The sequence below is a fragment of the Bifidobacterium panos genome, from assembly GCF_012932445.1.
GTDB lineage: Bacteria > Actinomycetota > Actinomycetes > Actinomycetales > Bifidobacteriaceae > Bifidobacterium > Bifidobacterium panos.
This window is the reverse complement of record NZ_JAAIIJ010000023.1, coordinates 1-108,347: the sequence shown is the minus strand read 5'-3', so window position 1 is coordinate 108,347 and position 108,347 is coordinate 1. Positions and strand designations below refer to the sequence as shown.

Here is a 108,347-nt window from a genome sequence, read left to right as displayed (position 1 = left end):
GACTTTTTATACTTACCCGCCGCTGTTGGAGTTCTGTGTTGTCCTGGGGGGGGGTAGTTTTTGCGCTATTGGTGACCCCGTTCTTCCGGGACGGTCGCATGGTTCTGACCGATTCGGATGCTCGGGGTTTCCTCCTCCCCCGATTGGGAGGGCGTCTTCGCGCGCGGATTCCGCGCGTGGGAGCGCCGTCTTTGTTGGGGGAAGGTTGGTAGAAGAAAAAGAAATTTTAGGAGTTTCTTATGGTGAGATTTTCATCTCAAAGCGGCGTCAGGCGCGGGCTGTTGCGCTGGCTGGTTGCCATACTGGCGGCCGGTTTGGCTGCGCTGATGGTGCTTGCGGTGGCGGTGCCCGCGGTGTGGGCGGCTGACGACAAGCCGTCGGTGAGGCTGAACGAGAGCAACAGGACCAACGTCAATCTCAGCAAGGGCACGTACCAGTTGGGCAACGCGGCCGTGTCGGGTGGCGCCAGCTCGTATGTCACGGTGCAGGTTGATTCGGGGTATTTCACCCTGAGCTCGACCGCTCCGACGAACGGCGAGTTTGTGGAGGCGCTGGACAAGGACGGCACGTACGTGGCAAAAGACGATGTGACTGCCGATAAACAGTATAAGTATCTTGTGATCAAGAAGTCGGAGTCGGCCACGGAGGGTGTGGCCGCGTTGGACTTGCAGTCGTTTTTGCGTGGTTTGACGTTCACGTTGGACAGCAATATAGCGCAGAAGGTGTCGGTCAACGCCGTGAACGCGACGCTGCAGGTGGAGTACGACGGCCAGCAGTGCAGCATAACTTTGTTCAATGGCCACGCGTACACGTTCGTCCAAAAGGCTGGCAATGATGCTCTGGATTGGGATGAGGCGTTTGGTGCGGCGAAGTCCATGAAGTTTTATGAGCAGAAGGGTCATTTGCTGACTATCGAGTCGAAAGAGGAGCATAACCTCATTTACAAGTCGTTCAACAACGCGCCGGGTTGGATTGGTGCGACCCGTTTCATAACTGCGGCTCATGCGGCTGATGATCCCGACACGTACGATATCGGCACGTATGCTGCGGATGAGGATTACGGTACGGCTTGGTATTGGGTGACGGGCCCGAGCGCCGGAACGAAGATCTGGACCACCAGCACAAGATCAACCGGTAAAGCTCCCGATGGCGTATACGTCAACTGGTCCAATGGCGAACCCAATGCCCTTGGGGGTGCTGAAGGTTGTGCCGAGTATGGTCGTGACGGCACGGGTCGGTGGAATGATCTGAACAATGACGATCATAAGCAATACAATAAAGGTTTTTATGTTGAGTTTGAGGACTTCTCTCTCTCGGGTGCTGGTAGTGAGGCGTCCACTTCGATTCAGCGTGTTGATGTGTCGTATGACTTGGATGGTGTGACGAGTACTAATAAGGACACGGTGATGTTGGCGAATAATACGTTTACTACGACGTTGAAGCCCGCCGACACGAGTCACACGTTGGATGCGTCGTCGGTGTCGGTGTCGGTTGGCGGCAAGAAGCTCACTGCCAATACGGATTACACGTTTAATACAACCACGGGTGAGTTGACGATTCCTGCTGCGAAGGTGACGGGTAATGTGTCGGTCACAGCGAAGGCGATGCGTAATGTGAAGTTCGTGGTCAACCCGGACACGACGAAGCAGTATGGTTCGATGACTGCTCCCGAGTCCCTGTCGGTGGCGAATGGCGTCAAGCTGTCCACGGCGACGAATCCGGCGTATGTGAAGCCGGTTGTGAGTATGACCGATGCCGGTAAGGCTGCGGGCCGGAAGTTCGCGGGCTGGCAGTCGAGTGTGGATGGCGCCGTGTACACGGTTGACAGTACGACCGATAAGCTGGCCGATCTGGTCGTGTCGTCGGATGTGACGTTCACCGCGGTGTATGCGGATACGGACAAGATGACGGTCCAGTTCGATTACGCCGGCGGCAGCACTGCTGATGGCGCGTCGTCGAAGACGTTGACCGGCCGTGAGGGCACTTCGTATGACGTGCCGGCTCCGACGCGTACGGGTTACACGCTCGCTGGTTGGACCACGACGTCGACGACGGTGACACCTCCGGCCACGACCGATAAGACGGCGACGTATACGGAGGACGTGAAGTTCACGGCCAACTGGACTGCGAACGACAACACGGTCACGTTCGCCCAGGGCGATCATGGTTCGTTCCCCGCGGGCGCGGTGACGGAGTACAAGGACGCGGTGAAGACGGCCCAGACGTTGGGTGAGGCCTCGGTCACGGCCCCGACGGCGACCGCGGACAAGGGTTACACGTTCGTTGGTTGGAAGTCCAGCGAGGACGGCAAGGTCTACGCTGCCAAGGACATGGCGACGTACGAGGTGAAGGGCACCGGCACCGGCGACATGGCCAGGAAGGTCACGTTCACGGCGCAGTATGTGGCGAATGACAAGTGCACGGTGGTGTTCAACGCGAACGGCGGCCAGATCGACAACACGGGCAAGGACGCGCTCGTGAGCATGAGCGATTTGAAGGGCAGGACCTATACCGCCCCGAAGGTCCTGGCGCGTACCGATGGTTACTCGTTCGGCGGTTGGGCCGCGGGCTCCACGGTCCTGCAGCCGGGCGAGACGGGCACGTACGCGGATGGCGTGACGGTGTACACGGCCGTGTGGAATGCGGACCCCATTGATGTCACGTTCACCGTGAAGAACGAGACCGAGGGCGAGGCCGGTGACGGCACGCTGACCGCGGGCAAGCCCATGCTGTCGGTGAAGACCGGCGATGCGTTGGGCGGCGTGACGGGTTACGAGGCCCCGGTGGTGACCGCGACCGAGGGCACCGGCAAGAAGTTCGCTGGCTGGAAGGCCGGTGACGGCACGGTGTACACGCCGGCGCAGATCAAGGACGTGAAGGCCAAGCCGGGCCTGTCGTTCACCGCGGTGTACGAGGATCTGCCCAAGATGACGGTCGTGTTCGACTATAACGGCGGCACTTTGGATGATAAGTCGTCTTCGTCGCTCACGGGCACGCAGGACATGGCGTACAAGGCGGACCAGGTCCCGGTCCCGACGCGCAACGGTTACGACTTCAAGGGTTGGACGAAGGACGGCAAGGACGCGACCCCGTCGTTGAAGTACGAGAACGCGACCTATACGGCCAAGTGGAGCGCGACGGCCAACGACATCAAGTTCACCGTGGATGCCAATAAGGGCGAGCAGACCGCGGGCGCGGCCAGCCTGTCGGTGAATACCGACGCGACGTTGGGCAGTGTGACGGGTTACGTGGCCCCGACGGTGAGCGCGAAGGACGGCCAGGTGTTCAAGGGCTGGCGTGCCAGCGTGACCAAGGGTGACGTGAAGACGCCGGGCGCGTTGTATCAGCCGGCGGATATCGCCGCCCTGGTTTCCGAGCCGGGCCTGAATTTCGAGGCGGAGTTCGAGGACACGCCGACCGTGGAGGTGCTGTTCAATTACAACGGCGGCACCCTGGACGGCAAGTCGTCCTCGAGCGTCAAGACGAACCAGAACCTGACCGCGAAGGTGCCGGCGCCGACCCGTACGGGTTACACGTTGGCCGGTTGGACGGCGACGCCCTCGTCCCTGGACGATCTGGCGGCGGATGCCACCGAGGTGAAGCTGGTGACGGACGCGACGTACACGGCCAAGTGGACGCCGAACGAGAACACGGTGAAGTTCGTGCAGGACGCTAACGACAAGCACGGCACGCTGGCGGGCAACACCGAGTACAACAAGGTGAAGTCGGGTGACACGGTCGGTGGCAAGCCGACGGTGAGCGTTGACGCCGGTTACCGGTTCGTGGGCTGGGTGTCCAGCGAGAACCAGAAGGTGTATTCGCAGGACACTGTGGACGCGTATGTCGTGTCGGGCGCGAACCGAGAGGTGACGTTCACGGCGAAGTATGTGCCGGAGTCGAGCGTGGAGGTGCATTACAACTACGCCGGCGGCTACAACAAGAAGGGTGACTCGTCGCTGGTGTTGACCGGCCTGGAGGGCGCGGAGTATTCCGAGGCGGACAAGACGGCCGCCGCCGAGAAGCCGACGCGCACGGGCTGGAAGTTCACGGGTTGGGACAAGACCCCGTCCACGAAGTACGCTTCGGTGACGTACACGGCCCAGTGGGAGGTCAACCCGAACACGGTCACGTTCCTGCCGGGTGACAACGGCACCCTGGCGGGCGACGCGGAGTACACGGTGAACTCGGGCGCGAAGGTGCCCGGCGAGCCGACGGTGAGCGCGAAGGCCGGTTGGACGTTCACGGGCTGGCAGTCCAGCGAGGACGAGCGCCTGTACGGCGCGAACGCCGTGAAGGACGGGTACGTCGTCTCCGGCGCGAAGAACCCGGTGACGTTCACGGCGCAGTACGTGGAAACCAAGGGCGCGAAGGCCGTGTTCAATGCGAACGGCGGCCTGATCGATAACAAGGACGCCAGCGTGACCCTCGAGGGCAAGCAGGGCACCGAGTACACCGTTCCGAACACGCCGACCCGTGAGGGCTACGCGTTCGTCAAGTGGGCGGACGCGACCGGCCAGGAGCCGGACGGCACGTATGCCGATGGCGTGAGCGTGTACGTGGCCGAGTGGGCCGCGGACAGCCACGCGTTGACGTTCAAGCAGGGCGATCACGGCGCGCTGACGGGCACCACGGACTATCAGGTGGCCACGGACGCGAAGCTGTCCGATGCCAATGTTGTGGCTCCGGCGGTTGAGGCGGAGGCTGGTTGGTCGCTGGTGGGTTGGCAGTCCGAGGAGTTCGGCCTGGTGACTTCCGAGCAGCTGGCGAACCTGGTGATGCCGGCCAAGGACGTGGAGTTCACGGCGCAGTACGCGCAGAACGCGACCGCCACGGTGGTGTTCAACGCGGACGGCGGCCAGATCGGCGGCGAGGGCGTGCTCACCCTGTCCGGCCCGCTGGGCACGAAGTACGACGTGCCCGCGAACCCGACGAAGGACGGGTACACGTTCAAGGGCTGGCTCGCGGATGGCAAGAAGGTCGATCCCTCCGGTACGTTCGATGCGGCGTCGCTGGTGCTGACGGCCGACTGGACCGCGGACCCGCACACGGTGTCGTTCGCCAAGGGCGATCATGGTTCGCTGAAGGACGCCAAGACGTATAAGGTGGCCACTGACGCGAAGCTGAAGGACGTCAAGGCGCCGGAGGTCGCTCCCGAGGCTGGCTGGTCGTTCGTCGGCTGGCAGTCCGACGAGTTTGGCCTGGTCACCAGTGACGAGCTGGCGAGTCTGACCATGCCAGGCAAGGATGTGGTGTTGACGGCGCAGTATGTGCGGAATGCGACCGGTGTGGTGTTGTTCGCCTACAACGGCGGCACGGACAAGGACGGCAACACGTCCAATATCCAGACCGGCGCGCTGGGCACCACGTACACCGTTCCGGCGGATCCGACCCGTACCGGCTACACGTTCACCGGCTGGGATCGGGATGTGAAGGGTAAGACGTTCACCCAGTCGATGCTGCAGGTCAACGCCACCTGGAAGGCCAACACCTACAAGCTGACCTACAAGCTCGACGGCGGTTCGGACCCGAAGAACCCCGCCACGTACACGTATGGCGTGGGTGCGACCCTGAAGAGCCCGACGAAGGACGGTTACACGTTCGCGGGTTGGGTTGATCAGGACGGCAAGCAGGTCACTGCGATCGGTGCGTCCGACTTGGGCGACAAGACCCTGACGGCGAAGTGGACGAAGAACCCGAGCACGGAGGGCTTGAACCCCGACGGCGGTACGATCCCGTCGGATTGGACCGGCATGGACGGCAATCTGCCCATCCCGAGCCGTGACGGCTACAAGTTCGATGGCTGGTTTGACGAGGACGGCAATCAGGTGACCACGCTGAAGGATGCGGTGGGCAAGAACCTGACCGCGAAGTGGACGAAGATCGACGACGCGTTCGACCCCGGCGACGGCACCCTGCCCGACGACTGGACGGGCGCTGACGGCGAGCTGCCCACCCCGACCCTGCCTGGTTACAAGTTCGACGGCTGGTACGACGAGGACGGCAACCTGATCACCACCGTGAAGGACGCCGTGGGCAAGAAGCTGCACGCGAAGTGGACCAAGGTCGACGACGCGTTCAACCCCGACGGCGGCACGTTGCCGGACGATTGGACGGGTGAGGATGGCGAGCTGCCGACCCCGACGCGTGACGGTTACCGTTTCGATGGCTGGTACGACGAGGACGGCAACCGGGTGACCACGGTCAAGGACGCGGCCGGCAAGAAGCTGACCGCCCACTGGACCAAGCTGCCCACCGAGTTCGACGTGGACGGCGACGTGACCATCCCCGACGATTGGACCGGCGAGGACGGCAAGCTGCCCGTTCCCAGCAAGCCGGGCTATAAGTTCGACGGCTGGGTGGACGAGGACGGCAACCCCGTGACCAACGTCGAGGACGCGGCCGGTAAGAAGCTGCATCCGAAGTGGACCCCGGTCGACGACGCGTTCGACACCGACGGCGGCAACCTGCCTGACGGTTGGACTGGTGAGGACGGCAAGCTGCCCCTGCCGAGCAAGCCGGGCTATAAGTTCGATGGCTGGTACGACGAGGACGGCAACCGCATCACGAACGTCGAGGACGCCGTGGGCAAGAAGCTGCACGCCAAGTGGACGAATGTGAACGACGCGTTCGACACCGACGGCGGCAACCTGCCCTCCGGCTGGACTGGTGAGGACGGCAAGCTCCCCCTGCCGTACAAGCCCGGCAGCAAGTTCGACGGCTGGTATGACGAGCAGGGCAACCTGATCACCAACCTCGAGGACGCCATCGGCAAGAAGCTGCACGTCAAGTGGACCAGCGTGGCGGACGCGTTCGACGCCAACGGCGGCGACATCCCCGCCGACTGGACCGGCGAGGACGGCAAGCTGCCCGTGCCGACGCGTGAGGGCTACACGTTCGAGGGCTGGTACGACGACGAGGGCAACCTGATCACCAACCTGGAGGATGCGATCGGCAAGAAGCTGCACGCCCGCTGGACCAAGGTCAACGCCCTGGCCTCCACCGGCGCCACCGGCTTCGCCGCGGGCCTTACGGCCCTGGCCCTGGCTGCTACCGGCTTCGCCGCTAGCGCCCTGCGCCGCCGTCGCTCCCACTAAACCGAACAACCGGCCCGGCCGGGCTTAAACCGCCCGGCCACCGGCCGGTTGACGGTTTCCGAAAGGCGGGGGACATGGGGCTCGTGCCCCGCTTCCCCCGCCTTTCCTCATATCATTTCGACCGGGCATGCCTCCCCCCCCTTACTGTCATTTCGACCGGAGGCCGCCAGGCCGAAGCGGAGAAATCTTTCGGCCAACGTCATAAGCATGCAAAGCAAGATTTCTCCACTCGCTGCGCTCGGTCGAAATGACAAATAAGTCGAAATGACAATGACCGAATAAGGCTTCGGCCGGAATGGCGATGATTGATAAGGATGGTGCACGGATGAGTGAGCCGCAAAGTTTCACGTCGGGTCAGCGGGCGTATTTGTCGTCGTTGGCTGCGGTGGACAGTATTGACGCGTCCTCGCGTATCCGCTACGCGGACTGGTTCCGCGTGGAGTGCATGCGCCGCTATAGGGAGGGTGAGAAGCCCGCGGCCCTGTTCCGCGAGGCCGGTTTGGATCCCAAGCTTGTCGGCTATAAGCGCATCGAGCGCGCCTTCGCCCGCTGGAAGCAGTCTCCCGACCTATCCGCGCCGCAGGGCAAGGCCGTCGACCCGCGCGACCAGCTCATCGCCGCCCAGGCCCTGCGCATCCAGCAACTCGAAGAGGAACTCCGCCTCAAACAGGAATAACCGCGCCACCCCAAACAGACATAACCGCCTTACTCTCAACGAACATAAACGTGCGTTACCCTCAAGCGAACACAGACGCGTTACCCCCAAACAGACATAGACGACTTTCGGAGCGGATGTTGCTGTGTGAGACGTAAGACTTGGCCTACCGGCCCGGAGGGTGTCGAACACGGCGACATCCGCTCCCAAGACACGTACATTGCCTATTTAACGTGTTTCCCCGTTGTCTTGGTTGCCGGTATGCACTCCGAGAACAGGTTGCTTTAGACACCGTGATTCGTGGTTGCGTCAATCCCGTGTTTGGTGTCGCGCGCTCGCGACGCTATCGCTGCTCGCTGTTACAAACAGCCCACCGGACTGTTCGTCCCAAGACACGGCCTTTGCTTAATCTAACGTGCTTTCCCGTTGTCTTAGTCGCCGATATGGCTGATGGCGTATTTTGTTGTCTCCTGTCCGCTTTTGTGAGTATGTTGTGAACTGACATGGGAGGCTTCGCAAACGTTGTCATCAGTCTGATGCGCCGCTTCCCGCCAATGATGAAAGGACCTAATCAATCATGGCCATCAATCCTCCAGTTGACGCCACCAAGACCCCTGAGTGGGCCGCCCTGCAGAAGCACTACGACGAGCTGCAATCTGAGGGCATCAGCCTCAAGCAGTGGTTTGACGAGGACGCCAGCCGCGTCGACAAGCTGAGCTTCGACGCCGGCGATCTGCATTTCGACCTGTCCAAGAACCTCATCAAGCCCGAAACGCTGCAGCTGTTCGCCAACCTCGCCAAGGCCGTCAAGCTGGACGAGCGCACCAAGGCCATGTATTCCGGCGTGCACATCAACAATACCGAGGACCGCGCCGTGCTGCACACCGCGCTGCGCCGCCCGGTCGAAGACGAAGGCAAGTTTATCGTCGACGGCCAGGATACCGTCAAGGACGTGCGCGAGACCCTCAGTCGCATCTACGCTTTCGCCGAGGACGTGCGCTCCGGCAAGTGGACGGGCATCACCGGCCGCAAGATCGAAACCGTGGTCAACATCGGCATCGGCGGCTCCGACCTGGGCCCCGTCATGGTGTACGAAGCCCTCAAGCCCTACGCGGACGCCGGCATTTCGGCTCGCTACATCTCCAACATCGATCCCAACGACCTGGCCGAAAAGACCAAGGGCCTCGACCCGGAGACCACCCTGTTCATCATCGTCTCCAAGACCTTCACCACGCTGGAAACCCTGACCAACGCCCGCGAAGCCCGCACGTGGCTGCTTGAGGAACTCAAGGCCGCCGGCGCGATCAGCGGCAACGACGAGGCGCAAACCGCCGAAGCCATCAAAAAGCATTTTGTGGCCGTCTCCACCAACCTTGAGAAGGTCGCCGAGTTCGGCATCGACCCGAACAACGCCTTCGGCTTCTGGAACTGGGTCGGCGGCCGCTATTCCGTCGATTCCGCAGTCGGCACCTCGCTGGCCGTCGTGTTCGGCCCGGCTCGCTTTGAGGAATTTTTGCACGGCTTCCATGAGATTGACGAGTATTTCGCCAACACCCCGTTCGAGAAGAACGTCGTGGTGCTCATGGGCATGTTGAATGTGTGGTACCGCAACTTCTTCAAGGTCGCCTCGCACGCCGTGCTGCCTTACGACCAGTATCTGCATCGCTTCCCCGCCTACCTGCAGCAGCTCACGATGGAATCCAACGGCAAGTCCGTGCGCTGGGACGGCACGCCCGTCACGTCCGAGACCGGCGAAATCTTCTGGGGCGAGCCGGGCACCAACGGCCAGCACGCCTTCTATCAGCTGATCCACCAAGGCACCCAGCTGATTCCGGCCGATTTCATCGCGTTCGTCAACACCCCGAACCCCACCAAGGACGGCGACCAGGACGTGCATGAGCTGTTCCTGGGCAACTATTTTGCGCAGACCAAGGCGCTCGCGTTCGGCAAGACCGCCGACGAAGTGCGCGCCGAGGGCACGCCGGAGGAGATCGTGCCGGCCCGCGTGTTCACCGGCAACCGCCCGACGACCTCCATCTTCGGCGTGGCGCTGACCCCGTTCGCGGTCGGCGAGCTGATTGCCCTGTACGAGCACATCACTTTCGTCGAGGGCACTGTGTGGGGTCTCGATTCCTACGACCAGTGGGGTGTGGAGCTGGGCAAGCAGCTCGCCAAGCAGATCACCCCGGCCATCTCGCAGGATGACGACGCCCTGGCCGCCCAGGACGCCTCCACCCAGTCGCTGATCAAGTTCTATCGCGCCAACCGCGAGTTCTGAGCGCGGTTGCGTTAGCGCTGGCGCCGAATGTGAATATGACGAAGAGTCCACTGGGCTCTTCGTCGTCTTATGGCTAGAGTATCTTTGCATCTTGTTGTGTCGCGAAGCGGGTTGCCGCATAAACCCGCTTCGCTTACAGGTCCAGCCGAAGCGCTCGAAAGGGCGCAATACGGCGGATTGGCACCCCTTGGCGGGCAAACCCGCGAAGGAAACGATTGGGCGCGCGGCTCACTTTAAGCCGCCCCGCCCCGAACCAGTGCGTTGATATGCGGCAGCGACCGAGGAATAGCAATGGTTAACGCTATTGAGGCATTCAATGCCAAGAATCTGAAGCCCGCCGAGGAAATCCCCGAGTTTCGCGCCGGCGACACCGTCGACGTGAACGTGAAGATCCAGGAAGGCAACAACTCGCGTATCCAGACCTTCACCGGCGTGGTGATCGCTCGCAAGGGCACCGGCATTCACGAGACGTTCGTGGTGCGCAAGATCAGCTTCGGCACCGGTGTGGAGCGCCGCTTCCCGCTGCACTCCCCGGCGATCGACTCCATCAAGGTCGTGCGTCACGGCCGCGTGCGCCGCGCGAAGCTCTATTACCTGCGTTCGCTGCGCGGCAAGGCCGCTCGTATCGTCGAGCGCCGCGACAACTCCGCCAAGTGAGCGTTGCTCAAGGCTTTATTGCTGTGGCCCGGATTCCGCTGGTTTCCGGGCCGCACCCATATTCAACGGTTATGATGGGTGCCGCCGACTTCAGGAGGGAATATGTCCGATTCGCATGATGAGCCGTCGATGCCGCAGTCTTCGCCGCGTCAGCTGATCGTCGAAGACCGCGACAGCTATACGCTTGCGGTGGCCGACCACGGTGTCGATCCCGCGCCGCTCCCCACCAGCGCCGCCAAAGGCAATCAGGTGCCAAGACATGCCAAGCCGGTGGATCCCGGCACCTTCACCTGGCGCGACTTCGTGCTGTGGTGCGGCGTGCCCGTGGTGGTGATGCTGCTGGTGCGCATCCTGCTCATCGGCTGCTATACCATCCCCTCCGGCTCAATGTTGGACACCATTCAAATCGGCGATCGCGTGGCCGCCAGCAAACTCACGCCCCGCTTCTTCAGTCTCAAACGCGGCGATGTGGTGGTGTTCCACGACCCCGCCAACTGGCTGGGCGGCGAATCCTCCAGTTCGAGTAAAGGTGACTATTTGATCAAGCGCCTGATCGGACTGCCGGGCGATGTGGTCGAGTGTGCGGGCGCTGGGCAGCCGATCACCATCAATGGCGTCGCCGTCGACGAATCCGCATATCTCAAGTCGGATGTACAGCCGAGTTCTTTCGCGTTTAAGGTGACGGTGACTGCCGGCCATGTGTTCGTGATGGGCGATAATCGTTCCAATTCCGCCGATTCCCGCTACCATCAGGACGATGGCCAGCACGGGCTTGTCCCCGTCAGCGACATCGTCGGCGTGGCGATTTTCCGATATTGGCCGTTGAACCGCATCGGCTTGCTCGATTCCCATCACGAAGTGTTCGACAACGTGCCCGACGGGAACGCCTCGTGATCACCCCGACTCTTGCGCTGGAACGCGAACTCGCCGAACAGGGCTATGAGCTTGTCGTCGGTTTCGACGAGGTGGGGCGCGGCGCGCTCGCCGGCCCGGTGATGGTTGGTGCCGCGGCCATTTGGACGCGCGATTTGGAAGGCGACAAGCCGCTGGCTGTGCCCGCTGGTGTGGCCGATTCCAAGATGCTCACCGAGCATCGCCGCGAAGCCATCGTCGACGAACTGAAGGATTGGTGCGCCGCGTGGGCCGTGGGCGAGGCTAGCAACAGCGAAATCGACGAGTGGGGCATCTCGTATGCTCTTGGCATTGCTGCCTTGCGTGCTCTATCTAAACTCGAGCGCTCGCTCGGCATCGAGACCAACGCTTCGACCAGGGTCGGCGCGATTCTCGACGGCCCGCATGATTACATCACCAAGGCGCTCGGCACCTTCGACGCGCCGAGCGTCCCCGTGCCCGCGCATGTGGTCACCAAGGTCAAGGGCGACAGGCATTGCGCCACCGTCGCATCGGCCGCCGTAATCGCCAAAGTGACGAGGGACGCTCTGATGGTCTCCCTCGCCCAAGGAAATCCCCGATATACGCCGTACGGTTGGGCGCACAATAAGGGCTATGGATCGGCCGCGCACAAAGCCGCCATAGCCGAGCATGGCCCCTCCGCATTGCACCGCGTCACTTGGAAGCTGACGTAACGCATCGTACGCATCGTAACGCATAAGGCGAAGCGAACCCGTCTGATCGCGGAACAGCAACCCCAATAATCGTTATGAGCGCTCACGTTTCGCGGTAGGCTGGAAGTGACGTCACGCGGGAGGAACAAGAGGAACGATATGGCAACCAAGTCCAACAAACGCCCCTCGATGTTCGAGGTGGCCAAGCTGGCCGGCGTGAGCCACCAGACCGTCTCCCGCGTCATCAACGATTCCCCGGACGTCTCCGACGCCACCCGCGCCCGCGTGCAGACCGCCATCGACCAGCTCGGCTATCGCCCCTCCAATTCAGCCAGGGCGCTCGCCTCCCATCGCTCGCGCACCATCGGGCTAATCGCCGGCGGCTCGGGTTTTTTCGGCCCCATCCACACAATCGGCGCCATCGAATCCATGGCGCGCAGCCACGGACTGTTCATGAGCGTCGCGATGGTGCATGAAGCCCTGTGCACCCAGCGCGAGTTTGACGATCTCGTCGACATGTTGGACGAGCAGAATGTGGATGCGTTTATTTTCCTGACGCCGACCGACGTGATGTTCGATGTCGCTTGCCGCGCGCGGGTCAGCCAGCCGCGCGTCATCGTCACGTCCACGCATGGCCGGATGAGCATGCGTGAGGTGCGCGCGTTGATTGCCGACGAGGATATGCGGCGAACCGCTTTCGTCGGCATCGACCAGTGGGCCGCGATGCAGGAGGTTGTGCGGCTGGTTGCCGGCTATGGGCACAGGCACGCTCTGTATCTGGCCGGCCCCAAGGAATGGCGCGACGCCGCCACCCGCTTGGCCGCGTGGGAGGCGCTTTGCGCGCGCGAGGCCGTGCGCACGCAGGTGATGCGTTGCGACACATGGCAGGCCGGCGAGGCGTATGCGAAGATGAACCATCTGATCGACACCTGCGGCAAAACCGGCGCGCAGCTGCCGACGGTGGTGGTTGCGGCCAACGACAGCCAGGCGGTGGGTGCGGCGCGCGCGTTGCACGAGCACGGCTTGCGGATTCCGCAGGACGTCAGCCTTGTCGGTTTCGATGACATGCCCGCGATGGACAACATGCTCCCGCCGCTGTCCACGGTCAGGCCCGACTTCGAGGGGCTTGGCACCGCCGCCATGCGCGAGACGTTGCACCTGCTCGGCGAGGGGCCGGAGCCGGTGTTCCACTCGACGCAACACGGCATGGGGCTGATTCCGGCCGCGGTGGTCAACCGCGCGTCCCTCGGCCCCGCCTCCCGCGCGTGAATATGCTGTCTGTCTTGCGAAGCGTTCGGCTATGTGCGACGCTTCGTTATGTCGGTTATATGTAAAGCAATCTAAGGCAATCTAAGGCAATCTAAAGCAATCCGCATGCCGCGCTTGTGGCATGGCCCAGCAGTCGCTACAATAATGAACCGATGAATGTGAGCGCTAACAGTAGCTCGGAGAAGAGCCTGCAAACGCTTGAGATACAACCGATTAGCCGCTATCAGGCCAGATAAGGAGCGCATATATGGCAGCAGCGAATCCCGGCGAACAGATTGCCGAAATTGCGCAGAAGATTCGTGGGGGCCGCACTTCGCTCGGCATCGAGTTCGGCTCCACCCGCATCAAAGCCGTGCTGATCGACGATACGTACAGCACCATCGCTTCGGGTGATTATCAGTGGGCCAGCCATCTGGAGGACGGCCTGTGGACCTATTCGCTCGAAGAGGTGTGGAAGGGGCTGCAGACCGCATACTCTTCCATGGCGAACGATGTGTACAACGCGTATGGGGAGCGTCTGACCTCCATCGGCCATATCGGTTTCTCCGCCATGATGCATGGCTATCTCGCGTTCGATGAGAATGGCGAACTGCTGGTGCCGTTCCGCACCTGGCAGAACACCAACACCCACGAGGCGCATGAACGGCTGTCCGAGCTGTTCCAATACAACATCCCCGAACGCTGGTCCGTGGCTCACCTTTATCAGGCGGTGCTCAACGGGGAAGAGCACGTTTCGAAAGTGGACTACATCACCACGCTCGCCGGCTACGTGCACTGGAAGCTGACCGGCAGGAGGGTGCTTGGCGTGGGGGATGCCTCCGGCATGTTCCCGATCGACCCCGCCACCCATGCCTATGAAACCGAGCTGCTCGACAAATTCAATACCCTGCCTGAGGTGTCGGCGCAGCCGTGGAAGCTCGCCGATCTGCTGCCGGAGCCGCTGGTCGCCGGCACTCCCGCGGGTGAATTGACCGAAGTGGGCGCTAAGCTGCTCGACCCGACGGGCACGTTGCAGCCGGGCGTCGTGCTGGCCCCGCCTGAAGGCGACGCCGGCACCGGCATGGTGGCCACCAATTCCGTGCGCGTGCGCACCGGCAATGTCTCCGCCGGCACCTCGATTTTCGCCATGGTGGTGCTCGAAGGCAAGCTTGCCCGTCTGCATCCGGAAGTCGATCTGGTCACCACTCCGGCCGGTGACTTGGTGGGTATGAGCCATGCCAACAACTTCACTTCCGACCTCAATGCATGGGTTGGTCTGTTTGGCCAATTCGCACAGGCCATCGGGCATCCCGTCGATGCCGGCACGTTGTTCGGAACCCTCTTCCGCGCGGCTGTCAGCGACCAGGCGGACAGCGATTGCGGCGGTTTGATCAATTATCCATTCCGTACCGGTGAATTCCTGGCGGGACTTTCCGAGGGGCGCCCGCTGTTCGCCCGCGGCCCGGAAGATGAGATGAGCCTGGCTAATTTCATGCGAGCCCAGCTGTTCAGCGCATTCTCGCCAGTGAAGATCGGCATGGATGTCATGACCAACGACGAAGGCGTGGCCGTCGATTCGTTGGTCGGTCATGGCGGCGTATTCACCACGCCGAAGGTGGCTCAGAAGATTCTTGCGGCCGCGTTCGGGACGCCAATCAAGGTGATGAGCACCGCCGCTGAAGGTGGCGCGTGGGGCATGGCGGTGCTTGCCGACTATTTGTGGCACACACCTTGCTCGCTGGCCGACTACCTCGATAACCGCGTGTTCGCAGGTGCCGAATCCACCACCGAGGCGCCCGATCCGTCCGATGTGGCGGGGTTCGAGGCCTTCTTCGCTCGCTTCCGCAAGGGGCTGCCAATCGAACATGCCGCGATCGCAAGCATCCCCCTGGAAACCAAATAACGTAAGTAAGACCCGACGAAAGGAAACAAATCATGGCAACTTTGGCTGATTACGGCCCCGAAGTTCGCGCCGAAGTCAAGCAGGTGCGCGAAGTCGTCGCCGCCTTGCACGAGCAGCTGATCAAGTGGAATCTGGTCGTGTGGACGGCAGGCAATGTTTCGCAGCGCTTGCACACGGCCGATCTGATGGTGATCAAGCCCTCCGGCTTGCGCTACGAATACCTGACGCCGAGCTCGATGGTGGTGTGCGATCTGGACGGCAACGTGGTCGACGGCGCGGAATCCCCCAGCTCCGACACCGCCTCGCACGCCTATATTTATCGCCACATGCCCGACGTGTACGGCGTGGTGCACACCCACTCCACCTACGCCACCGCATGGGCGGCCACTGGCCAGAACATCCCGTGCGGCCTGACCATGATGGGCGACGAGTTCGGCGGCCCCGTGCCTGTCGGCCCGTTCCGTCTCATCGGCTCGGAGGCCATTGGCGAAGGCGTCGTCGAAACGCTCAAGCAATATCCGAAGTCCCCGGCCGTCCTGATGCAGAACCACGGCCCCTTCACCATCGGCAAGGACGCGGAAGCCGCCGTCAAAGCCGCCGCCATGACCGAAGAAGTCGCCCACACCATGTGGGCCGCCCGTCAGCTCGGCGACATCATCCCCATTCCGCAGGAAGATATTGAGCGCCTGAACGACCGCTACCAGAATATTTATGGCCAGCATTGATTAATCATTCGAATACAACGAAGTAAGGAACAATAGAACATGACCATGGCAAACCCATTTGAAGGCAAGGAAATCTGGTTCGGCGTCGGCTCGCAGGACCTGTACGGCGAAGAGGCGCTGCGCCAAGTGGCCGCCCAATCCACCGAAATCGTCGACGCGCTCAACGCCACCGGCAAGATTCCGGTCAAGCTGGTCTTAAAGCCCACGCTGAAGTCCTCCGACGCCATCAAGCAATTCATGACCGAAGCCTCGGCCAATCCGAAGGTCATCGGCGTCGTCACCTGGTGCCACACCTTCTCGCCGGCCAAAATGTGGATTCGCGGCCTCGAAGTGCTCACCAAGCCGCTGCTGCAGCTCAACACGCAGCACCACTTCGAGATTCCGTGGAACACCATCGACATGGACTTCATGAACCTGAACCAAGCCGCCCACGGCGACCGCGAGTTCGGCTATATCCTCACGCGCCTGGGCATCCCGCGCAAGATCGTCGTCGGCCACTACACCGACCCCGAGGTGGCGGAGAGAATCGGCATGTGGGCGCGCGCCGCCGCCGGCTGGGACGCCTCGAACACCATGAAGGTGATGCGCTGGGGTGACAACATGCGCAACGTGGCCGTCACCGAAGGCGACAAGACCGAGGCCGAGCGCGTGTTCGGCGCGTCGATCAACACCTGGGCCGTCAACGAACTGTGCGCCGCCTACGAGGCCGTCAAGGACGACCAGGTCAAGGCGATTATTGAGGATTACAAGGCCAAGTACGACATCGCCCCCGAACTGCTCGACGCGAAGTACGACGCCCTGTTCATCGCCGCCAAGGAAGAGGCCGCGATGGTGAACATGATGCAGGCCAACGGCTGCACCGCGGGCGTCGACAACTTCGAGGATCTCGGCACCCTGCCGCAGTTGCCGGGCGTGGGTCCGCAGCGCTTCCCGTCCGAGTATGGCTTCGGCTTCTCCGCCGAGGGCGACTGGAAGACGGCGGTGCTGGTGCGCATCGGCGCCGTGATGGGATATGGCCTGGATGGCGGCGCCTCGCTGATGGAGGATTATTCCTACAACTTCACCCCGGGCAACGAGATGATCATGGGTTCGCATATGCTGGAAGTTTCGCCGTCCGTGGGCACCATGGCCAAGCCGAAGCTGGAGATTCACCCGCTGGGCATCGGCGGCAAGGCCGACCCGGTGCGCCTGGTGTTCACCGTCGCCCCGAAGAAGGACGCGGTGGTCGTGGCCATGTCCGACGTGCGCGAACGTTTCCGCCTGACCATGAACGTGGTCGATGTGGTCAGCCCGCTCGGCGACCTGCCCAAGCTGCCGTGCGCCCGCGCCCTGTGGAAGCCGCAGCCGAGCCTCAAGGATTCGGCCGAGTGCTGGCTCATGGCCGGTGCCGCGCATCACACGGTCATGACCACTTCGGTCGGCCGTGAGGCGTGGGAGGATTTCGCCCGCATCGCCGGCGTCGAACTCGCCACCATCGATCAGGACACCAAGCCCGCCCAGTTCCAGCGCAACCTGGAAATCAGCGAAATGTATCACCGCCTCAACAACCAGCACTGACGCACAGTGCGCTGCTGACCCGCAAAGCGGACAGTCCGCGGGGCTGAGGTATCTCGCTTACGTGTGGCAGCTTTTTCCCGATATCGCGAGTATGGCCGTTGTGATTCCGACCCTCCTACTCGCGTTGTTGGCGATTAGGTGCCACACATAAGCGAGATGGCTCAAGCTGCCGTGCGCTGTTCCCTCGCGGTGTGACGAGAGGCGGAAAATATATACATAACTATTCGCCTAGGCGTACAGTTTTGTATATACAGAATTATTCACAAATGGGAATAATTGTGTATACAATGATGGCATGTCCATCAGAACGACCAGCACGCTGCTTACCCGTCAAGAAGCCGCGCAACGATTGCAGGTGAGCGAGCGACGAATCTCTGCACTGTGCGAGGCGGGCGATCTCGTCGCTTTCACAGACGGCCGTAAAGGCGTTCTCATCACAGACGATTCCGTACTTCGCTGTGCGCGTTGGGCTGGAAGTGCCGGGCGCCCATACTCTGAGCGGATGGCATTCGCCGCTCTCTACATGATCAGCGACGAACCCGTGCCGTGGATTAGCCCGCAGCAACGTTATCGGCTGAGAGGATATTTGCACGATATGGATGCCGAAAATCTCGCCAGGCTCACCCGGCGTCGGGCCAGGACAAGCGAATATTGGTGCAGGGATTCCATGCGCAAAAAGGCCGAAGCTATGATTCGCGCTTGTGCGGCCACCGGCGAGCTTGCTGACGAATTCCAGTTGGCACGCACAGGTCTGGTTGAGGGTTATGTCCTCGCTGACGGATGCGAACAGCTCGTCAGAAATTGTCGGCTTAAACAGGGTGCTGCACCTGTCGGAGTTAGATTGCGGGTGGCCGACTTTATTCCCGACGGGCAAGGCCCCATGCCCATTGGCGTATGCGCCGCCGATCTTGCCGAGTCCACTGATCCGCGAGAGCGACGTGCAGGATTGACGAAACTCAGCGAGCTGCTTGCGCGCTTCAATCGTATCGACCTGACCATGTAAGGAGGATAAATCATGATTCCCAGCATTCCCATTGCAGACTCTATGCACCCGTGGAACATCGTTTATGCGGTTGCCGAAGCTGACATCGCCAGCTCGTGGTTGCTCACTGGAGGGCTTATGGTCCAGCTCCATGCCACTATGGGCGGACTTGACGCGCGGCCCACCACTGATGCTGATTTTCTTGTTGATCTTCTTTCCGATCGGCGAGGCGTCACGAAGATCAGGAATGTACTTGACAAGCGCGGATTTAAAGCACAACCCGGCACGCTGACTGGCTATACGACGCGCATGGCAGCGCCTAACGGCGATATCGTCGATCTTCTGGTTGCTGACCATTTACCTAAATTCCTGAGCAAAGACGCCGCAATCGCCGGCAGTCCGATTCTTTCGATGCCAGGTGGTGCGCAAGCTGTGGAACGCAGCATGTTGATTGAACTGGTCAGCCACGACCGGCATGTCACGATTCGCATCCCTGATTTGCTTGGTGCTTTGGTTCTCAAAAGCGCTGCATATAGCGCCGATCATGCCGGATACGGCGATCGGCACCTCTATGATGCCGCGCTGCTCTCTTCCCTGATTGAAGATCCCGATGCCGAAGTCGAACGGCTCCACAGCAAAACCGATCGAAAACGCCTCAAACTCCTACACGAGAAGCTCGTTGAAGGCTCTCGTTATTGGGATAATCTCGATGAACAGCATGAGCAAAACGGACTTGACGCCATTGAGGTACTCGCTGCTTGGTAGACGGTTTCGCTGTGATGGGGCGGAGGGGGCGAGGGTGAGGTATCTCGCTTACGTGTGGTGGGTTTTTCCCGATATCGCGAGTATGGCCGTTGTGATTCCGCCCCTCCTACTCGCGTTGTTTGCGATTGGGTGCCACACGTAAGCAGGATGGCCCAAGCTGCCGTCTGCTGTCTGTCGTTTGCGCGAGCTGGAAGGTGGGGTGCACCTTCGGGGGGTAGGGGTGTAGTATTAACCCTGAAAAGCCGTGGGTGTGTTGCGAGTTGCAACAGTCATGACACGACGAATTCATCCGACTCTGTAAAGGAGAGATATGCACATGATGAAGCAGATGAAACGCACTCTGGTAGGCGTGACTGCCGTCGCGACTCTGCTGGGGGGGGGCGTGTTTGCGGCCGTAGCTAGTGCCGATAGCACTTTCGATCCCACGGCGACCGCGACAACGAGGGATAACGTCAAGCTGAGCAAGATTATCAATGCTCCTGCCGGTATGGACATCAAGGATGACACGTTCACTTTCACGTTTGTCAAGGCTTGTGATACCGCTGATGGTGTTAAGGAAGGCGCCGATGTCACCGCCGCCACTCTGTGCACCACGGTGAACCCGGCTGATACTTCCACGAGCACTTTCCCCAACATGGGCACGGGTTCCAACACGTCCCGCAACAATACGCTCACTGTGACGGTCGATGCCGCTGTTGATGCGGGCAAGAGCCAGAAGGTGATTACCACTGCGGGCACCGAATTCATTCCGGATGTCAGCAAGACGCTGACTGATGTTGGTTCCTACACCCACGCTGGCGTGTATGTTTACACGGTGACGGAGACCGCGTCCGCCAAGCATACTGGTTCTCCGGATAGCCGTACCATCACGAACTCCCAGGCCAAGTACACCGTGCGCGTGTATGTCGAGAACAGCGCCACCGCGGCTTCCGGTCTGGCCATCACCAATGTGACCGTCGAGCGCACCGCCGTGGACGGCAACGGCAAGGGCGAAAAGATCGGCACCAACGACGCAACCAACGATTTGCACAAGGTCGATCCGACTAAGGTGAAGACCCCGAACACCACGGATCCCACCGCTGACACCGATGCGGAAGGCTTCGAGTTCGCCAACAACTACAGCCAGAATGCCACGCTGCAGATCAGCAAGACCGTGGCCGATGATGCTACTACCACTACCGATAACGGCAATGGCGGCGACAAGCAGAAGCTGTTCAAGCAGACCGCGAAGATCACTCTTCCGGCCACCAGCGTGAAGGACACGGATCAGACGTTCACCGCTTACGTGTACAACAAGTCCGACAACTCGATCGCTGACGCTGTCGCTCCGCGTACTGTCAACGCTTATTCGTTCACTGTGAAGGCTGGTGAGACTGCTTCCAATGAGGTCACGTTCTATCTGCGTCATGGTGAGTATCTCCAGTTCACCAGTGACAGCAGCAAGAACCCGGTTAATACCGCTTTCCCCGCGGCTGATAGGGAAGCTGTGAAGAACCTGCCGGTCGGCACCAAGTATGTCGTGGCTGAGAACGACCGCGCGGTTGTTACCAAGCTCGGCTATACTGCAAGCGCCCAGGTTAACGAGGCCACCAAGACCGATGCCGCTGTCGCAACGGTGACGGATGACACCCCGGTCACTGATGCCTTTAACTTCAGCACCGTTTACACTGGCACCGCCGCTCAGATGCTGGTGAACGACGATTCCGCTTCGGATTACAGCACCACCGGCAACATCACGGCCATCACCAATACCTATACGGCTCCGAACCCGACGGGTATTCTGATTGCGGTGCTGCCGTATGTGTTGATGATTGGTATTCCGGTGGCGGCGTTCGCGGCTTGGTTCGCCATCCGCCGCAAGCGCATGGTTCGCGCCTGAAACCGATAGCATAATCGAATAGAAACTCCGAGTATCCATGTGTGGGGAGGCCGGGCGGAAAGCGGTTCGCGGCGCGAACTTTGTGGTTAACGCCGTGGTGGTCGCCGTCCTGCTCGGTTTCCTCGCCATTGGGTGCTACGCGTTGTGGGATTCCCATCAGGTCAGCACCGCCGCCTCGGCCAGCCAATGGCAGCCGTACAAGCCCGCTCCGAGCAACACCTTGTCGTTCGACGAGTTGCGCGGGATCAACCCGGATGTCAAGGCGTGGTTGCAGGTTTATGGCACGGGCATTGATTACCCGGTGGTGCAGGGCAGGGACAACAATACTTACCTTTCCAGGAACGCGAAGGGCGAGGAGGCGTTGTCCGGTTCGGTGTTCCTGGACGCGAAGAGCAAATCGGACTTCTCCAGTTTCCCGTCCATCGTGTATGGGCATCACATGGAGGACCATCTGATGTTCGGTGATCTGGATGAGTTCGATGCCAAGGATTTCTTCGATGAGCACCAGTACGGCAATCTGTTTTATGACGGTCGTGATTGGGGCGTGGAGTTCTTCGGGTTCCTTGAGGCCGATGCGTATGACGGCAACATTTACCAGACCAATCTTGACGGTCAGGCGGCAAGGCGGGAGTGGCTCAGCTATGTTGAGTCCAAGCTGAAATACCGTCGCGCTTCGGTGTCCGTGGACACCGGCAGCCGTGTGTTGATGTTGTCGACCTGCGCCAGTGAGAAGACCAACGGGCGTTGGGTGTTGCTGGGCAGGATCACCGACGAGACCTACGGGAATCCTTATGTGAAGTGGCCGAACACCGGCACCGGCGTGGACGGGTTCAGGGGATGGTTCGGCATTCCCTGGTACGACTGGCTGCTGATTGCTTTGGCGGCCGGGTTGGGCATTGTGCTGTATGTGACGAAGCGCAAGCGGAAACAGGAAGATGGGCAAGATTCCCCATCCGAAGGAAGCGAATGATGATGAATATGAACAGGCGGGAAGCGCGAAGCGCCTTTGGTGTCGTGCGCATGGTTCCGTGCGCCTTCATTACTCTGGTTGTCGCCGCGCTGTTTGCCGCTTTCGCCATGACTCCCTCCGCCTGCGCCGCGACGCATCGGGCCAGTTTCGGCGTCGGCCAGCGCATCGATACGGATAGTGCCGATATCCGTAAGACTTATGAATATTGCATGGTTGCCGTCAGTGATGGCGCGCCCATGCCCGAAGGCACGGTTGATGGGCGCTATTGCTGGACGATGACGGGCAGCGTCAGCCGGACTGTCGATTTCGACTTTCCGGTGGAGGGCGGTCTGAGTTACGAGTACGCCCTTTACCAGCATGTGACCGACAGGCAGGCGAATTACACCTACGATTCGACCACGTACAGGGTGCGCATTTATGCGATGGGTTACGACGCCGATGGCAATCTGAACACGAAGGCTTTGTTCTATGACGAGCAGGGCAGCAAGTCCTGGGATCCGGTGTGGACGGTGTCCTACAAGGCGCCGCCCGCGCCCGCCGCGCAAGGCCCGTTGGCCAGCACCGGCGCGACGGTGATGTTCTCGCTGTTGCTGCTGTTGTTGCTGTTGGCGTTGCTGTTCATGGCCGTGCGCCGTGTGACGAACCGGCGCTGCGAGCAGCGGGGGACGTTGTGAGACATGGTGTGTCGAGGAGCAGACCGGCTGCATCGGGTGAATCAGTCAGACCGGCTTCCGCGTTGGAACAGGAATATGTGCCGTTGTGGAAGGATTTGTTGCAGCTGTTGCTCAAGGTTGTGTTCATTGCCGTTGCCATTGCGGCGGTGTTCACCTTTGTCTTCGGTGCCTACCGTGTTACTGATACGTCGATGAGCCCTTCCATCAAGGACGGTGATTTGGTGCTTTATTACCGCTTGCATACCAAGTTGCATGCGCAGGATGTGGTGGTGCTTGATTACGAGGGCGCGGCCACGGCCGGGCGCATTGTGGCCGTGGCCGGCGACAAGGTCGACATCACCTCGGACGGGTTGATGGTCAATGGCAGTCACCAGGTCGAGCAGGGCATCGTCCAGGAGACCACGCAGGTGTCGGGCGGGGTCACGTTCCCGTTGACGGTGCCGGCCGGTTCGGTGTTCGTGCTGGGCGACAACCGCGGCACCGCGGTCGATTCGCGTATTTTCGGGTGCGTGCCGGAACACAATATTTACGGGCAGGTCATGGGCCTGTTCCGACGCAGGGGGATCTGATGGACAGCCGTTTGCCGTTGAGTGAATATTTCCCGATGTCGGGGTATCGGAGGAGCACGGACCGGTTTCGTCTGTGCGTTACCGAAGAAAGGCGGGTGTGATCATGCTTCGCAACGTTGAATCTCGCGGGCTCGCCCTTGGCAAGCGGCGGCCTGCCGGCGCCGTGATGGCGACGCTGTTGATGTGCCTGGCCAGCGCGGTCGGGGCGTTCCTTGTGCTGGGGGTTGCCGGCGCGCAGGACGCGTATGCGGCGGATGCGGTGTGTCAGGTGACGTCCTCCGGGAGCAAGTACGACACGTTGCAGGGTTGCGTGGACGCCGCGGCGGAGACCGATACCGTGACGATGCTGGTGGATGCGTATGCGGTGCCGTCCACGGTGATGGTGCCTGCCGGCAAGAGCATAACGGTGTTGCCCAAGGAGGGTGGCACCAAGTTGAGTCCGGCCGCGGCGTTCACGGCGTCTACGTCGATGCTCACCGTGGAGTCGGGGGCGGGTCTGCAAGTGAACGATGGTGTCGGGAGCGATGCGTTTTCGAATCTGGATATCGACCTGACGAGCGGCGCGTATATTTCCGTGGCCGATGGCGGCACCGCGGCGTTCAACGGTTGCACCATCACCTACGCCGATGCCGCGAGCTATATCACCAGCGCGGGCACGTTGGCGTTGAACGGTTGCACGCTTGAGGGCAATCGCGCTTCGAGCAATAACCGCAATCAGCCGGCTGTGAAGATCACCGGTGGTACGGTCATGGCGACGAATACCAATGCGGCGAACTTCTACAATGCGTCGGGCACGGGTGGCGTGTATGGTCTGGACGGCGGGGCCGACCTCACCATTGACGGCGGCACGTATCAGAACAATTACTCGGTGTCGAGTTCGAACCTTACCGACGATGGCTCGGTTATTGGGGGTTCGGTCGCTCTTGTCAAGGGTGGTGCGACGGTCAACCTCCAAGACGGCACCATCACGGGCAATAATTCGCCATCCGACTCGGTCTCCTCAACGCAGTGGGGTAATGCGCCGTTCACTGTGGTCAACGGCACGTTCAATATGACGGGCGGCACCATCACCGCCAATCAAAGTAGTTTTGGCCCGATCACGACTTCAACCAATCCCTCGAATGTGGTTACCATAAGCGGGGGCTCCATCACCGGCAACACAGCGTATTACGACGGTGGTGCCATCTTCATGTTTGGCGGACGGTTGGATGTCAACGGCACTGCGAAGATCACCAACAATAGTGCTGGGCGTTGCAGCGGTGCCATCGAATTGCGCGGATACAACACCTCCGACGTGGCATACATCGGAGGCAATGCTGAAATCACCGGCAATACGAGTTGCACGCGAGAAACTACTCGCACCAGTGGCGCACTCGGCTCGCTCTCCACTACGACCATGAGCATCGTTCACCTCAGCGGCAGTCCGAATATCAGTGGCAACACATGCAATTCCAAGCCGGCGGATCTTGAAGTGCAGGTCAGTGCGGCGAACTATATTGTCGACAGCGATCTCGGCGATAACGCGAAGATCGGCATTTATCCCAATCCTGCCGCTACGTTCGGCGCTGCGGGCAAGACGTTCGCGGTGTCGTCGGCCGCCAGTTCCGGGACGGTGAAGAATCTCGACAAGTTCTTCCTTGACGGTTCGTCCTATTACGGGTGGTCCAATGAGGCTTATGCCGCTTCGGCCACGTCTCAGGACATCGTGTGGGGCAGCGAGCCGGTGTGCCAGGTGCAGTCGAAGAAGGATACGTCCCCTGGGTATGGCAAATACGACACGTTGCAGAAGTGCGTGGACAATTCGGATGCGACCGACACTGTGACGATGCTGGTGGATACTTATGCGGTGCCGTCCACGGTGACGGTGACGGGCAAGAGCATCGTTCTGATGCCCAAGGAGGGTGGCACCAAGTTGAGCCCGGCCACGGCGTTCACGGCGTCCACGTCGATGTTCACTGTGGCGTCGGGGGCGGGTCTGCAAGTGAATGATGGTGTCGGGAGCGATGCGTTTTCGAATCTGGATATCGACTTGACGCGTGGCGCGTATATTTCCGTGGCCTCGGGTGGTACTGCGGCGTTCAACGGTTGCACCATCACCTATGCCAATGCCGCGAGCTATATCACCAGCGCGGGTGACCTGACGTTAAACGGCTGCACGCTTGAGGGCAACAGGTCGACGATCACGCGCACCCAGCCGGCTGTGAAGATCACCGGCGGCACGGCCACGGCGACGAATACCAGCGCGGCGAATTTCAACAACTCGTCGGGCACGGGCGGCGTGTATCGCGTGGAGGGTGCGGCCAACCTCACCATCAATGGCGGCACCTACGAGAACAATTACTCGGCTTCCACGAATTCGGCCACACCGAATATGGGTGGTTCCGTGATGTTCATCACCGGTGGCTCAACGGTCACGTTGCAGGATGGCACCCTCACCAACAACGGGGCATACGAGGCCAATACCTATGCCAATTCAGCGGTTTATATTCAAACGGGTACGTTCAACATGACGGGTGGTTCGCTTACCGGCAACAAAGGTAGCCATGGTGGCGCTATCAGTGCTTGGAATTACGCGGGCAATACCATTAACATTTCCGGTGGCACCATCTCGGACAACCAGGCATGGTACGACGGCGGCGCCATTTATGTCAGCGAGACCGCTAGCAATACGCTCATCGTCTCTGAAAACGCAAAAATTTCGGGCAACTCGGCGAAGCGCAACGGCGGTGCAATCAGTCAGCGTGGCGGAACCCTGACCATTTCCGGCAATGCCGTCATTACAGGCAATAACGTTACGGGCGCGATAGCGCAATCGAATCCCTATTACGGCGCGATTTCATCTCTCAATGCGATGCCCACCGTCCATCTCAGTGGCAGTCCGCAGATATACGGCAACACCTACGGCACAACAGCTGCGGATCTTGAAGTAAGAACCAGTGCGGCGAATTATATTGTCGATGATGATCTGGGGGATGACGCGAAGATCGGTATCTATGCCTATCCTGCCGCCACGTATGGCGTGGCGGGCGCGACGTTCGCCAAGTCTGCGGCCACCAGCTCGTTGACGGTGAAGAATCTTGACAAGTTCTTCCTTGATGGCAGTTCGTACGTCGGGTGGGCCAAGGCGGCTTATGTCGGTTCGGGCACGTATCAGGACGTCGTGTGGGGTGGCGAGCCGGTGTGCTTGGTGGAATCGTTGAAGAGCACTTCGCCTACATATGGCAAGTATGACACGTTGCAGAAGTGTGTGACGGCTTCGGCAGCGACTGATACCGTGACGATGTTGGTGGATGCGTATGCGGTGCCGTCCACGGTGACGGTGCCTGCCGGCAAGAGTGTCGTGTTGCTGCCCAAGGAGGGTGGCACGAAGTTGAGCTTGGCTTCGACGTTCACGGCGGGGACGTCGATGTTGTCGGTGGCGTCGGGGGCGACTTTGCAGCTGAACAACGCCGGTGCCGAGGATAGGTTGACGTTGGACGGTTCGGCCACGACCAACAACAAGGGTATCAACAGCAGCGGCACTCTGAATGTGGGCAGTACGACCATACAGAACTTCACTTATAGTGCCGCTGCCAATCAAGGCGGCGCGGCGATATTATGCAGCGGCGCGACAAAGCTGATGAACGGGGCGACAATCACTGATAATACCGTTTCCAGCGACACGGGATGGGGTGGTGCCGGCGGCATCGGCGTCAACGGCAACAACGCTTCGCTGCTGATCGAGGACGGCGCGAAGGTCACGCGCAACGCCGGTTACGATGGTGGCGGCATTAGTGTGGCGAATGGTGCCAGCGTGACGATGAGCGGCGGTGAGATTTCCGACAATTACGCGAGGAACCCGGCTGGCGGTGTGTATCTGTATTCGACTGGCGGTTCGTTCACGATGACGGGCGGTACCATTACGGGCAATTATTCCAAGAACTATGGCGGCGGCGCGATTTTTGCGCATACCAATTCCACGGTGAAGTTGAGCGGCGGTACCATCACGGGTAATTCCAGTGCCGCCGGCATGAGGGGTGCCGTGGAGATTTATACCAGCACGTCGAAACTTGAGGTGTCCGGTTCGCCGGTGGTGTGGGGCAACTATGTCGGTGGCACGTGGGATGCAACCAATAAAAAGATTTCCGCGCTCGGCACGGTGCAGAAGGACCTGGACAACACCGGCAACAACACGCAGGCGTACATCACGGTGACCGGCGACTTGGATGCCGCCGCGAAGCTCGGCGTGCGCAATGCCGTAGCCGCCGGGCAGCCCGCCGGTGCCCAGTTCGGCACGACCAGCGCTTCGAGCGCTTTGACGGTGAAAAACCTGAGCGCGTTCAAGAACTTGGACAACACGAATCTGTTTGGTGCCGCCGGTGCGAATAACCAGACGATTTGGGCGGGGTATGGCGATGTGCGTGTGTATAAGGGCACGTCGAATAATTACTCCGATAAGCAGCATTTGTTCGAGTTCACCTTGGGTCTGCCTGCGGACACGACGCAGTTGGCGGGGCAGGTGTATGACGCTTCGGGTGCGGCGACGGATCGGTCGTATACGTTCACGGCTTCGGACAACACGTTCGAGTTGCGCGACGGCGAGTATCTGGTGATTGAGAAGGTGCCGTCGGCTTGGGCGATTACGGTGACCGAGTCCGATTCGCGTGCCGTGACGGGCGAGCCGGCCAATTCCCAGCAGTATAAGGCGACCGAGACGGTGACGGCTCCGACGGGCAGCACTTATACGGCCGCGAATCTGCATGCGGTGGCTGCCAGTAAGCAGGTGACCGGCACTGTGGTGCCCACCTACACTTATGATGCGGACACGGATATCTATTCCGCGGATGAGACCAAGTTCAACCGCGCGGACTTCGGCAATGTCACCCTTGACGAGGTGCCCGCCACCGGCGTGCAGGCCACCGACATGCAATACCGCGCCATGGCCCTGGCCGCCGGCCTCGCCCTGGCCCTGCTCGCCGTCGCCCGCCTCCGCCGGCACTCCCGCGCCTAGCGCTCGGGGGCGGTGGCTAGATTTATTTGCTCGTCCCACCACATGCGTTCGGCGGGGTTGATGTCGCGCGCTTCAAGCAGCTTCTGATACACCGGGTACAGTGCGTGCAACCACGGGTACATGACATACATCGTGTTCTCCGACTTGCGCTTGCGCCAATGCTCGGGGTGCGCTTCGAAGGTGTTGCGAAACCGCTTCATATAGGCGTGGAACGACTTGAACGAGGTGTCCATGCGCCGCGCCGAAATGCCGCAGATCATGCTTTGGGAATACACCGTTTTCATCCCGTGGCTCAGCAGATGCAACGACACGTCCACATCCTCGTGCATCACGTCCTCACTGTCGCGGCACACCTCGCCGGCCACCGTGCGCCACGCGCTCGCCCTCAGCGCCATATTCGAACCGAATAGCAGCACCCGCCCGTCGTCGGCGCGATAGGTGCGGCGGCGCACATGGTCGTCACCCATGAGGCTCATGCGCCGCGCGGGCATGTCGTAATAGGTCACCGGCCCGGTGGCGCCCATCGCCTCAGGGTCCTCGCCAAACACGCCCGACACAACCTCAACCCAATCGGGCTTGAGCATGCAGTCGGCGTCGACGCGCCCCAGCACATCGCCGGTGGCCGCATTCAGGCCGAAATTGCGCGTCGGAATCAAACCCTGCTCCTCGTCCTGATGCAACAGGCGCACCGGCGCTTCGGGGCGCTCGGCCATGAAACGCTCAACGATGGCGCAGGTGCTGTCGGTGGAGCGATTGTCGACCACCAACACCTCATGGGGCATGACGGTTTGACGAACCGCGTTGCTCAGACAGTCCGTGATACGTTCCGCTTCATTCCACGCGGGGATGATAATCGAGACGTTCAGCATATCCCCAAGAATAGCAAGTGGGCGTACACACCTCCTCGCTACAATGGGGAACCATGAGCGAACGTTACGACAGCGCGCAGCAGGAGCAACGGTGGGATTTCGACACCCTTTTCCCCGATAAAGGAGATCCGCGCCGCCCGCCCGAATGGTTCGGCCGCGGCCTGCTGTACGTGGCCATCGCCATCATCGTGTTCGCATTCTGCTGGCGCTCGTGGGGGCAGGTCGCCTACCTGATATTCGACATCATCGTCGCGCTGTTCCTCGCGCTCGCCGTCGAGCCGATGGTGTTGGCGCTGATTCGCCACGGGTGGAAACGCGTCGTCGCCTCCATCACTGCGATTCTGTTGCTGTGCGTGGTGGTGGGCGCGCTGCTCGCCATGTTCGGCAACCTGTTCGTCCAGCAGATGATCGGCATGGTGTCCGGCTTGCCGACGCTGTATGAGCAGGTGCGTGACTTCATCATGCAACGCACCACGTTCCAACTGCCCGAGATAAACAGTCTCGGCACGGAAATCTTCAAGAACCTGCAAACCTCGTGGGTCACCAATTTCGCCGGCCAGGCGGCGAGCACCTTGGGCGGTCTGTTCGCCTTCATCCTCGACCTGACCATCGTGCTGACCATCACCTGCTACATCTCCGCCGCCGGCCCGCGGTTGCGCCGCTCGTTCTGCCAGTGGATGGCCCCGCCCACCCAGCGCCGCTTTCTGATGGTGTGGATCGTGACGCAGGATCAGATTTCGTCGTTCCTGTTTTCGCGCACGATTCTGGCGGTGCTCAACGCCTTTTTCACCGCGATTTTCCTGATTATCATGCAGGTGCCCTATTGGCTGCCGCTGGCGCTGTTCTGCGGCGTGGTTTCGCAGTTCATCCCCATGCTGGGCACCTATATCGGCGGCGCACTGCCGGTGCTGTTCGCCTGGACGAGCCAGGGGTTGGGTTGCGCGATTGCCGTGGTGGTGTTCATCACCATCTACCAGCAGATCGAGAACATGATTTTCGCGCCGAAGATTTCGCAGCACACGATGGATGTCAACGAGGCCATCGCCTTTATCGCCGTGCTTGCGTTCGGTTCGCTGTTCGGAGCCTTCGGCGCGTTCCTCGCGCTGCCGATCACCGCTTCCGTCCAGGTGATTTTGCGTGCGTACACGCGTCGTTATGAGCTGGTCGATTCGCCGTTGATGAACGACCCCAAGCCGGACAAGAAGTCCAAGGTGGTCGAGGCCAGCGAGGCGTTCAACGAGCATGTGCTTCAGCCGATTGGCGAACACATTCCGCGTGCGGCCAAGGGGTCCACCAAGAAAGTGCCGGTCAACGACGAAATCCGCCAGTTGCAGGAAGAGATATACGCCATCAATCAACAAGACGATGGCGAGTCGGACGATTCCGCCACCGTCGCCATTCCGCAGGATGTGCTGAAGCGCAACGCCGGGGCGTCTGGCAAGGGGAGTGGCAGCGGCAGTGGCAGCGGCAAGCGAGCGAAACTCAAAGGCGGGCAGACCGACGATTCGGCGGACGAGTCGTCCGACAACCCAAGGGCGGGGTGGCGCTGATGGTGCTACTCGTCGTGCTCGATGTCCTGCTGATGGTCGTCGGAGCCGCCGGTTTGGTATATCAGGGCGCATGCATCGTCATGTCGCTGTTCGCCAAGCCGGTGCAGTTCCCTGAAGCCCCGATGGACAAGCGCTACGCGGTGCTGATCTCCGCGCGCAATGAGGAACATGTCATCTCCAATCTCATCGACTGTATTGACAATCAGACCTATCCCACCGACCTCATCGACATCTGGCTCGTGGCCGACAATTGCACCGACAACACCGCGCAAGTGGTGCGCGACCTCGGCTGCCACGTGGTCGAACGCCACAACACCGAACTCGTCGGCAAAGGCTACGCGCTGACCTATCTGCTCGACCACATGATCGACTCCGGCCTGGCCGACACCTATGATGCCTATTTCGTCTTCGATGCGGACAACAAGCTCGACAAGCGCTACTTCGAGGAGATGAACAACGCGTTCCATTCGGGCTTCAAGATCCTCACCAGCTACCGCAACTCGGTGAACCTGGCCGACAACTGGGTCTCGTCCGGCTCGGCGCTGTGGTTCATCCGCGAATCGAGGTTCCTCAACAATTCGCGCATGCTGTTCGGCTCCAGTTGCCATGTGGGCGGCACCGGGTTCATGTTCTCCAAGGAGATCATGAAACGCAACAGGGGGTGGAAGTTCCACCTGCTGACCGAAGACCTTGAGTTCACGATGGACTCGGTGTTGCATGGCGACCGCGTGGGCTATTGCGGCAGCGCCATCCTCTACGACGAGCAGCCCATCACGTTCGCGCAGAGCTGGCGTCAGCGGCTGCGCTGGAGCAAGGGTTTCTTGCAGGTGTTCCGCTATTACGGGCCGGCGCTGATTCGGCGCGCGGTGCGTGAGCGCGACTTCTCGGCGGTGGATTTCACGCTGCTGCTGTGTCCGTTCACCGTGCTGGGTGTGACGCGCATGGTGCTGGGGTTGCTGTTCGCGGCGTTTGGTTTCGTCTCGTGGCAAAGCCAGCTGGGCGCGCTCGCCAACTGGTCGGGCGGCATCGTGCTGTCGGTGCTGGGCATGATGGCGCTCGCGGGGCTGACCATCGTGGCCGAGCGGCGGCAGATCGGCGCCACCAACAAGGAGCTGCTCGCCTATGTGCTGAGCTTCCCCATTTACATGCTCAGCTACGTGCCGATTTCATTCCAGGCCATTTTCTCCAAAGCCCAGTGGAAACCCATCGAGCACAAGGGCTAGCGAGGCTGATACGATGGGTGTCATGAGTGCAAACGATTCCATGCCCCCCATCACCCCGTTGGATGCGAGCGCCGCCGTGTCGATTCGCGGCCTGTTCAAGCAGTTTGAGAATAAGATTGCCGTCAACGGCCTCGCTTTGGACATTCCGGTTGGTTCGTTCTATGGTTTGGTCGGCCCGAACGGTGCCGGCAAAACCACCACGCTCAACATGGTGACTGGTCTGCTCGTGCCGGACGGCGGCGCCGCGATGATTCTCGGCCATGACGTGTGGCGCGACGTCAACACCGTCAAGCGCATGATCGGCGTCATGCCGCAGCCCAGCCAGATTTTCGACAGGCTCACCGGCCTGCAACTGCTGGTGTATGCGGGCATGCTGCGCGGCATGAAGCGCGCCGAAGCCGTCAAGCGCGCCAACGATTTGCTCAAGGCCTTCGACCTCGAGGCCTCGGCCAACGTCATTGTGGCCGATTATTCAGCCGGCATGACCAAGAAGATCTGCCTGGCCTCCGCGATGATTCACAGCCCGCGCGTTCTGGTGCTGGACGAGCCGTTTGAATCGGTCGACCCCGTTTCCAGCGCAAACCTGAGGGACATCCTGATCGAATACGCCGCCACCGGTGGCACGGTGATCGTCTCCTCGCATGTGATGTCGCTGGTCGAGAAAATGTGCACGCACGTCGCCGTCATCAATCGCGGCCAGGTGTGCGCCGCGGGCACCGTCGAGCAGGTTGCCGCCGGCGAAGACCTTGAAGAGCGCTTCCTGCAACTGGTCGGAGGTCGCCATCAGGCGGCTCAGCTCGACTGGCTCGACGGGGGTGCCCAATGAGTTGTATCGCAACGATTGTGAAGTTGCGCTGGTCGCTGCTGCTGGCCGTCATGCGCAAGTCCGTGGGGCAGACCATCGGCTACGTCATCGCCCTGCTGGCGGCTTTGGGCGTCATCTCCACAGCGGCGAATGTCGGCAATGCGCTCGGCGCCAATCCGGCGTTTGCCGGCCCCGGCGCGCCTTTGTGGGATGTGCTGAACGTGGCGATGGTGTTCGGCGGCTCGCTGCTCACTGTCCTCGTGGTGGTGGTGCAAGTCATGTTTTTGGGTGAGGGTACGGCCGTCAGCCCGCGCATGTTCGCGCTGTATGGCATCAAAGACGGCACGCTGACCTTCGCCCTGTTCATCGCCGGACTGTGCGGCGTCCCCACACTGACCGGCGTGCTGTCGCTGCTGCTGCTCGCCCGGTCATATCGCGGCGCCGGCTCGGCGGCCGTCATCATGGGTGTGGTCGCCGCGCCGCTGGCCGTCATCACCATCATGTGGATATCGAAAGTGGTGATTGCGCTGCTGACCACGCTCGCCAACACCCGTCGCGGCAAAAGCGTGATGTACATCGCGGTGTTTCTGCTGTTCGTGCTGGCTTGCCAGTTGCCCAACATTCTGGTGGGTCCGCAAGATTTCGCTTCGTTCAATGTCAAGCCCCTGCTTGGCTCCTCGTCGGTGCTGGCGTTCACGCCGCTCGGCGCGGCCTTCCAGCTGCCGTTCGACGCGGCCGCGGGCAACTGGGCGGCGGTGGGCGTGCATCTGGCCGTGCTGGTGGCCACGTGGGCGTTGTGTTATCTGTGCTGTTTGTGGTGTTTGAAGAGGGAGCGCCTGTCCGCTGAGAATCACACCGTGGCCACCACCAAAGGCATCGGCGCGTTCGCCTCGGCGCACGACAGCGTCTCCGGCGCGATTTCGGCGCGTTTGGCCACCTATATGCGCAGGGACCCCCGTTTGATTCCGCTGTCCGTCATGCCGCTGCTGTTCGTGCTGCTTTTCGCCGTGCAGTTTCATGACAGCAACACAGCCGTGTGGCAATCGTTGATTTGGGTGTGCCTGTTCCTGTTCATTGCCGAGGGCAACGGCTTGGCCTATGACGGCAACGGTTTCGCCATGGAAGTGCTTAGCGGCGTGCGCGGCATCGACGATCGTCTCGGCCGCGTGCGTGCGCAGATTGTGCTTCTTGTCGCTTATGTGGCGCTGGTCACGGTGGTCGTGTTCGTCATCACCGGAGACTGGCGCACGTCGGGCGGCGTGATGACGGGCTTCACTTTCGCTGCCGCTGGCTTGGGGACGGGCTTGTGCGCGCTGGGTTTTGCCGAGGTCATTTCCCCAGTGCTGATGTATCCGGTGGCTTCGATGGAGCGCCCGATGTCCTCGCCGCAAGGCCACGGCGCGGCGCAATTTTTCCTTCCGCTCCTGCAGTTGCTCGGCGGGCTCGTGCTGATGTTGCCCACCGGCATTGTGGCGGTGGTGCTTGCGTTGGGCGGCGACTGGGCGTCCTGGTATTGGGTGATGTTGCCGGTGTCGCTGGCCAATGGCGTCATCGTGCTCGTGGCCGGCGTTCAGCTGGGCGGCAAACTGCTTGAGAGCCGAATGCTCAAGGTCTTGTCCACGTTGGAATTGTTCGCTTCCCTGCAACACTGAAATAATACATATGGTATTGAGTTCCAAACGCAAAGGCAACCATGTGGCGCGAGGCGTTGCGGCGCATCGTGGCCATACGAGACATGCGGGCCATCGGCTCGTCGTCGTCATCGTATCCGTCGCCCTCACACTCGCCGCGTGCGCGGGATACACGGCGGCCGACATCTACGATGTGGTGCCGGGCATGCTCACTTTGCGCTCGGCTTCGGTGCGCACCTATCCCGACGCGGCTTCCTCCATTGCGGCGGGCACCATCGCGGGTGAGGCGAATCGCAACGTATCCGTGGATGCGGCCAAAGCCGAAGAACTGATCAACACGCTCGGGCAAGCCGGGGGCGTGGGCTCCGACTTCTCCGTCGTGATCGCAGACGCGAACGGCAACATCGTGGCCCAACGTGAGGCCGACACCGAACGCGAACCGGCCTCCACGGTCAAAACCCTCACCGCATTCGCCGCCGCCAGCACGTTGGATATGGGCGGCACGCTCGACACCGAGACGTATCTTACCCATGCCGACACCAATCCCACCCTCGTGCTCAAAGGGCACGGGGACATGCTGCTCGGCGAGGGCGAGAGCGACCCGAACCATATCAACGGGCGGGCGGGCCTGGCCACACTCGCGCAGTCCGCGGCCAAAGCGCTCAAAGAGCGCGGCGTCACGCATGTGGCGCTCGCCGTGGACGACACGCTGTTCGGCGACGATCGTACACCCGACGGCATCGATCAGAACAACGACGGCAATCTCTATTACACCCCGATTTCCAGCATGGCCGTGGACGGCGGGCGCGACTGGAGCGGGCTTGAGCGCAGCAGTCAGGACGCATTCACCGAATACCCCGTGCTGTCCCAGCACACCGCCGCCGACGCGGCCTCCACGTTCAAGACGCTGCTCGCCGCGGAAGGCATCGAGGTCGACGACAGCGACGACATCAGCGGCACCGACGCCACCGGGCCGATCGCCAAAGTGAGCTCGGCGCCGTTAAACGAGGTGATGGCCTTCATGCTGCGCCATTCCGACAACACGCTCGCCCAGCTGTTCGCCCGACTCACCGCGCTCAAACTCGGCACGGGCAACGACACCGCGGCCGACGCCCAAGCCGTCACGCAGGTGCTGAGCGAACATGACGTGCCCACCCAAGGCCTGACGTTGACCAGCTGCTCGGGCCTTGCGCCCGGCACCCGTTTGCGGGTGGGCACCCTGCTCGGCGTGCAGCAACAGTTGGTGAGCCTGAAGGGCGGCGCGGCCGCGGCCATCGAAGGCATGTCGGTGCCGGGGCTCACGGGCACAGCGAGGTACCGCGTCGGCTCGCAAGGCGTGCGAGGCCTCGCCCGCCTCAAAACCGGTTCCCTGTCCAGCGTGCGCGCGCTGACGGGCAACGTGTCGCGCGAGCAGGGCGGCCTGCTGCTGTTCGCCGTCATCGTCAACAATCCCAGCGATGGCAGCGCCGCCAACAGTGCGATAGACCAGTTCGTCGCGCAACTGGCGCAACTGTAAGCACGCAGGGGGCTTGCAGATGTTGCTCAGCGAAACATAAGAAACACGTCATTCGCCTGTGCCAAGATGGTGAGCATGCGAATCGCTGACATACAAAACGATATCGACCACGAGCTGGTCAGCAAAGAAGAGATTCAATCGCTTATCCAAAGCGCCGCCGCGCAGGTAAGCAAAGACTATGCAGACAAGGACCCACTGCTTGTGGCGGTGCTCAAAGGTGCCGTCGATACGATGGCGGCATTCTCTCAGGCCCTGTCGATTCCGTGTCAAATCGATTTCATGAGCCTGTCAAGCTACGGCTCGGGCACCGTTTCATCCGGCACGGTGACGATTCGGCAGGATCTGTCCGCCGATGTTCGCGGACGGCACATTCTCATTGTTGAGGATATTGTGGATTCAGGCCGCACACTTGCGTGGCTGGTCGAAGAACTCAAGCGCCGCGGCGCCGCTTCCGTTGAGGTGTTTGCCTTGCTGGAGAAGCCGTCCCGCCGCGAAGTGGACGTGAAAGTGAAATACCGCGGGTGTGAGATTCCGGACGAATTCGTCGTGGGATTCGGCCTCGACTATGACGAGCGATATCGCAACCTCGATTCAATCGCCGTGCTGAAGCCGGAAGTATATCAAGGAGAACAGGCATGAGCTTTCCCCAAGGCCCAGGGCAGAATAATGGCAACCCTTTCAACCCATTCGGGCAGAACTCCAACAAGAACGACAACGGCGGCAAGTCCGGGCGTTCCGACGGCAACAAGCCATTCTGGCAGTCGCCGTGGTTGTGGGGCGCGGTGATCGTCGTTCTTGCCGTGACGATGTTCCAGATGTTCACCGGGTTCGGCACCCAGACCATCGACACCAAGGACGGCCTGGACCTGCTCAAGAACGGCAACGCGACGTTCGCCAAGATCGTCGACAACAAGCAGAAGGTCACGCTTGAGCTGAAGAGCGATTTCAACAAGCAGGACGCCACCACCGGCAAGAACCGCAATTACGGCAAGAATGTGCAGTTCTATTACACGTTCGCCGAGGGGCAGGATATTCTCAAAGCCGTCGAAAAGGCCAACCCGACCAAGGGTTGGACGGCCGATATCGAATCGACGAGCGTGGTGAGTTATCTGCTCACCTCCATACTGCCGTTCATTATCTTCTTCGCGCTGTTCTGGTTCCTGATGAGCCGTATGGGCGGCGCGTCCGGCATGTTCGGCATGGGCGGCAAGAAGAACAACGGCAAACTGCTCGAAGGGCAGACCCCGAAGACCAGATTCGCCGACGTGGCGGGCGAAGACGAGGCTCTGGCCGAAGTCGAGGAAATCAAGGACTTTTTGAAGGATCCGGCCAAATACAAAGCGCTGGGCGCGCGTATTCCGCGCGGTGTGCTGCTGTACGGCCCTCCCGGCACCGGCAAGACGTTGCTGGCCCGCGCCATTGCGGGCGAGGCGGGCGTGCCGTTCTATTCGATGGCCGGCTCCGACTTCGTGGAGATGTTCGTCGGTCTCGGCGCTTCGCGCGTGCGCGACCTGTTTGACGAGGCGAAGAAGAACGCGCCCGCCATCATCTTCATCGACGAGATCGACGCCGTGGGCCGCAAGCGCGGCTCGGGCATGGGCGGCGGCCACGACGAGCGCGAGCAGACGCTGAACCAGTTGCTCGTGGAAATGGACGGTTTCGACAACGACACCAACCTCATCATCATCGCCGCCACCAATCGCCCCGATGTGCTCGACCCGGCGCTGTTGCGCCCCGGGCGTTTCGACCGTCAGGTGGGCGTGGCCGCGCCCGACTTGGAAGGCCGCGAGGCGATTCTGAAGGTGCACGCCCAGGGCAAGCCCTTCGTGCCGGACGTCGATTTGCACATGGTGGCCGTGCGCACGCCGGGCTTCACCGGTGCCGACTTGGCGAACGTGCTGAACGAGGCGGCCTTGCTGTGCGCCCGCGCCGGTGCCCAGCTCATCGACAACCGCGCCATTGACGAGGCCATTGACCGCGTGCAGGCCGGCCCGAAGAAGCAGTCGAAGGGCATGGCTTTGGAGGAGTTGCGCAACACCGCATACCACGAGGGTGGCCATGCGCTGGTCGCCGCGGCCCTGAACAACACCGATCCGGTGACCAAGGTGACGATTCTGCCGCGAGGCCGCGCGCTCGGCTATACGGCCGTCATGCCCACCTCCGACCGCTACTCCCAGTCGCGCAACCAACTGCTCGACCAGATGGCTTACGCGATGGGCGGGCGCACCGCCGAGGAGATCGTGTTCCACGATCCCACCACCGGCGCGTCCAACGACATCGAGAAAGCGACGGCCATCGCCCGCACGATGGTGGGCGAATACGGCTTCTCCGCGCGCCTGGGCGCCATCAAGTGGACGGATGACGACGACCAGACCACCGTCATGGACGGCCTTGCCCCGCGCAAATACTCCGACCGCACCGCCGAACTCATTGACGACGAGGTATTGAAGCTCGTCGAGACGGCGCATACCGAAGCATGGACGATCCTCAACGAGAACCGCGAGATTCTCGACGAACTCGTGCGCCAATTGCTCGTCAAGGAAACCCTGAATGAGAAGGAGCTGGCCGAGATCTTCGCGCCCATCAAGAAAGCACCGGAACGCTCGGTGTGGCTGTCGGACGACAAGCGCCCCGATTCCGACAAGCCGCCGGTGGAGATTCCCGAGTCGCTCAAGCGCTCGGTCGGCATCAAGCCGGCTGAGGAGCAACCGGCTGGCACGCCGTCTGGGGAGTGAACCGGCATTATGACGCAACAGGTGCACGGTGTTGGCGGCGTCTCGTCCTCGTCTCTGCCTCACGGGTATGACGAGGAGGGCGTGCGCGAGGCCGTGCGCCTGTTTTTGCGCTCGATCGGCGAGGACCCCTCGCGTGAGGGGCTGGCGGAGACGCCCGACCGCATCGCCCGCGCGTGCAAGGAGCTGTTCGCGGGGCTGGGCGCTTCGCCCGCCGACGTGCTCGAGAAGCACTTCGACGTGGACACCGACGAGCTGGTGCTGGTCAAGAATATCGAGTTGTATTCGGTGTGCGAGCACCACTTGCTGCCGTTCCACGGCGTGGCGCATGTGGGCTATATTCCCGCCAAAGACGGGGTGATGGGCCTAAGCAAGCTGGCGCGGCTGGTGGAGGTGTATGCCCGTCGCCCGCAGGTGCAGGAGCGGCTTACGCAACAGATCGCCGACGCGCTGGTCGAATATGCGGGCGCGCGCGGCGTGATCGTGGTCACCGAATGCGAACACCTGTGCATGTCGATGCGCGGCATCAAGAAGTCCGAGGCGCGCACGGTGACTTCGGCGGTGCGCGGCATGCTGCGCAATCCGGCCACCCGCGCCGAAGCGATGAGCCTCATTCTGAATCACTGAACATCATGATCAACCTGCAATCCATTCGCAACGCCGACCACACGCTGGTGATGGGCGTGCTCAACATCACTGAAGACTCCTTCTCGGACGGGGGCCTGTGGCTCGACCCGAATGCCGCCGCCGCGCACGGGCGTGACATGATGGCTTGCGGTGCCGACATCATCGACGTCGGCGCCGAATCCACCAGACCGGGGGCCACGCGCGTGGCCGAGACGGATGAGCTTGCGCGTATCACCGGCGCGGTCAAGGCGCTCGTGCCAGCCGGGGCGACGCTCTCCATCGACACCACCCGCGCTTCGGTGGCCGCCGCCGCGCTTGAAAACGGCGCCCAGATTGTCAACGACGTGTCCGGCGGCACGTTGGACGCTCGGCTACCCCACGTCGTGGCCGAACACGACTGTCTGTACATCGTGCAACATTGGCGCGGCTGGCTTGCCGGGTCGTCGGACGCGGACACCTCGCGATATGAGCACGGTGTGTTGGCCGACGTGCGAGACGAGCTGATGCGTCAGGTGGACGCGGTGCTTGAGGCGGGCGTGAGGCCGGAGCGCGTCATCATCGACCCCGGCCTTGGCTTCTCCAAACCCGGCATCGAACACAATATGCCCCTGCTTGCTGGCCTTGAGACGTTCCGCGCCACCGGATATCCGGTGTTGATCGGGCAATCGCGCAAGCGCTTCGTTTCCGCGGTGCTTGGTGAGGCCGGCGTGACCGAACCATCGATGGACGATCGCGACAACGCCACCGCAGCCATCTCCGCCCTGTGCGCCGAACACGGCGCATGGGCCGTGCGCGTGCACGACGTGCCCCGCACTCGCGCCGCCGTCGCCATCGGCAACACTTGGCGTAGCTATGCGCAGTGAAATCAGGCCGTTGACGCGCCATTTACGCACGCGATCCACGCTATCTCGCTTACGTGTGGCAGGCCCTTACAAGAAACCGAAGTATCGCCGGCGTGATTCCAACGGCGATACTCCAAGTTCTTTCAGAGGTATGCCACACATAAGCGAGATAGCGGCGAACAAACTGTTTTGCGGAGCCCGGATGGTTTTGCGCCCGATGGCGGCCGGGGGAGCATCAACGCCTACAATCGACAAGGAAAGAAAGGAATCGCATGGATAAGATCGTCCTCACCGGCGTGCGCGCCAACGGCACGCACGGTGTGCTCGACTTCGAGCAGGAGCGCGCCCAGACCTTCGTCGTGGACGTCACGCTGTTCCTCGACCTCGCCAAAGCCGGCCAAAGCGATGCCCTGAGCGACACCGTTGACTACGGTCGCGTCGCTAAAGACATCGTGGCCGTCGTCGAAGGCGAGCACGTCGACCTGATCGAAGCGCTCGCCCAGCGCATCGCCGACCGCATTCTCGCCATCGGGGCCATCGCCCGCGTCGAAGTCACCGTGCACAAGCCGCACGCGCCCATCACGGTGCCGTTCGACGATGTGGCCGTCACCATCACCCGTGCGCAAGCCAAAACCGCCCATCGCGCGGTCATCGCCTTGGGCGGCAACCAAGGCGATGTGGCCGATACGCTGCGCGACGCGGTGCGCCGCATCGACGCGCTCGACGGCACACAAGTCATCGGCGTCTCGCCGCTGTATCGCACCGCCGCCTGGGGCATGCCGGCTGGCACCCCCGATTTCCTCAACGCCGTGGCCGAAGTGACCACCACACTCGACGCTCATGAGCTGCTTGACGGACTGCGCCGCATCGAGGCCGATCACGGCCGCACGCGCGAAACGCACTGGTCGAACCGCACGCTCGACCTCGACATCATCGATTTCGACGGGCGGCAGTCCGACGATCCTGCGCTGACCCTGCCGCACCCGCGCGCCTGGCAACGCGCCTTCGTGCTGGTGCCGTGGGCCGCGCTCGACCCGCAAGCCGATTTGCCCGGCATGCATGGCGGCCCCGTCTCCGAACTCGCGGAAGGCCTCGTCGCCGAAGCCGACGAGCCACCGGTCGAACTCGTTTCGAGCGATTGGCTCGCCTCTGGCGAGAGCCGCCACACGCCACGCGTGGGTGAAGGCACCGAAGCCGGCCTCCAATCCGGCACCCAAGCCGGCACCCAATCCCGCCCCGCCGTCATTTCCCTCGAATCCACCAGCCCGGATGCGGAAACGCTGTTCCGTGAGGCGATCGTCGCCATCGACGGCATCCCCGGCAATCAGGTCGAGGGCATTTCGCCGCTGTATCACTTGAGCAATTTCGACGGCCCGGACGCGATGAGCGCCGTTATCCAGATCGTCACCAAACTGGGTGCCGCCGACCTCATCGATGCGCTCGGCACCATCGAAACCGCGCACGGCAAAGCCGTTGATCTCGACTTGGTGGATATGGATGGCGTGCGCTGCGACGAGCCCGACTGCCGCGTGCCGTGGCCCTCCGCGCGACGGCGTGCCGCGGTGCTTGCGCCTTGGATGGACATGGACCCGAACGCCACGCTGGGCGGCGACCCGGTGGCGTTCCTGCTTGCACAGGCCGAGGATGCGGGACGCGTCGGCCTGCTCTCCGACGCCTGGATTCTCGGTTCCGCGTGAGCTGAGGCCGAAAGAATCCCGAACAACCCCGAAAAATCCCGAAGAACCCCAATCAGCCCCAATCAAGCGTGATGCGCAATAATGGAACCGTCCAACGCGAAAGGAGCCGCACAATGAACGCACGTCGAACCCCATGGTGGCACCCGCTTATCGCCCTGTTGCTGGGCGCGCTCGCCGGCATCGGCATCGCGGTGCTGGGCGAACATTACAGCGTCACGCTCATCGGCGCTCCTTGGTTTGTGGCCGCACTGCTCATCATCGTCGGCATCGTGGTGCTGGTGCTCGCGCTGAACGTGCATAAATACGCCAACACCGACCCGAAGAAGCGCCCCAACACCTTCGTCAACCCCACGCTTGCCTTCAACACGCTGGTGCTGTGCAAGGCGCTGATTCTCGCCGGAGCCGCGCTCGCCGGCTGGTATGGCGGCCAGATCATCCCGTCGATTTCGCACTTTGAGGCGTCATTCTACGAACATGCCGTTGTCGAATGCGCCGTCACCGCCGTGGTGTGCCTGATCGATATGGTGATCGGCCTGGTGGGGGAGCATCTGTGCCAGCTGCCGCCCACCGAAGGCCCGGAGAACCCCAAGCTCGAAGCCGCCGCCCGCAAGCGTGACGTCGCGCCCGCCGCCACCAAAAACATGTAGGCGTAAGGTCGGCCGTTACGCTTGCGGCACGCGGATCATGGCTTCCTGCGCAATGGAGGCCACCAGCTCGCCACCCAGCGAATACACTTTCGCAACGCCCAGCCCGCGCCCGTGCGCGGCGGTCGGCGTGTCCTGCACATACAGATGCCATTGGTTGATGTCCACATCGCGATACCACCACATCGAGTGGTCGATGGAAGCGTAGGAGATGCCCGGCGTTGAAATGCTCAACCCCGCGCGGCGCAGCACCGGCTCCATCATGATCTGGTCACAACCTAGCGCCAACAGCGCCCGATGCATGGTCTGCGACACGTCCGCATGCCCGTCCGCCCGCATCCACACCATCTGCTTGCCGCTGTCGGCCTCGGCGGCGGCGCTGTCGGGCGCGAGCATGACCGTGGGCGTGATGTGACGAATGTCGAACGGCGATTTTTCCGAATAGAACTTCGCGAACGCCGACTTGTCCGCATACGGCTCCATCAGCTGCTTGGCGTTGGTCAGCGTTTCGGGGGCGGGCACGTCGGCCGGCATCGGGTCGGCGAACTCGACGCCCGCCTGCCCCTCCTCCTGGAACGAGGCGATTGCCGTCAGAATCGGCCCCTCGGCCTGTGTCACGTTCACGCGCCGCGCCGAAAACGAGCGGCCGTCGCGCAACGTCTCCACATCGAAAAGCAAGTCCTGGCGAATGTCGCCGGCCGTAATGAAATAGCCATGAATCGAGTGCGGCAAGCGCGAGGTGCCCACGGTTTTCGCCGCCGCCATCAGCGACTGCGCGATCACCTGCCCGCCGTAGACGCGCCCGGTGGGATAATAGAGGCTTTCGCCGTTGATGTATGTGTGGTCGCGGTATTCGGACGGCGTGCCCAGCCCCAACACCTTCACGATGTGTTCCAGCGCGTTGCTCTCCTCAGACATATCCACCATCCCCGTTCGTGTTCATTGCCTGTACGCTGCCCACACTCTATCCCGCTCTTGTTAATAACTGGTCTGCTGCGGTGGCGCGCGGGGAAACGGGCGGATTGCCGCCCTCCTTTTGGTGGGTCCGGTGTTGCGCGGTTCGCTGGAAACCTGCCCGTCTGAGCTGTGAGCGGAAATAGGGGGTCTGCGTCCATCACGAGTGGGGGCGTAGCCTTGGACGCCTCGGTTGCGTCTTGCCGCACGGCGGACGCCGGTATATGGATAAAGGAGTTTGAAGATCATGCCTTTGGGTGAGTCTTCTCGTGCGCCAATGTTGGTGCGTGTGCTGTGTCTGGTTATTTCCTGTGTTGTGACTGTGTTGTCGTGCGCGTGGCTGGGGTTGCGGGCATCGGCTGCCGGGCGTGGCTTGGGTTCGGCATCGGTGACATTGAGATTGGTGGGCGCGGGTGATGATGCCGGTTCGTCGCCGTTGGCGTCCACGGGTGCGGGCGTGACGGCGGCGGTGCTGGCCGCGTTGGGGTTGCTGGTGTTGGGCTGGTCCGTGGCGCGCTGGCGTTCCCATGACGTTGTGCGTGGCGTGCGTGCGGTGCTGGTGCGTGTGGCTGGGGCCGTATTGGCGGTGGCTATGCTGGCGTCTTCGTTCGTTGTGGCCACTGGTGAGGCGCGCGCCGCGGACGCGGGGCTTGAGGGCGTGAGTGTGAGTGCGCCGGGCGAGGCGAAGGTTTCTGCGGATGGCTCGGTGTACGGTGTGCCCAATCTGACGGTGAGGAATGGGTCGGATCGTGACATCAAAGTCGAGTTGGTGCGCGTGTCCGACGGTGTGTCCTGGCACAGTCAGCTGATTGGCAGGACGATCAAGCAAGGTGGGGAGCTGACGGCCGGCTGGACGGGGGCGACCACGGTGCCTCAGGCGTTGGCTTCCCAGCCTCGGGGCGTGACCGTCACGGTTGATTACTCCTATGATGTCACTTCCGAGCCGAGCCCGTCTCCTGAACCGGACCCGATTCCTGAACCGGACCCGTCTCCTGAACCGAGTCCGACTCCTGAACCGAATCCATCCCCTGAGCCCAGCCCGTCTCCTGAACCGAGTCCGTCTCCCGAGCCGGGCCCATCCCCTGAGCCGGATCCGATTCCTGAGCCGGATCCGTCTCCCGAGCCCGGCCCGTCTCCTGATCCGGGCCCGTCTCCCGCGCCCGCTCCGGCGAAGATGAGCAAGGTTACGTTCGATGCGAACGGCGGCAAAGTTGATGGCTCGGAGTCGAAGATCCTGTCTGGCAAGGAGGGCGACGTGCTGACGGCCCCGACGCCCGTGCGCGAGGGTTACTCGTTCTCTGGTTGGTACAAGGCTCCGGACGATGAGGCCACAAAGCTGCCCGACGACGCGAAGTTCCCCGTCGAGGACGCGACCTATAAGGCGAAGTGGACTGCGAATGCGGGCACACGGTACACGGTGAAGCATTACCTGCAGAACCTCGAAGACGACAATTATCCGGCCAATCCGAAGGATACGGATGTTCTGACCGGTGCGACCGATGCGCAGACCCAGGCTGTGGCGAAGTCGTATGACGGGTTCACTGCCGTGACCCCGATCGCTCAGGCAACCATCAAGAGTGACGGCCAGACAGTGGTTGAGGTCAGATACACGCGCAACAGTTACCAGTTGACCTTCGATGCGAACGGCAAGACCGATGCGACCGGCATGCCGTCCGCACAGACAGTGAAGTACGGGGCCAAAACCACAGATCCGAATGCCGCGCCAACGGCTGCAGGTTACGTGTTCGCCGGCTGGTATACGGAGAAGACTGGCGGGGCCAAGTGGGATTTCGCCAAGAACACGATGCCCGCCAACGGCCAGACCTTGTACGCGCGTTGGACGCCCATCACATACACGGTGACGTTCAACAAAAATGCTCCCGACGGCGCAACTGTCACCGGTTCCATGAACCCGCAGTCGTTCACATACGGCACGGAGCAGAAGTTGACCACTAACGGGTTCACCTACGCGGGTTACGTGTTTGCCGGTTGGGCGACGAAACCGTCCGGTGCGGCGAAATACACGAACGAGCAGCGGGTCGGGAATCTGACAGCCTCCCCGAACGGGACGGTAAGCCTGTACGCAAAGTGGGAGGAAGCTACTTATTGGCTTGGCGGCAATCCTGACAACCCTGAAGCCAATGTTGTGAAAGGCTCGTCCACTATTAAGGCGGATGTAACGAAGATCAGAGAGAACAATCAATCCGTCATCGATGAGTACAAGAGGTATATGAACGATGACAAGATTCACCTGTATGTGAAGCTTGTTGGTGAGAACGGCGCGACTAATTCCGCCGACAACTATTTGCAGTTGCGCATCATCCATGTCGGTCCGCATGACGCTGACGATTCCGCCCTCACATTCCAAGCCATGCATTCCATGCCCAAGGGGTATCAGATGAGTGCGAAGCAGACCAATGTCGGTGGTTTCTATATCAGTGAATTGTATCGAAAGATGAACTCGCCTGAGGGGGAAATCTTCATTCTGTTGCCTCAGGGCCTGCGCAGCGATATCAAGGAAGTCAAGAAGATATACGGCGTCGGTGGCGGGACTTCCAGCAATCCGCGAACAGACACCAGAACGGATCCGATGAAGATATGGCCATTGTCCTACTCGGAACTGACGGGCACGGGCTACAACGATTTGACCGAGGGATCACAATACGATTATTGGAAGGGCAAGATCACCGATGCGGATGTCCAGAATGCGGCTCTTAACAGCCTGTATAAGACTCGTTCTGGCGGCACTCCGACTGGTGTCGAGCCTCCTGGTTGGTGGGAACGAACCGTGCAACCGAGCTATGACGACCATTTCCTGTATGTAAATTCGAACGGCAACCCGAACATTCTTATAAGGGCTAATTACCATCGGGGCGTGGTTCCGGCGTTCTGCTTCTGACCCCGCATTCCCGCGCCGGCGGGGCTAACGTTCCCCGCCGGCGCTGCCTTGCTCGGAGCTGGCAGATGCGTGTCTGACTAAACTACGGCAACCGCCAGTCGATAGGATCCGCACCCATCCTCGTCAGCGCCTCGTTCGCCCGTGAGAAGGGACGCGACCCAAAGAAGCCGCGCGAAGCGGACAGCGGGCTGGGGTGCGGCGACTTGATGATGAACGCGTTGGTGAGCAGCGGCTCAAGACTTTGCGCGTTGCGCCCCCACAGAATCGCCACCAGCGGCTTCGGGTTCCCCTGCTCGTCGACGCGCGCGTTGAGCGCCCGAATCGCCGCGTCGGTGACATCCTCCCAGCCTTTGCCCTGATGGCTGTTGGGCCGCCCGACACCCACGGTCAGGCACCTGTTGAGCAACAGCACCCCGCGCCCCGTCCACGGCGTCAAATCCCCGTTGCTCGGTGCCGGCACGCCCAAATCGCTCATCAATTCCTTATATATATTGATCAGGCTCTTCGGCAAGGGGCGCACATCAGGCGCCACGCAAAAACTCAACCCCACCGGGTGCCCCGGCGTGGGATAGGGATCCTGCCCGACGATCAGCACGCGAATGGAGTCAAAAGGAATGGTGAAAGCTCTGAGAATGTTGCGGCTGGCGGGAAGCCACGGACGGCCCGCGCGGGTCTCCTCGCGCAGGAAATCGCCCATGCGATGTACCGTCGGCTCCACATCGGCCAGCGCTTCGGCCCATCCCGCTTCCACGAGGTCTTTCAGTGCTTTGATGTCGCTCATGCGACACCACTGTACTAGCAGACGTGCTTATGGGCGCATCCTCGAAGGCACACCCGCGGGTTTCGTGCATATCCAGTGCATTCAGGCGTGTGGCGCACATCTGTGGGGTTGCCGTGACGTTACACTCGTGGGTAGCTTCATGTGGGGAGTCATGTGATGGAAGGATTGATGTTATGACGAACAACGACGAGCATGATGTAGCGCTCTACGAGACCGACGCGTTCGACAATCCGCCGCAGGGGCCTGTCGGAGTCCATCGTGGCAAGCGCAGTGCGGCATCGCGCTTCCTGCCGCTCGTCGTGGTCGTGATTGTCGCGGCGCTGTGCGGTTTCCTCGTTTGGGGTGCGCTCTCCGGCGAGATCAGTAACATCAAGTGGCCTTGGTCACACACCACCACCAGCAGTACCAGCAGCCAGGTCACCTCCAGCGAGCAGTCCGAGGAAGAGGCCGCCGAGCAGCAGGCCGCCGCCGAAAAGCAGGCGGAAGAAGAAGCCGCCGCGAAGAAGAAGCAGGCTGAGGAGGAAGAGGCTGCGAAGAAGCAGGCCGAGGAGGAGGCCGCCCGCCAGGCCGCGCAGGTCAACAAGGCTACTGCGGTGCGTGTGGTCAACGGCACCAACACCGCCGGCTACGCCGCCACCAAGAAGAGCGTGCTCGATCAGGCGGGATATACGAGCGTCGTCGCCGCGAATCCCACCGGCACGCTGCCGAGCGCCACGGTGGTGTGGTATCAGAACGAGAGCGACAAGGCCACTGCGCAGGATGTCGCCAACACCCTGGGCATCTCCAACGTGGAGCAAACCACCGGCCTGTCGTCGTCGATTGTCGTGGTGCTGTTGAACTGAGCACCGATGCCGTTATGGCACGGCGCGGACATTGAGCCATAAGGCCATCCGCCGTGATATTTGCTATGCGGGCGTTGCGCGGCGCGTGTCGGCCCGGAAAGTTGCTATACTTGTCCGACGAATCGCATGGCGGGGGAGGCGGTGTGGTTTTAGTGTCCCTGTCGTATCGGTAACTCATTGTTTTCAATGTTCATAGGGAAGGTAGTATGACGCAGGGAACAGTCAAGTTCTTCAATAATGGCAAAGGATATGGTTTCATCACACCGGCTGAAGGGGACGAAGATGTTTTTGTCCACTATTCGGTGATTCAATCGGAAGGGTTCAAAACCCTGAACGAAGGCGATATAGTCGAATACGAAGTTGAGAAAGGACCAAAGGGATTGCAGGCCATCTCGGTGACCAAGCTGTGAATCCCGCCGATATAACATAACCCGTCCGTGATGGTTGAGAAGTCGTACATCTCAGTTTGCCCCGGTCTGTATGACGGGGTTTTTCTATATTTCCACCCTGATTTTCACGCCCAAGGCGCAATCGGCGGCGCGAATGTTGGCACTCTCATGCCTTGAGTGCTAATCTCACAGTTAGCACTCGGGAGGCGTCGGTGCCAGTCGGCGGCTGACGGTCGATTGCGCGGCCTCACGTTTCGCGAGTGGAACCTAGTACACATCAGCCATTTGGAGGATATAAACACCATGGCAAAGATCATCTCGTATGATGAGGAAGCCCGTCAGGGCATGTTGGGTGGTCTCGACAAGCTCGCCAACACCGTCAAGGTCACGCTGGGCCCCAAGGGCCGCAACGTCGTGCTCGACAAGACTTACGGCGCGCCGACCATCACCAACGACGGCGTTTCCATCGCCAAGGAAATCGATTTGGACGACCCGTATGAGCGCATCGGCGCCGAGCTGGTCAAGGAAGTCGCCAAGAAGACGGACGACGTCGCGGGCGACGGCACCACCACCGCCACCGTGCTGGCGCAGTCCCTCGTGCATGAGGGCCTGAAGAACGTGGTCGCCGGCTCCAACCCCATCGCGCTGCGTCGCGGCATTGAGAAGGCCACCGAGGTCATCGTCAAGGAACTCGTCGCCGCCGCCAAGGACGTCGAGACGAAGGACCAGATCGCCGCCACCGCCACCATCTCCGCCGCCGACCCCGAGGTTGGCGAGAAGATCGCCGAGGCGCTGGACAAGGTCGGTCAGGACGGCGTCGTCACCGTTGAGGACAACAACCGCTTCGGCCTGGATCTCGACTTCACCGAGGGCATGCGTTTCGACAAGGGCTACATCGCCCCGTATTTCGTCACCAACGCCGAAGACCAGACCGCCGTGCTTGAGGACCCGTACATCTTGCTGACTTCCGGCAAGCTCTCCTCCCAGCAGGATGTGGTGCACATCGCCGAACTGGTGATGAAGACCGGCAAGCCGCTGATGATCATCGCCGAAGATGTCGACGGCGAGGCGCTGCCCACCCTGATTCTCAACACCATCCGCGGCACCTTCAAGTCCTGCGCCGTCAAGGCTCCGGGCTTCGGCGACCGCCGCAAGGCCATGCTGCAGGATATGGCCATCCTGACGGGCGCGCAGGTCGTGTCCGACGAGCTGGGCCTGAAGCTCGACTCCGTTGACATGTCCGTGCTGGGCACCGCCAAGAAGATCATCGTCTCCAAGGACGAGACCACCATCGTCGCCGGCGGCGGCTCCTCCGAGGACGTGGCCGCTCGCGTGGCTCAGATTCGCGCCGAAATCGAAAACACCGATTCCGACTACGACCGCGAGAAGCTGCAGGAGCGCCTGGCCAAGCTGGCCGGTGGCGTGGCCGTCATCAAGGTCGGCGCGGCCACCGAGGTCGAGGCCAAGGAACGCAAGCACCGCATCGAGGACGCCGTGCGCAACGCCAAGGCCGCCATCGAGGAAGGCCTGCTGCCCGGCGGCGGCGTGGCCCTCGTTCAGGCCGCCAAGAAGGCCGAAAGCGACGAGGCCATCACTTCGCTCACCGGCGAAGAGGCCACCGGTGCCGCCATCGTCTTCCGCGCCGTCGAGGCCCCGATCAAGCAGATCGCCGAGAACTCCGGCGTCTCCGGTGACGTGGTGTTCAACACGGTGCGCGACCTGCCCGAAGGCCAGGGCTTCAACGCCGCCACCGACGAGTATGAGGATCTGCTCGCCGCCGGCGTGACCGACCCGGTGAAGGTGACCCGTTCCGCCCTGCAGAACGCCGCCTCCATCGCCGGTCTGTTCCTGACCACCGAAGCCGTCGTGGCCAACAAGCCCGAGCCTCCGGCTCCCGCCCCCGCTCAGGGCGCCGACATGGGCTACTGATTCGCGTATAGCCCGTTAACTTCAAGGGGTTCCTTGGCTTAGGCCAAGGAACCCCTTGTCGTTATTGCGCGAACAGGCGGGAGGCGGCGGATTCGGCGTCGGCGTAGACCGCGGAGGCCTGCGTCAGCGCGTGCTGAATCGCCTCCAGCGAGGCCTCCATGCGCTGTTGCGCCGAACGCCATTCGGCGGCCACCGAAGTGAATTGCGTGGCCGCTGAGCCTTTCCAAACGCTCTGCAGGTTGTTGAGGTTGGCATACATGCCCGCCACGGCCTGTCTGATCTGACCCACCGAGTTCTGCACGGCCGCGCTTGAGGATTGGATCTGTTCGGAATCCACTTGATATTGAGGCATCGTTGTCTCCTTATGGTTGGTTTGGTTGATATTGTCGCCGCCCGTCCGCTTGGCGCAACCGGTCGGTAAGGTGGAGTGTATGACATTGCAACAGCTTGGCACCGCGAAAACAGGTAATGTGGGCGAAGCCCCCCTTACCGGCGTGTCGCGCGTGGCAAAACGGCTTATTTGCTTGATTTTGGCGCTTATTTGTGCATTGTGGATAACTCCGTTCGCCCAAGCGGCCGACGCGCTGGGGACGATGACGGACGACATCACCGACCCTCAGAACCTGCTCGGGTCGAACGTCTTCGCCGTCACCGACAAGGTCAAGCAGACCAAGGCCGACACCGGCGTCATCGTGCGGCTGCTGTATGTGGACAGTTTCGGCGAGACGGCCAAGCCCGTCGAGTTCGTCACTCAGGTGCTCGAGTCGGTCAACCCGAAGCCGAATACGGTGCTGCTCGCGGTCGCCTCCGGTGACGGCAGTCTGGTGGTGGCGTCCTCCTCCAATTCCGACGAATGGCTGCGTAAGGAGAGCACCATTGACGCACTGAGCAATGCCGCCTACGACAAGCTCGCCACCAGCGGCGAACAGGATTGGTCGGGCGCGGCCATTGCGATGATGGACGAGATCGCCAAGGAGAAGAAGACCGACACATCGTCCACCACGGCGATGGTCGGCGTGATTGGCCTGGGGGCAACGCTGGTCGCGCTTGTGGCGGTGATCGTTGTCGCGGTGATGCTGCATCGCCGCAAGGCTCGCAAGGGCAAAGCGGATTCAGCCGACGACGAAGAGGCAATTATCGAGGAAAGCCTTGAATCCGATGAGTCTCAGACGGCCGATTCCCAGCGGGACGAGGCATCCGAACCCATCGAGCAGTCAGACGTAGCGCCCGAATACGCGGAGCAGTACATGAGGCAGTCAGTCGACCAGTCAAGCGAGGAGCCCGCTCCTGCGCCTCAAACAGACCCGCATGAATCCGACTGATATCGCTGCCAGCAAAACGCCCAGACGACGTTCAGGAAACCTACAGGCAGTGGGGACAAGCTGGAACCATGAATAAGCCCATAGAAGCATCGATTGTTGTCGTTGACGACGAGCCATCCATCCGAGAACTCCTTGTCGCTTCCCTGCATTTCGCCGGTTTTGAAGTGAACACCGCCGCCTCCGGCTCCGAAGCCATCGAAGTCATCGAGAAGGTTCAGCCGGATCTGATCGTGCTCGACGTCATGCTCCCCGACATCGACGGTTTCACCGTCACCCGCCGCATCCGCCAGGAAGGCATCGACGCGCCGGTGCTGTTCCTCACCGCCCGCGACGACACGCAAGACAAGGTGATGGGGCTGACGGTCGGCGGCGATGATTATGTCACCAAGCCGTTCAGCCTTGAGGAGGTCGTGGCCCGCATCCGCGCCATTCTGCGCCGCACGCGCGAGGAAGTCGAGGACGACCCGATCATTCGCGTGGCCGATCTGGAAATCAACGAGGACTCGCACGACGTCACCCGCGCAGGGCAGACCATCGACCTGAGCCCCACCGAATACAAGCTGTTGCGCTATCTGATGGACAATTCAGGCCGCGTGCTGTCCAAAGCGCAGATTCTCGACCATGTGTGGCAATACGACTGGGGCGGCGACGCGGCCATCGTGGAAAGCTACATCTCCTATCTGCGCAAGAAGGTAGATGGCGTCGAAGTGAGGGGAGAAGACGGCAAGATGCACAAGGCCGTTCCGCTGATCGAAACGAAACGCGGCATCGGCTATATGATTCGTGAACCCAAGTCATAACCCAAACCCGAACCCATGATGAGCCAATCTTCTAAACCCAAGACAGGCCAGCCTGTCGATGCCCAGGCACCAGCTCCGGCGGCACCGCAGTCGCTCGGAAGCCCTGCCATGCGCAAGAAGAAACCGTCGATATGGCACCGGTTCACTCATTTCTTCATCAACCGTCTCGACCGCATTTCGCTGAGCGCCAAACTCGTCGCCTGCACGCTGGTGGTGCTCATCGTCGGCACCGTGGGCATTTCAGCAGCCATCCGCCAGATGGTCGGCAACTATCTGCTGCAGAAAACGGATAACGAACTCATCTCGCAACGCACACTCGTGATGCGCAACATCGATGTGTTGCGTAAGGCAGACAAGCAGACCAACGGCCTCAGCAGCTACTTTTTGCAGATACGATACGCTGAAAACGGCGAATTGACAGGCGAAGTGGCCACCCCGCTCTATCCCGTGCTCGACGGCAACGTGGTGTCCATGCCCAAACTGCCCCCGGACGATCAAATCTACGATTCCATGCTGGGCAAGCCATATACCACCAGCGCCGTCGTGCGCATGGCCACCACCCATGATTTGAGTTCGGACTCGGACGGCGACGACGCCACGTCTTCCGAAACCGTCGGAGGCAATGTCAGCTACAAAACCATGCAGACGGCAAGCGCCCCCTGGCGCGTGGCCGCGTTCAACTGGGTGGACGAATCCGACAAAACCAATCAGCGAAAAGGCGTGGTGTTCATCGGCCTGTCGCTGTCGGATCAGATCGACACCATCAACACACTCACGCGATATTGCATCATCGTGGGCATCGCCATCGTGCTGCTCGGCGGCTCGCTGGCCGCGCTGATCATCCAACGCACGCTCGACCCGCTCAAGCGCATCGAGAAAACCGCGGCCAAAATCGCGGCGGGAGACTTGAGTCAGCGCGTGCCGCCCGCCCCGGAAAACACCGAAGTCGGCTCGCTCTCCGCCTCGCTGAACACGATGCTTGCGCGCATCGAACACAGTTTCCACGAGCAGGAACAGACCACGGCCAAGATGAAACGCTTCGTCTCCGACGCGAGCCACGAGCTGAGAACCCCGCTGGCCGCCATCCACGGATATGCGGAGCTGTACACCATGCAACGCGACTTGCCCGGCGCGCTTGAGCGGGCGGACGAATCCATCGCGCATATCGAACGTTCCAGCCAGCGCATGACGGTGCTGGTGGAGGATCTGCTCTCGCTCGCGCGGCTTGACGAGGGGCGCGGCATCGATTTGACGCAGAGCGTTTCGCTCACCGCGTTGGTGACGGATGCGGTGGACGACCTCCACGCGCTCGACCCTGATCGCACGGTGCGGCTGGGCACGGTGGCGTTCGCTCCCTCGGGCGAACAGCCCGCCGCGCTGAATATCGTCGATGGGGATATGCCGCCCGTCACGCTGATGGGTGACGCGTTGCGTTTGCGCCAGGTGGTGACCAACATCGTGGGCAATATCCACCGGTACACGCCGCCTGATTCCCCGGTGTGCGTCGCCGTGGGGGTGCTCCCCGCTTCGGTGCGCCCGGCTGAGCTTGCGGCGTTGCCGTCGATGGACGATTCCATGAGGCGTTTTCTCGATGCGGTCGAAGTGGGGCAGTCGGTGCATGCCGGCACGAATTACGCCGTGCTGTGTTTCGAGGATCACGGCCCGGGCGTGCCGGCTCAGTCGCGCTCGCAGCTGTTCGAGCGTTTCTATACCGCCGATCCCTCGCGCGCGCGGGACAAGGGCGGCACCGGCTTGGGGTTGGCCATCGCGCAATCCGTGGTCAAGGCGCATCAGGGCCTGATCTGCGCTTCCGACACCCCCGATGGTGGGCTTACCATCACCATCATGCTGCCCATCGGGCCGGTCGAGTCGCTGTCGGACGCGCCTGACGAGACGCGCGACGAGGGGGACAAGTCCAAGCCCAAGGCAAGCAAGGGCAAGTGGCTCGCTCGCTGAAGCCCGCTTGTCTTGTCTTGGCGCAGTCTGACGCGGTTTGGCTCAATCTGGCTCAGTCTGACGCGGCTTGACACAACTACATACCCTTCACGCCTTTGGTGGCGCGGGTGCGGTAGAATAAACCGGATTGAGTGAAATCAAGGCATAAGGAAAGGGATGATGCGCGATGCCTACCGGTCGAGTTCGTTGGTTCGATGCCGCCAAGGGATATGGCTTCATCACCAGTGATGATGGTGGGGATGTCTTCCTGCCCGCGACCGCGGTGCCTGCCGGCGTGACCACGTTGCGCAAGGGCACAAAGGTGGAATATTCCGTGGTCGAGGGGCGCAAGGGGCCTCAGGCGATGGATATGACGCTGTTGCAGTCCGCGCCTTCGCTGGTCAAGGCCACCCGCCCGAAGCCGGACGACATGGCCGCCATCTGCGAGGATCTGATCAAGATGCTGGATTCCGCGGGCAATACCTTGCGCCGCCATCGCTACCCTTCCTCCGGCGAAAGCCGCAAGCTCGCGGCGCTGTTGCGCGCGGTGGCCGACAATTTCGACGTACAGGACTGATTCATGGCACGCTCCAAAACCCCCAAGCAGCTCGACCCGCGTGATATCGCACGCGCCGTGGCCATTGAAGTGGCTGGTGAACCCGAACAGGTGGGTGATGTGGTCGAGACCATCGATTTGGGGGATTGCGTCACCGATTTTCGTCTCGGCGCGCATGTGCGCGGGTATGAGGGCTGGCAGTGGTCCATCACCTTGTACCACGATGAGGAGGCCGGCACCTGGACGGTCAACGAATCCTCGCTGATTCCCACTGACGAGGCGCTGCTGCCGCCCGCGTGGGTGCCGTGGAAGGATCGTCTGAGGCCTGAAGATTTGGCACCCACCGATTCGATTGGCACCGATCCGGATGATCCGCGTCTTGAGGATGGGTTCAGAAAAACCGAGCCGGTTGCCGATGATGCTGAGGCGGATGATGGCAAGTCCGAATCGGTTGCTGAAGGTGCTGAGTCTGATGATTCCATGCCGAGTGACGCTGCCTCGGATGATGTCGCGTCGGACGACGCCACCGAAGACATCGTCGAGGAGTTTGCGCTGTCGCGTCGCCATGTGCTCTCCCCATTGGGGCGGGCGCAAGCCACGAAGCGTTGGTATGAAGGGCCTCGCGGGCCGAAGGCTCTTTCCACCAAAACCGCCGAAGGCAACCTGTGCTCCACCTGCGGTTTCTTCGTGCCGCTGAAAGGCGAGCTGAACCTGCTGTTCGGCGTGTGCGCGAATAAATGGAGTCCCGACGACGGGCGCGTGGTCTCGCTCGATCACGGTTGCGGCGAGCATTCCGAAATCGAGCCGCCGGAGCTGAGCCGCCTGTGGGTGCAGTCGAAGCCCACGTTGGACGACCTGCGCATCGACGTGGTCGCCCAGCAGCCGCGCGAGGAGCGTGGTGCGGTCGAAGCCCTTGAACAGTCGGATGAGGCCAGCGAAGAGGACATCGACGAGAACACCGAAATCGACATCGATTCCGATGACGTGCGTGGCAACCTCACCGAAGACGACGACACTCCCGAACTCGAAGAAGTCGTCGCCATAGCTTCAGACGAGGCCATCGAAGAAAACGACGACGCCGAAGACGAGGAATAAATCCCCGCCAAACCATTAGTGCACGACGGTGACGGTGCACTCGGAGAAATTGACGATCTGCCGGGAAACCGAACCCAGGAAATGCGCGTCGAGGCCACTCAGCCCGCGCGAACCAACCACCAGCAGACTGGCGTAACGCGACGCGGCGATCAACCCCTTTGACGCCGGAATATGGAAAGCGTGGGGCACCACCTTGATCTGCGGCGCGATGGCCGCGGATCCAAGCAGATTGGCAAGTATCTCTTCGGCGCGCTGCTGCCCCGCCTCAATCGGCGGCACCGCGTTCTCATAACCAGGCACTGCGCCCAAATCCTTGAGCTGCCAGCACAACAGCACATGCAGCGGCAGGTCATGCACTTGAGCCTCGTGCGCGGCGAACTCCAACGCCTTCAGCGACGTCTTCGAACCATCGACCCCCACCACCACGGGGCGTTGCGCCGCCTCGGGCACGCCTTCGCTCGAAACATAATGAACCGTCTGGTTGCCCGGCGTGAGCGCGTTGGCGATGTCGTCGGTCACCGACTCATCCTCGCTTCCCGCAATGCGCACCACCGTCACCGGCACCTGCGCCGCTTCAGCCAACGACGCGGACAGCGAACCCATGAACCAACGCGCCACGCGACCCAACGAACGACGACCCACCACAATCTGCTGGGCGTCCTTGCCGAGCTGCAACAGCGCGGACGTGCCGGAGGCATGCACCGAGGTCATCGTCAGCTTGCCGGGGTCGAAATCAAGGCTCGCGCTGGTCTTGTCGACCCATGCGTGCAGCTCGTCGGCGATGCCCCGCCGCACGCGATCCCACGCCTCCTCGCTGTCCGGCTCGTCGCCGGCCGTGTCCCACGAGTGCGTCCAGCCGAACACGGCATTGATGCGCTGGCCGGTGAGCGCGGCCTCGCGCATGGCCCATTTCAGTGCCGCGAACGATTCGTCGGAGCCATCGACGCCGACGACGATATCGGCCAATTGCGCGCGTTGGGTGGTGCTGTCATTCATCGTTCGCCTCCTGGCGCTCGGGTTTCTTCTTCAACAACCCAAGCATACTTCCCCTATGCGTCCCCCATGCGCCGGGGTGCCTGTGCCACTACGTTCTGAGCGGAAAAGTGAGTGAATCTTAGGGAAACGTCACCGCGAATCGCTAAAGTGAAACGCAGTGTTTCTTGTGTTAGGGAGGCAAGCATGTTCGAACGGTTCACAGACCGTGCCAGGCGCGTGATTGTGTTGGCGCAGGAAGAGGCGCGAACCCTTCAGCACAACTACATTGGCACCGAGCATCTGCTGCTCGGTTTGATTCGCGAGGGCGAGGGCGTGGCCGCCAAGGCGCTCGCAGCCAAGGGCGTGGAGCTCGACGCCACACGCAAGCAGGTCGAGGAGATGATTGGCAAGGGCAACGCCACATCCAACGGACACATTCCGTTCACCTCCCACGCCAAGCAGGTGTTGGAACTGAGCCTTCGTGAGGCTTTGCAGCTCGGCCATAGCTACATCGGCACCGAGCATATCCTGCTCGGTTTGATTCGTGAGGGCGAGGGCGTGGGCACGCAGGTGCTCATCAAGATGGACGTCGATTTGGGTGACTTGCGCTCGTCCACCATCGATATGATTCGCGGCAATTCCACGAACGCGGGCAAGGGCGAGCTGGCGAACGCCGGCGGCGTGACCGACAAGTCCAACAAGTCCGGCTCGGCGATTCTCGACCAGTTCGGGCGCAACCTGACGGCTGAGGCCGCCGAAGGCAAGCTCGACCCGGTGATCGGGCGCACCCAGGAGATCGAGCGTGTGATGGTGGTGCTGTCGCGGCGCACCAAGAACAACCCGGTGCTGATCGGCGAGCCCGGCGTGGGTAAAACCGCCGTCGTTGAGGGTTTGGCGCAGAAGATCCAGTCTGCCGATGTGCCTGAAACGCTCAAAGGCAAGCAAGTCTATTCGCTGGATCTTGGTTCCATGGTGGCCGGTTCGCGCTATCGCGGTGATTTCGAGGAGCGTCTGAAGAAGGTCTTGAAGGAGATCAAGACCCGCGGTGACATCGTGTTGTTCATCGACGAGATTCATACCATCGTGGGCGCCGGTTCCGCGGACGGTGCGCTCGGCGCTTCCGATATGCTCAAGCCCATGTTGGCGCGCGGCGAGCTTCAGACCATCGGTGCCACCACCACCGATGAATACCGCAAATACATCGAGAAGGACGCGGCGCTGGAACGCCGGTTCCAGCCCATTCAGGTGCACGAGCCGACCATCGCCGAGACCATCGAGATTTTGAAGGGCTTGCGCGAGCGGTACGAGAACCACCACCACGTCACCATCACCGATGAAGCGTTGCAGTCCGCCGCCGAGCTGTCGGCGCGTTACATTCAGGATCGCAACCTGCCCGACAAGGCCATCGACCTGATTGACGAGGCCGGCGCGCGTCTGCGCATCAAGCGGCTCACCACCCCGCCCGAGCTGAAGGAGCTTGAGACGAAGGTCGCCAAGGTGGACGCCGACAAGGAGCAGGCCGTCAAGGATCAGGACTTCGAGAAGGCCGCCGCCCTGCGCGACGACTTGGAGAAGATGCAAGCCGAGCTCAAAGAGAAGCAGGCCGCCTGGCAGGAGGGCGAGTCCGACGTGAAGATGGTCGTGGATGAGGACGTGATCGCCGAGGTGATTTCGTCCACCACGGGCATTCCGGTGGTCAAGCTCACCCAAGCCGAGTCGAAAAAGCTGCTCAATATGGAAGCCGAGTTGCACAAGCGCATCATCGGCCAGGACGAGGCCGTTTCCGCTCTGTCGCGCTCGATTCGCCGCACGCGCGTGGGGCTCAAGGACCCCAAGCGTCCCTCCGGTTCGTTCATCTTCGCCGGCCCCACCGGTGTGGGCAAGACCGAGCTGGCCAAGACTTTGGCCGAGTTCCTGTTCGACGACGAGGATGCGCTGATTCGCGTGGATATGAGCGAGTTCTCCGAAAAGTACGCCGCCTCGCGTCTGTTCGGCGCGCCTCCGGGCTATGTCGGCTACGAGGAGGGCGGCGAACTCACCGAGAAGGTGCGCCGCAAGCCGTTCTCCGTGGTGCTGTTCGACGAGATCGAAAAGGCCCACCCCGACATTTTCAACACGCTGTTGCAGGTGCTCGATGACGGCCATCTGACGGACGGTCAAGGCCGCAAGGTGGACTTCAAGAACACCATCATCATCCTGACCACCAACCTCGGCACGCGAGACATCGCCAAGGCGGCCAATACGGGCTTCAGCTTGGGCGCGAACACCGAGTCGAGCTACCAGCGCATGAAGGATCAGGTCTCTTCGGAATTGAAGCAGCAGTTCCGCCCGGAGTTCCTGAACCGCCTGGACGACATTATTGTCTTCAAGCAGCTTTCGGAGCCAGAGGTGCGTCAGATTGTCGACTTGGACGTCAAGCAGCTCAATGACCGTCTGTTCGACCGTCACATGGCGCTGGAGCTGACGGATGCGGCCAAGGATTTGCTCGCGCAGAAGGGCTTCGATCCGCTGCTCGGCGCGCGTCCGTTGCGCCGCGTGATTCAGCGCGATATCGAGGACGCCATCTCCGAGAAGATTCTTCTGGGCGATTTGGCTGACGGCCACCGCGTGATTGTGGACGCTGAAGGCGAGGGCATCTTGGGCGAGTTCACCTTCAAGGGCGAGTCGTTCGAGGAGCCGCAGCTTGAGGAAGAGCAATCAGCGCCCGCTCCCGAGCTGGTTGGCGCATCTGCTTCGGTCGGCGCCGGCGAATCCGCCGAGCAGTCCGACTGATCATCAAGATAAGACCAACCAAAAAGTCCCCGGCTTGCATCACGCGAACCGGGGACTTTTGATTTGGCGAAAACGTTACTTCACCGCGTTGAGCCACTGCTCCTTGGTGGCCTTTTCGGCTTCAAGCGCGGCCTTCTTGTCGGCGTCCTTTTCGGCGGCGATCCGCTCGTCAAGCTCGGCGAGCTGAGCTTCAAGCTGCGCCTCGAAGCTAGACTTGCGGGCGTCCGCTTCCGGGTCGCTCTTCTGCCAAGCGGCCTCCTCGACGGCCTTGATCTGCTTGTCCACGGCATCGAGACGCCCCTCGATGCGGCGCATGTCATCGCGCGGCACATAGCCGATCTGATCCCACTCCTCTTGGATGGCGGCCAACGTCTGACGCGCCTGCTTGGCGGCCTTCTCGTCGGCAACCGGCACCAAGGCCTCGGCCTTCGCCAGCAGCTCCTCCTTCTTGGCGAGATTCGCCTTCTCACTGGCGGAAGTCTGATCGCGGTCGGCCTGACGCGCGTTGAAGAAGGTGTCGGCGGCCTCGCGGAACTGCTCCCACAAGGCATCATCCTCGCTGCGACCCGCACGCCCCGACTTCTTCCAGCGATCCATCAACTCGTTGAACTTGCGCGAAGTTTCGCCCCAAGCGGTGGAATCCTTCAGCGCAACCGCCTCGGCGATAATCGCCTCCTTGGCGACCTTCGCCTGATTGCGCTCTGCGTCGCGCGTTTGCGCCCACTTGCGGCGGGCCTGATTGAACGTGGTGCGGGCGGCGGAGAAGCGCTTCCACAGCTCGTCGGCGTCCTTCTTGTCGATACGCACGTTGCTGCGCTGGTGCTCCTGCCACTCGTCGAACAGCGCGCGGAACTTGTCGGCGGTGGAACGCCAATTCGTGTTGTCGTTCAAGGAAGCGGTCAGGGCTTCGGCCTTCTCCACGATGGCTGTGCGACCTTCCAAGGCGGCTTGAACGGCGGCCTTGCGCGCCTCGGCGAGCTCAGCCTTTTTGGCTTCGGCGGCGGTCTCGAGCGTTTCGAACTGAGTCTTGAGCCCGGCGATATCGCCCACCACGGCAGGCGAATCGATTTCCACGGCGAGGGACTTCAGCGATTCGTCGATTTCGCGGGACTTGATGCTCGTGGTCTTCAGGCGCGCGGCCAGCGTGTCGAGCTTCGCCTTGAGATCGAGGAAGCGACGGGCATACAGTGCCAAAGCCTCTTCCTTAGACACATCGGGGAACTGGCCGACTTCGCGCTCGGATTCGCCTTCCTTGACGAACACGGTGCCGCTGTCGTCCACGCGACCGAAGCGCTCGGCTTCCTTGATCTGCTCATCGGTATACGCCACGGCGGACGGCGCGGCCACTTGCACGCCGCTTGCGGGTTTCTTGGCAAAAGCGGCAGGGGAGGGAGCGTGCGGTTTCGCCGGGGCGCTCTTCTTCGTTGTTTCCTCCTCTTTGGCCGCGGGTGCGTCCTCCGCCGGAGTGTCTGCCTCGGCTTCTTCCGTCTGGGCGGATGCGGGCGCTTCTGCCTGCGCGGCCTCTTCGGATTGTGCGGGCGCTTCTGCCTGTGCGACCTCTTCCGTCTGTGCGGTATCTTCCGCCTGCGCAGCCTCTTCCGTCTGTGTGGTCTCCTCTGTCTGCGCGGCATCCTCCGCCTGCGCAACTTCTTCCGCCTGCGTCGGCGTTTCGGCCGGCGTTTCTACCTGCGCTGGTGCTGCCGATGTGGTCGATGCCTCCTGCGTGGCAGCTTGAGGCGTCTGCTCTGCTGGGGTGGTAATAGTCTCGTGTTCGTCGGCCATGGTCAGCTCCTTACGGCTTGTCGGTGTATGCGTTTTGCGCTTCACATCCTGAAGAAATCATGGATACTTGACGCAACCCTCACCTATTATATTGGTTTTGTGGCTAAAGGCGCATCAATATCAGGATTTCCAGAGTGGCTCCCTGCCGAACGCGTAGTGGAGCAGCGTGTCATCGACACGCTTCGTGAGGTATTTGAGCTCAACGGCTTCCTCGGCATCGAGACGCGAGCCGTCGAAACAGGGGCTTCGTTGCTCAAGAAAGGCGAGACCAGCAAGGAGATTTATCTGCTGTCTCGCTTGCAGGAGGTCGGGTCCGAATCCGACACTCCGGTTGAGGAGCGGCTGGGGCTGCATTTCGATTTGACCGTTCCGCTGAGCCGTTATGTGGTGGAACATTCCGGGGACTTGGCGTTTCCGTTCAAGCGTTGGCAGATTCAGAAGGTCTGGCGTGGCGAGCGCCCGCAGGAGGGACGTTTCCGCGAGTTCGTGCAGGCCGACATCGACGTGATCGGCAACGGCGATTTGCCGGATCATTATGAGGTCGAACTGCCGCTGGTGATGGTGTATGCGCTGGAACGTCTGCGCGAGTTCGGCTTGCCGAAGGCCACCGTGCATGCGAACAATCGCAAGCTGTCCGAAGGGTTCTATCGCGGGCTGGGATTGAGCGATATCGAAGGCGTGCTGCGCGAAATCGACAAGCTCGACAAAATCGGCGCCGACGAGGTGGCCAAGCTGCTCGTCGAGACGTGTGGTGCCAGCGAATCCCAAGCGCGCGCTTGTCTTGAACTGGCGGAACTGACCGCCGCGGATGGTGCGGAGCTCGCTTCCAAGTTCGACGCGCTCGCCGCCAAACATGGCATCGCAACCGACAGTGAGGCTTACGCGCTCGCCCGCGAAGGCCTCGACACGTTGGCCATGATCGTCGATCAGGCCGCGGCCATTCGCCCCGGTTCGGTGATCGCCGATCTCAAAATCGCGCGCGGCCTCGATTACTACACCGGCTCCGTCTACGAGACATTCCTCGACGGTGCCGCCTCGCTCGGCTCCATCTGCTCGGGCGGGCGTTACGACAATCTCGCATCGCAAGGCAACCGCAAATATCCGGGCGTGGGTCTGTCCATCGGCCTGAGCCGTTTGGTCAGCTATATGCTGCACACCGCCGGCGCGCACGCCAACCGCATGTCCCCGGCCAGCGTGCTCGTGGCTGTATGGAACGAAGACGAACGCGCACTCTCCAATACAATCGCCAATACGCTGCGCGCGCGCGGCATCGCAACTGACGTCGCGCCCACCGCGGCCAAGCTCGGCAAGCAGATCAAATACGCCGACAAACTCGGCATTCCATACGTGTGGTTCCCCGGCCAGGAGGGCGCGGGCGACGAGGTGAAGAACATCGTCAGCGGCGAGCAGCAGCCGGCTGATGCCACGTCGTGGGAGCCGGATAGTGTTAATGCCCGGCAAAGCGTTGTTATTGATTGATTTGTGGGAGTAAAGAGAGCATGAGCCAGACGGCATATAGAACACATCATGCGACCGAGGTCACCGAGGAACTGATCGGCCAGAAGGTCACCCTGTCGGGTTGGGTGGATCGCCGACGCGACCACGGCGGCGTCGCTTTCATCGATTTGCGTGATGCCTCCGGCCTGGTGCAGGTCGTCATCAATGACGAGGAGATGGCGCGCCCCTTGCGTTCCGAGTTCGTCATCGAGGTTGTCGGCAAAGTGCGCTTGCGCCCGGAAGGCAACGAAAACGAGCACCTGGCCACCGGCAAGATCGAGGTCGTGGCCGAGACCATCGAGGTGCTCGCCAAGTCCGACGCGCTGCCGTTCCAAGTCTCCACCGCGCTGGAGAACGAAGCTGAAAACAAGCTGCCGGGCGAGGACGTGCGCCTGAAATACCGCTATCTCGACCTGCGCCGCCCCGGCATGCAGCGCAACCTGAAGCTGCGCTCCGACATGGCCAAGGCCGCCCGTCACGCGCTCGAAGACATGGATTTCACCGAGGTCGAGACGCCGACTTTCATCAAGTCCACCCCGGAAGGTGCGCGTGATTTCGTCGTGCCCGCCCGCTTGGTGCCCGGCTCCTGGTACGCCCTGCCGCAGTCGCCGCAGTTGCTCAAGCAGCTGCTGATGGTCTCCGGCGTGGAGCGCTACTATCAGTTCGCTCGCTGCTACCGCGACGAGGACTTCCGCGCCGACCGCCAGCCCGAATTCACCCAGCTCGACATGGAGATGTCGTTCGTGGATCAGGAGGGCGTGATGGCCATGACCGAGAAGGTCATCGCCGCCGTCTGGAAGGCCGCCGGTTACGAGGTGCAGTTGCCGTTGCCGCGCATCTCCTGGCAGGAGGCCATGGATAAGTATGGTTCCGACAAGCCGGATTTGCGTTTCGGCAACCCGCTGATCGAGCTGACCGATTACTTCAAGAACACGCCGTTCCGCGTGTTCCAGGCGCCGTATGTGGGTGCCGTGCTGTTCAAGGGCGGTGCCTCCACGCCGCGTCGTCAGTTCGACGCATGGCAGGAGTGGGCGCGCCAGCGCGGGGCCAAGGGCCTTGCCTATGTTCAGTTCGGCGAAGACGGCGAGCTCAAGGGGCCCGTCGCCAAGAACCTTTCCGACGCGGAGCGCGAAGGCCTGAAGGAGGCCGTTGGCGCCGAGGACGGCGATGCCGTGTTCTTCGCCGCCGGTGCCCGCGAATCCTCCCAGTTGCTGCTGGGGGCGGCGCGTGTGGAACTCGCTTCGCGCGAGGGTCTGCTCGACCCGCAGAAGTTCGCCTTCACCTGGGTGGTTGATTTCCCGCTGTTCAAGTCCACCGACGACCCGGACGACGACGATGTGGCGGTCGGCCATTCCAAGTGGACTTCGATGCACCACCCGTTCACCATGCCCTCCAAGGACTGGATCGACACCTTCGACAAGGACCCGGAGCACGCCATGTCCGATTCCTACGACATCGTGTGCAACGGCGAGGAGATGGGCGGCGGTTCCGTGCGTATCCACCGCGACGACATTCAGGCCCGCGTGCTCGACGTGCTCGGCATCACCAAGGAAGAGGCCGACGAGAAGTTCGGCTTCCTGCTCGAAGCCTTCAAGTATGGCGCGCCGCCTCACGCCGGTCTCGCCCTCGGCTGGGATCGCACCGTTTCCATCTTGGCCGGTGCCTCCTCCATCCGCGACGTCATCGCCTTCCCCAAGGCCGGCGGCGGCCGCGACCCGCTCACCGGCGCCCCTGCCCCGATTTCGGACGAACAACGAGCTGAAACCGGCGTCGACTACGACCCCGACGAAAATTAAATGATGGCGAAAATTAAATGATGGAGCGTCCTCTGCGTTGCTCCTCGGTCGACGTACCTTTGTACGCCTTCCCTCGGTGCGCCTTGAGGCCGCACACATCATTTAATTTTCGGGCGAAATTAAATGATGGAGCGTAAACCGCCTTTCCTCAGCACTCGGCGTACCTTTGTACGCCTTCGGCTTCGGACGGTGGTTTGCCGCACGCATCATTTAATTTCAAGTGAAAGATAACGGGGTGTAAACCGTCTTTTCCGTGACGCGGTGCGTCAGAACGCTCCGGCGAGCTGTCGCCGCACGTATTCGCTGCGGCTGATGTGGTAGCGTTTGGCGGCGGCTGTCACGCGTTCATATTGGCTCTCGGGAAGCTTGACCGTCATGCTTTTCATCGGCTCGTCCGACTTCGGCAGCATGTGCAGACCGTAGTGAACGGGGCCGGTGATGCCGTGGTCGGCGTTCTCGTCCTCCATCTTCGCCACGTCGGCGCTGACCTGTTCTTCGGTCATGTCGAACATCGCCAGCAGTTCCTTATCGCGTTCGCTGAAGTCGCTCATTGCTTCCTCCCATCACCGTGCAGGCTGTTGATTTCGTTCAAGGTTTTCTTCGTGGGCGGGGTCATCGCGTGGTAGATAAGCACTCGGTCTGCAATCTGCTTGTAAACCATCTCCACGTCCCTGCCGTGCCCGTCGAGGCCGATGGCGACCCACGTGCCGTTCTCCCTGAGAGCGTCCATCATGATGCTGCGGAAAGCCGTCAGAACATCCTCCGCGTCCAGTTCAGGGTGCCGCTCGTGCACTCGGGGCAACACGTAAATCTCCACTCCGCACCTCCCGAAAACGTAGTTGTCATCATATAACACAGAAGTCTCACGATGCAAATACCAAGGTAACACCGTTCGTCACGATGCTGTCCATGAGGGCGCGGTACTAAGGTCCATCAAGGTTTCTCGTTCCTTCTCACAGCACCCGACGCGTGGTTTCGTAGGGGTGAAGGGGACGAAAGCGTCACAATTCGCACACATTCGATATACTGCGATGTATGTCTGAAGTAATGAACGCGAACCAGGCCGCAACCGAGCCGTTGGTCGAGCTGAGCCATGTCGAAAAGCGATTCGGCGATCTGCACGTCCTGAAGGACATCAACCTGAAAGTAGCCAAAGGCGACGTGCTGGTGGTGATCGGCCCCTCCGGTTCCGGCAAATCCACCATGTGCCGCACCATCAACCGGCTGGAAACCATCGATTCCGGCGACATCCGCATCGACGGCCACCCGCTGCCGCAGGAAGGCAAGGATCTGGCGAAACTCAGGGCCGAAGTGGGCATGGTGTTCCAGTCGTTCAACCTGTTCGCCAACAAAACCATTCTTGAGAACGTCACGCTGGCCCCCATCAAGGTGCGCCACATGGCCAAGAAGGACGCCGAAGACCTCGCCATGGGGTTGCTCGCCCGCGTGGGCGTGGATTCCCAGGCGTCCAAGATGCCGTCGCAACTCTCGGGCGGCCAGCAGCAGCGCGTCGCCATCGCGCGCGCCCTCGCCATGCACCCCAAGGTGATGCTGTTCGACGAGCCGACCTCCGCGCTCGACCCCGAGATGGTCAACGAGGTGCTCGATGTGATGGTCGAGCTCGCGCATGAGGACATGACCATGATCTGCGTCACGCACGAGATGGGCTTCGCCCGCAAAGTCGCCAACCGCATCGTGTTCATGGCGGACGGGCAGATTCTCGAAGAAGGCACTCCGGACGAGTTCTTCGAAAATCCGCAGACCGACCGCGCCAAGGACTTCCTGTCGAAGATCCTCACGCACTGACCGCTGGCCACATGAGCACATGACCACATGAGCACCGACCGCTGACCCGCACACCCCGTGCTCTCACATACTCTTTCGCATACTGATTGGAATGAAACACATGAACAAGCCGTTAAAACGTGTGATTGCCGCGCTGAGCGCGTTGGTCTGCGTGGTGTCGCTTGCCGGCTGCGGTACGTCCGAGGCGGGCAAGATTCGCATCGGCATCAAGTTCGACCAGCCGGGTCTGGGATTCAAGAAGTCCGGCAAATACGAGGGCTTCGATGTGGATGTGGCGCGATATATCGCCAAAAAACTCGGCTATTCCGAGGAACGGATCGTCTGGAAGGAAGCGCCCTCCAAGCAGCGTGAGGCCATGCTGCAGAACGGCGATGTGGACATGATCGTCGCTTCATATTCGATCACCGACTCGCGCAAGAAGGTCGTCTCCTTCGCAGGTCCCTATCTCGTGGCCGGCCAGGATCTGCTGGTGCGCAAGGACGAGACGTCCATCAACGGCCCCGAAGATCTCAACGGCAAGCGCCTGTGCTCGATGACCGGCACCACCTCCGCCGTGACGATCAAGGAGAAATACTCCAAGGAAGTGCAGTTGATGGAACAGCCCGGCATGGCCGAATGCGCCACCGCGCTGCTTTCGGGCATCGTGGACGCGGCCACCACCGATGACATCATTCTCGCAGGCCTCGCCTCCGCCTCCCGCGCTCGTTTGCGTGTGGTGGGCTCGCCCTTCACCGAGGAGCGCTACGGCGTGGGCATCAAACACGGCGACACCGAGCTGGCCGCCAAAATCAACGCGGCCATCAAAGACATGATCGCGGACGGCACCTGGAAGAAAGCCATTGAGGAAAACACCAAAGGCACTGACTTCGAGCCTGACTCCGACAGCAATCCGCCGGATCCGACGGAAGGGGAGTGAGCCATGCAGTCATTGATTTCGCTCTTCAGCCAATACAACATCCTCGGCGCGTTCCTGGTGAACATCGAACTGACCCTGTGGTCGGCGCTGTTTTCCACCATTCTCGGCGTGCTGCTCGTGATGATGCGCATTTCGCCGATCTCGTCGATGCGCTTCGTGGCCGGCGCCTACGTGGAGCTGTTCAAGAACCTGCCGCTGACCATCATCATGGTGTTCATGGTGCTGGGCGCTTACGGCCAGCTCAAGCTCGGCTTTTCCGACACCTTCGCCACGAACTTCTTCTGGCTGGCCGTCACGGGCCTGAGCCTGTATACGGCGGCGTTTGTGTGCGAATCGCTGCGTTCCGGCATCAACACCGTGCCGCTGGGCCAAGCCGAGGCGGCGCGAGCTCTCGGGCTGGGCTTCATGCAGTCGGCCACCGAAATCATCCTGCCCCAGGCGTTCCGCGGCTCCGTGGCGCCCTTGGGCAACACGTTCATCGCGTTGCTGAAAAACTCCACCGTCGCGGCGGCGGCCTCCGTGGCCACCGAAACTTCGACGATGATGAGCGAGATGATCGAATACCATGCGGATCTGATCGTGCTGATCTTCCTGATTTTCGCGTTCGGATATGTGATTCTCATCATCCCCATCGGCGTGCTGACCACTTATCTGTCCAACAAGCTCGCGGTGAGGAGGTGACGGGCGATGGCAAACAATGAAAGCGCGGTGCTGTTCGACCAGCCGGGCCCCAAGGGGCGCAGAATCATCCGCATCGTCAACTGGATCGCCGGCTTCGTGTTCGTCGCGTTGCTGGTGCTGGTGTTGATGCGTTTGCACAACCCGCCCGAAGGTGAGAACCAGTTGAGCTGGGAGCTGTGGAAGCCGGCTTTGGAGGGCGAGGCATGGCTGGATTTCTATCTTCCCGGTCTACGCGCCACGGTGCGCGCCTCCGCGGTGGCCGTGGTGGGTGCGGTGCTGTTCGGTTTGCTGTTTGGCATCGGGCGATTGGTGCCGAATACGCCGATCCGTCTCATCTCGGGCGCGATTGTGGAGTTCGCCCGCGCGGTGCCGGTGCTGCTGCTCATGATTTTCTTCTGGCGCTGGTTCGCGTTTTCCGGCTTGCCGTCGCCTTCGTATTGGGCCGTGGTGCTTGCGCTGGTGATTTACAACGGTTCGGTGGTGGCCGAGCTGGTGCGAAGCGGCGTGGGCAATCTGCCGAACGGACAGCGCGAGGCTTCGATGGCACTGGGCTTGACGCAGACGCAGTCGCTGGTTGAAGTCGAAGTGCCGCAGGCCGTCGTCGCCATGTTGCCGGCCGCCATCACCCAGCTGGTGGTGGTGTTGAAGGACACGGCGCTCGGCTCGATTATCATGTATACGGATCTGCTGCAGGAGTCGCGCCGACTCGGCTCGATGTATTTCAACATTCTGCAAACGCTTCTGGTGGCTGGCGTGGTGTATTTCTTCGCCTGCTGGCTGCTGTCGCGCTTGGCCGAATGGCTGCCGTCGCGTCTGCGCGCGCATACCGACGCTCCCGCCGAGCTTGAGCCCATGGCACCCATTGCGGCCGGTGACCCGTCGAACGTGAATCAGATTGCCGTGGCGAAGGAAGTCGAGGAAATGCCGTTCGGCGGCACCCCGCGCAAATACCACGTGCATCACCGCGGCACCAACGCCTCGATTCGCAACTGGCGCAAAACCCGCTACGAGCAGGGCTACGACACCACCCAGGCCGGCAAGTCCGAGCCCGACGACAAGTCCTAAAAGCCCGGCCCCGCCGCCTCGGGCACGGATGTCGGCGGGTGTTGGGGTTATAGTGGAGCGTGGCGATCGACCCGATTAGGGCGGTCAGCCGAATGCAATCATAATTAACCTGACATGAGGGTCGTGCGCGGCTGCGGGCGGCCTGTGTGAAGGACATGCCATGTCTGAAAATAATGGTGTGTACGGCGAAGCCGACGCAACCGAAGAGAAGAGCAGTGCCAATGGCACCGAAACAACCCAAAACGCCGCCAGCACGGACGAGAGTCTGAACGCTCGCGTCAAACAGCCGAAGAGAGGCAAACCCAAGTATTGGCTATGGGTGATTGTCGCGGCGATTGCGGCCGTCGCCGTCGTCGTGGGCGTGTGTGTGGCGCGAGGCAGCACAAGCGGCTCGCAAACCGGCGAGGCGAGCGACACCATCAGCGATACCCTCACCATCGGCCTCAAACTTGCGCCGGTCAGCCTCGATATCCGCCAACAGTCCGGCACCGCCCTCGAACAGGTGTTGATCGGCAATGTGTACGAAGGGCTTGTCTCGCGCGGCTCCGACAACAAGGTGCAGCCCGGCCTGGCCAAAAGCTGGGATATTTCCACCGACGGCAAGACCTATATGTTCCACCTGAACGAACACATGAGCTTCTCCAACGGCGACGACCTCGACGCCGAGGACGTGGCCTGGTCCATCAACCAACTCAAGGAACAGCAGTATTACAATGCCGACCAAGTCGCAAGCCTTGAGCGCGCCGAAGCCGTGGACGCGAACACCGTGCGGCTCACGCTGAGCAGCCCCGATTCCAATCTGCTGTGGTATCTGACGGGCCGCCCCGGCCTGGTGTTCGACAAAGACGCGCAATACGACGCGAAAACCCAAGCCCTCGGCTCGGGGCCGTACACCGTCGAATCCTTCGATTCGGCCGACAAAATGGTGCTCAAAGCGAACCCGAGCTATTGGGGCAGCGAGCACAAGGCCAAAACCGAGCGCGTGGTGCTGCGCTTCCTGCCCGACGACAACGCCGGCGTCAACGCCCTGAAAAGCGGCGACATACAAGTGCTCCTGCCGGTGAACGCCACGCTGGCAAAGTCGCTGGACGCCACGAATTTCAAGACAGTCGTGGACGAGGGCAGCGACAAATTCACACTCGTTTTCAACTGCGCGAACGACAAGCTGGCGGACAAGCGCGTGCGTCAGGCCATTCGTCACGCCATCAACCACGAGGAAATCATCGCCTCGCGCGGTGGCGTCGATGCCGCGCTCGGCGGGCCGATCGCGTCCGTCGACCCCGGCTACGAGGACTTGACCAGCCTGTACCCCCACGATGTGAGCAAAGCCAAGCAACTGATGGCCGCAGCGGGCTACTCCACCGACCATCCGCTCACGCTCACCCTCACCTACGCCAACACCTACGGCACCGAGCTGGGCGATCAGTTGCGCAGCCAGCTCGCCGCAATCGGCATCGACCTGAAGATCAACTATGTGGAGTTTTCCACCTGGCTCAAGGACGTGCACTCCAACGGCGATTATGAGCTGTCGCTGGTCGATCATGCCGACAGCCACGATTTCTACAAGTGGGCCACGCCCAGCTACTACTATCACTACGACAACAAGGAAGTGCAGGAGCTGTACGCCAAGGCGCTCGCCGCCACCGACGAAGCGACCGGCGAAAACTACCTGAAGCAGGCGGCCAAGCTCGTCAGCGAGGACGCGCCCGCGGACTGGTTGTTCAGCTATCGCGCGTCCGTCTCCTACGCCAAGGGCGTGCAGGGCTTCCCTGACAAGCTCAGCCAGATTGTGTTGCCGCTGTGGCAGATCACCTACGTGAAGTAAAACGCGAAGTAAGTACGTTAAGTAACACATCAAGCAAAAGGAGCCGGTATGCGGTTCATGGTGCGCCGGCTAGCGCTGTTTGCGGCGGCATTGGTGGGGTTGTCCCTGCTGGTGTTCGTCGTGCTGCGCGTACTGCCGGGTGACGTGGCGGCGGTGATGGCCGGCACGAACGCCACGCCGGAGCGCATTGTCTCCCTGCGCGCCCAGATGGGGCTGGATCGCTCGTATGCCGCGCAATATCTCGACTGGGCGGACGGCCTGTTTCACGGTGATTTGGGCACTTCGGCCATCGGCGGCAAGTCGGTGGCCTCGCAGGTCGGCACGCGCGCGGGCGTCACGTTCCCGCTGATCGTGCTCAGTCTGCTGATTGCGCTGGCTATCGGCCTGCCGCTGGGTTGCGCCGCCGTGCTGACCCGCAACGAGCGCCTGCGCGGGGTGTTTCATGTGGTGGCGATTGTCGGCGGTGCCGTTCCGGCGCTGTGGAGCGGGCTGTTGCTGATCCTGCTGTTCGCGCGTGGCGTCGGGCTTTTTGGCGTGTTCCCCTCGCAAGGGTTCCCGGCCGACGGCTGGTCGAACCCGGGGCAGGCGTTGATGGCGCTCGTGCTCCCGGCGTTGGCGACGGGCCTGACAGCCGGTGCCGGCCTGATGCGCTACACGCGCGCCGCGCTGGGCGAGGCCGCCTCCAACAGCGCCGTCGATATGGCCATGGCGTGCGGCATGACGCGCGTACAGGCGTTGCTGCGCGTGGGGCTTCGGCTGGCCCTGCCGCAGCTCGTCTCGGTGTTCGGCCTGATGTTCGCGCAGATGATCACCGGCGTGATGGTGATCGAAAGCCTGTTCGCTCTGCCGGGGCTTGGCGCGATGCTCGTCACCGACGTAGGCAACCGTGACCTGCTTGCCGTGCAAAGTGAGCTGTTCCTGCTCGCCGCGTTCTTCCTGCTGCTGGGGTTGCTGGTCGATTTGGCGCACCGCGTGCTCGATCCGCGCTTCAAAACGGCGCGTTCGAGGGAGGTGGGCTGATGGCGACGCTGCGTGTGACATTACGTGTGATATTGCGTTCGATGTGGCGGCGTGCGGGCGGCCGATACTCGCTGATCGTGCTGGGATTATGGGTGCTGGTCTCGCTGGTGTCGCTGGTCTGGACGCCATATTCCCTACTGGCCACCGATGGCTTCCATGTCTGGAGCAAGCCTTCCGCCGCGCACCCGCTGGGCACCGATGGCGTGGGTGCCGATGTGCTGAGCTGGCTGATGGCCGGTTCGCGCACGAACCTCATCATCGCCGCTCTCAGCGTAATCGTGGCCGCCGCGTTCGGGTTGCTGCTGGTCGCCGCGATGGTGTCACGCCACGGCGCATTGTCCGCCGTGTCGGTGGTGCTGGTCGATGCGCTGATTTCCGTTCCCACCGTTCTGGTGGCGCTGATTCTTTGCGTGCCGTTCGGCGCGTCCGCCGCGGTGATTGTGGCCGCATGCGGCTTCGCCTACGGGCTGAACCTGGCTCGCATCCTGCGCCCCTCGGCCATGCTCGCCGCACGTTCGGCGTATGTGCAATCGGCCTTGCACTCCGGCATGCCGGCCGCGCGCGTGTTCCTGACGCATATCGTGCCGAACACCCTGCCGGTGCTGGTGGTGCAGCTGTCGATGAGCGCGGGCACTTCGATTCTGGCTGAAGCCGGGCTGACTTATCTCGGCATCGGCGTGGGCGCGGGCGTGCCCAGCTGGGGGCATTCGCTGGCCACTTCGGTGAAGTTCGTCGGCATCTATCCGCTGACGGTGCTGTGGCCCGGCTTGGTGGTGACGGCGGTCGTCGTCGCGCTCAACCTGCTCGGCGACGCCCTGCGCGATGCCGCCGACCCGCTCGCCAATCCCGCGTTGCGAGGAGGCCAAGATGAGCGTTGAGATTCGCAATCTGAATATCACCATCGGTTCCAAGCCCATCGTGCATGATATCGATATGGATATCGCTGACGGCGAGCGGGTCGGTTTGGTCGGCTCCTCCGGTTCCGGCAAATCGATGATCGCCAAAGCCCTGATGGGCTTATTGCCCGCGAACGCTTCGGCCGACGGCTCGGTGCGCGCGGGCGGCGCGCAGTTGATCGGCGCAAACGATACCGACATGGCCGACTTGCGCGGGCGCTATATGGGCATGGTGTTCCAGAATCCCGCCGCCGCGCTGAACCCGGTGACGACGGTCGCCCAACAGGTCGAGTTGCCGTTGCGACTGCATTATGATCTGTCGGCCCCAGAGCGGCAGGAGCGCGTCAAGACCATGCTGAGCAAGGTCGGCTTGCCCGAAAGCGCACTGGGCAAATATCCCCATGAACTCTCGGGCGGCCAGGCGCAGCGCGTCGGCATCGCCACCGCGCTCATCACTTCGCCGCGCCTGATCATCGCCGACGAGCCGACCACGGCGCTTGACGCCATCACCCAACGTCAGATCGTCGACTTGCTGACCTCGCTCGTCGACGACGCGGGCGCGTCCATGCTGTTCATCACCCACGATTTCGCCGTGCTGGCACGCGCCACCACACGCTGTTATGTGCTCGAAGACGGCGCGATGGTCGAGAGCGGCGCGACGGCCGATCTGCTCGACCATCCGCACACCGAGCAAGCGCGCAAACTGGTCGCAGCCGCCCGCGAGCTCACGTTGCATCGTCAGGAGGCGGAGGTGCATCATGGCTGAGATATTGCTTCAAGGCAGTGGCATCAACAAGTCGTTCGGCGCACGCGGCGCTCGCAGACAGGTGCTGTTCGACGTCGATGTGGATGTGCGCGCGGGCGAATGTCTGGCCGTTATCGGCGGTTCGGGCTCCGGCAAAACAACGCTGACCCGCATTCTGCTCGGGCTGGAAACCGCCGATTCGGGTGTGGTCGAATATCGTGGGCACAACATTGCCGAAGGCCGTCAAGGGTTGAGGATGCTGCGCGAGGAGTCCGGGCTGGTATTCCAAGACCCGTTCTCCTCGCTCGACCCGCGCTGGCGCGTGGGGTCGTCGGTCGCCGAACCGCTGAAACTGCGGCGCAAAAAACTGCCTTCCGCCGCCGTCAAACAACGCGTGGCTGAGGTGTTGGGGCTAGTGGGCCTTGACTCCGCCACATTGGGCAGCCGATATCCGATCGACCTGTCCGGCGGCCAGGCGCAGCGTGTCGCCATCGCGCGCGCGATAGTCGCCAAGCCGAAGGTAGTGCTCGCCGACGAAGCGCTGAGCGCCATCGACGTGGCGGTTCGCGTGCAGATTCTCGACGCATTCGCCGCCATCCGCCGCGCGGATCCGGATATGGCGCTCATCATGGTCTCCCACGATTTGGGCGTGGTGCGGCACATCGCCGACCGCATACTCGTCCTGCACGAGGGGCGCGTGGAAGAGAGTGGCCCCACCGCGCGTCTGCTCGCCCACTCCCAATCCGCGTACACCCGTCGCCTTATCGAAGCGGCCTCGCTGTAATCCCACCGCGGTTCATCATACGGACGGCGCGGCGTCGATGTCAGGGGGAGTGCTATGGTGGGCGTCATGCAGTTCATTTCATGTTGTTGTCGCTAACCGACGCCTCGGCGTGCGGTCAGTGACGCATAACTTGAAATAGAACGCTTCTCTTTGCGGCCAGTCGTCGCGATTGAATCCCCACAGTCTTGCCGAACAGCCAGTCGATTATTCATATCGATTGGGGGTATCTAACCCCAAATAATGGGGGATTCGCGAATACGTTCGATTTTCATCCAGAAGTTCCTGCCCGCCCGCTGAAAGGTGTCGGCTCTAGCACAACAAGCAAGGCGAATGTAAGGAACAGGACGAACATGACCATTCACAACAGCACATCCGAGCTGATTGGCGGCACGCCGCTCGTCAGGCTCAACCATGTGACCGACGGTGTGCGGGCCACCATTGCCGTCAAAGTCGAATATTTCAATCCGGGCGGCTCGTCCAAGGATCGCATCGCCGAGCGCATCATCGACGCGGCCGAGCGGAGCGGCGAGTTGCAGCCGGGGGGCGTCATCGTCGAGCCGACTTCTGGCAACACCGGCGTCGGGCTGGCGATGGTGGCCCAACAGCGCGGATATCGCACGATTTTCACCCTGCCTGACAAGGTTTCCGAAGCCAAGCGCGCGGTGCTGCGCGCCTACGGAGCTGAAGTCATCGTCACGCCCACCGACGCCGGCCCGGACGACCCGCGCTCCTATTATCAGGTGGCCGAGCGCCTGGCCAAGGCGATTCCGGGTGGCTGGCGTCCCAACCAATACAGCAATCCCAACGGGCCGTTGAGCCACTATCACACCACCGGGCCGGAAATCTGGCAGGCCACCGACCATAAGGTTACGCACTTCGTCGCCGGCATCGGCACAGGCGGCACCATCAGCGGCACCGGGCGCTACTTGAAGGAAGTCTCGGGCGGCGCGGTGCAGATTGTCGGTGCCGACCCGCAAGGCTCCATCTATTCCGACCCGACCGACGTGCACCAATACGACATCGAGGGCGTGGGGGAGGACTTCTATCCCAAGGCCTTCGACCGCGAACTGCCCGACGAAATCGTGCAGGTCACCGATGCCGAAGCCTTCGAGATGACGCGGCGCCTGGCCGCCGAAGAAGGGCTGCTGGTGGGCGGCTCGTCCGGCATGGCAGTCGTCTCCGCGCTTCACTACGCGCGCGAGCACAACTTGGACGAGCATCAACTCGTCGTCGTGCTGCTGCCGGATTCCGGGCGCGGATATATGGAGAAGATCTTCAACGACGATTGGATGCGCGCCCACGGGTACGGCGACGTCGTGGAGCGCACCACCCGCCCCTCCCTCGCTCAGCAATATCTGTAAATAACAAGCCAAAACAACACAGCAAAGGAACCAAAATGACCATCGCAACCAACCAAGCGGCCCTGAACGCCTCCGCCCTCGCCACCCGCGCCATCCACGCCGGCCAGGAACCCGACCCCATCACCGGTGCCGTCGTCACGCCCATCTATATGACCTCCACCTTCAAGCAGGACGGCGTCGGCGGCCTTCGCGGCGGCTATGATTACAGTCGCTCAGCCAATCCCACCCGCAACAGCTTCGACGCGCAACTCGCCGCGGTGGAAGGCGCCAACTACGCGCTGAGCTTCGCCTCCGGCCTGGCCGCCATCGACGTGTTGTTGCGCGCCACGTTGCAGCCCGGCGACAACATCCTGCTCGGCAACGACGTGTACGGCGGCACCTACCGCCTATTGTCAAAGGTGTTCGTGCCGTGGGGCATCGGGCTTGACGTGGTCGACATCACCGATGTGCCTGCCGTCGCCGCCGCGCTCGCGGCCAAGGACTACCGCTACGTCTGGGTGGAAACCCCGTCCAACCCGCTGCTCAACATCACCGATATCGCCGCCGTCGCCGCAGCGGCGCACGCGCACGGCGCAAAAGTGGTGGTGGACAACACCTTCGCCTCGCCGGTGCTGCAACACCCGCTGGCCGACGGCGCGGACGCGGTGGTGTATTCCACCACCAAATACATCGGCGGCCACTCCGACGTGGTGGGCGGCGCCGTGGTCTTGAACGACAAGGAGACCCGCGACGCGGTTGCCTTCCTGCAGAACTCCGCCGGCGCGGTGCCCTCCCCGTTCGATTCGTGGCTGGATATCCGCGGCCTCAAGACGCTTGAGTTGCGCGTCAGGCAGCACAGCCGCAACGCGATGAACATCGCCCAGTGGATGGAAAGCCGCCCCGAGTTCGAGCGCGTGTGGTACCCGGGGCTTGAATCGCACCCGGGGCACGAGATCGCCGCGCGCCAGATGCGCGGCGGGTTCGGCGGCATGATCTCCGTGCAGCTTGCGGGCGGGTTCGAGGCGGCCAAGCGCTTCGTCGGTGCCGCCGAGATTTTCACGCTGGCCGAGTCGCTGGGCGGCGTCGAATCGCTGATCGAGCACCCCGGCGCCATGACCCACGCCTCCGTGTCCGGCACCACGCTTGAAGTTCCGGCCAATCTGGTGCGCCTGTCCGTCGGCATCGAAGAGGCCGACGACCTGATCGCCGACCTGGACCAAGCCCTCCGTCGTCTATAACTCGAAAGATAGCGACAAACAGCCCAGTTGAACCGCCCCCGCCTATTGGTCTGAATCTCCCAGTCCAACAATCGAGGCGCGGTTCAACGTGCCGGTGTCCGTTTAGCTCGGCTGGAAGAGTGTTGATTGTCCGCGGCTTTCATGGGTTGCGGACTTTTTGCTGGCCGGCCGCCTGCTGAAAGGCTGTTCCGAGCGCGCCCCGAGTCGCGGCGTCCGTTTTCGTCGTTCTCAGTATGCATATCGCCATTTCGTTTTCAGTGTGCGTTTTGCTGTTCCGTTTTTGGTTCTCGTGTTGTTTGACTAGTCCGGTGTCTGCGGCGGATGTTGCCGTGTTCGACACCCCTCGGACGAACAGCCCAGTGGGCTGTTCGTGTCGATATCAACGGGCGACGCCGGTTTGGCGGTAATAGTCCGTCCCGTGTTCTCTGTAGACCCATGCTAACGTAGTGAACTCGTTCCCTGCGTGCTTGAGTCACAGTGTCCGTTGCTACGTTCTCGGTTTGTCTTAAGTCGCAGTGCGTTTGCTATTGTTCCTGGTTTGTCTTGGGCTGCAGTGCTCGTTGTCTTCGTTCTTAGTGGGTTCCGTTTAGTTTTCGTGTTGTTTGACCCGTTCCGGTGTTTGGCGGCGGATGTTGCCGTGTTCGACACCCTCCGGGCCGGTAGGCCAAGTCTTACGTCTCACACGTCAACATCCGCCTAAGTTATTTTGGCCGTAGCCGGTTTGTCACGCCTTGGGCCCCCGCTGGCGGGGGCTGTCGCGCGGATGCGCGACTGGGGGTGGTCCCACTAGGCACGTGTTTGGTCCAACCACCCTCAGTCAGCCTGACGGCTGACAGCTCCCGCCAGCGGGAGCCCTAGGCTGATCCGTCCCTTGCCTTCTCCGTCACGTTGAGGGATTCGGGTGGGCTTGTTCCTTTTTTGTGGGTGTTGGGTTTTTGTGGCGTGTCTTTTTTCTGGGGTTTGGTTTTTGGCGGGACTGGTGGTTTTCGGGGGTTCGTGTCGATTGCTGGGACGTGAGTTTCGCGACCTCGCTGTCGCGGGGGGGGGTAGTTTTCAGGGCTATTGGTGACCCCCGTCCCACCGGGACGGCCGGATATTCCGGTCGGCCGGTGCGTGGGGTTTCCTCCTCCCCTGACCGGGAGGGCGCTTTTCGCGCGCGAGATTCGCGCGGGAAAGCGTCGTCTGTTGGGGGAGGGTTGGTTGAAGAAAAAGAAATTTTAGGAGTTTCTTATGGTGAGATTTTCATCTCAAAGCGGTCTGGGGCGCGGTTTGTCGCGTTGGCTGGTTGCCGTGCTGGCTGCCGGGTTGGCTGCGCTGATGGTGCTGGCGGTGGCGGTGCCCGCGGTGTGGGCTGCCGACAAGCCGTCGGTGACGCTCAACGAGAACAGGAAGACCAATGTCCAGGCCGGTAGCGATACGGTGGACGCGTCGTACCAGTTGGGCAACGCGAGCGTGTCGGGCTCTAATAGCTCGTATGTCGTGGTGCAGGTCGACTCCGGCTACTTCATCCCGGCTGCTGCTGCGCCGGGCAGTGCTGAGGCGCAGGATGCGTTGAGCGGCGAGTCGGACTCGTATGGCTCGTATGTGGACGGCGCTGATGTGAAGGCCAACGGGAAGTACACGTATGTGACGTTCAAAATGCCGAAGGGCGGCGCGGATATCACGGCGGATCAGTTGCAGACGTATTTGCGGGGTTTGACGTTCTATACGGACGGTGACACGGAACAGAAGGTGTCGGTCACCGTCGTGGGCAGCTCGCTGAGCGCCTCGTACAACAACAAAGATTACGAGGCGGTCTTGTATAACGGCCACGCGTACATGTTCGTCGACCAGACTCTGCACTGGGATGAGTCGTTTGGTGCGGCGAAGACCATGAATTTTTATGGTGCGCAGGGTCATTTGCTGACTATTGAGTCGGCTGACGAGCACAACCTGATTTACAAGTCGTTCGGCAACGCTAAGGGTTGGATTGGTGCGACCCGTTTCACGACTGCGGCTCATGCGGGTGATGATCCCAACACGTACGATATCACCACCTATGAGTCGGACGCGGATTACGGTCAGAATTGGTATTGGGTGACGGGTCCGAGCGCCGGAACGAAGATCTGGAACGGCGCCACAAGGAAGGCTGGGTCCGCCACTAGCGCGTATAACAACTGGAGCGCCACTGAACCCAACAACGGTGGCAGTGGTGGTGGTGAAGGGTGTGCTCAGTATGGTCAAGGAGACACGGGCACATGGAATGATCTGAACAATACCATCTCCAATGTTATTGATGGTTTTTATGTTGAGTTTGAGAACTACGACTTGACGAATAGTGGCTCTGTGTCGTCTGCTACAACGCAGCGTGTTGATGTGTCGTATGATTTGGACGGTGGCCAGGTGTCGACTTCTGATACGGTGAGGAAGGCTGTGGTTGGTGGTGCGTATACCGCGACGCTGACCGCTACGGATAAGTCTCGTGTGTTGGATGCGTCGTCGGTGTCGGTGTCTGTTGGCGGCAAGGTGCTGGCGAAGGACACGGATTACACGTTCGATACGGCTACCGGCGAGCTGGCGGTCAAGGCCGAGAGTGTGACGGGCGACATATCGATCTCGGCGAAGGTGATGCGCAATGTGACGTTTGTGCTTGGCGAGGATGATACGGCGAAGACGTATGGTTCGACGGTTGCTCCCACGCCCCAGTCGGTGCCGTCCGGCAGCGCGTTGGGTGATACTGCGAAGAATCCGGCGTATGTCAAGCCCGTGGTGACGGTTAGCGGTGCCGGTAAGGCTGCTGGCAAGAAGTTCGTTGGTTGGAAGTCGAGTGTGGACAACGCCGTGTACACGGTCGACGAGGATACCGATGACCTGGCTGAGGTGGTGGTGTCGTCCGATGTGACGTTTACGGCTCAGTATGCGGATACGGATAAGATGACGGTCCGGTTCGATTACGCCGGCGGTGTGGATGCGGATAAGGCGTCGTCGAAGACGTTGACGGGTCGTGAGGGCACTTCGTATGATGTGCCGGTTCCGTCTCGTGCGGGTTACGCGTTCGCTGGTTGGACCACGACGTCGACGACTGTGAAGCCCCCGGCTACGGGCGATAAGACGGCGACGTATGCGGATGATGTGACGTTCACGGCCACGTGGACCGCGAAGCCCACCGAGGTGAAGTTCTCCGCGGGCGAGGGCGATAACAAGCACGGCGAGCTCAAGGACACGCCGGCCTCGTTGTCGGTGGTGACCGAGGAGAAGCTGAGCACGGATACGAACTATCCTAAGAAGAATGGTCCGACGGTGACGCCTGATGCCGGTTGGAGGTTCCTGTACTGGCAGTCGAGCGTGACCGATGCGGATAAGAACGAGACGTTGGGTCCGGTGTATCAGCCTTCGCAGGTTGGTGATTTGAAGGCTCAGGCTGGTTTGAAGTTCACCGCGGTGTACGAGCAGCTGCCTGAAGTGAGCGTGGTGTACAACTTCAACGGCGGTACCGACGCTGACAACAACACGTCCGTGACGCTTAAGGGCGTGGATGGCACCGAGTACACCGACGAGGCCAAGGCCAAGGTTCCGGATACGACGAAGCTGACCCGTACGGGTTACACGTTCGACAAGTGGGACACGACTGATACGGGCAAGTATGCGTCGAAGACGTATACGGCCCAGTGGAAGCAGAACACCAATAACGTGAACTTCGTGGTGGCCGAGAATGACAAGCACGGCAGTCTGACGGGCAACACGGGCTATCAGGTGTTGACCGGTGAGAAGGTCGGCGGCAAGCCGACGGTGACGGCTGATGGCGGGTATCGTTTTGTTGGCTGGGTGTCCAGCGAGAACCAGAAGGTGTATTCGCAGGACAGTGTGGACGCGTATGTCGTGTCGGGTGCGAATAAGGATATTACGTTTACGGCGAAGTTTGTGCCGGAGTCGAGTGTGGAGGTGCATTACAACTACGCCGGCGGCTACAACAAGAACAATGATTCGTCCCTGGTGTTGACCGGTTTGGAGGGCGCGGAGTATTCCGACGCGGACAAGACCGCCGCGGCGGAGGTTCCGACGCGTACGGGTTACACGTTCAAGCAGTGGGACAAGACCCTGTCGACGACGTATCAGTCGGTGACGTACACGGCCGAGTGGACGGTGAATCCGAATACGGTGACGTTCGACAAGGGCGATCACGGCACCGCGCTGGACAGCACCACGCAGTACACGGTGAACTCGGGCGAGAAGGTGCCGGGCGAGCCGACTGCGACCCCCGAGGCCGGTTACACGTTCGTGGGCTGGAAGTCCAGCGAGGACGGCCTGTTGTACGGCAAGGACGGTGTGAAGGATAAGTACGTCGTCTCCGGTCTGAACCCGGAGGTCACGTTCACCGCCCGGTACGAGCCGAACAACGGCGCGAAGGCCGTGTTCAACGCGAACGGCGGCCTGATCGACCAGAAGGACTCCAGTGTGACCCGTGAGGGCAAGCAGGGCGAGACCTATACCAAGCCCTCGAACCCGACGCGTGACGGTTACACGTTCGTCAAGTGGCAGGACGCGGACGGCAACGAGCCGACCGGCACGTACGCCACCGATGGCACGACAGTGTACGTGGCCCAGTGGGAGGCGGACTCGTATGGCCTGTCGTTCAAACAGGGCGATCACGGCGCGCTGACGGGCACCTTGGACTATAAGGTTGCCACGGACGCGAAGCTGGGCGATGCCGGTGTTGTGGCTCCGAAGGTTGAGTCGGAGGCCGGTTGGTCTCTGGTTGGCTGGCAGTCCGAGGAGTATGGTCTGGTGACTTCCGACCAGTTGGCCGGTCTGGTGATGCCGGCCAAGGGTGTGGAGTTTACGGCGCAGTATGCGCAGAACGCGACGGCCACGGTGACGTTCGGCTTCGACGGCGGCACGGATGCGGCTGGTAATGCGTGGACGATGCTGTCGGGTCCGCTGGGCACCAAGTATGATGTGCCCGCGAATCCGACGAAGGACGGGTACACGTTCAAGCAGTGGGACAAGCAGGTGTCTGGTACGTTCGACGAGGCGTCGCTGCAGGTGACCGCCCAGTGGACCGCGAACGAGAACACCCTGACGTTCAATAAGGGTGATCACGGCACGCTGAAGGGCACCACCGGCTACACGGTCGCCACCGACGCGAGCCTGAAGGACGCGAAGGTCACTGCCCCGACGGTCGCTTGCGAGGCGGGCTGGTCGTTCGTCGGCTGGCTGAGCGACGAGTACGGCCTGGTCACCAGCGACGAGCTGGCGAGCCTGACCATGCCCGGCAAGAACGTGACCCTGACGGCGCAGTACGTGCAGAATGCGACCGGTGTGGTGGTGTTCGCCTACAACGGCGGAACGGACAAGGACGGCAACGCGTCCAATATCCAGTCCGGCGCTTTGGGCACCGCGTACACCGTTCCGGCGGATCCGACCCGTACGGGTTACACGTTCGACGGTTGGGATCGGGATGTGAAGGGTGATAAGACGTTCACCCAGTCCATGCTGCAGATCAACGCCACGTGGAAGGCGAACACGTACAAGATCACGTACAAGCTCGACGGCGGCACGGATCCGAAGAACCCGACCTCGTACACGTATGGTGTGGGCGCGACCCTGAAGAACCCGACTCGCGAGGGTTACACGTTCGCCGGCTGGGCCGACGCGAACGGCAACCTCGTCAGCGGCATCAGCGCCTCCGACACCGGTGACAAGACGTTGACGGCCAAGTGGACGAAGAACGCGAGCACGGACGGGTTGAACCCGGATGGCGGTACGATCCCGTCGGATTGGACGGGTTCGGATGGCCAGTTGCCGATTCCGACTCGTGACGGCTATAAGTTCGATGGCTGGTTCGACGAGGACGGCAACCAGGTGACCACGCTGAAGGATGCGGTGGGCAAGAACCTGACCGCCAAGTGGACGAAGATCGACGACGCGTTCGACCCCGGCGACGGCACCCTCCCCAAGGACTGGACCGGCGCGGACGGCGAGCTTCCCACCCCGACGCTGCCCGGTTACAAGTTCGACGGCTGGTACGACGAGGACGGCAACCAGGTCACCACCGTCAAGGACGCGGTCGGCAAGAAGCTGCACGCGAAGTGGACGAAGATCGACGACGCGTTCGACCCCGACGGCGGCACCCTGCCCGACGACTGGACCGGCGAGGACGGCGAGCTGCCGACCCCGAGTCGTGACGGTTACCGTTTCGACGGCTGGTACGACGAGAACGGCAACAAGGTCACCACATTGAAGGACGCGGCCGGCAAGAAGCTGACCGCCCACTGGACCAAGCTGCCCACGACGTTCGACGTGGACGGCGACGTGACCCTGCCCGACGACTGGACCGGCGAGGACGGCAAGCTGCCCGTTCCCACCAAGCCTGGTTACAAGTTCGACGGCTGGTACGACGAGGACGGCAACCCCGTCACCAACGCGGACGACGCTGCCGGTAAGAAGCTGCACCCCAAGTGGACCCCGATCGACGAGGGCTTCAACCCGGACGGCGGCACCCTGCCGGACAACTGGACCGGCGAGGACGGCAAGCTGCCGATCCCCACCAAGCCTGGTTATAAGTTCGATGGCTGGTATGACGAGGACGGCAACCTGATCACGAACACCGAGGATGCGGCCGGCAAGAAGCTGCACCCCAAGTGGACCCCGGTCGACGAGGCCTTCGACACCGACGGCGGCAACCTCCCCTCCGGTTGGACCGGTGAGGACGGCAAGCTGCCGATCCCCAGCAAGCAGGGGTACAAGTTCGACGGCTGGTACGACGAGGACGGCAACCTCATCACCAACACCGAGGACGCGATCGGCAAGAAGCTGCACGCCAAGTGGACCAACGTGGCGGACGCGTTCGACGTGGATGGCGGCAACCTGCCCAGCAACTGGACCGGCGCTGACGGCAAGCTCCCCCTGGCGTACAAGCCCGGCTATAAGTTCGATGGCTGGTATGACGAGCAGGGCAACCTGATCACCAGCGTCGAGGACGCGATCGGCAAGAAGCTGCACGTCAAGTGGACCAGCGTGGCGGACGCGTTCGACCCGAACGGCGGTAACATCCCCGCCGACTGGACCGGTGAGGATGGCAAGCTGCCGACCCCGACGCGTGACGGCTACAAGTTCGATGGCTGGTACGACGACGAGGGCAACCTGGTCACCAGCGTCGAGGATGCGATCGGCAAGAAGCTGCACGCCCGCTGGACCAAGGTGAACGCCCTGGCCTCCACCGGCGCCACCGGCTTCGCCGCGGGCCTGACGGCCCTGGCTCTGGCCGCTACCGGCTTCGCCGCTAGCGCCCTGCGCCGCCGCCGCTCCCACTGACCGTGACCTGGCCGGCCGGGCTCAACCCCCCCGGCCCGCCGGCTAGGCCGGGCTTGACCGCCCGGCCGCCGGATCGGGCCTGACCCCCGGCTGGCCAGTTGACGGCCCCGAAAGGCGGGGGACCGCGAGGTTCACGCCCCGCGGTTCCCCGCCTTTCCTCATATCCCCCAATCCCGGTTTTGCGTCCCTTGGCCCCGCTGGACGAAGAGCCCTGTGGGCTCTTCGTGGCAGCGAGCAGCGATAGCGTTGCGAGCGTCGCATAAGACGTCGGGGGCTGTCGGCCGCAGGGCCGACTGGGGGTGGTGCGGGCGTGGTCACGTGACTGGCGTGACCACCCCCAGTCGCGCATTCGCGCGACAGCCCCCGCCTGCGGGGGCCTGTAATTCTGAATTGTTTGAAAGGGACGGTGCATGATGCCTGAGCCGCAAAGTTTCACGTCGGGTCAGCGGGCGTATTTGTCGTCGTTGGCTGCGGTGGACAGTATTGACGCGTCCTCGCGCATCCGCTACGCGGACTGGTTCCGCGTCGAGTGCATGCGCCGCTACCGGGAGGGCGAAAAGCCCGCGGCCCTGTTCCGCGAGGCCGGCCTGGATCCCAAGATCGTCGGCTACAAGCGCATCGAGCGCGCCTTCGCCCGCTGGAAGCAGTCTCCCGACCTATCCGCGCCGCAGGGCAAGGCCTTCGACCCGCGCGACCAGCTCATCGCCGCCCAGGCTCTGCGCATCCAGGAACTCGAAGAGGAAGTCCGCACCCTCAAACAGGAATAAACGCGCTACCCCAAGCGGACATAATTGCGTTATTCTCAACGAACATAAACGCGCGCTACTCTCAAGCGAACACAGACGCGTTACCCCCAAACAGACATAGACGACTTTCGGAGCGGATGTCGCTGTGTGAGACGTAAGACTTGGCCTACCGGCCCGGAGGGTGTCGAACACGGCGACATCCGCTCCCAAGACACGTACATTGCCTATTTAACGTGTTTCCCGTTGTCTTTGTACAGTGCACCCCATGACGCGGTGTGCGATTTTGGCAGTTTGGCTATTTTAAGCCGTTTTGCCACACCGCGCCATGGGATTCAGCAACTCGAAGAAGAATATATAAACTCAAGGAAAAACGATAGCGGTGTGAATTGTGGTGCTTAAGATGGGCGGTATGGCTGGATATATTCCCACACTTGAGCAGGTTGACGAGTTGCACCGCAGGATTGCACCGAGCGATGCGGCGTATGAGCTGATTCACCTCCATTGCGTGATTGTGGCGCGGATTGCGCGCACGTTGGCGCGGCGGCAGAACGCGCTGTTCACGAGACGCTGCACATTGCCCAAGGACGCCGCCGAACTCGCCGGGCGCGCCTCGTCGGTGAACAACGGTGATGGCGAAAAGCTCCTGCACGCCGTACCCCCCACGGACGGCGTGACGGGCGGCAAAGTTCCGCCGCGCCTGATCGACGAGCGCCTCGTCGTCATCGGCGGCCTGCTGCACGATATCGGCACCTATCGCCTCCTGAAGCACGACGGCTCCGACGGCGAGCCGCTCGAGTTCGACGGCCCGCAATATATTAAGCATGGTCTGCTGGGCTACGAATACCTGCTTGAGCAGGGCGTGGCGGAGGAGATCGCCCAATTCGCGCGCAACCACACCGGCGTGGGGCTCACGCGCGAGGACGTGATTCGCCAGGGGCTGCCGTTGCTGCCCGCGGATTACGCCCCGGTCAACCTTGAGCAGGAGACGGTGATGGTGGCCGACAAATACAACAGCAAGTCGATCCCGCCCAAGTTCCTGACGGCCGAAGCTTACACAGAGCGCGCCGCGCGGTTCGGCGAGGTGAACAAACAACGCTGGCTCGACCTGCTCGACCAATACGGCACCGTCGACGTCGCCCCCCTCGCCGCCGAATACCACCTAGCAGTCATCTGAACCCAGCGCCCCAGCGCCCCCAGCGCCATCAGCGCCGCCAGCCAGCCCCTCACACCAGCTCGCTCAACTGCGGCAACCCAATCACCCTGCCGTGGCGGGTCTCAAACGCCTCGTCGCCGCCATACACCACAATCCGATGCTCGGCATCCACGCCCATCTGGTCGGCGATTTTGTCGATGTTCTTCCACGCATGCGCATCATATGTTGTGGAGGCTTTGGCCTCGATGACATATTGCGGCTCGCCCCCCTTCTCGATGATGAAGTCGATCTCCAAGCCCTTGTTGTCGCGCCAATAGAACAGACGCGGTGTGTCGCCTTTCATGTAATACTGTTTGACGATTTCCGCAACGACGGCGTTCTCGAAAATGTTGCCTCGCATCGGGCTGCTGTGGAGTTGTTCAGCCGATTCCATCCCCATCAGGTTGCAAGCCAGACCCGTGTCATAGAAATAGAGCTTGGGCGTTTTGGCGATCTGCTTGCCATAGTTTTTGTAGTAGGGCAGCAGCCGGAAGGCGATGAAGCTGGCTTCCAGAATGGACATCCATTCGTTCGCGGTCTGGCGGCTGATGCCACATTCCTGGCTGAAGTTCGCCGCGTTGAACGTCTCGCCGGTCAGGATGGCGCAGCGGCGCACGAATCTGTCGAAATCGGCGATTTTGCGCACGCCTAGCTCCGCGCGCACGTCGCGCTCGACGTATGTGGAGAAATAGTCTTTGTAGAAGCGGCTAGTGCGAATCTTCCCGGCGTAAAGGCGCGGGTATCCGCCCTTGAACAGCCATTGGGCGATTGGGGTGGCCGCCTGTGTGTGGTCGATCTCGGAATAGGCCAGCGGCAGGAGGTAGCGGACGGCGACGCGGCCGGCCAGCGTCTGCGAGATTGTCTTCATCAGCAGGAAATTCTGCGAGCCGGTCAGGATGAATTGCCCGTTGGTGCCGCGCTGATCCACGATGCCCTGAAGATAGGAGAACAGTTGCGGGGTTCTTTGCGCCTCATCGAAGATGACATGCTGGGAATATCGCTCCAGAAAGAACCGGGGATCATCGTTGAATTCAGCGAAGACGTCCGGATTCTCCATTGAGACGTATTGATAGTCGGGAAAGCAGTTCTTGACCAGGGTGCTTTTCCCGCTCTGCCGAGGGCCCGTCAGTGTGACGACGGGCATCTCGTTTGCGGAGAGCGCAAGCTCTTGTGCCAGAGTTCTCGTCAACATGGTCTAAGGCCTTTCATTGCAAGGGTTGTGCTATTGCTACTTTACAATCTGTACCGATTCTACTTTACAGATTTTACCATTCCTACTTTACAAATTATACCGTCGTTACTTTGCAGATCGTACCGTTCCTACTTTGCGATTTATACCGTTCCTACTTTACAATCTGTACCATTTCTAGTTTGCAATTTGTACCATCCTTACTTTGCAATTTATACCGTTTCTACTTTGCAATCTGTACCGGCAATTGCCGAGGCATCTTCTGCCACGTTGACAATAGAGCAAGCCCGCCTTCGCACCCGTGTGACGGTGGACGCGGTGTTTGAGGTGCGCTAGGGTGGTGGCTTATGCGCATTATCGTTGCCGACTGCTCCGCCGAATACTCCGGGCGCTTGAACGCCTCCCTGCCGCTCGCCAAGCGAGTCTTGCTCATCAAGGCCGACAACAGTCTGCTGATTTTCTCCGAGCTGGGGTCGTACAAGCCGCTCAACTGGATGGCCGCGCCCTGCACGCTCAAGGACATCACGCCCGCCGGCGCGGACGACGACATCGATACGCCCACACCGCAGAAGGTGCTGCGTGCGGCGGCGGACAAAAGTTCCGACGTGTTGGAAGTCACCCTGCAGCACATTTATTCCGACGAAACCTACGACTTGGGCAGCGACCCGGGCCTGATCAAGGACGGCGTCGAAGACCACTTGCAGCACTACCTGGCCGAGCAGATCGAGCGCATCGGCGCGGGCGCGAAACTGGTGCGCCGCGAATATCCCACGGCCATCGGCCCGGTGGACATCATGGCCATCGACGCCAACGGCGAGCACGTGGCCATTGAAATCAAGCGGCACGGCGGCATCGACGGCGTTGAGCAGCTCACCCGCTATTGCGAACTGCTCAACCGCGACCCGCTGCTCGCGCCCGTGCACGGCATTTTCGCCGCGCAGACCATCACTGCGCAAGCCCGCGTGCTCGCCGAGGACCGGGGCTTTCGCTGCTTGCTGCTCGACTATGAGGATATGAAAGGCACCGAGGACGACGCCCTGCGCCTGTTCTAAAAGTGATAAAAATGGCGGCTGGGCAAATAGCCGGCCGCCATGTATCTGCTTATCTGTCTGTCTGTCTATCTATCGGTAGATTCAGTAGTCTCAGTAGCCTCAGTACGAGGCAAGAATATCAACCACGAACACCAGCGTGGAATTCGCTGGAATCGAACCGCTGTCCGTGTCGCCATACCCCTTATCAGGCGGAATCACCAGCAGCACCTGCGAGCCGACCGTCTGGCCGATCAGCCCATCCTTCCACCCCTGGATGATCTGGCCGGACGACGACACATCGGCATCGAATGTCGTGTTCTGGTCCCACGAGGAATCGAACTGCGTGCCATCGGTCAGCCAACCGGTGTATTTCACCACGGCGGTGCTGGAATCAGTGATTTCCGCGCCCGCGCCCTTGATCAGCGTCTGCGTGATCTGCTCGTCGACCGAGCCCTGGCCGTTCATATCGATGGAGGGCTTGCCGTCCTCGCCCAACGTCACCTTCGGCAGATTCTCCGGCACGTCCGCGACCGCCTCGCCCGTGGCGCGCGTCAGATCCTTCGACTTGGAGATCAGCGTGTAAACCAGGATGTACGAGGTGCCCGAGCTGTTGGAATCATTGATGCCAAACGCGATGGAGGTGTTGAGCTTCTGCCCGACGATCGCGGTGTACGGCTCGATTGACTCCAGATTGGAATCGGACAACAGAATCGAACATTCGAGCGTGTTCTCCTCCCATGTGCTCATCAGCTCGGAGCCGTCTTTGACGTTGATCGCGATGCCCTGGGCGCACACACGGTCGCCCTTCTCGACGGTGTCGCCGTCGCCCTCCTGCAACACGGCGTAGGTGTTGTTTTGCACCGTCATCGGCGTTTTGAAGCTGACCGTCGGCTTCTCGCCGAGCTTGCCGGTGGCGGTGACGCCGGCGATCTGATTCATCTTCACCGAGGAGTTGGAGGACGAGCTTTCGGAACTTGAGCTGTTGGAATCCGACCCGTTCGAGCAGGCCGTAAGCGAAAATCCCATCGCCATCACGCAAACGACGGCCGCGAGGGAACGGAGTGTGGAAGAGAAGATATGTGTACGCATGAGACACCACCCTAGCCGAGAACCATGATTTTTCGGCTTTCGGACGATGTTGTTAGAATAAGGCGTGCTATGAGTTTTGAAGATCAAACCGACGAAACTGAACCCATGATTGCCGAGCGCCCTGAACATGGGGACGATGCCGCGCAACAGGATTCCGAATCTGCGGAGATTAAGCGCAAGAATCGTCATCGCGCGAAAATAATGCGCGGGGTGGTGACGCCGATCCTCGGATTGCTGGCGGTGGCTGCGATTGTTTTGGGAGCGTTGAACGCCACTATATGGAAGCCCAGTCGCGTGATTACCGCCACAGCGCAGGTTGCCGGCGAACAGTACATCGTCACCGACGCGAATGTGGAAGGGCTGGTGGACAGCCATGTGAAGGTCGACGTGGAGGCGAAGCATTCCGACACGGTCTGTGTGGCGCTCGCCGCTTCCAAGGACGCTGCCGGATGGCTGGGGAACGACGCCTACGCGCGTCTGACGGGGCTTTCCGATTGGACGACGCTGTCTGTTGAGAAGGTTGCCGCTCGCAGTGATAGTGATAGCGGTAACAATAGCGGCAATACGGGCGATAGCGATAGCGGCAGTACAGGCGATAGCAGCAGCAAAGACAGCGTGTCGTTCCAAGATTCCGATATGTGGCGTTCCGTGCAGTGCGGCAATGGCAAGGCGAGCATCGAGACGCAGGAAACGAACTCGACCGATGTGGTCTTTATCGATTTGGGCAAGGCGACGGACTCCGATGTGTCCTTCGAATGGACGCGCCAGGTGCTGCCGGACTTCGCCATGCCGATGTATTTCGTGGGTGGGTTGTTGGCCGTCGCGGCGGTGCTGACTGCCTCCGTGTTCGCCATGCCGCCGAGCCGGCGCCGCAAGCGTGCCGCTGTGCGGGGGGAGGCTCAGCCGGCGGACGACTCCGCCGCCGAGGCCGGGAAGGTGACGGTTGGCCAGGCTTTGGCGGGCAGTTTGAGCGGGTTCGCCTCGCTGTTTGGCCCCAAGCCGAAGCGCCGGCGTCGCCATGCGGCCGGGCGTGCCGCCGAAAGTGCTGCTGAAAGTGCCGTCGAAAGCGCCACCGAAAATATCGCTGAAAGTGCCGCCGCTGATGAAGAGACCTCGCAACCGGTGATTGTCGACCCGGCTTCGCGCAATCTGGTGGCGGATGCTGCCGATGCTGCGGATGCCGCCGAAGCCGCCGATGCCGCACAGTCGGCTGATATCGACGATGCCGCTGAGCAGACGGCCGCTGAGGAGACCGCGGTGATCAGTCCGGAGGAATTGCAGGCCTACTTTGCCCGTTTGGCGCAGGAAATCGAGGACGATGCCGCCGACGAAGCGCAGAGCGAGACGGTTGAGGCTGAACAGCCGGACGCGCCTGATAATACATCTGTCGAGCCAGGCGGCGAATCAGATGGCGAGCCATTGGAAGAGACGCAGGGCGCGCCATACTCCGGCGATAACGAGTCGGACGAATCGACCGAATCGACCAAGGAGGAGGAAGCCTGATGATGAAGCGAACCCTCACCAAACTCGTGACGGCCGCACTCGTTGCCGGCACGCTCGTCTCCCTTGGCGCCTGTGAAGGGCGGTTGCCCACAGTCCCAGCCGCGTCGTCCTCCGCGACGGCCGAACCCGACCTGACGCAAGAGCAGGAGAAGGCGATACGCAATAAGATTCTTGACGTCATCGAGAAAGCCGATGAATCGAAGAACACGGACGAACTGTCCACCCGCCTGACCGGCCCGCAACTCGAAGTGCGCACCAGCGAGATCAACATTGCGAAGGTGACCGGCAAGTTGCAGGCGAAGGCCTCCATTCCGCGGGACATGACACAAACCGTCATTCCCGTGAACAACGGCTGGCCGCGCGTCGTATTCACCGTCACCACCACCACAGACGACCAGCAGTCCAAGCGACTGATGGTGATGACCCAAAACTCCGCGAGGGAAAACTACAAGCTGTGGGGCGTGGCGCGACTGTTCCAAGGCGCGAAGTTGCCGAAGTTCGAAATTCCCAAGCTCGGCAGCGAGATGGGCACGGCGAAGGATTCCGAGCTCGTCGCCACCCCGGCTGACGCCGTCGCGCAATATTGCGACTTGCTGAACAAGGGCGATTCGAGCGAATACAAGAGCCAATTCGCCGACGATCTGTTCCGTCAGGATTTGAATAAGCTCAGCAGCACCGTGCAACAGGGCATGGAGGCGAACAACGGCACGCAGGAGCAGACGTTCACCGTGCCTGAAGACCAGATGAAGATCATGCGTTCCGCCGATGGTGGGGATTTGGTGGTTGCGCGCATCGACTCGACGTGGACGCGCCGGGCCGGTGACGGGCGCGAATCGCTTCCGGCATCCGACGAGGAGAAGGCGCTGTTTGGCGATGGCAAGGCCACCAGCGTGATGAAGGTCACGTATGTCAATGTGATTGCGTTGCATATTCCCGCGGCCGGCTCGGATCAGCAGATCACCGCCGTGGGGGCCGAGCGGCAGCCCGTCAAGGTGGAAGCGCTGTAAGGCGCGTGCGAGGCGCGCTGTAACGAGTACGCGAGGCGCGCTGTAAGGCTGTAGAGCTGTAAGGCTGTAAACGAACCAGGCAGGAGGCAGATATGGCAGATAAGGTAGGTATGGCAGGAGAACGCAAGTTCAATCCCGGGATGTCGCTCGCGGGGGCCGTTGACTTGGAGGCGCTCAAGCACCAAGTCAAGGCCGAGCCGGGGCAGGCCGGCGGCGCGCCGGCGGCTGGCGGCTACGTCGTCGACACCACGGAGAGCACGTTCCAGGCGATGGTGCAGACCTCATCCACCTTCCCGATTCTGATGTTCCTGTGGGTGCCCACCGACGACCGGCTGTTCCCGATGGCCCGCGCGCTCGCCGACGCGGTGAACGCGATGAACGGGCAGATTCAGCTTTCCCGCATCGATATCGCCTCGAACCCGCAGATTGCCCAGGCGTTGCAGGTGCAGGGCGCGCCGGCGTTGATCGCGCTGATTGGCGGTCGCCCGATGCCGCTGCTGCAGGGGCTGGTGAGCGACGAGGAGCTGGCGCAGATTGGCGAGCAGGTGCTGCCCAGGATCGTGCAGTTGGCGCAACAGGCCGGGGTCACCGGCACGGTGCCGTATTCCGGCGACCCGGATGCCGTCGAGGGCGATGGCGATGGCGGCTCGGCCGCTTCACCGGTTTCGGTGGTGCCGCCCGAGCATCAGGAGGCATACCAGTTGGCTCAGGCCGGCGATTATGCCGGTGCCGCCGCCGCATATGAGAAAGTGCTTGAGGCCGATCCCAATGACGCGCTCGCCGCGCGCGAACATGCCAAGGCGTTGCTGTTGGCGCGTTCCGGCTCCGCCGATGTGCGCGTGGTGCGCGCCGCGGCGGCCGACCGCCCGGACGATGTCGAGGCGCAATTGGCCGTGGCCGATGTGGACATGATCGGCGGCCAGATTCAGGACGCTTTCGACCGCTTGCTTGATTTCGTCGCGGCCGGGCACAAGGCCGACATCGAGCCGGTTCGCCAACGCTTGCTGGAATATTTCACGATTCCCGAGCCGGCCGACCCGCGCCTTGCCGCCGCGCGTCGCCGCTTGGCCACGTTGATGTACTAACTGATCTGCTCGCTGATGCATTAACTCGCTTACGTGTGGCAGCCATTCCTTGGTAACCCCGAGTAGCGGCGTTGAGAACTCAACGCCGCTACTTACGTTATCCGAAAAAGACTGCCACACGTAAGCGAGGTACACGTTTCCCGCCCTCTGAACGGGCCTAATACTCCTACTGTTCCATGGTGTTTGTGCCAAACAGCTGCTGAAACTGGGGGCCGTTCTTCGCCAGTTCGGCCTCGAACTCGCCGGCCCACTCGCCGAACGGATGCGCGGCCAGGCCATCGTTGTTGAACCGCGGCTGGTCGGTGATTTCAGTGACGCAGAACTTCGGAATCGTCAGGTTCGTCACAGGCGCGTTGCGCTCGGCTTCGGCGATAATCAGAGGCGCGTTCGTCCCACCGAACATATCCACGCTCCAGCCGTCTTGGGCGATCCATACGGCATAGCGGTTCTTGATGATGACCTCGCCGCCGCGCTTGATGAGCTCCACCGCAATGCCCGAGTCGATGGCGTGCTCGTTCTCGTAGCGCGTGCCGCCTACGGACGGCCCCTTGACGGTGACGAACGCTTCCGAGAACTGCTCGCGGTAAGCATCGAGCACGGCGAGCGGGTCGGTGCTCGCCGTCAACTCGCAACGGACGTGACGCGCGGTGACGCGCACGCGCAGCCCGTAGTTGCCCTCGTGCACGTAATAGCTCTGGATGATGAGGGTGGGGTCGTCGTCGTTGTATTCCGCTGGCAACTCGCGGCAGAAAAAGCGGCGTTCGTATTCAAAGTCGTTCATCGGATCGCTCATGATCTTAAGTCTAGGTGCATGTTCCCGCACGGCCGCGCTTTGCCCCGCGACGGCGCGTTGTCTCGTCCCCTCATGACGAACCAGACATATTAGCGTCCGATTGGTAACGAATCCGCATCTTGTGGCGGATCGGACGCTGTGGTGTCTGGTTGGTAACGAGGGCCGCGGTGCCCGTGACGAATCGGACACGCTGGTGTCTGATTCGTCATGCCCGGCGAATGCGCAAGGTGGTGTACAGTGGGGGAGTTGCACGGGTTTGTAGCTCAGTGGATAGAGCGTCTGTCTCCGGAACAGAAGGTCGTGGGTCCGATTCCCATCAAGCCCACCTGAAGAGCGCGACGCGTGATTCGCGCTATGGGTTCGTTATGGATTGAAAGGACACGACGAATGAGTGTTGTGATGGAAGGGGTTGCGACTTCGCAGGCACCGGCGGCCCTGGGTGCGTACAGCCAGGCGGTGAAGGCGAACGGTTTCGTATTCGTCTCTGGGCAGTTGGGCATCGACCCGGCCACCGGCGAGCTGGCGGGCGAGACGGCCGGCGAACAGGCGGCCCAGGCACTGAAGAACATCAAGCACATTCTGGACACTGCGGGCAGCGGCCTTGAGCGCGTGTGCCGTGCCACAATCTACATGAAGAACGTGGACGACTTCCACGAAGTCGACGCCGTTTACGCGCAGACCTTCACCGGTTCCGTCAAACCGGCCCGCGTGGCCTTCGGCGGCAACAACATTCCCAAGGGCGCCCTCGTCGAGATCGACGCCATCGCCGTGCTGTGATGCGCCCGCTGCGCGATGTGATTATGCGTTATGCACATGGTGCGTAGGGTATGGTGCGCGTGGTGCGCATCGTGCAAACCTTTGGGGACTGGCGATTTGCCGGTCCCTTTTGGGTTGAGTGGGCATTAGACTAGGCCGAATGAGCCCTGAAGCGTTAAGTGAACTGATTTCAACCATTGCCCACAGCCTCGTCGCAGTCGGCAAGGCCGGTGCGCTGACCGACGACCTCGTGCCGCCGGTGGCCAAGCTCGCCGTCATGCGCCCGAAGGACCGCGCGCATGGCGACTGGGCCTCCAACGCGGCCATGCAGCTGGCCAAGAAAGCCGGCATGAAGCCGCACGATTTGGCCGAATTGTTCGCCGCCGAGCTCGCCAAGGCCGAGGGCATCGCCTCGGTGGAGGTGGCCGGCCCCGGCTTCATCAACATCACGCTCGACTCCGCCTCGGCCGCCGCCGTGGTCGACGCCGTGCTCGACGCGGGCGAGACCTACGGCAAGAACGACCACTTGGGCGGCGAGACGCTGAACCTTGAGTTCGTCTCCGCCAACCCCACCGGCCCGATCCACATCGGCGGCACCCGCTGGGCCGCCGTGGGCGATTCGATGGCTCGCGTGCTGGAGGCCAACGGCGCGAAGGTGGTGCGCGAATACTACTTCAACGATCACGGCGAGCAGATCAACCGTTTCGCCAAGTCGCTCGTCGCCGCGTGGGCGGCCGCCGCTGGCTTGGGGGAGAGGGGCTATTGCGTCGAAACGCCGTGCGACGGCTACAAAGGCGCGTATATCAACGAAATCGCGGCTCGCGTGTCCAAGGAGGCCGAGCGTGACGGCGTGAGCCTGGCCGCCTTGCAACACGCCGATCAGGGCTTGAACGAGAAGGGCGAGCCGCTGGGCGAAGGCGATAGCGAGGTGCGCGAGGAGTTCCGCAAGCGTGCCGTGCCGATGATGTTTGACGAGATTCGCAAGTCCATGAAGGACTTCCGCGTGCGTTTCGACGTGTGGTTCCACGAGAACAGCCTGTATGACAGCGGCAAGGTGGGCAAGGCCATCGAGGAGCTGAAGAGCCGCGGCGACATCTACGAGAAGGACGGCGCCACTTGGTTCGAGTCCACCAAGCATGGTGACGACAAGGATCGCGTGATCATCAAGTCGAATGGTGAATTCGCCTATTTCGCGGCCGATATCGCCTATTACTGGGACAAGCGCCACCGCTCCGACAATCCTGCCGACGTGGCAATTTACATGCTCGGTGCCGACCACCACGGCTACATCGGCCGCATGATGGCTATGTGCGCCGCGTTCGGCGACAAGCCGGGCGAGAACATGCAGATTCTCATCGGCCAGCTGGTCAACGTGATGAAGGACGGCAAGGCCGTGCGCATGTCGAAGCGCGCCGGCAACGTCGTCACCATCGACGATTTGGTCGAAGCGATCGGCGTGGACGCCTCGCGCTATTCGCTGGCGCGCACCGACTACAACTCCCCGGTGGACATCGATCTGAACCTGTTGGCCTCGCATTCCAACGAAAACCCGGTGTATTACGTGCAGTACGCGCACGCGCGTTCGTGCAATGTGGACCGCAACGCCGCCGCCTCGGGCATCACGCGCGAGGGGGCCGATTTGGCTCTGCTCGACACCACTGCCGACGGCGAGGTGCTGGCGGCGCTGGCCCAGTGGCCGTCCGTGCTGCGTGAAGCGGGCGATTTGCGCGCTCCACACCGCGTGGCGCATTACTTGGAAGATCTCGCCGCCACCTACCACAAGTGGTACAACGTGGAGCGCGTGGTTCCGATGGAACTGACCGAGCCGGAAGCGCAAGGCGAGCAGGCCGAGGCGCTGCGCGTCGCCAAGGCACCCGAACCGGCGCGTGCCGCCGCACGCCTCAAGCTCAACGACGCGGTGCGCACCGTCATCGCCTCCGGCCTTGACCTGCTCGGCGTCATCGCCCCGGAAAAGATGTGATCATGGCACTGACACCGATTTGGCCCAAGGCCACCGACATCAACGCGAGCGGCGCGCTCACTTTCCACGGGCGTGCGGGCGCGCAACTGCTTGACGAGTTCGGCTCGCCGCTCTATCTCATCGACACCGACGAGGTGACCGAACGCGCGCGCACATTCGTCGCGGCCGCAGCCGAAGCGTTCAGCACCTCCACCACGCACGTGAGCTTCGCGGGCAAGGCGTTCCTGTCCAAGGAAATCGTGCGCCTGGTCACCGCGGCCGGCATGCTCGTGGACACATGCTCGATGGGCGAGATGCGCATCGCGCTGGCCGCCGGGGTGCCGGGCCGCCGTTTGGTGCTGCACGGCAACAACAAGTCCGACGAGGAAATCGCGCTCGCCATCGAGCAGGGTTTCGCCAAAATCGTGGTGGATTCGCCGGACGAACCGGCGCGTATCGCCGCCATCGCGCATCGGCTGGGCAAGCGCGCCAAGGTGATGTTGCGCGTCACCTGCGGCATCCACGCGGGCGGCCACGAATACATCTCCACCGCGCACGAAGACCAGAAGTTCGGCGTGCCGCTGTTGTCGGCTGGTGCCGATGCCGCCGTGCTCGATGTGCTCGATGGGCTGGAGGAAAGTGTTATTTCGAGCGGAGGAGCCGAAGGTGGCGCAGTCGAGAATGACAATGGGCGCGCCCTGCAATACGACCTCAAATACCCCTATGACCTGAGCCATGAGCAACTCTCCAGCGCAGACAAGGCGCTCGCCGCCGCGATGGAAACCGTGGCGGACGGCCCCGCGCTGGCCGTGCTCAAAGACATCCAGTCGCGCGGAGCCGACCTCGAACTCGTCGGCATCCACTCGCATATCGGCTCGAACATCCACGACGCGGACGCGTTCATCCAAGCCGCCAAGCGCATGATGCTGCTGCGCAAGACCTTCTATGCCACCGATGCCTACACGCTGCCCGAGGTCGATCTCGGCGGCGGCTATTCCGTGGCCTACACCGACGGCGAGGACTCGATGGACGTGCGCGTCGAACTCAAGCGCCTGGCCGAGGCGGTCGGCGCGATTAACCGCGCGCTCGGCATGCCAGCTCCCGCCATCAGCTTCGAGCCGGGGCGCTGGATTGCCGCGCCCGCCGGCGTCACTCTGTATCGCGTGGGCACCATCAAGCCCGTGCATCTGACCGACGCGAAAGACGCGCAAGGCAACCCGATCGATGAGCGCGTGTACGTGTCCGTCGACGGTGGCATGAGCGACAACATCCGCCCGGCGCTCTATGCCGCCGATTACACCGCGCGTCTGGCGAACCGCGAAGGTGCGCCCGAAACCAAGCTTTCGCGCGTGGTGGGCATGCACTGCGAGTCCGGCGACATCGTGGTGCGCGAGTGCCCGTTGCCCGCCGACATCGCGCGCGGTGACATTCTCGCCGTGCCCGTCACCGGCGCTTACGGCCGCACGATGGCCAGCAACTACAACCAGGCGCCCATCCCCGCGGTCGTCGCCGTGAGCGAATCCGGCGCTCACGTCATGCTCCGCCGCCAGACCATCGACGACCTCCTCGCCCTCGATGTGAGCGAATAGCTCGAGCGAAACGACAGCAAAGTCGACAAATCTTTCAGCACCGCGCTGTTAGTCACATTCAGCCCGTAGAATGTCGAAAAGCTGAACATTCGCAAGACAAGGAAGGTTCCCGAGAAGTGGTATTTGACAACGAAACGCCGATTCGCGTAGGTCTGCTGGGAGCTGGCACGGTCGGCTCGCAAACCGCCCGTCTGATTGTCGAGCAAAAGGACGAACTGGCCGCGCGCATCGGGCGGCCCATCGAACTGACCGGCGTTGCCTGTCTCGACCCGGCGGAAACCGACCCGTACCCCTGGATCGACAAGTCCATCGTCACCACCGACACGATGGCCGTGGCCACCAGCTCCGACATCGTGATCGAGCTGATCGGCGGCACTGGCGTGGCTCGCAAGTTCGTCCTCGCGGCCATCGAATCCGGCGCGTCGGTGGTCACCGCGAACAAGGCGCTGCTCGCCAAGTACGGCCCGGAAATCTACGCCGCGGCCGAGGCCAAGGGCGTCGACATCTACTTCGAGGCGGCCGTGGGCGGTGCCATCCCGTTCCTGCGCCCGTTGCGCGAGTCGCTGGTGGGCGACAAGGTGACCAGCATGCTCGGCATTGTCAACGGCACCACCAATTACATTTTGGACGAGATGACCACCAAGGGTCTCGATTTCGACGATGTGCTGAAGGACGCGCAGGCCAAGGGCTACGCCGAGGCCGACCCCACCGGCGACATCGAGGGTGACGACGCCGCCAACAAGGCCGCCATCATGGCCACGCTCGGCTTCCATACCAGCGTCACCATCGACGATGTGAGCGTCGAGGGCATCACGAAGATCACCGCCGACGACATCGCCGCCGCCACCGCCGAGGGCAAGGTCATCAAACTGCTGGCCGTGGTCGAGAACGGCGAGGCGGGCGTTTCCGCGCGCGTCTATCCGGCGCTGATTGACGAAAGCCACCCGCTGGCCAGCGTGCACGGCTCGTTCAACGCCGTGTTCGTCAAGGCCGAGGCCGCCGACGACCTGATGTTCTACGGTCGCGGTGCCGGTGGCGCTCCCACCGCCTCCGCCGTGGTGGGCGACGTGGTCACCGTGGCGCGGCATATCGCCGCCGGCTGCACCGGCCCCTCGATTCCGCTGTACAAGGACTTGCAGCAGGCCCCGATCAACGCCTCCAAGGCCGCGTTCGCCGTGCGCTTCCTCATCCACGACAAGCCGGGCGTGCTCGCCGCCATCGCCGCCGAGTTCGCCAAGCGCGGCGTGTCCATTAACGGCGTGAACCAAGACTTGAAACCCACGCTCACCGACCCGGGCTACGACGGCGAAATCCAGCAGTTGCGCCTGGTCACGCACTTGACCGACGAGGAAACGTTGCGAGCCACCGTCGAGGCCGTGCAGTCGCTCGACTTCGTCACTGGCACCCCCTCCATTCTGAGGGTGCTCGACTGATGGCTCCGGTAACCAACCGCGTGCGTGTGCGCGTGCCGGCCACCAGCGCCAATCTCGGCTCCGGTTTCGACACAGTGGGTCTCGCGCTCGACTATCACGACGAACTCGTCTTCACGCTGAACGACGACCCCGCCGACGGCATCGCCCACGTCATCATCCACGGCGAAGGCGAGAGCACCTTGCCGCGCGACGAAACCCACTTGGTCGTCTCCACCTTCCGCCGCGCGTGCGCCACGTTCGGCTTGGGCAAGCTCGGTTTTACGCTTGAGGCGACGAACAACATCCCCCAGGCGCGAGGCATGGGCTCCTCCGCCGAGGCCATTGTGGCTGGTATCGCGGCCGCGGCTGCCTTCGCGCAGGACGGCGAGCTGAACCGTCCGGCCATCTTCGATATGGCCGCCCGTCTTGAGGGCCACCCCGACAATGTGGCCCCGGCTGTGTTCGGCGGGCTGACGGTGAGTTGGGATTTCGAGATGCCCGAAGGCGTTGGTTCCGTGTCGGTTCCTGATGGCGAGCCGTTGCACACCGGCTTTCACACGGTGAATTACCCGGTTTCCCCGGCCATCACCGCAGCTGTGTTTGTGCCGGATTACGAGCTGTCCACCGAACAGGCGCGTCGTGCCCTGCCCGCCGAAGTGCCGTATCATGATGCGATATATAACGTCTCGCGAGTTGGGCTGCTCCCTGCCGCGATGAACCCGCCCCTCTCCACCGTCGACCCCAACGCCCTGCTGTATGTGGCCACGCAAGACAAATTGCACCAGCCCTACCGCGCCCCGCTCATGCAGCCCTCCGCCGACCTGATCGCGGCCTTCCGCGCGCAAGGCTACGCGGCCGCCGTCTCTGGTGCCGGCCCGTGCGTGCTGGTGCTGCACCACGGCGACGCCCGCGCCGCCATCGACGCAATCGCCGCCCCCCAGCTCGCCTCCGGCCACTGGAAAGTCCTCCACCTCCCCATCAACACCAAGGGAGTCGAAATCAGTTAGTTCCCATGGCGCGGTGTTCCCATGGCGCGGTTTTGGCTATTTTTCAAGGTTTTGCTATCTTGCGCCATGGGGGAAACACCGCGCCATGGGAGGTTGGGGATTGGTATGGGACGATGGGACGATAAAGTGACGGGTATGACTATGAGTATTCCGCTGATTTTGGCTTCGAAGTCCAAGCCGCGCCGCAATGTGCTGTTTGCGGCCGGCGTGTGCCCTACGATTCGCGTGTCGCATGTGGATGAAACGGCGGCGCTTGAAGCGGCCGCCGCGCAGGCCGGCGTAGATGTGGCCGAGCTGAAGGTGGAACAGCGGGTGCAGATTTTGGCCGAGGCCAAAGCCCAGGCCGTGCACGAGGCATATCGCGACGTTGCCGCCACAGCCGCCGCTGCCAGCGGGGAGCGCATCGTCGGCTATCCGCTTCGCGCCGCCGATCTGCCGCAAGAACAGCAGGAAACGGCCGCCAATCAAGCACAGGCGGAGAATATCGATTATTCCTCCGCGCCAATCGCCACCACCCGCGACTTCTCCGGCACCACATTTCCCACCGTCACCGAGCCGATCAACGCCCTCTCAAACGGCGACCTGCCGGGCCTGACCCGCGCCCAAGTCGGCCCGCTGATCCTCGGCTGCGATTCCATGTTCCTGTTCGAGGGCGAATGTTACGGCAAGCCGCACAGCGCCGACGCCGCGCGCGAACGCCTGAAGCGCATGCGCGGCAATACAGGCGAACTGTGGACGGGGCACTGCCTCATCGACTTCGCTTCCGGGCGCGTGGCGCGCGGTGCCAGCCACGCGAAAGTGCATTTTTCCAACTATTCCGACAGCGATATCGAGCGCTATATCGCCACCGGCGAGCCGCTGGAAGTGGCCGGCTCGTTCACGCTGGAAGGCTTCGGCGGCGCGTTCATCGATAGCATCGAAGGCGATCCCAGCGGCATTATCGGCCTGAGCCTGCCGCTGGCGCGCGAACTTGCCGCCGAGCTGGGCATCGCATGGCCCGACTTGTGGAATGTCGCCTCGCCGCTCGCCCCGCCGGCCGAAGGCAAGGCCGCGGGCGCCGCGCACGCCGGCATCAAACCGCCGAAAGAGAACGTGCGCCAGCCGGGCGACGGCTGGATCGACTGTGCGTGCGGCCGCAAGCATTGGGGCACCAACGGCGCTGCCGGCGTGCTGCTTGCGCGTCGGGATCCGAACAGCGGCCAGGTCACCCATGTGGTGATGCAACACCGCGCCATGTGGTCGGCGGAAGGCGGCACCTGGGGCATCCCCGGCGGCGCCACGGCCGATGGCGAGAGCCCCATCGAAGGTGCGTTGCGCGAAAGCTACGAGGAGGCGAACATCACCCCGGAGGACATCGAGGTGGTCGGCTCCTACCGCGAGGATCACGGCTCGTGGGGCTACACCACCGTGTTCGCGTTCGAGAAGCCCGGCCACACGGTCACGCCCAAGGCCAATGACGACGAGAGCATGGAAATCGAGTGGGTGCCCATCGATCGCGTGCCTGAGCTCAAGTTGCTCACCGCCATGCGCACCGATTGGCCGCGATTCGCCGCGCGTCTTGCGTCCCTGGCTGCCGAGCGCGCCGTTTCGTGAGAGATTGTTGAGATTGTCGCGGTCTTGCTGCCGCGATGGTCCACTCGCAAATATGTGCATTCAAGGATTTCATTCTTAGGGATGAACCCCTGCCCCGCGAATCATTCCATTGCCTGATGTCGCCATGCCCCGCTTGTCCGTAGCGTTTCAAGCATGAGCAACATAGCATATCCATATCAACCATCTGCGCCCACTACCGCGCCCACCGCGGCACCCACCACCGCGCAGTTCGCGCCGCGCCGCCCCATTCTCACGGCCACCAATCTGACGATGGATTACGCCGCCAAACACCCAAACACAAACGCAAGCACAAACCCAAACGCAAACGTTTTCACACCCCCTGCCGCCGCAGCCATGCCGATGGCCCGCCCCCTCGCCCTGAACTCGGTGAATTTCCGACTCAACACAAAAGAAACCGTCGCGGTGATGGGCCCCTCGGGTTCCGGCAAATCCACACTGCTGCATGTGCTCGCCGGCATAGACAAGCCCACGTCGGGTCGCGTGCTCTATCAACCGCCCAACGCCGCCTCCGCCCAGGATCTCACCGCCCTCCCCGACGCCGAGCGCACGATGTTGCGCCGCAGCGCCTTCGGCTTTGTGTTCCAGTCCGGCCAGCTTCTGCCCGAACTGCCCGCCGTCGAAAACATCGCCCTGCCGATGATGCTGGGCGGAGTCAGCTACGCCCAAGCTACCGATTGCGCGCTGCTGTGGCTGGAGCGGCTGGGGCTCAAGGCTCTTGCCGCGCAACGTCCGGGGGAGATGAGCGGCGGGCAGATGCAACGCATCGCCATCGCCCGCGCCCTGGCAGCCCGCCCGAACGTCGTGTTCGCCGACGAGCCCACCGGCGCGCTCGACCAAGCCACAGGCCGCGAGGTCATGGCGATTCTCATGGCCGCCGCGCACGAAAACGACGCCGCCGTCATCGTCGTCACCCACGACCCCAACGTCGCCTCGTTCTGCTCGCGCACCGTCACCATGCAGGACGGTGCGTTGCAATGAATACGTTTGCACTCTGGTGTCTGTTCCATCGCCCCGGCGCGAGCGGCAGCTCCGGGCGCACCTCCGCGCTGGCCATCATCGCGTTCGCCACCGCCACCGCCGTCTTCCTCACTGTGCTCGGCGGCGTGCACGGCTTCATCTGGCGCGCTTCCGCCGACCACACGGTTGCTCGCTATTTCAACGACGCGGCCTGTGCCCCCGGCGCAAAATCCGTGGACTATTGGCTTGCCAGCGGCGCGCCCGCCGCGTGGGCTGAAATGATGGACGTCAATGCGCAGGGCTATGTGTGCCTCGCCTTCATCGCCTGCGTGCTGCTGATCGTGCCGTTCGCCGCGCTCGCCGGATCCGCGGCGCGCCTCGCCGCTTCCCGCCGTGACGCCCGTCTCGCCGCGCTGCGTTTGGCCGGTGCCACTCGAAGCCAAGTCACGCGGCTGGTTGCGCTCGACGCGGCAGGTCAGGCGCTGGTGGGCGCGCTAATCGGCATTCTCGGCTATTTTGCGGCCATGCCCGCCATCATGCTGTTGAATTTCCAAAACCGCCGCTTCACTTTTGAACAACTGTGGGTGGGGCCTGTGGCGTTGGCACTCACTGTGATCGGCGTGACCCTGCTCGCGCTGGTTTCGGCGCTGCTCACGTTGCGCCGCGTGTCGATCACCCCGCTGGGCGTCGCCTCGCGCGCTGCCCAACCGCTGCCCTCCCACTGGCGTGCGGCGATTTTCGCGGGGTCCATCGTCGCGGCCGTCGCGCTGTTCGATTCGCTGGCGCAGGTAAGTTCGTTCTTTGGTGAGATCGGCACGATTGCTCTCGTCCTCGGCCTCATCATGCTGCCGTTCGCGCTGATGAACCTCGTCGGCACGTGGGCGGTCAGCGCCCGCGCCAAGTCGCTTGCCCGCCGCCCCCATTGCGCCGCCGACATGATCGCCATGCGCCGCATCCTCGATAATCCCAAACGCGCGTGGCGCAACGTCAGCGGCATCGCCTTGGCCGTGTTCATTGCGGGCATCACCGCCGTGGCCGGCTGCATCGGCGGCGCTTCGAGCGCTTCGGGCGGCGCGGGCGACGACCCCACTGCAATCTATGCGCGTGACATGAGCAGCGGCGGTTTGCTAACCTTGATGTTCGCCGCGATTCTGGCCGCCGTCTCCTCCGGCGTGATGCAAGCCGGTTCCGTTTACGACCAGGCGCAGGAATACCGCATGTTGCTGCTCGAAGGCACCGATGTGGACACGCTGAACAAAGCGCGGTTCCGCGAGGTGATGACTCCGCTCAACACGGTGGTGGCGCTCGCCGGCGGTTGCGCCATGGTGCTGATGATGCCGCTGTTCGCTTCCGCCATGACTGAAGCGGGCACGCTGCTGACATTCTTCGGAGGCATCGCATTGTGCTATGCGCTGGTTTCCATTGGCGCGTTCGCCGCGAATCGCGTGGCCGCCCGATTGAATCTCACTGACTGGCGCGCCGACGATTGATACAACGTAACGATCTCAGCTCTCGTAAGCTCTCGCCGCCAGCCGAACGCCCAAAAATCAAGAAGACTTGGGTGCCGCCGTCGTCTCCCCGCTCGGCCGCCAGTTCGCCGGACACGTCTCCCCCTCGTTCGCATAAACGAACTGGCAGGCCTGCACGCGGCGCAACAGCTCCTCGGCGTTGCGGCCCACGCTGGGCAAAGTAAGCTCATATGCCACGATCGCGCCCTGCGGAGTCACGATGAAATCGGCGCGCTCGGCCATCCCCGACGTCTCGTTATAGGCGTCGAGGTCGCGCACGAGCACACCCGTCGGATCGGACAGCATTGGGTATTCGATTGTCGAAAGGCTCTGTTCGGCGTCGCGCCAAGCCTTGTGCACAAAGTGCGTATCGCAGGACACCGAGTAGATCTCGCAACCGACTTTCTTAAAATCCTCGTAATGCGCGGCCAGATCCTGCAGTTCGGTCGGGCACAGCGAGCTGAAGTCGGCCGGATAGCAGAACACCACCGACCAGTGGCCAAGCATGTCTTTCTTGCTTATCTCGCAGAAGTCCCCATTATGAAAAGCCGTGAGCGTGAACTCGCCCAGCTCGTGTTGCAACAGCGCCATGATCACTCCTTATTCGGTCGGTTTATGCGGTCGGTTTATGCGGTCGACTTGCGCTCGGTTTATTCGCTCGGATTGTGTCCGATTTGCGCGGTTTTCATCCCCATTGCACGCAAGCCTAACCCCACATCCCCAAGGGGACTATCCCTCCTTCATCCGAAACCGCAAAATACCGCACCCCGCCCGTCAAACTTTTTCATACCGCGTATTCCGCCCACCGCCGACTTTCTTCACCCTCTTGTCATCGACCAGCTTGGAAAGCTGGTAATACGCTTGGTTCCCGTCGAGATGCAGCAGTTCCATGACGTCCGTTTTGGTTGCGTAACCCTGTTTATTTATCAGTTTCATGATCAGTTCAGGGTAGCGGATGCGGTCAATGTCCGTCTGCCGAACGTACTCCACGGTTTTTCCACTGCGCTTATACACCTTCGACCCCAGCATATATGTGCGCTTCTGCCCCGAGCCGGAACCTTCGATAAGGCCGATTTCCGTCAACTGCCCGAGCATTGTGCGCAAACGCTGCTCGCTCATGTCCAGTTCTTTGTGCAGTGAGGCGAAGTCACATCTGCGTTCGTTTCTGAGTGTGTCGAGGATGAGCAGCCCGTCGATTGACATCTGCTTGCCGCTACGTTCCTGCTCTTGGGCGAGCATTTCCACGAAGGAGGAGTCCGGCGCGCTTCTGGATAGGAACACCGACACATTCCTTTCGTTGGAAGCGGAATAGTCTGGCAGGGGGCGCCCGTAATGCAATGCGCCTTCGAAGATGCGGTCGATGCCGCGTCCGGTGCGCTCCGCCAGTCCGGTGCGTTTCAGCGCGTCCATAAGACACAGGTTTCTGCCATGCGGTTCGGCGGTCAGCAGATTGTGGATGTTAATGCCTTCGACAAACCCGCCCGGATTCGATATGGTCAATCCCGCATCGTCCAACATGACTCGCACTCTGCCAAGCAGTGAGTAATCCCTGTGCCCGAACGCGTTCACCAGCGCTTCGCGGAAGGCCCTTTCATCGAACTCCGGCACCATCATCGAAAACAGCCCCACGTTCAGTTCCGTTGAGGGATTCCACGGTTTGAACATATCCGCGATTTGCTCGATGGTCTTAAGCAAGGGGCCTCGATACGTTTGGTTCACTTTGATTTCCGTGCCTTCCAGCACCTGAAAGGCGGCCTCATTCGTCGGCACGAAGCGCTGAAGAGCCTCTTCTTTTCCCAACAGCAGCAGCCCGGTAAGCGTCGGCGTATTCGTTCCGTCCGTCGAAACGGTCAGTTTGAGTGCTTTCTCCAATTCCTCGTCGGACAATTCCAGTAGCGCATGGTCGCTTGACTTGTATGAGCCGATGATCCGGCGCAGGCGTTCGCGTTCCAGCGGGTCGAAATCCTCGCGAGTGGTTCCCGCAATGGGTTGTTCGGAATAATCCAATCTGCCCAAATCGGAAAGTCTTGTGGCAATCTCATATGGGTACATCGGCACGCTTTCCGGGGTTCCGTCGATCTTCATCCTTCGCCGCAGGATTTTGCCGGAGTGGGTCGATACCACGCTGCGCGATTTCGGCACCTCGATTCGGATGACGGGAGTCTTGTCACCGACGATTTGAACTCGGGCAGACACTGGAGGGACGGTTCTGTTGGCAATCATGGCGCTGAGACCGACGATATCCTGATGCTTGTCGTGTATGCCCGTGGGGGTGCCGTCGTCTTCGACACCCACGTACAATATGCCTCCATCGGTGTTGGCCAGCGCGACTACAGCTTCCACCAGGTTGCTGTCGGGAAGCTGTTTCAGGTCGCTCTTGAACTCCACGGATAGCGTTTCTTCGCCATATTCATGTGCCATGGTTCTTGCTCCGTTCGTATGGGAACTGCGTCTGTCTTCTCTGAATCCAGCAAGTTTTCTCTGAATTCAGACTTCTTTCTCTGAATTCAGACTTGCTTCTCTGAATTCAGAGAATACATCTCAATATTCCGAGAAACAAGCGGACGAAGAGCCTAGTGGACGAACAGCCCAGTGGGCTGTTCGTATCGATATCAACGGACGGCGTCATTTTGCGGTAATAGATCATTCCCGTGCCTTCTGTAGACCCATGCCAACGCAGCGAACTCGTTCCCTGCGTGCTTGAGTCGCAGTGTGCGTTGCTATATTCTCGGTCTATCTCAAGTCGCAGTGCCTATTGTTCCTGTTCTCAGTTCGTTTCAAGTTACAGTGCCCATCGTTTTCGTCCTTAGTTTGCACCAGATCACAGTGTCGTTGCTATCGTTCTCGGTCTGTCTTGAGTCGCAGTGCCCGTTTTTCCGTTCTCAGTGTGCATATCGCTATTTCGTTCTCAGTGCGTTTTGCTGTTCCGTCAGGTTTGCGTGTTGTTTGACCCGTTCCGGTGTCTGCGGCGGATGTTGCCGTGTTCGACACCCTCCGGGCCGGTAGGCCAAGTCTTACGTCTCACACGGCAACATCCGCCTAGGGCATTCTGACGTAGCCGGTTCGTTTCATCCTTGTTGTTCCGGTGAGTGTGCTCCGTCTCTTGTCATTTCGAGCGGAGGCGTAGCCGGAGTCGAGAAATCTCGCCCCGGAAGGGGCGGTGAGCGTGCTGTTGGTGTGCGCCGAGGGCGGGGGAATGATTTACCCCTTGGTTTTGTTGCGGGTGTGTGTTTTGGGTGGGGCGGGCTTTGGTTTGAGTCCTGTTTTTCCGCGGGATTGCAAGGGGTTTCGGGTGGCTGGTTTGGCGGCGGTTGGAGTGCGCTGTAGGG

General features: G+C 61.8%; 78 protein-coding genes, 1 tRNA gene and 1 pseudogene. 67 read left to right on the top strand and 13 right to left on the bottom strand.

What is annotated here, in order from left to right; all coding sequences use genetic code 11:
• Positions 1 to 239: 239 nt before the first annotated feature.
• The 17 genes from G1C94_RS06335 (at position 240) to G1C94_RS06255 (ending at position 28,511) form a co-directional block, all read left to right on the top strand.
• On the top strand, positions 240 to 7,094 hold the full coding sequence (locus G1C94_RS06335) for an InlB B-repeat-containing protein (protein WP_172146403.1): 6,855 nt from the start codon (positions 240 to 242) through the stop codon (positions 7,092 to 7,094).
• Between the two features lie 325 nt (positions 7,095 to 7,419).
• On the top strand, positions 7,420 to 7,770 hold the full coding sequence (locus tag G1C94_RS06330; RefSeq protein WP_172146381.1) for a hypothetical protein: 351 nt from the start codon (positions 7,420 to 7,422) through the stop codon (positions 7,768 to 7,770).
• 556 nt (positions 7,771 to 8,326) lie between these two features.
• Positions 8,327 to 10,027 (top strand): glucose-6-phosphate isomerase, encoded by a 1,701-nt coding sequence (pgi, locus tag G1C94_RS06325; RefSeq protein ID WP_172146378.1) that lies wholly within the window; start codon positions 8,327 to 8,329, stop codon positions 10,025 to 10,027.
• A gap of 291 nt (positions 10,028 to 10,318) precedes the next feature.
• Positions 10,319 to 10,684 (top strand): 50S ribosomal protein L19, encoded by a 366-nt coding sequence (rplS, locus tag G1C94_RS06320; protein WP_172146375.1) that lies wholly within the window; start codon positions 10,319 to 10,321, stop codon positions 10,682 to 10,684.
• A 102-nt stretch (positions 10,685 to 10,786) separates the two neighbouring features.
• Positions 10,787 to 11,578 (top strand): signal peptidase I, encoded by a 792-nt coding sequence (gene lepB / locus G1C94_RS06315; protein WP_417852150.1) that lies wholly within the window; start codon positions 10,787 to 10,789, stop codon positions 11,576 to 11,578.
• Positions 11,575 to 12,270 carry a ribonuclease HII gene (locus tag G1C94_RS06310; RefSeq protein ID WP_172146372.1) on the top strand — a complete coding sequence of 232 codons (696 nt, stop codon included), beginning with the start codon at positions 11,575 to 11,577 and terminating at the stop codon, positions 12,268 to 12,270. Before lepB (G1C94_RS06315) ends, G1C94_RS06310 begins: the two co-directional genes overlap by 4 nt.
• Positions 12,271 to 12,438: 168 nt before the next feature.
• On the top strand, positions 12,439 to 13,518 hold the full coding sequence (locus G1C94_RS06305) for a LacI family DNA-binding transcriptional regulator (protein ID WP_172146445.1): 1,080 nt from the start codon (positions 12,439 to 12,441) through the stop codon (positions 13,516 to 13,518).
• Between the two features lie 247 nt (positions 13,519 to 13,765).
• Positions 13,766 to 15,400: a xylulokinase gene (locus G1C94_RS06300; RefSeq protein WP_172146369.1), complete on the top strand. Its 1,635-nt coding sequence runs from the start codon at positions 13,766 to 13,768 to the stop codon at positions 15,398 to 15,400.
• Between the two features lie 32 nt (positions 15,401 to 15,432).
• On the top strand, positions 15,433 to 16,125 hold the full coding sequence (locus tag G1C94_RS06295; RefSeq protein ID WP_172146366.1) for an L-ribulose-5-phosphate 4-epimerase: 693 nt from the start codon (positions 15,433 to 15,435) through the stop codon (positions 16,123 to 16,125).
• A 39-nt stretch (positions 16,126 to 16,164) separates the two neighbouring features.
• Complete coding sequence (gene araA / locus G1C94_RS06290; protein WP_172146363.1) at positions 16,165 to 17,682, top strand: L-arabinose isomerase; 1,518 nt, start codon at positions 16,165 to 16,167, stop codon at positions 17,680 to 17,682.
• 295 nt (positions 17,683 to 17,977) lie between these two features.
• Positions 17,978 to 18,685 carry a helix-turn-helix domain-containing protein gene (locus tag G1C94_RS07845; protein ID WP_253902357.1) on the top strand — a complete coding sequence of 236 codons (708 nt, stop codon included), beginning with the start codon at positions 17,978 to 17,980 and terminating at the stop codon, positions 18,683 to 18,685.
• Positions 18,686 to 18,697: 12 nt separating this feature from the next.
• Positions 18,698 to 19,429 carry a hypothetical protein gene (locus G1C94_RS07840; RefSeq protein ID WP_253902356.1) on the top strand — a complete coding sequence of 244 codons (732 nt, stop codon included), beginning with the start codon at positions 18,698 to 18,700 and terminating at the stop codon, positions 19,427 to 19,429.
• A 310-nt stretch (positions 19,430 to 19,739) separates the two neighbouring features.
• Positions 19,740 to 21,308 carry a hypothetical protein gene (locus G1C94_RS06275; protein ID WP_172146360.1) on the top strand — a complete coding sequence of 523 codons (1,569 nt, stop codon included), beginning with the start codon at positions 19,740 to 19,742 and terminating at the stop codon, positions 21,306 to 21,308.
• Positions 21,309 to 21,390: 82 nt separating this feature from the next.
• Entirely contained in the window at positions 21,391 to 22,278 is an 888-nt protein-coding gene (srtB, locus tag G1C94_RS06270) for a class B sortase (RefSeq protein ID WP_172146357.1), read from the top strand.
• A complete protein-coding gene (locus G1C94_RS06265) occupies positions 22,275 to 22,952 on the top strand; it encodes a hypothetical protein (protein ID WP_172146354.1) in 678 nt (225 codons plus the stop codon). The genes srtB and G1C94_RS06265 overlap by 4 nt, the downstream gene beginning before the upstream one ends.
• 77 nt (positions 22,953 to 23,029) lie before the next feature.
• Positions 23,030 to 23,521: a signal peptidase I gene (gene lepB / locus G1C94_RS06260; RefSeq protein WP_216656908.1), complete on the top strand. Its 492-nt coding sequence runs from the start codon at positions 23,030 to 23,032 to the stop codon at positions 23,519 to 23,521.
• Positions 23,522 to 23,624: 103 nt separating this feature from the next.
• The gene (locus G1C94_RS06255) at positions 23,625 to 28,511 is read left to right on the top strand and encodes a beta strand repeat-containing protein (RefSeq protein WP_172146351.1); all 4,887 of its coding nucleotides are present in this window, start codon (positions 23,625 to 23,627) and stop codon (positions 28,509 to 28,511) included.
• Here the strand turns inward: G1C94_RS06255 and G1C94_RS06250 are convergent.
• Positions 28,508 to 29,380: a glycosyltransferase family 2 protein gene (locus G1C94_RS06250; protein ID WP_172146348.1), complete on the bottom strand. Its 873-nt coding sequence runs from the start codon at positions 29,378 to 29,380 to the stop codon at positions 28,508 to 28,510. The genes G1C94_RS06255 and G1C94_RS06250 overlap by 4 nt on opposite strands.
• A gap of 53 nt (positions 29,381 to 29,433) precedes the next feature.
• On the opposite strand from G1C94_RS06250, the gene G1C94_RS06245 reads away from it, so the two are divergent.
• From G1C94_RS06245 to G1C94_RS06195, 11 genes are all read left to right on the top strand, one after another.
• Positions 29,434 to 30,930, top strand: a complete 1,497-nt coding sequence (locus G1C94_RS06245) for an AI-2E family transporter (protein ID WP_172146345.1) — start codon at positions 29,434 to 29,436, stop codon at positions 30,928 to 30,930.
• Positions 30,930 to 32,153, top strand: a complete 1,224-nt coding sequence (locus G1C94_RS06240) for a glycosyltransferase family 2 protein (RefSeq protein WP_172146342.1) — start codon at positions 30,930 to 30,932, stop codon at positions 32,151 to 32,153. The genes G1C94_RS06245 and G1C94_RS06240 overlap by 1 nt, the downstream gene beginning before the upstream one ends.
• Positions 32,154 to 32,166: 13 nt before the next feature.
• Positions 32,167 to 32,979: an ABC transporter ATP-binding protein gene (locus tag G1C94_RS06235; RefSeq protein ID WP_172146339.1), complete on the top strand. Its 813-nt coding sequence runs from the start codon at positions 32,167 to 32,169 to the stop codon at positions 32,977 to 32,979.
• Entirely contained in the window at positions 32,976 to 34,610 is a 1,635-nt protein-coding gene (locus G1C94_RS06230) for an ABC transporter permease (RefSeq protein WP_172146336.1), read from the top strand. Before G1C94_RS06235 ends, G1C94_RS06230 begins: the two co-directional genes overlap by 4 nt.
• A 10-nt stretch (positions 34,611 to 34,620) precedes the next feature.
• The gene (locus G1C94_RS06225) at positions 34,621 to 36,105 is read left to right on the top strand and encodes a D-alanyl-D-alanine carboxypeptidase/D-alanyl-D-alanine-endopeptidase (protein ID WP_172146333.1); all 1,485 of its coding nucleotides are present in this window, start codon (positions 34,621 to 34,623) and stop codon (positions 36,103 to 36,105) included.
• Between the two features lie 75 nt (positions 36,106 to 36,180).
• Positions 36,181 to 36,744 carry a hypoxanthine phosphoribosyltransferase gene (gene hpt / locus G1C94_RS06220; RefSeq protein ID WP_172146330.1) on the top strand — a complete coding sequence of 188 codons (564 nt, stop codon included), beginning with the start codon at positions 36,181 to 36,183 and terminating at the stop codon, positions 36,742 to 36,744.
• The gene (ftsH, locus tag G1C94_RS06215) at positions 36,741 to 38,840 is read left to right on the top strand and encodes an ATP-dependent zinc metalloprotease FtsH (RefSeq protein ID WP_172146327.1); all 2,100 of its coding nucleotides are present in this window, start codon (positions 36,741 to 36,743) and stop codon (positions 38,838 to 38,840) included. The genes hpt and ftsH overlap by 4 nt, the downstream gene beginning before the upstream one ends.
• 9 nt (positions 38,841 to 38,849) lie before the next feature.
• Positions 38,850 to 39,464, top strand: coding sequence for a GTP cyclohydrolase I FolE (folE, locus tag G1C94_RS06210; protein WP_172146324.1), 615 nt, complete (start codon positions 38,850 to 38,852; stop codon positions 39,462 to 39,464).
• Between the two features lie 5 nt (positions 39,465 to 39,469).
• The gene (gene folP / locus G1C94_RS06205) at positions 39,470 to 40,327 is read left to right on the top strand and encodes a dihydropteroate synthase (RefSeq protein WP_172146321.1); all 858 of its coding nucleotides are present in this window, start codon (positions 39,470 to 39,472) and stop codon (positions 40,325 to 40,327) included.
• 251 nt (positions 40,328 to 40,578) lie between these two features.
• Positions 40,579 to 42,003, top strand: coding sequence for a 2-amino-4-hydroxy-6-hydroxymethyldihydropteridine diphosphokinase (gene folK / locus G1C94_RS06200; RefSeq protein WP_172146318.1), 1,425 nt, complete (start codon positions 40,579 to 40,581; stop codon positions 42,001 to 42,003).
• 113 nt (positions 42,004 to 42,116) lie between these two features.
• On the top strand, positions 42,117 to 42,650 hold the full coding sequence (locus G1C94_RS06195; RefSeq protein WP_172146315.1) for a DUF3180 domain-containing protein: 534 nt from the start codon (positions 42,117 to 42,119) through the stop codon (positions 42,648 to 42,650).
• A gap of 15 nt (positions 42,651 to 42,665) precedes the next feature.
• Here the strand turns inward: G1C94_RS06195 and G1C94_RS06190 are convergent, their stop codons facing one another.
• Entirely contained in the window at positions 42,666 to 43,565 is a 900-nt protein-coding gene (locus tag G1C94_RS06190) for an acyl-CoA thioesterase (protein ID WP_172146312.1), read from the bottom strand.
• A 283-nt stretch (positions 43,566 to 43,848) separates the two neighbouring features.
• On the opposite strand from G1C94_RS06190, the gene G1C94_RS06185 reads away from it, so the two are divergent.
• Positions 43,849 to 46,500, top strand: coding sequence for an InlB B-repeat-containing protein (locus G1C94_RS06185; protein ID WP_172146309.1), 2,652 nt, complete (start codon positions 43,849 to 43,851; stop codon positions 46,498 to 46,500).
• An 82-nt stretch (positions 46,501 to 46,582) separates the two neighbouring features.
• On the opposite strand, the gene G1C94_RS06180 is transcribed toward G1C94_RS06185, so the two are convergent.
• Positions 46,583 to 47,281 (bottom strand): uracil-DNA glycosylase, encoded by a 699-nt coding sequence (locus tag G1C94_RS06180; protein WP_172146306.1) that lies wholly within the window; start codon positions 47,279 to 47,281, stop codon positions 46,583 to 46,585.
• Between the two features lie 173 nt (positions 47,282 to 47,454).
• On the opposite strand from G1C94_RS06180, the gene G1C94_RS06175 reads away from it, so the two are divergent.
• The 3 genes from G1C94_RS06175 (at position 47,455) to groL (ending at position 50,441) form a co-directional block, all read left to right on the top strand.
• Entirely contained in the window at positions 47,455 to 48,123 is a 669-nt protein-coding gene (locus G1C94_RS06175) for a LytR C-terminal domain-containing protein (RefSeq protein ID WP_172146303.1), read from the top strand.
• Positions 48,124 to 48,329: 206 nt separating this feature from the next.
• Positions 48,330 to 48,533 (top strand): cold-shock protein, encoded by a 204-nt coding sequence (locus tag G1C94_RS06170; RefSeq protein ID WP_172146300.1) that lies wholly within the window; start codon positions 48,330 to 48,332, stop codon positions 48,531 to 48,533.
• A gap of 282 nt (positions 48,534 to 48,815) precedes the next feature.
• A complete protein-coding gene (gene groL, locus G1C94_RS06165; protein ID WP_172146297.1) occupies positions 48,816 to 50,441 on the top strand; it encodes a chaperonin GroEL in 1,626 nt (541 codons plus the stop codon).
• Between the two features lie 61 nt (positions 50,442 to 50,502).
• Here groL and G1C94_RS06160 read toward each other — a convergent pair whose 3' ends face one another.
• Positions 50,503 to 50,793 carry a WXG100 family type VII secretion target gene (locus G1C94_RS06160; RefSeq protein WP_172146293.1) on the bottom strand — a complete coding sequence of 97 codons (291 nt, stop codon included), beginning with the start codon at positions 50,791 to 50,793 and terminating at the stop codon, positions 50,503 to 50,505.
• A gap of 79 nt (positions 50,794 to 50,872) precedes the next feature.
• On the opposite strand from G1C94_RS06160, the gene G1C94_RS06155 reads away from it, so the two are divergent.
• The 5 genes from G1C94_RS06155 (at position 50,873) to G1C94_RS06135 (ending at position 56,149) form a co-directional block, all read left to right on the top strand.
• Positions 50,873 to 51,763: a TPM domain-containing protein gene (locus tag G1C94_RS06155; RefSeq protein WP_172146289.1), complete on the top strand. Its 891-nt coding sequence runs from the start codon at positions 50,873 to 50,875 to the stop codon at positions 51,761 to 51,763.
• A gap of 68 nt (positions 51,764 to 51,831) precedes the next feature.
• Positions 51,832 to 52,563: a response regulator transcription factor gene (locus G1C94_RS06150; protein ID WP_172146286.1), complete on the top strand. Its 732-nt coding sequence runs from the start codon at positions 51,832 to 51,834 to the stop codon at positions 52,561 to 52,563.
• Between the two features lie 18 nt (positions 52,564 to 52,581).
• Positions 52,582 to 54,519 (top strand): sensor histidine kinase, encoded by a 1,938-nt coding sequence (locus G1C94_RS06145; RefSeq protein ID WP_172146434.1) that lies wholly within the window; start codon positions 52,582 to 52,584, stop codon positions 54,517 to 54,519.
• 166 nt (positions 54,520 to 54,685) lie between these two features.
• Positions 54,686 to 55,075: a cold-shock protein gene (locus tag G1C94_RS06140; RefSeq protein ID WP_172146283.1), complete on the top strand. Its 390-nt coding sequence runs from the start codon at positions 54,686 to 54,688 to the stop codon at positions 55,073 to 55,075.
• A gap of 3 nt (positions 55,076 to 55,078) precedes the next feature.
• Positions 55,079 to 56,149: a DUF3027 domain-containing protein gene (locus tag G1C94_RS06135; RefSeq protein WP_172146280.1), complete on the top strand. Its 1,071-nt coding sequence runs from the start codon at positions 55,079 to 55,081 to the stop codon at positions 56,147 to 56,149.
• 15 nt (positions 56,150 to 56,164) lie between these two features.
• Here the strand turns inward: G1C94_RS06135 and G1C94_RS06130 are convergent, their stop codons facing one another.
• Positions 56,165 to 57,145, bottom strand: coding sequence for a universal stress protein (locus G1C94_RS06130; protein WP_172146277.1), 981 nt, complete (start codon positions 57,143 to 57,145; stop codon positions 56,165 to 56,167).
• A gap of 183 nt (positions 57,146 to 57,328) precedes the next feature.
• Here G1C94_RS06130 and G1C94_RS06125 point away from each other — a divergent pair, with 183 nt between their 5' ends.
• Positions 57,329 to 59,896 carry an ATP-dependent Clp protease ATP-binding subunit gene (locus G1C94_RS06125; RefSeq protein WP_172146274.1) on the top strand — a complete coding sequence of 856 codons (2,568 nt, stop codon included), beginning with the start codon at positions 57,329 to 57,331 and terminating at the stop codon, positions 59,894 to 59,896.
• Positions 59,897 to 59,971: 75 nt separating this feature from the next.
• On the opposite strand, the gene G1C94_RS06120 is transcribed toward G1C94_RS06125, so the two are convergent.
• Positions 59,972 to 61,678, bottom strand: coding sequence for a DUF349 domain-containing protein (locus G1C94_RS06120; protein ID WP_253902353.1), 1,707 nt, complete (start codon positions 61,676 to 61,678; stop codon positions 59,972 to 59,974).
• A gap of 99 nt (positions 61,679 to 61,777) precedes the next feature.
• On the opposite strand from G1C94_RS06120, the gene hisS reads away from it, so the two are divergent.
• Both hisS and aspS read left to right on the top strand, forming a co-directional pair.
• Positions 61,778 to 63,157 (top strand): histidine--tRNA ligase, encoded by a 1,380-nt coding sequence (gene hisS / locus G1C94_RS06115; RefSeq protein WP_172146271.1) that lies wholly within the window; start codon positions 61,778 to 61,780, stop codon positions 63,155 to 63,157.
• A gap of 20 nt (positions 63,158 to 63,177) precedes the next feature.
• Positions 63,178 to 64,971, top strand: a complete 1,794-nt coding sequence (gene aspS, locus G1C94_RS06110; protein ID WP_172146268.1) for an aspartate--tRNA ligase — start codon at positions 63,178 to 63,180, stop codon at positions 64,969 to 64,971.
• Positions 64,972 to 65,237: 266 nt separating this feature from the next.
• Here the strand turns inward: aspS and G1C94_RS06105 are convergent, their stop codons facing one another.
• Positions 65,238 to 65,522, bottom strand: coding sequence for a CopG family transcriptional regulator (locus G1C94_RS06105; protein ID WP_172146265.1), 285 nt, complete (start codon positions 65,520 to 65,522; stop codon positions 65,238 to 65,240).
• Positions 65,519 to 65,788, bottom strand: a complete 270-nt coding sequence (locus G1C94_RS06100) for a hypothetical protein (protein WP_172146262.1) — start codon at positions 65,786 to 65,788, stop codon at positions 65,519 to 65,521. The genes G1C94_RS06105 and G1C94_RS06100 overlap by 4 nt, the downstream gene beginning before the upstream one ends.
• 218 nt (positions 65,789 to 66,006) lie before the next feature.
• Here G1C94_RS06100 and G1C94_RS06095 point away from each other — a divergent pair, with 218 nt between their 5' ends.
• The 14 genes from G1C94_RS06095 to G1C94_RS06030 all read left to right on the top strand — a co-directional run bounded on the left by G1C94_RS06095 (position 66,007) and on the right by G1C94_RS06030 (position 86,500).
• Entirely contained in the window at positions 66,007 to 66,777 is a 771-nt protein-coding gene (locus G1C94_RS06095) for an amino acid ABC transporter ATP-binding protein (RefSeq protein WP_301538553.1), read from the top strand.
• Between the two features lie 100 nt (positions 66,778 to 66,877).
• The gene (locus G1C94_RS06090; RefSeq protein ID WP_253902351.1) at positions 66,878 to 67,693 is read left to right on the top strand and encodes a glutamate ABC transporter substrate-binding protein; all 816 of its coding nucleotides are present in this window, start codon (positions 66,878 to 66,880) and stop codon (positions 67,691 to 67,693) included.
• 3 nt (positions 67,694 to 67,696) lie between these two features.
• Positions 67,697 to 68,374: an amino acid ABC transporter permease gene (locus G1C94_RS06085; protein ID WP_172146256.1), complete on the top strand. Its 678-nt coding sequence runs from the start codon at positions 67,697 to 67,699 to the stop codon at positions 68,372 to 68,374.
• 6 nt (positions 68,375 to 68,380) lie between these two features.
• Positions 68,381 to 69,439, top strand: a complete 1,059-nt coding sequence (locus G1C94_RS06080; RefSeq protein WP_172146253.1) for an amino acid ABC transporter permease — start codon at positions 68,381 to 68,383, stop codon at positions 69,437 to 69,439.
• Between the two features lie 160 nt (positions 69,440 to 69,599).
• A complete protein-coding gene (locus tag G1C94_RS06075; protein WP_172146250.1) occupies positions 69,600 to 71,264 on the top strand; it encodes an ABC transporter substrate-binding protein in 1,665 nt (554 codons plus the stop codon).
• Between the two features lie 48 nt (positions 71,265 to 71,312).
• Positions 71,313 to 72,284 (top strand): ABC transporter permease, encoded by a 972-nt coding sequence (locus G1C94_RS06070; RefSeq protein ID WP_172146247.1) that lies wholly within the window; start codon positions 71,313 to 71,315, stop codon positions 72,282 to 72,284.
• Positions 72,284 to 73,162, top strand: coding sequence for an ABC transporter permease (locus G1C94_RS06065; RefSeq protein WP_172146244.1), 879 nt, complete (start codon positions 72,284 to 72,286; stop codon positions 73,160 to 73,162). Before G1C94_RS06070 ends, G1C94_RS06065 begins: the two co-directional genes overlap by 1 nt.
• Entirely contained in the window at positions 73,152 to 73,946 is a 795-nt protein-coding gene (locus G1C94_RS06060) for an ABC transporter ATP-binding protein (RefSeq protein ID WP_172146241.1), read from the top strand. The genes G1C94_RS06065 and G1C94_RS06060 overlap by 11 nt, the downstream gene beginning before the upstream one ends.
• Positions 73,939 to 74,709 (top strand): ABC transporter ATP-binding protein, encoded by a 771-nt coding sequence (locus G1C94_RS06055; RefSeq protein ID WP_172146238.1) that lies wholly within the window; start codon positions 73,939 to 73,941, stop codon positions 74,707 to 74,709. The genes G1C94_RS06060 and G1C94_RS06055 overlap by 8 nt, the downstream gene beginning before the upstream one ends.
• Positions 74,710 to 75,059: 350 nt before the next feature.
• A complete protein-coding gene (locus G1C94_RS06050) occupies positions 75,060 to 76,070 on the top strand; it encodes a pyridoxal-phosphate dependent enzyme (protein WP_172146235.1) in 1,011 nt (336 codons plus the stop codon).
• 35 nt (positions 76,071 to 76,105) lie between these two features.
• Positions 76,106 to 77,287, top strand: a complete 1,182-nt coding sequence (locus tag G1C94_RS06045) for a cystathionine gamma-synthase (RefSeq protein ID WP_172146232.1) — start codon at positions 76,106 to 76,108, stop codon at positions 77,285 to 77,287.
• 1,230 nt (positions 77,288 to 78,517) lie between these two features.
• On the top strand, positions 78,518 to 84,580 hold the full coding sequence (locus G1C94_RS06040) for an InlB B-repeat-containing protein (protein WP_172146229.1): 6,063 nt from the start codon (positions 78,518 to 78,520) through the stop codon (positions 84,578 to 84,580).
• 410 nt (positions 84,581 to 84,990) lie between these two features.
• Entirely contained in the window at positions 84,991 to 85,347 is a 357-nt protein-coding gene (locus G1C94_RS06035; protein WP_253902350.1) for a hypothetical protein, read from the top strand.
• Positions 85,348 to 85,735: 388 nt separating this feature from the next.
• Positions 85,736 to 86,500 carry an HD domain-containing protein gene (locus G1C94_RS06030; RefSeq protein WP_172146226.1) on the top strand — a complete coding sequence of 255 codons (765 nt, stop codon included), beginning with the start codon at positions 85,736 to 85,738 and terminating at the stop codon, positions 86,498 to 86,500.
• Between the two features lie 49 nt (positions 86,501 to 86,549).
• Here G1C94_RS06030 and G1C94_RS06025 read toward each other — a convergent pair whose 3' ends face one another.
• Positions 86,550 to 87,710: an ATP-binding protein gene (locus G1C94_RS06025; RefSeq protein ID WP_172146223.1), complete on the bottom strand. Its 1,161-nt coding sequence runs from the start codon at positions 87,708 to 87,710 to the stop codon at positions 86,550 to 86,552.
• 344 nt (positions 87,711 to 88,054) lie between these two features.
• Here G1C94_RS06025 and nucS point away from each other — a divergent pair, with 344 nt between their 5' ends.
• On the top strand, positions 88,055 to 88,759 hold the full coding sequence (nucS, locus tag G1C94_RS06020; protein WP_172146220.1) for an endonuclease NucS: 705 nt from the start codon (positions 88,055 to 88,057) through the stop codon (positions 88,757 to 88,759).
• Positions 88,760 to 88,858: 99 nt separating this feature from the next.
• Here the strand turns inward: nucS and G1C94_RS06015 are convergent, their stop codons facing one another.
• Entirely contained in the window at positions 88,859 to 89,827 is a 969-nt protein-coding gene (locus G1C94_RS06015) for an FKBP-type peptidyl-prolyl cis-trans isomerase (protein ID WP_172146216.1), read from the bottom strand.
• Positions 89,828 to 89,896: 69 nt separating this feature from the next.
• On the opposite strand from G1C94_RS06015, the gene G1C94_RS06010 reads away from it, so the two are divergent.
• The 3 genes from G1C94_RS06010 (at position 89,897) to G1C94_RS06000 (ending at position 93,422) form a co-directional block, all read left to right on the top strand.
• Positions 89,897 to 91,330, top strand: coding sequence for a hypothetical protein (locus G1C94_RS06010; RefSeq protein ID WP_253902349.1), 1,434 nt, complete (start codon positions 89,897 to 89,899; stop codon positions 91,328 to 91,330).
• Between the two features lie 2 nt (positions 91,331 to 91,332).
• Positions 91,333 to 92,337, top strand: coding sequence for a DUF8094 domain-containing protein (locus G1C94_RS06005; RefSeq protein ID WP_172146420.1), 1,005 nt, complete (start codon positions 91,333 to 91,335; stop codon positions 92,335 to 92,337).
• Between the two features lie 110 nt (positions 92,338 to 92,447).
• Positions 92,448 to 93,422, top strand: a complete 975-nt coding sequence (locus tag G1C94_RS06000; protein ID WP_172146407.1) for a tetratricopeptide repeat protein — start codon at positions 92,448 to 92,450, stop codon at positions 93,420 to 93,422.
• Between the two features lie 166 nt (positions 93,423 to 93,588).
• Here the strand turns inward: G1C94_RS06000 and G1C94_RS05995 are convergent, their stop codons facing one another.
• Positions 93,589 to 94,203, bottom strand: coding sequence for a CYTH domain-containing protein (locus tag G1C94_RS05995; RefSeq protein WP_172146213.1), 615 nt, complete (start codon positions 94,201 to 94,203; stop codon positions 93,589 to 93,591).
• A gap of 264 nt (positions 94,204 to 94,467) precedes the next feature.
• Between G1C94_RS05995 and G1C94_RS05990 the strand changes: the two genes are divergently transcribed.
• The 9 genes and pseudogenes from G1C94_RS05990 to G1C94_RS05950 form a co-directional block, all read left to right on the top strand.
• A tRNA-Arg gene (locus tag G1C94_RS05990) sits at positions 94,468 to 94,540 on the top strand.
• A 62-nt stretch (positions 94,541 to 94,602) separates the two neighbouring features.
• Positions 94,603 to 94,992 (top strand): Rid family detoxifying hydrolase, encoded by a 390-nt coding sequence (locus tag G1C94_RS05985; protein ID WP_172146210.1) that lies wholly within the window; start codon positions 94,603 to 94,605, stop codon positions 94,990 to 94,992.
• 139 nt (positions 94,993 to 95,131) lie between these two features.
• On the top strand, positions 95,132 to 96,952 hold the full coding sequence (gene argS / locus G1C94_RS05980; RefSeq protein WP_172146207.1) for an arginine--tRNA ligase: 1,821 nt from the start codon (positions 95,132 to 95,134) through the stop codon (positions 96,950 to 96,952).
• A 2-nt stretch (positions 96,953 to 96,954) separates the two neighbouring features.
• The gene (locus G1C94_RS05975) at positions 96,955 to 98,520 is read left to right on the top strand and encodes a diaminopimelate decarboxylase family protein (protein WP_172146204.1); all 1,566 of its coding nucleotides are present in this window, start codon (positions 96,955 to 96,957) and stop codon (positions 98,518 to 98,520) included.
• 116 nt (positions 98,521 to 98,636) lie between these two features.
• A complete protein-coding gene (locus G1C94_RS05970; RefSeq protein WP_172146201.1) occupies positions 98,637 to 99,953 on the top strand; it encodes a homoserine dehydrogenase in 1,317 nt (438 codons plus the stop codon).
• The gene (gene thrB / locus G1C94_RS05965) at positions 99,953 to 100,939 is read left to right on the top strand and encodes a homoserine kinase (RefSeq protein ID WP_172146198.1); all 987 of its coding nucleotides are present in this window, start codon (positions 99,953 to 99,955) and stop codon (positions 100,937 to 100,939) included. The genes G1C94_RS05970 and thrB overlap by 1 nt, the downstream gene beginning before the upstream one ends.
• 141 nt (positions 100,940 to 101,080) lie before the next feature.
• Complete coding sequence (locus G1C94_RS05960) at positions 101,081 to 102,532, top strand: Maf family protein (RefSeq protein ID WP_172146405.1); 1,452 nt, start codon at positions 101,081 to 101,083, stop codon at positions 102,530 to 102,532.
• A 153-nt stretch (positions 102,533 to 102,685) separates the two neighbouring features.
• A complete protein-coding gene (locus G1C94_RS05955; RefSeq protein WP_172146195.1) occupies positions 102,686 to 103,531 on the top strand; it encodes an ABC transporter ATP-binding protein in 846 nt (281 codons plus the stop codon).
• Between the two features lie 281 nt (positions 103,532 to 103,812).
• Positions 103,813 to 105,000 (top strand): annotated as a pseudogene (locus G1C94_RS05950) (FtsX-like permease family protein); the annotation flags it as partial.
• A gap of 57 nt (positions 105,001 to 105,057) precedes the next feature.
• On the opposite strand, the gene G1C94_RS05945 reads toward G1C94_RS05950, so the two are convergent.
• Complete coding sequence (locus tag G1C94_RS05945; RefSeq protein ID WP_172146189.1) at positions 105,058 to 105,609, bottom strand: redoxin domain-containing protein; 552 nt, start codon at positions 105,607 to 105,609, stop codon at positions 105,058 to 105,060.
• Between the two features lie 183 nt (positions 105,610 to 105,792).
• On the bottom strand, positions 105,793 to 107,439 hold the full coding sequence (locus tag G1C94_RS05940; RefSeq protein WP_172146186.1) for an RNA-binding domain-containing protein: 1,647 nt from the start codon (positions 107,437 to 107,439) through the stop codon (positions 105,793 to 105,795).
• Positions 107,440 to 108,347 lie beyond the last annotated feature (908 nt).

Coding starts and splice junctions, on each gene's coding strand:
- G1C94_RS06335 (WP_172146403.1), top strand. CDS start 240: ATGGTGAGATTTTCATCTCAAAGCGGCGTCAGGCGCGGGCTGTTGCGC.
- G1C94_RS06330 (WP_172146381.1), top strand. CDS start 7,420: ATGAGTGAGCCGCAAAGTTTCACGTCGGGTCAGCGGGCGTATTTGTCG.
- pgi (WP_172146378.1), top strand. CDS start 8,327: ATGGCCATCAATCCTCCAGTTGACGCCACCAAGACCCCTGAGTGGGCC.
- rplS (WP_172146375.1), top strand. CDS start 10,319: ATGGTTAACGCTATTGAGGCATTCAATGCCAAGAATCTGAAGCCCGCC.
- lepB (WP_417852150.1), top strand. CDS start 10,787: ATGTCCGATTCGCATGATGAGCCGTCGATGCCGCAGTCTTCGCCGCGT.
- G1C94_RS06305 (WP_172146445.1), top strand. CDS start 12,439: ATGTTCGAGGTGGCCAAGCTGGCCGGCGTGAGCCACCAGACCGTCTCC.
- G1C94_RS06300 (WP_172146369.1), top strand. CDS start 13,766: ATGGCAGCAGCGAATCCCGGCGAACAGATTGCCGAAATTGCGCAGAAG.
- G1C94_RS06295 (WP_172146366.1), top strand. CDS start 15,433: ATGGCAACTTTGGCTGATTACGGCCCCGAAGTTCGCGCCGAAGTCAAG.
- araA (WP_172146363.1), top strand. CDS start 16,165: ATGACCATGGCAAACCCATTTGAAGGCAAGGAAATCTGGTTCGGCGTC.
- G1C94_RS07845 (WP_253902357.1), top strand. CDS start 17,978: ATGTCCATCAGAACGACCAGCACGCTGCTTACCCGTCAAGAAGCCGCG.
- G1C94_RS07840 (WP_253902356.1), top strand. CDS start 18,698: ATGATTCCCAGCATTCCCATTGCAGACTCTATGCACCCGTGGAACATC.
- G1C94_RS06275 (WP_172146360.1), top strand. CDS start 19,740: ATGCACATGATGAAGCAGATGAAACGCACTCTGGTAGGCGTGACTGCC.
- G1C94_RS06265 (WP_172146354.1), top strand. CDS start 22,275: ATGATGATGAATATGAACAGGCGGGAAGCGCGAAGCGCCTTTGGTGTC.
- G1C94_RS06255 (WP_172146351.1), top strand. CDS start 23,625: ATGCTTCGCAACGTTGAATCTCGCGGGCTCGCCCTTGGCAAGCGGCGG.
- G1C94_RS06250 (WP_172146348.1), bottom strand. CDS start 29,380: ATGCTGAACGTCTCGATTATCATCCCCGCGTGGAATGAAGCGGAACGT.
- G1C94_RS06245 (WP_172146345.1), top strand. CDS start 29,434: ATGAGCGAACGTTACGACAGCGCGCAGCAGGAGCAACGGTGGGATTTC.
- G1C94_RS06240 (WP_172146342.1), top strand. CDS start 30,930: ATGGTGCTACTCGTCGTGCTCGATGTCCTGCTGATGGTCGTCGGAGCC.
- G1C94_RS06235 (WP_172146339.1), top strand. CDS start 32,167: ATGGGTGTCATGAGTGCAAACGATTCCATGCCCCCCATCACCCCGTTG.
- G1C94_RS06230 (WP_172146336.1), top strand. CDS start 32,976: ATGAGTTGTATCGCAACGATTGTGAAGTTGCGCTGGTCGCTGCTGCTG.
- G1C94_RS06225 (WP_172146333.1), top strand. CDS start 34,621: ATGGTATTGAGTTCCAAACGCAAAGGCAACCATGTGGCGCGAGGCGTT.
- hpt (WP_172146330.1), top strand. CDS start 36,181: ATGCGAATCGCTGACATACAAAACGATATCGACCACGAGCTGGTCAGC.
- ftsH (WP_172146327.1), top strand. CDS start 36,741: ATGAGCTTTCCCCAAGGCCCAGGGCAGAATAATGGCAACCCTTTCAAC.
- folE (WP_172146324.1), top strand. CDS start 38,850: ATGACGCAACAGGTGCACGGTGTTGGCGGCGTCTCGTCCTCGTCTCTG.
- folP (WP_172146321.1), top strand. CDS start 39,470: ATGATCAACCTGCAATCCATTCGCAACGCCGACCACACGCTGGTGATG.
- folK (WP_172146318.1), top strand. CDS start 40,579: ATGGATAAGATCGTCCTCACCGGCGTGCGCGCCAACGGCACGCACGGT.
- G1C94_RS06195 (WP_172146315.1), top strand. CDS start 42,117: ATGAACGCACGTCGAACCCCATGGTGGCACCCGCTTATCGCCCTGTTG.
- G1C94_RS06190 (WP_172146312.1), bottom strand. CDS start 43,565: ATGTCTGAGGAGAGCAACGCGCTGGAACACATCGTGAAGGTGTTGGGG.
- G1C94_RS06185 (WP_172146309.1), top strand. CDS start 43,849: ATGCCTTTGGGTGAGTCTTCTCGTGCGCCAATGTTGGTGCGTGTGCTG.
- G1C94_RS06180 (WP_172146306.1), bottom strand. CDS start 47,281: ATGAGCGACATCAAAGCACTGAAAGACCTCGTGGAAGCGGGATGGGCC.
- G1C94_RS06175 (WP_172146303.1), top strand. CDS start 47,455: ATGACGAACAACGACGAGCATGATGTAGCGCTCTACGAGACCGACGCG.
- G1C94_RS06170 (WP_172146300.1), top strand. CDS start 48,330: ATGACGCAGGGAACAGTCAAGTTCTTCAATAATGGCAAAGGATATGGT.
- groL (WP_172146297.1), top strand. CDS start 48,816: ATGGCAAAGATCATCTCGTATGATGAGGAAGCCCGTCAGGGCATGTTG.
- G1C94_RS06160 (WP_172146293.1), bottom strand. CDS start 50,793: ATGCCTCAATATCAAGTGGATTCCGAACAGATCCAATCCTCAAGCGCG.
- G1C94_RS06155 (WP_172146289.1), top strand. CDS start 50,873: ATGACATTGCAACAGCTTGGCACCGCGAAAACAGGTAATGTGGGCGAA.
- G1C94_RS06150 (WP_172146286.1), top strand. CDS start 51,832: ATGAATAAGCCCATAGAAGCATCGATTGTTGTCGTTGACGACGAGCCA.
- G1C94_RS06145 (WP_172146434.1), top strand. CDS start 52,582: ATGAGCCAATCTTCTAAACCCAAGACAGGCCAGCCTGTCGATGCCCAG.
- G1C94_RS06140 (WP_172146283.1), top strand. CDS start 54,686: ATGCCTACCGGTCGAGTTCGTTGGTTCGATGCCGCCAAGGGATATGGC.
- G1C94_RS06135 (WP_172146280.1), top strand. CDS start 55,079: ATGGCACGCTCCAAAACCCCCAAGCAGCTCGACCCGCGTGATATCGCA.
- G1C94_RS06130 (WP_172146277.1), bottom strand. CDS start 57,145: ATGAATGACAGCACCACCCAACGCGCGCAATTGGCCGATATCGTCGTC.
- G1C94_RS06125 (WP_172146274.1), top strand. CDS start 57,329: ATGTTCGAACGGTTCACAGACCGTGCCAGGCGCGTGATTGTGTTGGCG.
- G1C94_RS06120 (WP_253902353.1), bottom strand. CDS start 61,678: ATGGCCGACGAACACGAGACTATTACCACCCCAGCAGAGCAGACGCCT.
- aspS (WP_172146268.1), top strand. CDS start 63,178: ATGAGCCAGACGGCATATAGAACACATCATGCGACCGAGGTCACCGAG.
- G1C94_RS06105 (WP_172146265.1), bottom strand. CDS start 65,522: ATGAGCGACTTCAGCGAACGCGATAAGGAACTGCTGGCGATGTTCGAC.
- G1C94_RS06095 (WP_301538553.1), top strand. CDS start 66,007: ATGTCTGAAGTAATGAACGCGAACCAGGCCGCAACCGAGCCGTTGGTC.
- G1C94_RS06090 (WP_253902351.1), top strand. CDS start 66,878: ATGAACAAGCCGTTAAAACGTGTGATTGCCGCGCTGAGCGCGTTGGTC.
- G1C94_RS06085 (WP_172146256.1), top strand. CDS start 67,697: ATGCAGTCATTGATTTCGCTCTTCAGCCAATACAACATCCTCGGCGCG.
- G1C94_RS06080 (WP_172146253.1), top strand. CDS start 68,381: ATGGCAAACAATGAAAGCGCGGTGCTGTTCGACCAGCCGGGCCCCAAG.
- G1C94_RS06075 (WP_172146250.1), top strand. CDS start 69,600: ATGTCTGAAAATAATGGTGTGTACGGCGAAGCCGACGCAACCGAAGAG.
- G1C94_RS06070 (WP_172146247.1), top strand. CDS start 71,313: ATGCGGTTCATGGTGCGCCGGCTAGCGCTGTTTGCGGCGGCATTGGTG.
- G1C94_RS06065 (WP_172146244.1), top strand. CDS start 72,284: ATGGCGACGCTGCGTGTGACATTACGTGTGATATTGCGTTCGATGTGG.
- G1C94_RS06060 (WP_172146241.1), top strand. CDS start 73,152: ATGAGCGTTGAGATTCGCAATCTGAATATCACCATCGGTTCCAAGCCC.
- G1C94_RS06055 (WP_172146238.1), top strand. CDS start 73,939: ATGGCTGAGATATTGCTTCAAGGCAGTGGCATCAACAAGTCGTTCGGC.
- G1C94_RS06050 (WP_172146235.1), top strand. CDS start 75,060: ATGACCATTCACAACAGCACATCCGAGCTGATTGGCGGCACGCCGCTC.
- G1C94_RS06045 (WP_172146232.1), top strand. CDS start 76,106: ATGACCATCGCAACCAACCAAGCGGCCCTGAACGCCTCCGCCCTCGCC.
- G1C94_RS06040 (WP_172146229.1), top strand. CDS start 78,518: ATGGTGAGATTTTCATCTCAAAGCGGTCTGGGGCGCGGTTTGTCGCGT.
- G1C94_RS06035 (WP_253902350.1), top strand. CDS start 84,991: ATGATGCCTGAGCCGCAAAGTTTCACGTCGGGTCAGCGGGCGTATTTG.
- G1C94_RS06030 (WP_172146226.1), top strand. CDS start 85,736: ATGGCTGGATATATTCCCACACTTGAGCAGGTTGACGAGTTGCACCGC.
- G1C94_RS06025 (WP_172146223.1), bottom strand. CDS start 87,710: ATGTTGACGAGAACTCTGGCACAAGAGCTTGCGCTCTCCGCAAACGAG.
- nucS (WP_172146220.1), top strand. CDS start 88,055: ATGCGCATTATCGTTGCCGACTGCTCCGCCGAATACTCCGGGCGCTTG.
- G1C94_RS06015 (WP_172146216.1), bottom strand. CDS start 89,827: ATGCGTACACATATCTTCTCTTCCACACTCCGTTCCCTCGCGGCCGTC.
- G1C94_RS06010 (WP_253902349.1), top strand. CDS start 89,897: ATGAGTTTTGAAGATCAAACCGACGAAACTGAACCCATGATTGCCGAG.
- G1C94_RS06005 (WP_172146420.1), top strand. CDS start 91,333: ATGAAGCGAACCCTCACCAAACTCGTGACGGCCGCACTCGTTGCCGGC.
- G1C94_RS06000 (WP_172146407.1), top strand. CDS start 92,448: ATGGCAGGAGAACGCAAGTTCAATCCCGGGATGTCGCTCGCGGGGGCC.
- G1C94_RS05995 (WP_172146213.1), bottom strand. CDS start 94,203: ATGAACGACTTTGAATACGAACGCCGCTTTTTCTGCCGCGAGTTGCCA.
- G1C94_RS05985 (WP_172146210.1), top strand. CDS start 94,603: ATGAGTGTTGTGATGGAAGGGGTTGCGACTTCGCAGGCACCGGCGGCC.
- argS (WP_172146207.1), top strand. CDS start 95,132: ATGAGCCCTGAAGCGTTAAGTGAACTGATTTCAACCATTGCCCACAGC.
- G1C94_RS05975 (WP_172146204.1), top strand. CDS start 96,955: ATGGCACTGACACCGATTTGGCCCAAGGCCACCGACATCAACGCGAGC.
- thrB (WP_172146198.1), top strand. CDS start 99,953: ATGGCTCCGGTAACCAACCGCGTGCGTGTGCGCGTGCCGGCCACCAGC.
- G1C94_RS05960 (WP_172146405.1), top strand. CDS start 101,081: ATGAGTATTCCGCTGATTTTGGCTTCGAAGTCCAAGCCGCGCCGCAAT.
- G1C94_RS05955 (WP_172146195.1), top strand. CDS start 102,686: ATGAGCAACATAGCATATCCATATCAACCATCTGCGCCCACTACCGCG.
- G1C94_RS05945 (WP_172146189.1), bottom strand. CDS start 105,609: ATGGCGCTGTTGCAACACGAGCTGGGCGAGTTCACGCTCACGGCTTTT.
- G1C94_RS05940 (WP_172146186.1), bottom strand. CDS start 107,439: ATGGCACATGAATATGGCGAAGAAACGCTATCCGTGGAGTTCAAGAGC.